A 115,343-nucleotide genomic window follows, 5' to 3' on the forward strand; every position below is an offset into this window, starting at 1 on the left:
CAAGATATAGGAGAACAGGGGAATTTATTTCCCCATTCCTGAAAATTAAGGAAAATAAATGAATATGGAAAAAATTCCAGTTAACCCAGACCAGAATCTTTTCCACAAATTAAAACACAAATCAAAAATTTATTAACCCCCCTTTCCCAACAACTAAATTCAAAAAATAATTGCTTCTAACAACTAACAACTGACGCACTTCTTAAACCTTGCACAGTAGAAATTACCTGTTGGGCAACTTGATCAATTTCCTCAACTGTATTAAATCTGCCAATCCCAAATCGCACCGAAGCATAAGCTAACTTATCTGAATGTCCCAGGGCCTTCAAAACATAGGAAGGGGCAACATTATTAGAAGAACAAGCAGAACCAGAAGATACAGCTACTATTGATTGTAAACCTAAAGAAAGTGCAGCACCATCTACACCTTCAACACTAATATTTAAGTTTCCTGCTAATCGTTTTTGAGGATGTCCATTTAAGTAAATTCCTCCGACATTAGATAACTGTTTCCACAATCTTTCTCTTAATTCTATTAATCGTTGATTTTCTGTTTCCTGTTCGGCTATTGCAATTTCTACAGCTTGACCAAAACCGACAATTTGCGGTGTATATAAAGTCCCCGAACGCATTCCTCTTTCATGTCCTCCCCCATGTTGTTGAGAAGCAAGTTTAACTCTTGGGTTACGTCTGCGAACATATAAAGCCCCAATTCCCTTTGGTCCATAAACTTTATGGGCTGTGAGAGACATTAAATCAATATTCATTTCTTCCACATCTAAAGGTATTTTACCAATAGCTTGGGCTGCGTCTGTGTGCAAAATAATTTGCCGTTGACGACACATTTCCCCAATTTCAGCGATTGGTTGTAAAACCCCAATCTCATTATTGGCAGCCATTACAGATACTAAAATTGTATCATCACGCAAAGCTTTTTCTAACTGATTTAAGTCAATTAATCCATCTTTTTCTACTGGTAAAACGGTGAGATTAAAACCCAGATTTTTTAAATATTCACAAGGATCTAAAACGGCTTTATGTTCCGTGGCAATAGTTACAATATGTTGACCTTTTTGGAAATAAGCTTCAGCAATACCCTTAATAGCTAAATTATTCGCTTCCGTTGCACCACTGGTAAAAACAATTTCCTCTGGAGTTGCGTTAATTGCTGCTGCTAAAATTTCCCGTGTTTGTTTAACAGCAGCTTCTGATTCCCAACCGTAAATATGGCTAATACTAGCCGCATTTCCAAACTTTTCTGTAAAGTAGGGAATCATAGCAGCCATTACCCGTTCATCAACCGGGGTAGTAGCATGACAATCGAGGTAGATAGGACGACTGGACATAATTAATTCACAGTTAATTCAAAATTTGACCTAGTTTTTTTAAGATTTGGAAAACTTGATAAAGTTCGTTTTCTCGACGATACAAAGTGAATTTGTCTGATAAAGCATATCTAGCTTGATCTTTTTGCATAAGTTTGATAAATTGAAAATCTTCTCCATTGATTACTAATGAATATACAGGATAATCAGGATCAGGATTAGCCAGCATATAAGTAAGTGCTTGGGGTATGGCTTCTGCAAGAGAAAAAGCAGTTCTTTTAGATTCAATTACCAATAACCATAATTGTTGTTGGATAACTAAAACATCAATTTTACCTCTGATAACTTCGTCTTCATTTTCGACCGCAATTTCTATTGATGATTCACTTCTAATCAGGAAAGGTTCATCATAAAATCCAGCTAAACTGAGTAAGGGAGATAAAACTACTAACTTTACTGTTTCTTCCGATAAAGGAGGATATTTCACTAATCGGAGAAAATGCAATTTTACTTTGTCTAGATATTGTTTTTCTAAATCAGAGATTTCTGGTAAATTTTCCCACCATTCAGGAAAAAATGCGGCATTGTCGCTTTGTTCTAGACTAAACCTTGCTTCTAAATAGGCAATGCCTATATTTCGCGCTTGGATGAATTGAACCATAATACAAAGAATATAATTGATATTCCTATTGTATAAGGTGGGAATGGTTATATTATTTCATTAACATAATTCAGTAAAGTAAAGTTTAAATTAATTAACATTTGGAAAATCAAATGTCTAACGGTGAGAAATCACAGCTATATCAACAAAATCCGACGAATCAGACCATAAAACTTTAAATAGCTGCTAATTCCTTAATTTTTTTGAGTACAGATTCAGCATGACCTTTTGTTTTGACATTAGGCCAAACGTAAGCGATAATTTTATCAGGTGAAATTAGGAAAGTTGAACGGGCAACTCCCATATATTCTTTACCCATAAACTTCTTTAAACGCCATGCACCATAAGCTTCTATTAATTGATGTTCAGGATCAGTTAATAGGGTAATTGATAAATTGTGTTTGTCTATAAATTTACAATGAGATGCGGCAGAATCTGGACTAACACCGATGATTTTTGCCCCCGCTGCGGTAAATTTAGAGGATAATTCTGTAAAGTCTTGTGCTTCGGTGGTGCAGCCCGGTGTATTATCTTTAGGATAAAAATAGAGAACTATCCACTGATTTATATCAGCAAGATTGACTAGATGATTATTTTGGTCTGGGGTAGAAAAATCCGGTGCAGGTTGTCCAATTTGGGGAATATTGCTCATAATTAGTCTAGGAAAAATTAGGGATAATTGAAAATTATTGAATAATAGGGAAATTATTCACTGACATTTAAATCAATTTCTCGTCTACGAGGGACATCATAAACCATAAAATCATGAGCCATAATTGTTTTAGGAAAAATCGCCCTTGCTTCTTTTAGTAAGTCTTTTAATTCAATGCTATTTCCTGGAGCATAACGCGGACTAAAATGAGTCATAATTAGTTTATGAACTCCCGCACCATAAGCTGTTTGTGCAGCCATTGTAGTTGTAGAATGTAGTCTTTGAAATGCCATGTCTGAATCTTGATGGGCAAAGGTAGCTTCGTGAATTAATACATCTGCATCAATAGCTAGTTGCACTGCACCCTCACAATAAACTGTATCTGTACAATAGGCAATTTTTCGTCCAATTTCTATGGGTCCACATAGTTCACTACCATTAATTACTCTTCCGTCCTCTAGTGTAACTGTTTCACCGCGTTTAAGTTTACCATATATTGGACCAGAAGGAATTTCTAAGGCCTTGGCTTTGTCTATATCAAAGCGTCCGGTTCTATCTTTTTCTGCTACCCGGTAGCCAAAGGCGGGGATACGGTGATGTAAAAGACCACAAGTAACAGTAAATTCCTCATCCTCATAAATTACCCCTGGTTGAACAGTATGCACTTTAATGGGGTAAGAAAAGTGAGTGTGGGAGTAACGGGAAGCAGCTTGCAAATACTCGTTTAAGCCCGATGGACCATAGATATCAATTTTATCCACATTACCGGCTAAACCGCAACTAGCAAGTAATCCCATTAAGCCAAAAATATGATCACCGTGCATATGGGTGACGAAAATCCGGGATAGTTGGCTAATTTTTAACTCACTTCGCAAAATTTGATGCTGAGTTCCCTCTCCACAGTCAAATAACCACAATTCTGCCCGTTGTGGCAACCTCAGCGCCACGCTAGAAACATTGCGTGATTTTGTAGGTACACCAGAACTCGTCCCTAAGAATGTAATTTGCACGGCGTTTTTTAGCTTTCCTTTTGCTCAATATAGTTCTTAATTATCTATCTTGGCACAGTATTGGCAAGGTTAGCTATTGGAAAAATCAAAACATCAATATTTTCTAATTTTTCTAATTTTAGCAATGTTTATTGCCACCAAAAAGAACTTGGTAAAGGCCAAGATAACTCACAAAGAGTACCTTGAGGATAAAGAGAAACCCGTCTAAATTTACCTTTAAGTTGTTGTGCTAATTTTTTAAATTGTTTTGTTCCCCAACCTTCTCTTGATGAATAAGTTCCTAAACCATTATCCATAATGCTGAGGGTGTAACGTCCTTGAGATACAGAATAACTAACTTGTAAACAGGTGATTTCTGTGGCGTGTTTACCAACATTACACAAGGCTTCTTCTAAAAATCGGCAAAGTCCTCGCTTATTTTGAATACTTAAATTACTGTCATGGATAGGTTCAAAATTGTGCATTTTTAGTTTCAGGGTTTTAAAGCAGGGAAAATCTCTATCTAAGGTGTAGCTATAAACTTGATAGAGAATTTCATGTAAAGGGTTTCGCAAATCTATGACTAGATTATTTCCTAGATAAAGGCTGGTATCCTGGGTAAGACTTTCTTGTTGCCAAAATTCATACATTCCTCGTAATTCTTGATTTAATTCTTCAAGTTCTGTTTCTATTAAAGGTAGTAATTTATTAACTGGTAAATCTTGACCTTTGACTATTTTTAAAACTTTAGCTAAACTTTGTAATGGTCCATTATGAATAGTTTCTATTTTTAGTTCAATTAGATTTTGACGAACTTTAACTATGGACTTCAACGCTTTGTTGTAATAAGATAAAGCTATAAGCATAATGCAATTTATAACTAGAATAAACATTGCTGAAATCAGAGAACCTGAGGAATCCCAAATTAAAAAAAAATAGCTAATGAACTCTAAACTAAAAATAGTAATGATAATTCCTGCTAACTTTCCTCCAGAAACAAAACAAAGTTTTTTTGGGAATTTTTTAAACATTTGGGTTTGCATAAGCTGATCTTCCAGTATTAATAACTTAATTATGGAAAACACCTGATTAATTTTACTAACTTTATTTATTAGTTAATCAATTAATCCTTCCGCTCTAGCTTTGATTTCTGTTTGAATACGGATGTTTTTACCTTCTTCTGGGTAAATGCTTAAAGCGTCTTGTAACTTACTCCAATAATGGCGTACCATACGTTCAGATATACACATATTTTTAGCAATTACTTTATCTTGTAATCCTTGTTCAAAAGCTAAATTCAGCACTTGCAACCACTCTGGTTTTATCTCTAACCCTGAGTGTATTCCTTTAATATCTTTTGTGTGAGTTAATCCCTGTAATGCCCAATCAACTCTAGTTAACATTTCTGCGGTAGAAAGACTTTTATCAGCGACAGTAAAGCCTCCTTGATGATTATCAATATAAGGACGAATACGCACTAGTGTTTTCACGTGAGCGCTTTGAACAACAAGATTTAGATGAGAATAATTTTCCATCAAAACTTTCAGAAATTGAATACCTGTATCAACTCGCGCTGTCATTTCTAATTTTTCAGGTATGGAAAGATCCATAACTAGCAAATCAGGTTGAAAAATAGCAATTTCCTCTAAAGCATGACTAGCATTTGTAGCAATATTAAGTTCAGCACTAGGATAGTTTTTTCGTAGTATTTCAACTGTTCCATTTAAAACTGATTCGTGATCATCAATGACCATAAATTTTAAACTTGATTTTTTTGATAAAACTTGTTTCATATCTAATCATTGTCTCCATATTTACACACTTAACAAATTTCGATTGCTATCTACTACTATCAATTGCTTTTTACTAGATTCTATTACCTATAAATGATTTACTATGGGGGGTATGACCCCTCACCCCACAAAAAAATCTTGAAAAATGCTAAGATTACCAGATATATTTATGACAATAAAGATTATCTCTATTTAACAATAGATTAGTCTTAATAACAGTTTTGACAGATATAGTATCTGGTGCTATGCAAGCTATTAAGTAATTAGATTGTGATCAATAAATTTAACTATATGAAGAAACGTAAACCACATAAAACCATCACTAAAACTGTGATTCCTGTTCTTAATATTTCCTTGTATACAAAGAAGAATTTATGGGAAACTGTTGTAAAATCATAATCGCTGATATATTTTATCCATCAAGTAAAACCTGTTCTCATTGTGGACACAAAAAAGAACATCTTTCTTGATCTGAAAAAACTTATCACGGTGAAAACTGTGGTTTTGAAATGGCTGTAGCTATAAATACAGAAATTAACCTATCGCGTTTGGCTACAGCGTGTAAGTCTACTGTAGCTTCCCTAAGGGTGGGACACATCCCAAACACTCCTGTTGAAGTAGAAAGTAAAGTCTGGTTTTGTTTAGGTTTTATATAGCAGTCTCATAACAAGAGTCGTCTCAAGACGACTGGAAAACGCTTTTAGTCCACTTTAGTGGACTTGAACTATTAGACTGGGAATTCATTCCCAGGCGGGTTAGGATACTAATTGATCACTAAGTTTCCGCTATAATGAAACCAAGAGAGTAAATATGTTTTTATATTTGTCTAAACTATTACCACTATTTTTTTACCCTTTGGGATTAGCTAGTGTGAGTTTAATTGTAGCTTTGGTGACTTTGCGGAAACGTCCCCGCATTGCGACTATAGCCATTTCTCTATCTTTAGCTATCTTACTGCTCTGCGGTAATGCTTGGGTGGCAAAATACATGGTACGCAGTCTAGAATGGCAAAATATCCCCTCCTCCCAAGTTCCCAAGGCTGAAGCTATATTGGTCTTGGGTGGAGGAACTAAATCAGCAACTTGGCCGCGTCCAACGGTAGATTTAAGTGAAGCTGGCGATCGCATTATTTATGCTGCTCAACTCTATTTTCAGAAAAAAGCCCCTATAATTATCCTCAGCGCGGGTCGTATTGACTGGCGTGGTAGTGGTTCTCCAGAATCAGCAGATATGGCAACTATTCTTACATCTATTGGTGTCCCCTCTGAGGTAATTATCCAAGAGCCAGATTCTCTGAATACATATCAAAATGCGGTTAATGTCCGTAAAATATTAGCAGAGCGTCAGATTAAAAAGGTATTATTAATAACCTCTGCAATGCACACTCCACGAGCTTTGAAAATTTTTCACCGTCAAGGTATTGATGTCATTCCCACACCCACGGACTTTCTTGTTAGTCAAGATGATTTACAAGAATTTACTAGCACACCCAAATCTGCTATTCTCAAATTATTACCAGATACTGATAATTTGCACGAATTTACAGTTGCTTTCAAAGAGTATCTGGGTATTTTTATTTATTGGCTACGCGGCTGGATTTAATAATTACCTATCCCCCATTACCTTATGAGTAAAGAATTACCACACATTTTTCCCTCCCCTCAACCCGAAGTTGAGGAAATATTTGCTGTTCATCAAACAGCGCGGGAATTTTATTATGAAGTTAATACCCGTTCTGACTTTAAAAAGCATTGTGAATGGTATTATCTAACCGCAAACCAAAACCGTCAAGACTTAGCTAAGATGCGCGGCGAACTAGATATTATGGCCTGGTTTTGTCGCCGCTAATTGGTGACTTAGATAATTTCTAGTTCAGCATCGCGTAAATGAGCTTTGAATTTTTTACTAAACTGCACCAAAATTGGGAAGTTAGCACTGACAGGTCTCCCATTCCATTGGGTGACAATGGCGGCTACTTCCCCTTCTGTACCCCGGATATCAACGGACTGACCTTTATGTTCAGGATGATGATAAACCACTACTGATTCTTTAACACGCACGCGATCGCCTACTTTCATAGTATCATTTATTTGTATCTAACTTTTGTTTTTCCACAACCATCTCCATAGCTATCTTGGCTGAATTTACTTTTCAGCTATAGATGACTAAGACAAATCCACCATGATTTCATAACAAATCTAATTTTACAACACATTCAGTTATTATTCTCATTTTGAACAAAATTACCCCAGATTTGTATTTGAGTCTGGGTTTTGTCAGTTCTTAACCTGAAATATTTGTAGTGCTTGATAATATAAAGCTTAAATCAAGTTAATTCCTCCTTAGGTATATCATTATCTACGGATGTTTATAGCTAAATTCAGAATATGTAATGTAAGTTATGGTATCCAAATAAATCTATTTTACATTCCTTTACACAGTTTGGTTTTTTCATGCCAACTTACTTAGTCAAGTTTTTCCTTGACATTTGTTACACAGTCCAAAAAACTCTAGGGTGTGATAAAAAACTTTAAATTGATGACTGGTTTGCAATTGTCTTTCTAGTTCGTGGACAGGACATTGATGAATGGGTATGGAAATACCGCATTGTAAGCAAGTTAGGTAATGTTTATCCTGTTGTACTAAGCTATAAATGGCTTCACCATTTGCCAAAGTTCGCGCCTGTACTAAGCCTTCTAGTTTCAGAGCTTCTAGGGAACGGTAAACGGTTGCTAAACCTATACTTTGATGATCGTTACGTAATTCTACGTAAATATCCTGAGCGGAAATGCTGTGTTTAATATTTTTTAACAGGTTTAAAATCCTTTCTTGACTACGGGTGCGAATGTTTCTCATGGGTATTTATAAATTTGTATCTATAGTAGGGGTAATTGATGAATTACCCCTACATTGCTAAATCCTAATTATATTTTCACTCAGTTGCAACATAAAAGTTATAGTATAGTGATCGCAGCTTTTAGCAAAGGCCTCATGCAAAGAAAATATTTAGCTAAAATTTTTGTTACACTGAGAAATTCAGTATTAGATCCCGCCGGTGTGGCTGTACAATCTGGCCTCACACAAATGGGATATGATAATGTGGAACAGGTGAGAATTGGTAAATACATTGAGTTAATTATTGTCGCACCAGATGAAATGAAAGCGCGTCGAGACTTAAATCAAATTTGTTACGAAATGCTATCAAATCCCGTGATTGAAAATTATCGCTTTGATTTGATTGAAGTCGAATCACAAACGGGAGCATTTTGAAATTTTAATTTGGTAATTATTTCACTAATTATTTCACTACTGACCACTGACTAATTATGAAATTCGGTATTTTAGTTTTTCCAGGTTCTAATTGTGATCGTGATGTCGCCTATGTTACCAGAGAATTGCTAGGGCAACCAACTCGTATGATTTGGCACCAAGAAACAGACATTACTGATGTAGATGTGGTAATTGTTCCTGGTGGCTTTAGTTACGGTGATTATTTACGTTGTGGTGCGATTGCTCGCTTCTCTCCAGTTATGCAGCAAGTGATTGCTCATGCACAACAAGGTAAATTTGTCATCGGTATTTGTAACGGGTTTCAAATATTAACTGAGTCTGGTTTGTTACCTGGGGCATTGACGAGAAATCAAGACCTGCACTTCATTTGCGATCGCTCTCCCCTGAAGGTAGAGCGTAATAATTTACCTTGGACTCATGGTTATACGCAAGGAGAAGTGATAACTTTACCCATTGCCCACGGAGAGGGGCGATTTTACAGTGACGAAACCACTTTAGCAGAAATTGAAACCAACGGGCAAGTTTTATTTCGTTATCAAGAAAATCCCAACGGTTCACTTAACAATATTGCGGGGATTTGCAATCTTCAAGGTAATGTATTAGGAATGATGCCACATCCAGAAAGAGCAGCAGATCAAGTCTTAGGTAATAGCGACGGTTTACGCTTATTTCAGGGTTTGTTGGGGAAGGTAGCAGCTTTGGTGTAACAGATACCCGACCTCTCACCGAAGTCGGGGATTTTTCTTGGTATTATGTATTGACTTGACAAGACTTAAAGGTTTATAATTTAATAAGTGTAATTTTGATGGCGAAACCAGGGGGCATAAATGAATAGAATCATCACAAATTCAGACTTAGCTAATGTTGATTATACTGATTTATTGGACAAGATTTTAAAAGTGTTAAAAGAACAGCAAATCTTTACCATTTCTGAGGATAATCAACGGTTACTAATTGATGTTAATCAAGTAGTTAATGAAGTAATTAAATTAAACCCAACTAATCCATTAGGAAACGAAAGAGCAGTACGCGCTGCTACTCTGAATTTTAGTGCCAATTCCCAAGATTTATTTATTGAGAGAATTAAAGAAATTACTGATTATATTCAGCAACATCTAACAGCAGCAATTCAGAAAAATCCAGCAAATCAATTAATAAATAGATTTCAATTTATTCAACAATTACTAACAGATTTACAGACATTTAAAGGACAATATAATAAACATGAAAAAACCAAAGAAACCCTTTTAAACTTTACCTATCCATTTCTTCCTGCGAAAAATCTCCAAAAACAAAGATTAACAGTCAAGAGAACCGAAAATAGTCCAAATAAACAACTATTAAAAGCACATAAAGTCAAAATTTCTGTAGATAAACCTCGTGATTTTTCTGCAACATTATTAACAGGAATCAATAATTATCTTGATGTCAACTTTGCTGATATAAATTCACAAGATAGAGAAGAACTAGAAGATATTATTGACAACTTAGCCAAAAATCCCAACTCAGATATTTACAGTGTACAAAATCTAGTCAACCAAGAAACATTAGGGAAATTAAAAAAATTAGCTAAAATTAAATATTTAGAATTTCTCCTAGAAAATATTGATGAAAATGCTAGTGATGACAACTTTAAAGGTAAGATATATTTACAGGATTTAATTAGAAGACTGTACTTATTAGAAGACTATATTAACGATAGTAATAAAGCAGATGGAGAATATGAAGTTAATTATGCAGGAAAATCAGTTAATTATCAAAGTATGTTTTCTCGCAGTGAAGCGTATGATATATTACCAATTATTCCCAAGATTGAAGGTTTTTTAGGAGAAACAGAAGATCCTGGTAAAGAGAAAATAGAATTTACCTTTGGGTTAAAGTTGAAATTTGATGGTAAAGTACAAACTTATGGTGGTAGAACAGTTTTTGATTATAACCTGAATCTTTTAAATCCTAAAGAACATCAACAAGCAGTTGGGAATGAATCAGAAAACAGCGGTTTTGCGTATCAAGTCCTGAAGATTGCATTTTTATATTATTTCATATTTGCATCTCGTCAAGATCCTACCGCAGTAGATTATGATCCTCGAAAAGAATTAGAATATGATCCTTTAGCAAAAGTAAATATTATCTTATCAACTTTACAAGGTAATGATGAAGAAGCAAAAAAGAAATTATTAATAAATTTGCGTAAAGGATTTAATGATTATAAAATTCAACATAAAATTGATGTTCTCAAAAAAGTTCTCAGGAATTTAATTAAACGAGAAACTTCATTTCCCAGTGGAAACTATCCTGTACATATTTCCGTAAAAAACAGTATTTTAGAAAATGACATTGATAGGATCAATGACAGAGAAACAATATTTAAAGAAGCATTGAGAAAAAACTTTAAAGACTGTTTAAAATATATCAATGTAGGAAATGCAACCACACAAGCCAACTTACTTATTACACTTCGCGCAAATATCAATATTAGTGAACTTCATTTTTTAGAAACAGAAGATAAAGAAACATTCACAATGGAATATGATATTCCTCGATCTGTGAAAGTTTTACCAGCGATATTTTTAGGGATGCAAGATAAAAGATGTCAAGATTTTTATAACAAAAACTTACAACATCGTAAACTACTAATTTTTCCCCATCGTTTGGAAACTGAAAAACTAGAAAATCATCAACAAATAATTTACAAAATTACCTACAGTTTACTAGCGTATATTTGTCTTCATGTCATTTTAGAAAAACAAACTAAGATATTTATTCCTTTGTTAAGAATACATCTCAAACAAAAAACAGATGAAAATGTGATTATTGAGAAATTTATAGTTTCCTTAACTAAGGTATTATCCCACTTATTTAATGATGGATATCGCAGTAATGAACAGGGAATAGTAATTACTGATAGTCAAAAGCAAATTAACTTTAAAATTCCTAATGTTCTCAGTTCATTATATTCAGTTATTCCCAAAAAATTCATTTTCTCTTCAACTGATAACTGTTCATTTAAGGAACTAGATAAACTTGCAATTATCATAGTTTCCAGTCGAGAAAGTGATAGTAAATGGGGAATAAAAGAGAAAAAATCTAATTTAATGGGAGAAATTCTTACCTTACAAATGGAAGCTAAAAGTGTAAGATTTCAACTTTTTAAAACCTTTTCAGAAAATTTTAATGATCATGAAAATATGTTTGAATATCCTACCGTAATAGTTGATAATGTCAACAAACTTTATCAAAAAGGGTACAGACATTTTGTTTATATAGCAAAAGTTCCCTATAGCAGTACATTACATATTACCCAAACTGTCAAAGATGAAGAATTATTTTTCATGTCCAAAAATGTGATTACCGCATTCATAAAAGACAAACCTGATATTAAAATTTATCCCATGTTTTTTGAAAAATACTATGTTGTGAAAATGAAAAGTAAGGTAACATCTACATCATTATATATTCAAGATACCCTAGAACTGACTAGTTTAGAAGAGGATAGAAATAAACAATCTGTGATATTTTTTAATTTGTTTAATGGTTTACAAGTTGCGAATGATGTAAATTATCATGGAGTGATGTCTTATGCGACATTATTAAATATGTATGATGGGATTTTAGATGATGAAGATATCAGAAAGGGATTAATCTATGATGACGATAATAATAATCAATTAAAAAATGAAATTTTGCAATGTTTAACTTTATTTCATTTTTCTCGCTATGAAAAATCAGGTACTATTCAATTAAAATTAGATCCTTATCAAAATTTAATTGGGGATGAATCAGTAAGTCAAGCTGCGTTATTTTCCCATACTAGTAATAGAGGAAATTTTAACTCCCTGGCATTTTTAACTCACATTAAGGAAATATTAAATAAACCAAATGAATAAAAAAGCGTAATGTACACAATTATTGACCAAAGGTAAAATCATGACAGCAAAAATAGGAGATAATTTAGGAAGGTTATTTGAAGTAGGATTTAATATTGGTATTTTATCCTATATTCAACAAAATAATATTTATCATCATTTTGGTAATTTATACCGTGAAGAATTAGAACATCTGAAATTTTCTCAAATCAAAAAACTTATTACTAATAAAGTTGTTAATGAAATATCACGAAAAATAGCAGAAAATTGGTGTCAATTTTTCCTCCAAAAAGGGTTTTTATGTGGTTTAAACTTTTTTAGGGAATATCTGAAATCTCTGGGATGTGATGAAAAGCAGAAATTCAAAAATTTAGAAATTTTATATTATCAATGTTGCTTTAATGGTGATAATAGTATTGGTACTCATCAAGTTAGTGATCAACAATGGTTTAAAAATGTTCTGTCTCAATTTGGAAATTTAGAAATTACTGCTAAGGATATCAATTTCTATAAAGAAAAAGGTGAATTTCTAAATGCTGATACTTTAGTTTTCTTAAAATATAAACGTCAATATCGGGTTTTATGTCTTGACTTATCAGTATTTTCTATTCACACAGATGAAGATATGGAAGATATTGACTATGTGCAAATTATTCGAGAATTATTACTCAGAGATGTGAATTATATTCGTTTTAAAAGTGTATTTTCTAATTTACGCATTGATACAGAATCTTTAAATCTTGATTTTTCTCCCAGTTTAAAAGAGTATTTTACTGCTTTTAAATACCATGATAAAGAAAGTGCGAAATTAATTCAAGCTGCTGGTTATATTTATAGTTTTTGTCAATTTCTTCAAGAAAATACGATAATTCCAGATATATCCAGATTAGTATGTAATGCTGTAGGATATAGCGATCGCTCATTTAATACTATCTCAATTACAGCACAAAACCTGCAAATTTTTCAAACTTGTTATCAAATCTATACAAAAGAAAATAGAACAGAAGAACTTATTTCCGCACGTCGTCGAGTTTTAGATAAAATTAAACGTAACGCTTTCTATAGTTTTCAGGAAGGAAGACAACTAGTTAAATCACTTTTAGAAATTACTCCCGATAAAATTAACATTTTACCACCACATACAGAAACAATCACAGATTTTTATAACTCCGTTGCTAAGGTACCTCCAGAACTAATTACTAGTTTAAATTTAACCGAAAATTGCAACTTTAGACAAGCACATAACCAACTAATTAAAAAGTATTTACTTTCCGAAAATACCTACATCTTCCTCACAGGAAACCCAGGAATTGGAAAAACCACCGCAATAGTAGATTTTCTCAAACAACATCAAGATGATGGTTTTTTATTATTCTATGTCAGTCCTCGGAAACAAGTCAATTTAGATATTATTGAAAAATTCAAAGATAAACACACAGGAAAATTAGCTGATGATAGAATTTTTGCTATTAACAGTGATAGTAATTTGATTAAAGATAATTCTGGTGAATATTCTGTATCATATACATCTAATATCCACGAAAATGATTTTACTTTAGGGACAGTTCATTTTCTCAACATGGAAAATATTCAAAGAACCTCAAAACGAAAAAATAGACTAGAACATATTACCGATGATACCTTTCAAGATATTGGACAAAAAACTAAAGGAGTTTTAAATAGTGTTTGTGAAGGTTTATATTATCTAATTAAGAGTGAAAAACATAATCAAATTATTGCAACTGCTTCTACTCAGTCCTTGAAAAAAACCGACTATGGAGATACTTTAAAACATTTAGAAAAAATCTTTCGTGACGCATATAACAGTAAAAATAATACGGTTTTTCCTGAGAAAATGCAGAATATTTCTCGTCGGATGAAACATCTATTTATTATGATAGATGAAATTACTGGGGATGAAGGAGGAGTAGAATTTTTAGCAGGCATTCACAAAATAGTTAAAGACTATAAACTCACACATCCTGAAAATGGTTTCAATACTAAAATCATTGTTGCTGATGCTTCTATTGTGGATAAAAATGTGATTTGTCAACATTTAGAAGACAGTACCCCCGAACCAAATAAAATCTTTTTTCGCAAAACAGAGTCAAATATTCAACCTTTATCTGTGGAGTCTTTTACATTTAATAATTTACCATCTATCATCATTAATACTAATACCTATCCTGCAAAAAGTTTAACTATCAATTATCAAATCATTATTGAATCTCGTAAATTTATCAATAAAACCAAACTCAAAGATAAATCTCCGTTAGAGGAAAAAGTCAAAGAACAAATTATTAAAGATATTGAAACTTTATTCCGAAATTCTGAAATAGAACAAATTATAGTTTACATCCAAAATAAACCCAAATTAGCGGAAATAATTGATAAAATTCAACAAAAATTAAAACCAGAGAACTTTGTTAAAAATACCCATTATTTAGAAATACACGCGAATATTTCTGAACAAGAAAAACAGGAAATTAAACAATATCAAGAAAAAGTCAAAGTTGTATTTATGACTGCTTCAGGAAGTCGTGGTTTATCATTTCCTAAAGCAACCCACATTTTAGTAGAAATTCCTAAGTTTGAAATTGAAAAAAACCTCATGGAAATTATTCAAGTTATGTACCGAGGACGGGGAAATGATATCATAGACAATCAAGATAAATATCTAAATTTCTATTTAGCTGAACGTGCAACTTATCATGAAGATGAACCGCAAATTTCTGTACAAGAAAGTGCTTTAAGTTTATTAAATATTCTCTTAATTCTCAAAGCATCTATGATGACGAGAATCCAAGGTTATGGTATGATTGGAAGAAAAGAATATATTTTAATTCCTATTGGGGGAAAGTCGGTTTTTGCTGCGGGAGAAAGTTTTTCTAGTCAAATTGAAAATCTCATTTCTCAACTGAAAAAGGAATATCAAAGAAATAAAAGTCATGTATCTTTAAAACAAGCATATACCAGTTTAGAATCATTAATGAAAGATGGTGATTTTGTAGTAGAAAAAAATACAGAAGCAAGTTATTTAACTATTAGGGAAAGTTTTAATAACAACTTTTTAGAACTTGCAAAAACTTTTGATAAATTACTAGATTTTAAACCTTTGGAATTAGGTTATATTAGTGGAGGTTTATTAATAGTACCTACTAAAGACATTGAAGAGTATTATCAAATGCGGTTATTAGATATTGAGAAATATGCTAATTCTCAATTATGGGAAAATTTGCAAAATATTAGTAGAAGTAAGATTTATCCCGAAAGTTTGACTTATGCAGTGAGAGATGCTATAGAATTAGTAGCAAGATTGAGAAATGCACCTCCAAAAACTCAGAATTTCGTTCAGAAAAGTCAACATCATGATCAATATTATGCTTTACCATTATTTGCGTTTATTAGTGGTAAAGTGATGAAAGAATATTTTGAAAACGAAACTCAAGAACCAGAAGATCAACGTTTTAAAGATATTTTATCTACCTATGTTCGCTTATTATATCCTGTGGGAAACATTTTACCAATAGGTCATAATTATCAAGAATTTCCATTTGTTGTGTTTAGAAGTTATAGTTTACAAGAAATCAGAAATAAAGTTTTTACAGAAAAGTACCTGTTAAATTCCCATGAATTAAACGTTCTTAATTTAATTCTTTCCCTCTAACCTCAATTAATCAAGAAAATAGTTTCACGGTTTAAGAGTAAGAAGTATTGACAAGCATCGAAAAATCTGGTATGCTAGATACCGACGAGGAAGAACTATCCTCGTTGTATAAGCACGACAAAACTGGACAAGACGAATTAGGAACTGCTCTCGGTGTCTCCGCGAGAGAAAAAATGATTAAACAATAAACTCATCGTAAACAACGAATGGCTTCCAACATCCCCCTCGCTTTATTCAGAGTTTCCTCATATTCCCTTTCCGGTTCTGAGTCAGCTACCAAACCCGCACCCGCTTGGACAGTTACAGTCTGATTATGTAATACCATAGTTCTAATAGCGATCGCAGTATTCAATTGTCCTTCAAAATCATAATAGCCATATACACCAGAATATACACCTCTGCGACTCGGTTCTAACTGATTAATAATTTCCATAGCGCGGATTTTGGGCGCACCGCTGACAGTTCCCGCAGGAAAACACGCTTTAAGTAAATCCCAGGCGGTTTTACCAGGTGCTAACTTACCCACCACATTACTGACAATGTGCATCACATGAGAGTAGCGTTCAATGATCATTAATTCATCAACTTTCACACTACCGCTGCTGCATACCCGCCCTAAATCATTGCGTCCTAAATCTATTAACATCACGTGTTCGGCGATTTCCTTGGGGTCTTGAAGTAAATCTTCCGCAAAGGTCGCATCTTCTTGGCTATTCTTCCCTCTAGGTCGAGTTCCCGCAATGGGTCGCACTGTAGCGATAATTTCTCCTTGATCATCGCGTTCAGCTTTCACCATGATTTCGGGACTAGAACCGATAATTTGCCAGTTCTGGAAGTTAAAATAGGCCATGTAAGGTGAGGGATTGATTTGACGTAAAGAACGATACAAAGCAAAGGGATCACCTGTATATTCTGTGGATAAGCGTTGAGAAATGACTACTTGAAAAATATCACCAGCTTTAATATATGCTTTCGCTTTTTCCACACTAGCGCAAAATTCTGGGCGGGTAAAGTTACTGCTATATTCCTCTATTCCCCCTTTACCCCTGTTTCTAGGTGCTGTCCAGGATAATTTGGTCTTTTCAGGTGATAGAGGTAAAGATAGCTTTCTGACCATTTCCTGAATGCGATCGCTCGCCTCTTGATATGCTACCTTTACATCAATTGAATTACGTAAATCTGCGTAGGCGATCGCCCAAATTTTCCGTTTTACCTGGTCAAAAATCAATAACTGATCGACCTGCATCCATAATCCATCAGGGATATTTCGCTCATCTTGGGCATGAATTGGTACACGCTGCTCAATCCAATTTATTAATTCATAACCCCAAAACCCAAATAAACCGCCAATTCCTGAAGGTAGCTCCGGTAATTTTACTGGTTGATAAGGTGCTAAACATTCAGATAAAACTGCAAACGGATCACCTATAAAAACTTGTTGAGAACCATCTCGATGTATTTGCGTAGTTTGATCACCCCTTGCTTCCAAAATCCACAAAGGATCACAACCCAATAAACTATAACGTCCTAACTTTTCCCCACCTTCCACCGATTCCAGCAAAAAGCTATAAGGTTGATCCGCACATACTTTATACCAAGCAGATACAGGCGTATCTAAGTCGGCTATCCATTCCTGATACAAGGGGACAAAATTACCTTGGCTAGTAAGCTTCTGAAACTGCTCGAAATCGGGGAATATCATAAATAAATAATTAGAAATTAACAATTAAAAATTCGCCAACAAGTTTTTTGTCATGGGTAAGGGGGCAAAGTTTTCTCCCCATTACCCATTACCTATCACCTACTCACGATTAAACATCGTGAGTAGCTTTACCGCTGAACTTGATTTGTGCGGGATTGGGGTTTTGACCGATTCTGCGGGGTACGTGACGAACCATAGAACGTCCAGCATTTACCTTTTCAGGGAAGACACCATCAGCAGGGTGAATCATAGTGGTTTCGCCACTTGGTAAAATGCGGTAAACCTTGTAATCGGTGATTTTGAACTTGCGAAGTTGCGCGCCTAAAGCAATACCGTACTCTTTGCGAGCAATGTAAAGTAGGTTTTCGCCTTTAACCATCTTAGCCGCGCCACCAGTGGGCATTTCAAACACTTGCTCTTTGGGGCTAGTCCAGGTGATAGCGTACTTTTCTTCTACTTCGGCTTTTGTGAGTAGACCACCAGTGCTGCCACCAAAGATTGGGGTTTTGCCAGTCAGAGTTGCCATAATCTATCTCTTGTAGGTTTTTAGGGCATACTAACATCGGATCTCGACTTATGTTGCGATCGCGTTATAGACTGTAACAGTTTTTAGTAATTAGCAATTAATTCAGTGGATAACTTATTTGCCTCTTACCTCTTCCCTAGCTACCCTGGACAATGGGAATTGTAAAATGTAAGTGACTACCTTGGTCTTTACCTGCGGACTGAGCCCAAATTTTTCCGCCCCAGCCATTGACAATTTGCCGACAAATTGCTAAACCCAATCCAGTTCCACCTGTCGTCCGCCGCAATGCCCCTTCCTCCTGGTAAAAGCGGTCAAAAACGATTTCTAGACAATTTGGTTCAATTCCCCTCCCTGTATCCGATATGATGACTTCTAGAGTCTCCTGAACACTGCTAATGGCTTTAATAGTAATCTTCCCTGAAACCGGAGTAAATTTACAAGCATTATCTATAAGTTTGGCTAATACTTCCACCAACCAATCACCATCAGCCCTCACTAAAGGTAAGTTTTGGGGAATTTGGATTTTAATTTGCGGTAGCTGTTCTTGGTTAGAGCGCGTCCGTAAGCGACTCAGTGCTAAATCTACACATTCTTGGATGGTTAATGATTCAGGATGCCATTCTACTCGGCCACTTTCTAAGTTAGAAAGGGTTAAAAAGTCTTGTACCAGTTTCCGCATTCTTTCTGAATCAGAAAGTGCTGTATTCAACATCACTTGTTGCAATTCCCGAGGCATATCTGGTTCTGTTGCCAAGCTTTCTAAACAAACTTGAATGGTAGATAGAGGGGTGCGAAGTTCATGGCCAGTAATAGCAATTAAATTTCTCCGGGTTCGGTCTAAAGCTTCTAGTTGTTGGTTGAGTTCTTCTAAATTGGCAAAAGATTCCGCTTGAATCAACGCTGCACCAATTTGAGTCGCTATGGCTTGTACTAAGTCTACTTCCCCTGATTGCCACTCATGGGCAGGAAAATAGCAATGATGTAACTCCACAATTCCCAAAAGTCGTCCTTGATATAATACAGGTTCTATTAACCAAGAACGCACCCCAAAGCGCCGGACAATTTTGGATAAAGTCGGTGATTTCTTGACTTGACTATCTGTTTGCGTATCAACTACACATACTCCCTCCCCCCGCTTTACTATCTGCTGAAATAGAGGATTATGTTGTAACTCCCAACTTTGCCCCAGTACAGATGTGACATCAGAATTTAAAAATTCATGTTCAATTACGGCTTTACCATCTGTGGATTGAGCTCGATAAATTAGACACCGACAGGTTTGTAAGTGTTGACCCAACTCTTGAGCCGCAGCTTCGAGAATTTCCCGTGGATCAAGCGATCGCCTAATTGCTGTACTAATGGAATTTACTAACCTTTCTTTCCGAGCTTGAGCCGCAATTGAACGGTAAGCTTTATGTAGTTTATACTGACTAGCTTGCAGATATGTTACCAACCTTTGCACAAAGGGATCTGTATCAATATCACAAGCATATTCATGGCTAGAATTAACTCCTGACTTGTTTATTAATTCACCAATTCCAAACCGCTGCTTAACTTTATCAACCTTTACCGCTAAATCCGGCCGATAAACCTTAATTCTATCTAATAACAATTGGGCAGCCTTTAGACACGCTCCTTTTTCCGATGTCCAAATTCCCTCAAATCTTCGCGCTGTATCCATATCCAAACTAGGAGTCATCTCTGGGATATGTTGATTTTTGGACAGAGAACCAAGACTTTCACGGCAGATCAAACAGCTAGAATAGTTATCAGCAACTACTACTAAATGCCATTCTTGAGTTAACCCATCATCAGGCTCAAAAGCTATTTTTTCATAGTCATCAGCAGCTTGAGCAAACTCGGTCTCTGGTGCAGATAATACATATATTTGATTACTTTTTTCCCCAAGTCGTTGATAACGATGGGCTTCTTGACGATAGAATCGCTCTTTCTGGAAACTAGCAATGATCAAGGGTTGGTCTAAATTAGCTGCCAAAACCTGATCTTCTATGGCATGGGAGAGCGCCGTTAGTGAAGCCTTAAAATATAACTGGGGTCGCAGATAGGGAAGTGACTTGAGTAAATCACTCAGTATGGAAGTCGAAATGCTCATGAATATATTTAAACGCCCAATCTAGACAAGATTCACGTTACTGGTCAGTGGTCAGTGGTCAGTGGTCAGTGATCATTGGTTAATTAATACCAAAAATGCTAAAATCCTCAAAACAGGCGATCGCGCAAGCAGTTCGCTTTTTGAGTTCCCAACTTGCGGACACCATTTGAAATATAACATAGTCTGTATTAAATCCCCCCTCTATTTCACAATCAAGGGGGTGATTAAGTGGGATTAAGCCGTAAAATACTTCGCTGCTGGGTGATAAGCAATAATCGCCGTTGTAGACTGTTCAGGATAAAGTTGTTCACTTTCATCCATGTACATCTTCATTCTCTCAACCTCCAACAACCGTAACTGCTTAAACTGGTCCTGAATATTCGGACAAGCCGGATAGCCGAAACTATACCGAGAACCTTGATAACGCTGCGCCAGAATATCCCGAATATTATCCGGTTCAGAATCACCAAAACCCAACTCCCGGCGGATTCTAGCGTGAGTCCATTCGGCTAAAGCCTCCGCCACCTGCACGGCAATACCATGAAAATACAAATAATCAGTATATTGATTATTAGCAAACAGCTTTTGAGCAAATTCCGTGGCCACTTCTCCCACAGTCACCGCTTGCATAGGGAAAACATCCACAATTCCCAACTCCTTTGGTGCAAAGAAATCTGCAATACATAACCTATTCAAAGACTTCTGACGCGGAAACTCAAAACTAACTCTTACCTCCGTGTCCTCTGTGCCTCGGTGGTTTGTCGTTTCATAAATCAATAAACTATTCCCCACAGACTGACAAGGAAAATACCCATAAATCACGTGAGGGTGCAATAAATTTTCCTCAATAATTCGCCGTTTCCACTCCTCTAAAACCGGGTAAACTTTATCAGCTAAAAACCCTTGATATTCTTCCTTAGATTGTTCCTTGGGTTTACGGAATTGCCATTGTCCAGCCACCAAAGCTTGCAAATCCAAATACCAAAATAATTCCTCCACAGAAATATCATCAGGTTGTAAAAACTGCGTTCCCCAAAAAGGTGGTTGAGGACGTGCAATATCTACAGCCACAAAATCAGAACGCCGCGTATCAACCTCTTTTTTAATGTCAGTATTATCTATTGTGGGGTGGGAATTTTGCCCACCTTTTTCCTCAACTGATTCATGTCCATTTTCCGCAGCTTCATCCAAAAACCCTTGTAAATCATCCCAATTGCCTCCTATTTTGGCCGGCATTAATTTATCCATAAAATGCAAATCAGAAAAGGCATCCTTACCGTAAATAACCTTACCTTGGTAAGTATTTTGGCAATCTTGATAAACAAACTTAGGAGTTAAAGCCGCACCACCTAAAATCACGGGAACAGTAATACCCTTTTCATTGAAAGTCTGTAAATTCTCCTTCATAAAAGCGGTGGATTTTACTAATAATCCACTCATGGCAATACAATCAGGTTGATACTGTTCGTAAGCTTGAATGATGTTTTCTACAGATTGCTTAATGCCCAGGTTAATCACTTTATAACCATTGTTAGATAAAATGATATCCACCAGGTTTTTACCAATATCATGTACATCACCTTTGACAGTAGCAATTACAAAAGTTCCTTTGGCATTATTACCAGATTCCGACTTTTCCATAAACGGTTCTAAATAAGCAACCGCAGCTTTCATGGTTTCCGCTGATTGTAACACAAAAGGTAATTGCATTTGTCCAGAACCGAACAATTCCCCCACAACTTTCATCCCGTCTAATAAGAAAGTATTGATGATTTCTAGGGGAGGATATTGTTCTAAAGCTTTTGTCAATTGGGTTTCTAAACCAATGCGTTCACCGTCAATAATATGCCGTTTCAAACGTTCTTCAATTGGTAAATTTTCATCAATTCCAGTATTACGTTTAGTTTTGACTCCTGCAAAAATTGTTGTTAATTCTCCTAAAGGATCATAAACGCAGACATTACCATCAAATCTGCGTTCATCGTAAATTAACTGTCGACAAACTTCTTGATGTTGAGGTTCGATTTTAGTAAGTGGTAAAATTTTACTCGCGCTGACAATTGCTGCATCCATGCCCGCATTCATAGCTTCATGCAAAAACATGGAATTTAGTACCATCCGCGCTGCTGGATTTAAGCCAAAGGAAATATTAGAAACACCCAACACGACATGACTCCCGGGCAATTCTTGGCGAATACGACGAATTGATTCTATTGTCGCCTTACCATTTTCCCGATCTTCTTCAATGCCAGTAGAAATAGGTAGAGCTAAAGTATCAAAGAATATTTCTGTAGGAGCAATACCATATTCTACAGCTTGACGGTAAGCACGTTGGGCAATTTGAAATTTTTTGTCCGCAGTCCGGGCCATGCCATCTTCATCAATTGTCCCAATAATTACACCAGCACCGTATTTTTTAGCTAATTCTAGGACTTTCAAAAATCGTGGTTCACCATCTTCGTAATTAGTAGAATTGAGCAAACACTTACCACCAGCGACTTTTAACCCCGCCTCCATTTTTTCCCACTCGGTGGAATCAAGCATTAAAGGTAGTGTAACATTATTAACTATTCTAGAAACCAACTCGTGCATATCACGCACGCCGTCCCGTCCCACATAGTCAACGTTAACATCTAGGATATGTGCGCCTTCTTTGACTTGACTCCGCGCCATTGATACTAAACCATCCCAGTCTTCGGTATTCAGTAAATCACGGCATTTTTTAGAACCACTGGCGTTGAGACGTTCACCAATAATCAAGAAAGAATTATCTTGGTTGTAGGCTTGAGTAGTATAAATTGATGCCACTGCTGGTTCTAAACTCGGCTGTCTAACTTTCGGTTTTAACTCCTTGGCAATTTCCGCCAATTGTTGAATGTGTGCTGGCCGTGTCCCACAGCAACCCCCAATCACTTGGACACCTAAGTCTTCGATAAAGTGCATCAACGACATCCGTAATTCAACGGGTGTTAATCTGTAATGTGCTTGACCACCAACGTTTTCCGGTAAACCCGCATTGGGAATACAAGAAACTACGAATGGGGAATGTTCTGATAAATACTTGATATGTGGTTTCATCAAGTCAGGACCAGTGGCGCAATTTAAGCCCAGAATATCAATGGGGTAAGGTTCTAAAATTGTGAGAACAGCGTTGATTTCTGTACCTACTAGCATTGTCCCCATGCTTTCCATGGTGACAGACACCATTAATGGTCTTCTTTCCCCTTTTTTACCAAAAACTTCCTCAATTCCATTCAATGCAGCTTTAATTTGCAGCACGTCTTGGCAGGTTTCTACCAGGAATAAATCCACACCACCATCAAACAGGGCTTCTGCGTGTTCTGCAAAAGAGGCTTTCATTGTGTCAAAATCAATATGTCCCAAGGTGGGGAGTTTGGTTGTAGGTCCAATAGAACCAGCGACAAATCTAGGTTTTTCGGGGGTGGAAAATTCCGCAGCGACGCTTTTGGCTAGTTCTGCGGCGGTTTTGGTCAGATAATAAGCCTGGTCTGCTAGGTCGTATTCTGCTAGGACTATGGACATAGAACCAAAGGTATCAGTTTCAATGACATCAGCACCAGCCGCCAGAAAATCACGGTGAACTTTGGCGACGGCTTCCGGCTTACTATGAACTAGGTATTCGTTACAACCTTCATATTGCGCACCTCCAAAGTCTTCAGCCGTGAGGTTCTGACTTTGTAGGTTTGTTCCCATAGCACCGTCAAAAACGATAACGGGACGTTCTGGACTATGTAGATGTTTGAGAAAGGGATGGGTCATAATTGTGTTAAAAAAATAGTGTTGGTTTTGTTATCTTAGACTTATTTTATGATCTTCTCAGATTTTGATGGCTATGTTTCGCGCAAAGGCGCAACTAAGCAAAGGCGCAAAACTACCAGAAGTGATATTAGCTATATTATCAGTATTGAAAAATATGAAATTTAGAGATTGGGCGACTAGAGTTTTACTGATTTTTCTTATGTTGGCTGCGTTAATTTTGGCACTATTTATTGGTGGTGCAAGAAATCCACAAGATCAGACAAATTCACGAAATTCGACAGACAAATCCTGGAATCAATATCTACCACCGCAGTTACAGTCAGTATTAAATATTAGGGAAAGGAAAAGAACACCATCTCCAGTCAACAATCATCAAATTAATCTTGTATACACAACTACTAATGAATTTAGCGAATATAAACCGGATCTTAGACAGTTTAAGGTTGATCCTAGCAATTATGGCGATCGCTATACCGCAGATATTCATGGTCTACCTCTCAATAATCAAGCTATTATAGTCCTTCATGAAACCAGTAATTCAACTTCTAGCGCCATTAATTTTTTTCAAACTCCTCATGATGATGAAAGTGTTCAAGCTAGTTATCACGCTATAATTACTTTACAAGGAACGGTTGTTTATTTAGTTCCTCCAGAAAAACGCGCTTTTGGGGCTGGTAATTCAGTATTTAAAGGTGTTAATGGCGTGGAAACTGTCCAAACTAATCCTAGTTTACCACCATCTGTGAATAATTTTGCTTATCATGTCTCTCTAGAAACCCCTCCTGATGCTTGGGGGAAGAATAATATCGATCAACATAGCGGTTATACTGAGGCTCAATATGATTCTTTGGCTTGGTTAATTGCTCAAAGTCAAGTTCCAGATGATAGAATTACTACTCATCGTGCTGTAGATGTGGCAGGTAAAAAAGTTGATCCTTTAAGTTTTGATAGTGATAAGTTTTTTAAAAAATTACATTCTTTTCGCCAATTAAAAACTTTTAACAATGCGAAAAATAACGTTATTGAGTAAAAACATAAATTTTTCTCCCTCAAAGGCACGAATTCACCACGAATAAGAGTGTAAAGCATAATTTTCTGATTTTTATACTTCAATATGGCTATGATCAGATAGATTATCAGCAGCATTCAAAAAATTAACGATTTATTAATTGTTGTTAAAGACTGCTGTAAAGATTAACTATATTGTAACTATTACAATTCTTCTGTATCGCAATCAAGAAAGATTGTTGACTACTCTCAAAATTTTGGTAAAACCCAAAAATCTTTCGGAATTTACTACAGAAGTATTCTTACAAAAACTAAAAAGACTAAATATTAATCTTGTTTTATTATCAGATATTTTTAAAACATCGCAATAATAAACAGAAGCACTGAATAATAATACATAAAAGCAATTATACATCGTACTTACAAAACATTACAAAAATAAAATCATAAAACTATTGACTTATAATTGAATATATGTTATAATAAAGTTGGCAACAAAAAACTATTTTAAATTTTAGCTAAATAGTAGAGCGTGTTAACGTTAGCGTAATGCACTTAAATAGTAAAGTGTGTTATGACTAGTTTTTAATCTTTCAAACTCCCAAATTATTTTATAGCAATAACACACTTTACTTAATATTTACTATTTAGTTCTGACTTACGCACGAGTTACAGAATAAACTAACCACTCCAAACACAAAAAACACAAAAAAATAAGGGTTTGAGGAATATTTTGCGTAAGTCATGAGTTATAAATAGCCTAAAAGTAAAATATTTATCAATAAATAATATTCAGTCAAGAAAATTATGCAAAAATAAATAAACGTTTTACAAAAAAATCAGAATATAATGCTGAACTATTATCATTAAATCAAAAAAGATTGCAACAACAAACAAAAGCATCAGATCACAATACATAAAGACAAATTAGTGAACAAAAAATAATTATATAAAAAATATAAATAAAAGATTGTCAAAATAAACATCGTATAGTAGACTAATAGAATTATTTATAACAACAAAATTAATATGCCAGCCCCAGATACAACCCGTCGGATTACACCTAACACAATTCAGCAAGATATAGACTCCTATAATGGACTCACAGCCGTTATTGGTTATGCCACTGGTCGCGTAGAAGCTACACCAGAAGCATTACAGAAAGCATACACAGAAATGGTAACAAAACAACAAGAAGAAACTGAAAAACAAGCATTATTTAAAGCCGCCGCAGATGCAGCAAAACAAGCAGAATGGGAGTTCCATAAAGCCGTTTTAGCTATGAAAGAAGCAGTAAAAGGTCAATTTGGGTCAGATAGTGATGCAGCCCAAGCAGTAGGCTTTAAAAAAAAATCAGAAAGGAAACGCCCCACCAAAAAGAAAATGGATTAAATGAACCACAAAGACGCAAAGGACGCAAAGGAAGAAAAAAGAACAAAGATATGGGTAAGATATAAAACACAATTTTATCTCTGCTCCTCTGCGTCTCTGCGTGAGAAAAAACTAAATCTTATATATCTGAAGATGCTTCTATTAACTTCATAGTGTTTTGAGTCGCTGTCACCTTCACAGGCTGTTTTTTATGAAAAGTTAAACCAGTTTCACCCATATCAATCAAGATGGTATCACCAGAAATAAAAGTATTCTCCAGTAATTTGGTGGCTAGAGGATTTTCGACCTCTCGTTGAATTGACCGTTTTAACGGACGTGCGCCATAAACCGGATCATAGCCAGCTTCTACAAGATGATCACAAGCGGCTTGTGATATCTCAAAGGAGATTTTTTGTTCTTTAAGTAGATTTTCCACCCGTTTGAGTTGAATACGGATAATATGACCCATCTCTGAACGATTAAGAGTATGAAAGAGAATAATGTCATCAACGCGGTTCAGAAATTCAGGACGGAAGTGACTTCGCAAACTTTCCATGACTTTATTCCGCATTAAATCATACTTGGAATCATCGCCGGAGACATCTAAAATATGTTCACTCCCAATGTTGCTAGTCATGACTATGACAGTATTTCGGAAATCTACAGCCCGTCCTTGGGAATCAGTAACTCTACCATCATCCAAGACTTGCAATAAAATATTAAATACATCGGGATGAGCTTTTTCCACCTCATCTAACAACACCACCGAATAAGGATGTCTGCGAATGGCTTCAGAAAGTTGTCCCCCTTCTTCATAACCAACGTATCCTGGAGGCGCACCGACTAAACGAGAAACTGAGTGTTTTTCCATGTATTCGGACATATCCAAACGCACCAAAGCATCCTCTGAATCAAAGAGAAATTGAGCTAAAGCGCGAGCCAGTTCAGTTTTACCCACGCCAGTTGGTCCCATAAACAAAAATGACCCAATGGGTCGAGAGGGATCTTTCATCCCAGCGCGGGCGCGACGAATCGCCGCAGAGACGGCGGAAACAGCTTCTTCTTGACCGATTACCCTTTCATGTAAATGACTTTCTAGTTTGAGTAACTTTTGTCTTTCCGATTCTAAAAGCCGATTTACGGGGATTCCTGTCCATTTTGCCACAATTTCGGCAATATCGGCTTCTGTGACTTGTTCCCGCAGCAGAGTAGAACCTTGGGTTTGAATTTCCGATAGTTGGGTTTCTTTGCTTTCCCGTTCCCTTTGTACGCCCTCTAATTTACCATACTTGAGTTGAGCGGCTTTATTTAAATCATAATCTCGTTCTGCTTGTTCAATTTGTACCCTTAGCGTATCCTCTTCTTTTTTCAAAACGCTAATAGCTTCTAATAACTGCTTTTCTCCTTGCCATTGTTGATTAAATACTTCCTGTTTAACTGTTAAACTGGCAATTTCTGCCTGAATTCGTTCTAGTCGTTCTCTAGTTGGGGAAATACTCTGTTCTTCTCTCGATAATGACAGCTTTTCCATTTCTAGCTGCATTAATCTTCTATCAATGGTTTCTAATTCCGCAGGTTTAGAAGTAATCTCCATTTTTAATTTCGCTGCTGCTTCGTCAACTAAGTCTATGGCTTTGTCTGGTAGAAATCTATCCGCAATATAACGCGCTGATAAAGTTGCAGCAGCCACTAAAGCAGAATCGGAAATTTTGACATTATGATGCACTTCATAACGCTCTTTTAAACCCCGCAAAATGGAAATTGTGTTTTCTACTGTTGGTTGATCTACATATACCTGTTGAAATCTTCTTTCTAATGCTGCATCTTTTTCAATAAATTTGCGATATTCATCTAAGGTAGTTGCACCAATACAACGCAATTCACCACGGGCTAACATGGGTTTAAGTAAATTACCAGCATCCATAGATCCTTGTTGATTAGAACCAGTACCGACAACGGTATGGAGTTCATCAATAAATAAAACTACTTGCCCATTGGATTCCGTAACTTCACGTAGGACGTTTTTTAAACGGTCTTCAAATTCACCTCTATATTTGGCACCAGCAATCAAACTACCGATATCTAAAGAGATTAGTTGGCGATTCTTTAAAGACTCAGGAACGTCACCATTCACCATTCTTTGGGCTAAGGCTTCAGCGATCGCAGTTTTACCGACTCCTGGCTCACCAATTAATACAGGGTTATTTTTACTACGACGAGATAAAACCTGAATTACCCGACGAATTTCATCATCTCTACCGATAACCGGATCTAACTTTCCGGCTTTCGCTTGTTCTGTCAAGTCTCGTCCAAATCTTTTTAAAGCTTCATCAGGTACATCTGCTTCCGCTTTAAGAGATGATTTCACTTTTTGACTATTGCGAGCAGATTTAACTCCAAGTTCTACTTGAGCGATATCTATATTTAAGCTTTTAAATAAGCGTTTACCAATCCGTTCATCATCAGCAAAGGCCAAAATTATATGTCCTTCCGAGATTTCCTCCTCCTTCATTTTGGCTCTAATTTCATTAGCTTTATCTAAAAGCAAATCCAAATTACGCCCCAGGTAAAGTTGATCACTTTTCCCCACCTTAGGTTGACGTTGAGTAAAAGCCTCTAATTGTTGTTTAAATCGGACAGAATCAACCTCCGCGCGGGTGAGAATGGCTGTAGCTAGGCTAGTTGGTTCTTCTAAAAGAGCAATAATTAAATGTTCAACTTCTAATTGTTGTTGTTTATAAGCGCGAACCACGTCTTGGGATTTTGTTACTGCTTCCCAGGCTGTATCAGTAAATTTATTAGGATCTGTAGGCTGCATCTTGAGAATTTTAGATTTTAGATTTGTGACTTAAGTTTATAGCTAGAATGGGTAAAGGGTAAAGAAGTTTTTATCTTCCTACCCCTACCTTAAATTATTCTGCAATTTTTAACTGAATCAATTCAACTTTATAACCATCTGGGTCTTCGACAAAAGCAATTACCGTTGAACCATGTTTCATAGGTCCTGGTTCTCGAACTACTTTACCACCCAATTGGCCAATGGCTTCACAGGTAGCATAAATATCATGCACACCTAAAGCGATATGACCATAGGCATTTCCTAAATCATACTTTTCTACGCCCCAATTGTGGGTGAGTTCTATGACTGAGTGGTCACTTTCTTCCCCATAACCGACAAAAGCCAGGGTAAACTCTCCCCCTGGGTAATCTTTGCGTCGGAGTAACTTCATTCCCAGGATATCACAGTAAAATTTCAAGGACTCGTCTAAATTACCTACTCGGAGCATGGTGTGTAGTAATCGCATATTCACCCTTTGTTCAATTCTTATATTTTATATCTAATCAGGAATTTTCAGGAAACTTGCGTTTAATTCTGTTTTTAATTGCTCAATTGGTAATAATTATGTATTAACTAATTTCAGCAACGGTTTGTGGTAAAATTGTGGTAGAATTGATGTTAATTTTAGATGGAAGAAATAATTATGATTTCATCACCTTTGATATTAAATTTTCCCTCATCAATGCAAATGACAGATGAACAATTCTTTCAATTCTGTCAAGAAAACCGTGATTTACGCATTGAGAGAAATCAATTTGGAGAAATATCAATTATGCCACCCGCAGGTTCAGAAACAGGAAACCGTAATTTTAACTTAGCTGGACAATTATATGTGTGGTCAGAAAAAGATAACACAGGAATTTGTTTCGATTCTAGCACGGGATTTACACTTTCTACAGGTGCAAAACGTTCTCCTGATGCTGCTTGGATCAAATTAGAAAGATGGAATCAACTTACACCAAAACAGCAGAAAAAATTTGCACCTATTTGTCCTGATTTTGTGATTGAATTAAGGTCAGATTCTGATCAATTGCAGCCGTTAAAAGATAAAATGAATGAATATATGCAAGAACCAGAAATAAAATTAGGTTTATTAATTGACCGTAAAAATCGCCGAGTTTATATTTATCATCCTGGACAAATAGAAGAGTGTTTAGAAAATCCTGATACTGTTAGTTGTGATCCTGTTTTATCAGGATTTGTTTTGAATATGAATAAAATTTGGTAAACCGAATAAATAGAAGGAAATTATCATGCTTTCATCTCCTTTAATGTTGCAAATGCCATCATCAATGACAGATGATCAATTTTTTGAATTTTGTCAACTAAACCGTGATTTACGCATTGAGAGAAATCAATTTGGAGAAATATCAATTATGCCACCCGCAGGTTCAGAAACAGGAAACCGAGAGTTTAATATTGCTGTACAGTTAGGAATTTGGTCAGAAAAAGATGGTACAGGAATTGGTTTTTCTTCCAGTACAGGATTTACACTTTCTACAGGTGCAAAACGTTCTCCTGATGCTGCTTGGATCAAATTAGAAAGATGGAATCAACTTACACCAAAACAGCAGAAAAAATTTGCACCTATTTGTCCTGATTTTGTGATTGAATTAAGGTCAGATTCTGATCAATTGCAGCCGTTAAAAGATAAAATGAATGAATATATGCAAGAACCAGAAATAAAATTAGGTTTATTAATTGACCGTAAAAATCGCCGAGTTTATATTTATCGTCCTGGACAAATAGAAGAGTGTTTAGAAAATCCTGATACTGTGAATTGTGATCCTATTTTACCGGGATTTGTTTTGAATATGGGTAAAATTTGGTAGTTGTAAAATCAATAATAATTTATATTTATAAGTTATAAGCTGTTTTATATTTAAAAACTTTGGTTGATATTATTTTATTTGATAATATTTGAAATAGAAAGCAAAAAAAACCTCCGAACTTCATAAAAAAACTCAGAGATTCCTGGCAATTATTACTTGTCAAAAAAGAAAAAAAAAGAAAAATAGTTAAGGTGCTGGATTAGGATAACGAGTGTGAATTGCATCTATTTCCTCTAAAACTTGTTTATCCAAAACTACATTCACACTATCTATATTTTCTTGCAATTGTTGTAAATTCGTTGCTCCAATAATTGTGCTTTTAACAAACCAGCGACTCTTCACAAAAGATATAGCTAATTGTGACGGTGTGAGATTATGCTTTTTAGCAATTTCTACATAAGCAATTATAGCTTCTTGAACATTAGGTTTTAGATAACGTTGTCCAAAACCTGGAAATAGAGATATTCTCGTATTTTCTATTGCTTGATTTTCTATGTACTTACCACTTAAAAAACCAAAAGCTAGAGGACTATAAGCCAGTAAACCAACATCTGTATAGCGAGAAACTTCTGCTAAACCTGTATCAAAGTTGCGATTTAGTAAATTGTAAGCATTTTGAATTGAAACAACTTGAGGTAATCCCAATTGGTTAGCAATGCGAATAAACTCACTTACTCCCCAAGGAGTCTCATTGCTTAAACCCAAATAGCGAATTTTTCCCGCTTGAATAATATCAGCAAATGCTGTTAACTGTTCAGCAATGGGAACTGTTTCCCGCTCAAATTCTGGATTATAAATTGTCTGTCCAAAGGTGGGAACATAACGATCTGGCCAGTGAATCTGATACAAATCTATGTAATCTGTTTGTAACCTCTGCAAACTATCATTTACTGCTTGTGAAATATTATCATAGTTAATTTTATTATTTCCACCTCTTAACCATGAAAAATGACGACCAGGACCTGATATTTTGGTAGCAACTATGATTTGATCTCGTTGCTGTTTCTGCAACCATTCACCAATATAAGTTTCTGTTTTTCCTTGAGTTTCTCCACGAGGAGGTACGGGATACATTTCCGCAGCATCTAGAAAATTTATCCCTTGATTAATAGCGTAATCTAGTTGTTGATGTGCATCCTCAATGGTATTTTGATTTCCATAGGTCATAGTTCCTAAACAAATTTCTGAAACTTTGAGGTCGCTTGCACCGAGTTGGTTGTATTTCATAATTTTTGAATAATTCTCATCAATTCCATTGTACTATAAAAACACAGTTTACCGCCCTACTTGCAACAAGCGGTGAATTGTTTAATATTTTCTTCCTATCTCTGCTCTGCTTCCTCCGCACCTCTGCGGAAAGGGGAGCAACTGGGGAATTATTGGAATTAGCAGTAGGAAAGGATGATATTATTTTAGGGTTTATTCGTCCTGAGTATCGGCCGTTTACAGATTTTTCTGTAGCTTAAAACAAAGTATAAAATAGAATAATAAGTTCTGGGAATAATAATTATGATAAATACTTATTCACAAATTCTTGAGGACTTAAACATTCAAACTCTTTTGTTTCTTGAACTAAACAACGAATTAGTTTATAATTAGCAGAAACAAAACATTGAGTTTCACCCTTACTAGCAGTTAAATAAACTCCAATATCTTCACGAGGAATTAATCCTAAATCTTCTATTTTGAGCCATTCCTCAGAAGTAAAATTGACATAAATAACCTGTAATTGTTGCCAAATACGCGCTACAATTTGACTACCCCAATCTTTATTATACAAACGTTTAGATAATCGTAAAATTTGATCTAATAACTCTTCTGAAACGATAGCTTCTACAGAAGAAGGTTGTAAAAAACCAACTGATTCTAATATTTTTCTTTCATAACTATTCTGATTAGCCACACCAATAATATAAATATTAGTGTCTAAAAATAGACGTTGAGGGATATCATAACTCATTGTCATGCTCTGCTTTTAATAAATGTTCTTCAGCCATTTCTCTTTTTACATCTTGAACTAAATCAATAATTTGCTCATGGGAATGATATCCTTGATTATCCAAGGACTCTTTTACCTGTGCTGCTAATATTTCTAGAGGAATTAATGTTTGTTCCTGAGAGTTTTCTCGGACATTTTTGGTAACAGCTTGTGTTAAAATTAGTTTTAACTCAGTCTCTAGAGTCCGTCCATGTTGTTCTGCTTGATATCTGAGATTTTCGACTAGGTTGGGTTCTAAGTTATCTAGAATTATTTTCATATTTCATACATAGCTTGGGATTGGTTTATATTATAGCATTTTTCAGGGTTATATATCAACGCGATAGGGGTTTAGCATTGCTAAACCCCTATCTTAAAAATCAATGCACCTTACACGACTACTCTACTCAAGTGAAGCTTTTCTTTGAGTATACTCTTGTTCATTAATTAAACCACGCTCAAAGGCAATTTTCAAACTATACAATTTCTCAAAATTGTTGACTTTTTTATTTAATTTAACTTGAGCAATTTCAAACTCCTCATCATCAATAACTTCTAAAGATTTAAGTTCCTCTAACTTCTTCAATTCTGCTTCGACTTCTTTTTTTATTCTTAACAAATCCTCTGCTTTATCTTGTTCAGCTTGTTTAGCTTTTAATTCTTTGATTTTTTCTAAAATCTCTATTTTTTCTGCATCTAATTTTCTAATCGGATTGAATAATTTGGCTACAGCTTCTTTACTGATTGATTCAGCTTTACGCAGATTATCTGCTTCTAATTGACCTAGTAAAGTATATTGTTTTTCCAGCTTAATTTCAATTTCTTTGATTTGAGTTTCTAATTTATTAATTTCGCTTTGTCTCTGAGAATCAACCGAGCTTTTAGTTGAAGCTTCAGCTATTCCTTCACCAAAAGATTGAGTAAGATTTTTAAAAAAGTTAGCCATGATTAGAGTCTCCTGATAATTGAATTTTTTTGATATTTGCTAGATAGATTCAAGAATTTTCTGTTTCTGAAGTTTAAATTCTTCTTCAGAAATTTCATTCGCTTCATATCTTTCCTTCAGTTCTTTAAGCAATTTAACTGCTTTATCATCGGTTTTATAACTTAAAGAAGATGAAGAAGATAGAACTGAATTCTGAAAATTAGAACTTGGTACAGATGTTGTTTTTCCTCCTAGTCTCTGACGTGCAGACCTGACAGTAATTACTTGTTCTGCTGTAATCGCACTTATACCTAAAAGAGAGATAAAATTCGTAGAATTTTCTTCAGGGTTTGAAGATGAACCCATCTTAACTAAAACACTCAAAATAATGGTATAACCAAAAATTTTCAGTGGATTAATTGCTCTATTTAAATAAATTAATCCAGCAGGAAAGAAGATAAAACTTAGCACTCCTGTAAGAATTTCATTTTTTTGAGCTAATTCACTGGTACGATTTATATCTCTTTTGCTGGGTACAAATGGATTCCAAACAGATAAATTTTCCTTGTTCATACAATTAATAGGTTTGGACTATATAAGATTAACTCATGAAATTTTAGGAGTTATCAGATAGTGAAATTATCAGATATCTCTAAAAGTCAAATTTGCATTCTTGAGAAAATATGTTTATTTGTGTACTCAAAATTTGACATATTTTACTACGATTTCTTAATTATAACAAAACATTAAATAATCAGTGATCTAAAAATATCTTATTTTATCTTTAATTCAATTAATGCAATTTAAAATAAAATGTTATGAAATGTATGATTTTATCTAAAAAGTCTGATATAATAAATAACATTAGTTAGTAATCATAGCTATTTCTTATGGATATCATAGAAGTTTTACAAATAGCTGATAATTTGGTATTCGCGGATACAGGAAAGCACTTAGATGATATTCAGGAAACGGTCATTAAGGGAGTATGGGAGGGTAAAACCTATGATAAAATTGCTGATGACTCTCATTGTAGTGAAAGTCATATTAGGAATATAGGATATAAACTTTGGCGAACTTTTTCTAATCATTTGGAACAAGATATTCATAAAAGTAATTTTCGTTCTACTCTATCACGATTAAAGTTAACATCCTCACCTATAGTTATTCAGCAAAATAATAATATTAGGTTTAATTTTTGTCCATCATATCCTCAATTGAATAAAAATGAAACCCCAAACAATAATAATCAAAATCAACAATCATTTAAACATGATTTAAAATCATCTCCTCAAATTATTCGTTTTTACGAAAGAAAAAAAGAACTAGAAAACCTAGATAATTGGATATTAAATAAAAATACGCGTCTAGTCTCAGTATTAGGATTAAATGGAATTGGTAAAACTACTTTAGTTAAAAGATTTATTGATTTAAATTTACAACAATTTGAGGTAATTATCTGGAGAAGTTTAAAATTTCCTAAGTCTCTAGATTTACTAATTGATGATTTATTAAAGATTGCTGAACAAGAAAGTCAAGAAAATACAGATAATAAGTTAAGACAATTATTAGATTTTCTGACGGAAAAAAGATGTTTGATTATTATTGATGATCTGGAAAATATTTTTGCTAGTGGTCAATTTGCAGGAAGCTATCAAAATGAATATAAAAATTATCAAACCCTTTTGACAATGATAACAGAAGTTGAACATCAAAGTAGTTTAATTTTAATCAGTCAAGAAAAATGTACAGATATGGACTTTGGAGATGAAGAATTATCTCACACTCAATATTTAGAATTATCCAGGTTACAGAATGTTGAAATTTTAAAAAATCTGGGGTTGAAAAATGAGAATAGCTGGTTAAAATTGATTGATTTATATGAAGGTAATCCTCTTTATCTAAAAGATATTGCTGTTTTAATTAAAGATATTTTTAATGGTTATGTTGATGATTTTATGGCTGAAAATAACTTAATTATTACCAAAAATATGCAATTTAACTTGAGTCAAGTATTTAATAGATTATCATCTATAGAACAGCAAATTGTTCTAGCATTAAGTAAATTTAATCAACCTGCACAGAGAGAAGATATAAAACAAAACTTAGACTTATCATCAATGCAATTGATTAATGGTTTACAATCTTTAAAACAACGGTATTTACTGAAAACAGTTGTCCAAGAAAAAGTTTTATTTAATTTATCTGCTGTATTTAAAGAGTATTTACAAATGAGATAAGTTACGGTGGGAAGGGACGAATATTTATTGCAGCTACTCATAAACTCTACTTCGATGTGCAATCAGCAAAATAGTTACCAGCACCGTATAGTTAATATTTTCGTTTAAGTTGCTCAACAGAAATTACCTTACCTTCTTTAACATTTTCTTTCGCTTTAGCAAAATCTTCTTTAAATCCTTGAATTTTCAATAACTCTTCAGTAGCATCATTATCTTGTCTATCTGCCAAATACGCCAAAAAATCAACAGCCACTAATAATCTTTCTGGTGACAGTTTATCAACATATTCTTGAATTTGTTGACGAATTTTTACTGTATTCATAAATAATCTTTGCTATTTTCTGAAAATTATAACATACAAAAATGTAGAAATATCTGTCTGAATCAGGATATCCAGGATTTGAGGATTGTCAGGATTTTGTACCTAAATATTAAAAATAGCAACTAATTTCTTCAGAAACAGTCAAGCCGTATAAATAATCCTGTACATCCTTTAATCCTGAGCATCCTGATTCTGACAAATTCCGTGTTTCCTTCCATACTCAGCGAGCATTACCACCCGTCGTGATTGGAAATCTTCTTTAATGTCAGCCGATTTTCCCCCAGAAACACATAAACTAGCGATTGGGTTATTAGTAAACTGTAAAGGTTGAACCCTGACGACATACTCAAAATCAAGGACAAACCAGCCATGACGAAATTCCTAGATACTGCTATTGAAGCCATTGTCGCCCGCGAAATCCTCGACTCACGCGGAAGACCAACCATTGAAGCGGAGGTACATTTATCTAATGGCGCTATCGGACTGGCACAAGTTCCTAGCGGGGCTTCTACGGGGTCATTTGAGGCTCATGAATTGCGTGATGGTGACAAAAGCCGTTATGGGGGTAAAGGCGTACTCAAGGCGGTTCAGAATGCTAATGAGATACTAGCTCCCAAGTTACTAGGTTTGGATGCTCTCAACCAAGAAGCCCTAGATAAATTGATGATTTCCCTAGATGGTTCACCCAATAAGGCCAATTTGGGAGCAAATGCAATTTTGGGCATTTCCTTGGCTGCTGCAAAGGCTGGTGCGGAGTCTTTAGGTATTCCTCTCTATCGCTATTTAGGTGGACCTTTGGCGAATTTATTACCTGTCCCTTTAATGAATGTGATCAATGGTGGAGCGCACGCAGCTAATAATGTAGACTTTCAAGAGTTTATGATTGTCCCCATTGGCGCTCCTTCTTTTAAGGAAGCTTTGCGTTGGGGAGCGGAAGTATTTGCTACTCTCAGCAAGGTGTTAGATGATCAAGGTTTGCTGACGGGTGTGGGTGATGAAGGTGGTTTTGCACCTAATCTAGAATCTAACCAAGTAGCTTTAGAATTGTTGGTAGCAGCGATTAAACAAGCTGGTTATAAGCCTGGGGAAGAAGTAGCCTTGGCTTTAGATGTGGCTGCAAGTGAATTTTACAAAAATGGCCAGTATGTTTATGATGGTAAACCCCATGCACCAACTGAGTTTATTGATTATTTAGCGGAATTAGTTGATCAATATCCTATTGTATCTATTGAAGATGGTTTACATGAGGAAGATTGGCAAAGTTGGCAATTACTGACTGAGAAATTAGGCTCAAAGGTGCAATTGGTGGGTGATGATTTATTTGTTACCAATGCAACCCGCTTACAAAAGGGTATTGAACAAAAAGCAGGTAATTCGATTTTGATTAAATTGAATCAAATCGGTTCACTCACTGAAACTTTGGAAACCATTGATTTAGCAACTCGCAACGGTTTCCGCTCAGTAATTAGCCATCGGTCTGGGGAAACAGAAGATACAACTATTGCTGATTTAGCTGTAGCTACTCGTGCTGGTCAAATTAAAACCGGTTCTCTGTGTCGCAGTGAACGGGTAGCTAAGTACAATCGCTTGCTCCGTATTGAGCATGAATTGGGCGATCGCGCCATCTATGCTGGTACTATTGGTTTAGGACCAAAATAGGTTACAGGTGACAGGTTACAGGTGACAGGTGACAGTAAAAAAAACGTAAGAGGTTTAATAAATATCTTTCTGTTCCCTGTTCCCTGTTCCCTTGTCAGTTGTCAATTGTCAGTTGTCAATTGTCAGTTGTCAATTGTCAGTTGTCAGTTGTCAGTTGTCAGTTGTAAAACGTGAATTACCAATTACCAATTACCCATTACCCATTACCCATTACCCATTACCCATTACCCATTAAGGATAAAACCCAATTTTAGGTAGTCCCAAGGTTTCATCCCAGCCTAGCATCAGGTTCATACATTGAATTGCTTGTCCCGCTTGACCTTTAATCAAGTTATCAATCGCTGACATAACAATCACCCGGCCGGTGCGGCGATCAACTTCTATACCAATGTAGCAGGAATTACTTCCACACGCCCATTTGGTTTGGGGATAAGTACCACTGTTACAGATTTTTACCCAGGGAGAATTGCGATAAAAGGCGTTATAGATGGTAATTAAATCATCACGGACTAAACCGGGATCACGCATGGTAGCATAGACAGTGGCTAAAATCCCCCGCACCATGGGGATTAAATGGGGTGTAAATTGAATTTTAACTTCATGTCCGGCTAATTCGCTACAAATTTGCTCGATTTCTGGGGTGTGGCGGTGTCTAGCAACGTTATAAGCACCCAGGGAGTTATCAGCTTCCGCTAACAGCAGGTTAACTTTGGCTTGTCTTCCGCCCCCAGATGTGCCAGATTTAGCATCAATGATAGCTGTTTCGGGAACTATTAAACCTTGTTTTAACAGAGGAGACAATGCCAGTAAACTGGCTGTAGGATAGCAACCAGGACAGCCGACCAGATTCGCGTCAGCAATGCGCGAGCGGTATAATTCTGGTAGACCATAAACTGCTGTTGCTGCTGTAGTGCGATCGCTTCTTTCCGTACCATACCAAGTAGTATAAGTCTTCAAATCACTAAAGCGATAATCGGCACTCAGATCCAGTACCTTAGAACCTTTTTCTATAAGTTTAGGAGCGATTTGGCAAGCGAGTCCATTGGGTAAAGATAAAAATACCACTTGACAACGACTAGCAATGATGTCCGGTTCTACAGCTTCAATAGGTAATTCTACTATATTACCAAAATGTGGGTAAAGGTCAGCAAAGGATTTACCTGCACTGCTTTCACCACCTAAATAAACTAGTTCTACTTCAGGATGATCCATTAGTAGTCGCACTAGTTGTACTCCGCCATACCCTGACGCGCCAACAATTCCCACTGGTACGCGTCTTAAATTTACCATGATCTTAAATCCTTATCCACTTTTAGTTATCTATTATCAATCATTAGCAGTCAAGCTACTAGCTAATTACTGATGACTTGTTATTGAACTTTCGCTGCATTATATAGCAAAGAGTATCTTTTAGGGTACTTATAATCACAAATATCTTTGATCACTAATCACACTCATAGTGTGTAGATGATTGATAACGATAAATATGATGATGAACTATTTAATTGTCAAGTAACAGTTTGCTAATCCCACAAAAGCTCTAATTCTGAGAAATAAGCTACAATATAGAATCAGAAATTGTTAGAAAAATTTACCTTGGTAGCTGGAAATTTCCTGTGTCACAGCCTCAGACCACTCAAACCTTTAAATTCGATTCTATTGAGTCCGCTTTATCTGATTTTAAAGCGGGTCGTGTCGTCGTTGTCGTAGATGACGAAAATCGAGAAAATGAAGGAGATTTAATTTGCGCCGCCCAATTTGCTACGCCTGATATGATTAACTTTATGGCTGTGGAAGCCAGAGGGTTGATTTGTCTAGCAATGACAGGCGATCGCTTGGATGAATTAGACTTACCATTAATGGTTAGTAAATTAACGGATACTAACCAAACCGCTTTTACCGTTAGTATTGATGCTGCTCCCCATTTAGGCGTAACCACAGGTATTTCCGCCGAAGACCGGGCCCGGACTATCCAAGTTACCCTCAACCCAGCCACAAAACCGGAGGAGTTACGCCGTCCTGGTCATATTTTCCCCCTGCGGGCTAGACCAGGGGGGGTACTGAAACGAGCCGGACATACAGAAGCCGCTGTAGACCTAGCCAGACTAGCGGGACTGTACCCAGCGGGAGTCATTTGTGAAATTCAAAATCCTGATGGTTCGATGGCACGTTTAAACCAGTTAGTGCAATATGCCCAAAATCACCACCTGAAAATTATCAGTATTGCTGATTTAATCAGTTATCGTCTGCAAAATGATCGCCTCATATATCGAGAAATTGTTACCAAACTACCCAGCGAGTTCGGTCAATTTGATATTTACGGCTACCGTCATACAGTAGATAATACAGATCACGTCGCCATTGTCAAGGGAGATCCAGCAAATTTCCAAGATCAACCTGTCATGGTGCGAATGCACTCGGAATGTTTAACCGGTGATGCTTTGGGTTCTTTGCGCTGCGACTGTCGGATGCAGTTACAAGCAGCATTAAAAATGATTGAAAACGCTGGTCAAGGTGTCGTTGTTTACCTGCGTCAAGAGGGACGGGGAATAGGCTTAATTAACAAATTAAAAGCCTACTCTTTACAGGATATGGGATTGGATACAGTAGAAGCAAATGAGCGATTGGGATTCCCCGCTGATTTGCGTGATTATGGCATGGGGGCGCAAATTCTCATGGATTTGGGAATTAAAAAAATACGTCTTATTACCAACAACCCGCGAAAAATTGCTGGACTCAAGGGCTATGGTTTAGAAGTTGTAGACCGTCTTCCGTTGTTAATTGAGTCCAATGATTACAATACCTATTACTTAGCTACCAAAGCTGAGAAATTGGGTCATATGTTGTTGCAAACTTATCTTGTCACAGTAGCGATACATTGGCAAGATGAACCGGAATCAATCACTAAACGCTATGAACGTTTGGAAAAGTTACGGTATTTATCAACCCTTCAACATTTATTATTACAGGAAGAAGCCCGTCCGCTGGGAATCGCTTTGTTTGATCAACCTTCTTTAACAGTGCATTTGGGTTTCGATCAAGCTAATATTGCTGAAGCCAATTGGTATCAACAAAAGTGTCATCCTTACCTGCAAGCAATTTGCTTGATTTTAGATGAAATCGCTACTTTACCCTATATTCTCAAGATGGAATTTCTGATTTCTACTGGTAGTGATCCGCTGAGTAATTTACAAGTACAGTTAGACAGACAAACTTTCTCAGGTGGTGTATTACCGTCATCTTTGAAAGATCACTTGCAGACTCAACACATCTACAGTTTTATTAAGTAAAATATCCTCAAGTTCCAGAGTCGGAAAAACCTTTCCCTTCCTCACCCTCTCCTTTTGGGGAGGGACAAAGGAACTCTTGTCCATATTTTTAAAATAAAATAGTTCTTCCTTATCAATTTCAGTATATCATGTTTTAAATGAGATGTCAATAGTTTTATTACCTTTTTTTGGCAATGCTTTTAAGATGTTAGGAGTTAATGTTTTATTGCTTTGGTATATTGGTTTATAATTAGATCAAAATTAGTTTTGTGAGAGTTTCCTAAAAAATCGTACTAAAAATCGTACTATATTTATTTAACTCAAGCATGAGCTTATTCAGGATTTTAGTAATTTATCAAGTATTTTGACATATTAATCATAAAATACAGTAAGGAATACAGTAAATAAGTAAATAAAGCGGGTGGCGGGAATCGAACCCGCATTATTAGCTTGGAAGGCTAAAGTTTTACCACTAAACTACACCCGCAAATTTCTAACTTAATCACTATAACATGAATTTTCTAAAACCGCAAGCATTTATTGGGAATTTATTGGCTCAATTTTCAGTTGGAGACGAATATATAAATTGCTCAGGTCTGGTTTTGATCCATCTTGATTATAAGCAGCAAGAAACCTCTCTTGTGCAAATATCCGATTAATTGCTTGCTCGTAAATGCTTCTTTCCCCGGAAAGTACCTCCGGCTCAATGGTGATAATTTCTGCTTGTTGAAAGGATCCATTACTATCAATTATTAAACTAGCCAGTATATTTGCTGATTTAATGATTTCGTCGCCAGGAAGTGAAATAAGCTCTAATTCCTTTTCTGTACTTCCTTTGTATTCAGCAAGAACATCCGGTAAACCATCTGCTCGGATTTGTCCTTGTTGTATTAATTCGTTCACTTCTTCTTTCTGTACAGGATTAATAGTAGCGATCGCTCCTCCCTGATTTACTGTTGGGGAGGGTTCTGAGTTAGGATTTAAAGGAGGTTCTACTGCGGGAGTTGGGGAATCAGCGGGAATGTCTGAGGGGAGAGCGGTTTCTTTACCTAGTATAACTTCTTGACGACGATTCCAAGGCAGTTCCCGTTCTGGAATTATTGGTGTTGTTTCTGGTGTTACATTGGTAGGATATGATTGTTGTCTAATTAGTGGTTTTAGGACTTCCGGTTTTAGCACTTCCGGTTTTAGCACTTCTGGTTTTAGCACTTCTGGTTTTAGCACTTCCGGTTTTAGCACTTCCGGTTTTAGCACTTCCGGTTTTAGCACTTCTGGTTTTAGCACTTCTGGTTTTAGCACTTCCGGTTTTAGCACTTCCGGTTTTAGCACTTCCGGTTTTAGCACTTCCGGTTTTAGGACTTCCGGTTTTAGCACTTCCGGTTTTAGGACTTCCGGTTTTAGGACTTCCGGTTTTAGGACTTCCGGTTTTAGGACTTCCGGTTTTAGGACTTCCGGTTTTAGGACTTCCGGTTTTAGGACTTCCGGTTTTTGATTTTTATGCTTTTGTGGTAAATTAATACTAGAACTTATCTCACTATGATCCTGATTGTTGTGTGTAATAGGTAATGATTGTGGTGAAAGTGAAAAAGAAGACTGTTGTTTAACCTTTGGAGTAGTTGATTTTGGTTTAATTATAGGTTTTTGTTCCGAAGAAATCTCCAGGAAGTCAATAGGAACAGAACTTTGATGAGACTGGGGAAACCAAGCTGGAAACTCATCAGTAGAACGTATTAACCAAAATACGAACAAGTGAAGAGACACAGAAGCAGTAGATACAACAATCCACAACCAAGCTGGATCAGTACGTCGTCTAAAATTTTCAGATTTATTTGAATAGTTATCTATAACCGTTGGTATCATTTTAATTTAAAAGTTAGATATAATTAAAATAGCATTTGAGTATAGCTGGCAACAGTTTAAAGTATAAATCAAATTAATCCTTAACTAGCCTTGAAATCCTGGTTTTTTCACCCTCCCCACCCCCAATTAAGCTCAAAAACTGGTAATCTATCTGTCGGACTACCTCAAGTTCGTGTAGCTACATCTGATGATTTGATGAGTATCGCCCAAATTGTTGCTGAAAGCTTTCACTCCCAAAAGGGTTTATGGGGTTGGGCTTTCCCTTTATTTCGTTTGGGCGTTTACGAGGATTTAAGGTATCGTCTCCAGTTTCCCACACACCATCATGTTTGTTTGGTTGCTGTTGATACTACCACTAAAGATCCTGAAATCATGGGAACTATAGAAATGGGTGTGAGAACCAGTAATTCTTGGGCCGGTATCAGCAAATGTTTTCCTTACTTGTCTAATTTAGCAGTTCACCCCAATTACCGGAGATTGGGTGTGGCTTCTAGCTTACTAATTCACTGTGAGCAAATTTCCCAAGAATGGGGATTTCAAGACCTATATCTCCATGTCTTGGAAAATAATCATCAAGCTCGTCAGCTTTATTGTAAGTTAGCATATCGGGTGTATAAAGTCGAATCTCTTTGGAACGCGCTTTTACTTAATCGCTCACGGGAGATATTGCTACATAAACATATACATCTACGATAAAGCTGCTTGTATCCGTTCTATTGTGCGACTGTTCTCCGCTGGTGTACCAATGGTGATTCTTAACCCGTTGGGTAGAAGTCTGATTAATGTACCTTGACTTCTAAGCTTTTGGTTGAGATTCGTTAAAACGTGATTTTCTGCGTCCTGATAGCCAGGTTTAACACGCAAGTAAATAAAGTTAGCTCTGCTGGGTGTAATTTCTAAGATTGAGTGTACTGATAAAGCTGTAATTACTTTGGTTCTTTCATTCAGGGTTTGGGGAATTGATTGTAATAAAAGTTGCCGATTTTCCAAAGCCATGAGAGCGGAAGCAATGGAAAAACTCGGAAGATTGTAGGGAAGACGGACTTTTTCTAAAATAGCGATCGCTTGTGGATGTGCGATACAATACCCTACACGCATGGCTGCAAGACGGAACGCTTTAGAAAAAGTACGTAATATTATCCAGTGAGGATGTTGTAATAATTCTGCTGCTAGAGTAGTTTGGCTAAATTCAAAGTAAGCTTCGTCAATGACTACTAAAATCTCTTCTGGTAAACTTTTCAACCATGTTATTTCTGCTGCTGTTAAGCAATTAGCTGTAGGGGAATTGGGGTGGACAACAAAAACGACGCGAATGGGGGGATTTTGGGTTTGTATAATTGCAGATTTTGCGGCTTCTAAATCAGTTTCAAAATTGTGTTGATTTCTCCCAATTGTCACCACAGAAATTCCCAAAGTTTGGGCTAAAATTGCATACATTGAGAAAGTGGGATTAGCGACTAAGATAGAACCTTCTCCTCTTAAACAAGTCGCAATCAATAGGGATCTAATTAATTCATCAGAACCATTACCAACGGAGATATTAGCAGCAGTGAAAGTTGAATTTGCCAGATTTGCTGATTCATTAACATATTCAGATATAGCATTTTTCAGAGATTCATGACCACCATCAGGATAACGATTAGTTTCGATAATTTGTTGATAAATAAAACCTAATTTTTCTTTGATTTCTGGTGGTAGATCTAAAGGACTTTCATTAGTATCTAATCTATCTTGGATATTAACTGGTTCAGTGCTATCACTTCCGGGGTGAGGTTTGTAAGCGTTAAGTTGGGATAAATCAGAGCGAATAAATTTGAGATTTTGCATTGGTAATAGTAAAAAGGTCTTAATTAACTTTTATTGTTCATAATAGTTGACAAAATAGAGAAATTTCTTGCCAGATTTCTTGACTAACATTCCCTAAAGCGTGATCACTATTGAACTCTTTTAATTCTACCCAACTACGGGAATTAGAAAAAGAGCGACTAGCCTGGACAGGGATTACTTTATCATATTTACCATGTAAAATCAAGGTCGGGAGGGGACGTTTTAATAAATCTTCTGAATATTGGTGAGCATCCTTAACAAAGTTATAATGTAGAGGAACTAATTGTTGATAGCCATAATGGTAAATCATCATATATTTTGTTAATTCCCATAATTTTAATCCTGTTCCTAATTTTGGTAACCAATGGGATAAAAAACCGAAAGCTGGTGCTAATAAAATTAGTCGTTTTACTTGTAAATATTCTTGTGCTATGTAAGCAGATATCAAACCTCCTAAACTAGAACCAATGAGGGTGACAGGTTGAGAATCTGGAGGAAGATTAGCAGTAATTTGTTGAATTTGTCGAGTTATAGTTAAATCAGAAAATCCACCTATATTTAAGTCAGGAATAGACATTGATATTTGGAGTTTTGATAATCTTTGTTGAATATCTTGGGCTTTTTTGGATTTAGGACCAGAAGCGAAACCGTGAAGATAGAGATAATTCATAATCAAGGAGTTTTTATGGTATTAATTACAGAATCAATCACAGTATAAACACAGGGAATAGCGATCGCATCTACATCTATTTTTAGGATACCATAATATAGCAATAATATAGTAAGATTAATTAGGGATTGGTCAATCACTCTAAAAAGAATACCAGATAAAGCCTTTATCCTTTTTTCGTTCCCAACTGACTGCTGTATAATCAAATCCACAGAGGAAACCGCAAAATAAAAGTAAATACACTAAAAATTGAGGTTTTCCGATGAATAAGATAGTAAGTGCTTAACCGTGCTGGTAATTTGGTGATACTATGGTGATACTATCCCTGTGCAGTTTTCTCTAATTTATCCAATTTACTTTTTTTTACAAAAAGTGCTTGACCGTGATGGTAATTTAGTGATACTCTCCGTATAGAGTTTTCTCCAATTTACTTTATATCATCATACATATCATGATGCCAAAAATCAAGCAATTAACAGCCTTACGCAACTCAGCCATTCTAGGCCTTTCCTCAATAGTCCTTTCTGCCGTTAGTCTTCCCGCACAAGCTATTAATCTAGTGCAGAATGGTGATCTAGTTCCCAATCAAACAATACAAAATACGTATTCAAATACACAGCATCGTGTTAACATTTCAAGTGGCACAAATAGTAGTGATATCCCAAACTGGACTTTTACTGCTCCTGGTAACACTACTGATAGCTGGCTGAATGCCTATGCAGTTATAACGCCAACTGGTAACGCCGCCAGTAAAGCCGGCGAAGCGTATGCATTAAACCTTGCAAATGGACAGACTGTTAATTCTCCTACTGGTGGTTCAGGGTGGTTCGTTCAAATGGACGGAGATACAGAACATGGAGCCAGATTGACTCAAACATTAACTGGTCTTACGGCAGGGAAGAACTATCAGGTCAGCTTTTATCAGGCAGCAGCAACTGTTATTGGAGGACCTGCATTCAATCAACCCACTTATAACCGCATCGCAGTTTTTTTTGGTAGTGATTTTAACACTTATCAATGGGCGGATCAGATCAACATGGCTGTTAGCCAGAACGTTACACAGTGGCAGAAACAAACCATGACCTTCACCGCTTCCGCTCCCACCCAATATCTTGCTTTCCTCAATGTAGGTGGGCCAGTTGGTCAACCCCCCATGGCACTATTATCAAGTGTTTCACTCGAAGAAGTAACGCCGCCAACGCCTGTTCCTTTTGAAACCGATGCTCTGCCTATTGTTGGTAGTATGATTGCCTTTGGTTTTGGTCTGCGGGCTAAACAAAAACTTGCTCAAAAGAAATTAGTAAACTTTCAATAGTTTAGGACTTACGCGGTATTCCTCTGCTTCTATTTATCCAATTTACTTTTTTTTACAAAAAGTGCTTGACCGTGATGGTAATTTAGTGATACTATCCGTGTGGTGTTTTCTCCAATTTACTTTATATCATCATACATATCATGATGCCAAAAATCAAGCAATTAACAGCCTTAGGCAACTCAGCCATTATAGGCCTTTCCTCAATAGTCCTTTCTGCCGTTAGTCTTCCTGCCCAGGCGATTCAATTAAATAGCTTAACAGGTTTCTGGACAAGTGTTAATGGCGGAGCCAATGTTACCGGTTTGCAGACTAACCAAGTTCGTTGGGGGGATCCTGTGTCAGGAAGTGGACAAAGTGGGTTGGGTTTTGTGGGTTCCGCGCCTCCGTCTGTCTCATTCCCCGTTAATACGAATTTTGTTTTGGGGACATTAACTCATTATAATTTCGTAGTCGCCGGTGGCACTGCGGCAAGTGGGGCTAATTTGGGGATCTCCTTAAATCTTTCTAATGCGGGAGAAACGATTAATCCTCAGTTTAACTATGCTTTCAATATTGATGAAACAGTGAATCAGGAGGGCAACGTTGATGCGTGCGATCCCACTAAACAAATTAGCAGTGTTCCTTGCGATGATGTCATTACCTTTGATAATTCCCAACAGCAGATTTTTATCCTGAATGGGAATCAGTATGAGTTGAAAATCTCAGGATTTAGTAGTGATCCAACCAATTTCTCGCCGATTGCACAATTTACGACGATCGAACGTCAAGAAAATAATGCCTATCTCTTGGGTAAAATTACACCACTAACGCCTGCAACCCCTGTTCCTTTTGAAACCGATGCTCTGCCCATTGTTGGTAGTATGATCGCTTTTGGTTTTGGTCTGCGGGCTAAACAAAAACTTGCTCAAAAGAAATTAGTAAAGTTTGAATAGTTTGAGATTTGCGCGGTATTCCTCTGCTTCTGTGGTAGAAACGCGCTTTTGATTTGGGTTTCATTGCTTAGATATTAGACATCTTGGCAAAAGAATATAAAACCCTTGTACAGTCAAGGGCGATGCCTCTTTTCTGGAGATGTCTATTATTTAGATATTATTACGGGAAAAAAGCCATTTTGGCTTCCTGGGACAAAACCCTCAAACTGTGGAATTTGCAACCAGGTCAGCATTAATTATCAAAGAAAAGCTAAGAATAATTACTTGACAGCGCTGGTAATTTAGTGATACTATCCGTGTGGTGTTTTCTCCAATTTACTTTATATCATCATACATATCATGATGCCAAAAATCAAGCAATTAACAGCCTTACGCAACTCAGCCATTATAGGCCTTTCCTCAATAGTCCTTTCTGCCGTTAGTCTTCCCGCACAAGCTATTAATCTAGTGCAGAATGGCGGGTTTGTTCCCAACAATATTGGATCATATAGATCATCGGGCATAAATGCGGGAACGGGCACATCTGGTACTCTACCTTCTGGTATCACTTTTGACGATTGGACTGTAACGGATAACCCGAATAATGTTTCTGGTTATGTCAATACTTTAATGTACGTTGTTTCAGATGGTAACACCTTCTCAGCAGAAGGTGGTGTGGGGATGAATAACAAGGGAGACAATCAAAGAAAAAGTTGGACTCTTTTTGCCTCTTCAGGACAAACGGTTAACAGCATTGACGAAACTGGGTGGTATATAGCCTCAGATGGTGATCCCCTATATAGTGCAAGTATCAGCCAACTGGTAAGCGGTCTTACTGTCGGTAAAGAATACACCCTGAAATTTTCCCAAGCGGCGGGACAGTTTGACTGTAACTTCGGTAACCAATCAAATCGGTCAACAAGCTGTTTAGAAAGAGGAACTTATTTTGGTGAGACCAACAGACACTGGAATGTTACTTTTGGTGACGTAACTCAGCAGTCAACAAACATGGCACTCGCTAGTCAAGCTCCTGTTACTCCTTGGCAGTTACAAAATATGAAGTTTACTGCTACTGCTCCAACTCAAACACTTTCCTTCTTAGCTTTTGGTACTCCAGGAGGTCAGCCTCCTGTAGCCCTATTGTCAGGAGTTTCACTCGACGACGGAACGCCGCCGCCAACGCCTGTTCCTTTTGAAACCGATGCTCTGCCTATTGTTGGTAGTATGATTGCCTTTGGTTTTGGTCTGCGGGCTAAACAAAAACTTGCTCAAAAGAAATTAGTAAAGTTTGAATAGTTTGAGATTTGCGCGGTATTCCTCTGCTTCTGTGGTAGAAACGCGCTTTTGATTTGGGTTTCATTGCTTAGATATTAGACATCTTGGCAAAAGAATATAAAACCCTTGTACAGTCAAGGGCGATGCCTCTTTTCTGGAGATGTCTATTATTTAGATATAGATATCATTAAAGTCAAAAAAATCAAAAAAATTTGAGAAATGCAACAATGATCACGTTAAATATTTTCCGATTGTGTGTATGGTTGGTATTACTGTCCATCATTTTCATCCCACTGGAAAGACTTACCCCCCAAAACCGACAAAAGGTATTCCGTAAAGAATTTTTGATAGATGTAGGCCATTACTTCCTAAATAGTCTTCTCCCCCCGGCAATGCTTATCTTCCCTATGCAAATCGTTGCCTGGGTAGTTCATCATCTTGAACCGATTGGGCTGTATGGATGGGTGGGAAGTCTGCCCTTTTTATTGCGTTTTGTAATGGCAATAATCGTGGGAGAGTTCGCAGCTTACTGGATTCATCGTTGGTCTCATGAAATTCCCTTTCTGTGGCGTTTCCATTGTATTCATCATAGTGCCAAAGAGATGGACTGGCTTGTTAATACCCGCGCCCATCCCCTGGATATATTCTTTACCAGATTATTTAGTTTACTTCTAGTGTATGTTCTCGGTTTCGCACAGATAACTAGTAAGACAGCCGATTTGGTGCCGATGCTTTATGTCTTTGTTGGTACAATCTGGAGCTTTTTCATTCATGCTAATGTCTGCTGGCGTTTCGGTTTTCTAGAGAAGTGGGTATCAACTCCTGCTTTTCACCATTGGCATCACACTAATGATGATCCGAAATATATAGACAAAAACTACGCCGCCATTTTACCAGTAATGGATATAATTTTCGGTACATTTTACCTACCAAAGAATCGATTACCAAGTCAATATGGTATTGATATGCCCGTTGCACCCAGTTTTAAGGAACAAATTTTGCAACCTTTAACAATATTTAACAATAAGAACTAAGGCATCCTTCAAGTAGCTTAGGACTAGCTCAATTTATTTAATTTAATTTTGATAATATGTTGAAGTTAATAATCGCTTGTAAGCAAGCCTGAGGTTAATATGAAGCGATTGTATTACTTGATTGAACGGTGCGTTACGCTGTCGCTAACGCACCCTACAAAATAGACTACAAATACTATCTCATAGTGACAAATTCCTCTGCTGCGGAGGGGTGAATACCGACGGTAGCATCAAAATCAGCCTTAGTTGCACCCATTTTAACAGCTATAGCTACACCTTGAATAATCTCTGCTGCATTGTCTCCCACCATGTGAGCGCCTAAAATCTTATCAGTTTGATTGTCTACAATTAATTTCATCATGGTTTTTTCTTGCTTACCCGCTAAAGTGTAATACATTGGGCGGAAATTGGTACGATAGATTTTAATATCATCACCATACTTTACCCTAGCTTGAGACTCTGTTAAACCCACTGTAGCGGCTTCTGGAGTGGTAAATACCGCTGTGGCCACGGTTTCATGACTAAATTTTCGACGGTTATCACCAAACTCACTATCGGCAAAAGCGCGTCCTTCACCAATAGCAACCGGAGTTAAATTTAATCTGTCCGTAACATCACCGACAGCGAAGATATGAGGTTGACAAGTTTGACTATACTCATTTACGGATATAGCATTGGAAATACTGTATCCTGGTTCTGCTTCTGAACTGGGAACACAGTCAAGTTGAGCATTTTCTAAACCTAGTCCTTCAATATTGGGACTACGACCGGTTGCTACTAAAAATACATCAGCAATAATTGGTTCTTGATTTTCTCCAGATAAGGTTAATTTTAACCCTTCTGTTACTTTTTCTATGGCTGTGACTTCGGTATTTTGAATAATGCGAATACCATGATTTGTCATTCCTTCTTGAATACTGGTGCGGATATCTTGGTCAAAACCATTTAAAATTTGTTCCTTACGAATAATTTGTGTAACTTCTGAACCTAAACCGCGCATAATACAAGCAAATTCACTCCCAATGTAACCAGCACCAATAATAGCGATATGTTTCGGTTGAGTTTTCAAGTGAAAAATCTCATTAGAGGTAATAGCGTGTTCTATACCTGGTATTTCTGGTTTTATAGGACGACCACCTACAGCAATTAGAATTTTATCTGCTGTATATTTTTTACCATTAACTTCAACTGTATGCGGATCTATAAAGGTAGCACGACCAGAAATTAATTTTACACCAGCTTTTTCTAAAAAACTGATGTGTAGTTTTGAAAGTCTGTTAACTTCATTATCTATAGATGTAATAAAATGTTCCCAATCAAATTTTACATCTCCTACTGTCCAACCATAACCTGCTGCTTCTTGAAATTGAGCAGGAAAATGAGAACCATACACCATAAGTTTTTTAGGTACACAACCGCGAATTACACAAGTACCACCAACTAGATCATATTCAGCAATTGCTACTTTTGCACCATAACTAGCTGCGCGTTTAGAAGCAGCTAAACCACCTGAACCAGCACCAATGACAAACAGATCATAATTAAAGCTCATAATTCTCTACCTCTTTTAGCCAAACAATTAACAATGTATCCTAAATTATTAATAATGTATCATAATTTATTAACAATGTATTGTTAGCAATTGACACTGTACTGCAAACAATTGACAATTGAATACTATTAATAATTACTGATTAATGATCATAAACTACTGACTACTAACTAATAACTAATCCAATCACTCCAACTACCAGCGTAAAGTTTAGCGGTAGAAATTCCAGCTATTGCTAAAGAAAGTAGATTTACACAAGCTGTAATACCAGAACCACAATAAACTAAAATTTCTTTAGTTGTATCTATATTTTCCCAGCGTTGAGATTGTTGTAGTTGAGGAAGTATAACACCAGAAGGGTCAGTTACTTCTTGCCAAGGATAATTAACAGCACCAGGAATATGTCCAGCAATTTTATCAATTGGTTCTTTTTCTCCACGATAACGTTCTCTTTCTCTAGAATCTACCAAAATTACATTTGGACTATTTTGGCAATTTTTAACATAAGCAAAATCTACGACTTGATCTTTTTGTACTTTGGGAATAAATATTCCTTTTTTAGAAATAGGAATGACATTTGTCACTTCATAACCTGCATTTTTCCACCCTGAAAAACCACCATCTAAAACAGCTACTTGTTCATGTCCTAAATACTGTAATAACCACCATAAACGAGAAGCAAAAGCTAAACGAGAATCATCATAAGCTATTACTAAAGTTTTTTGAGAATTTATACCAATTGCTGCTAATTTTTCCGCTAGTTCTGTAGTATTGGGTAAAGGATGTCTTCCTCCATGTTCTTTTACAGGACTAGATAAATCTTGATTTAAATCTAAATAGTGAGCATTGGGGATATGATTAGTATAATACTGCTGTTTTCCTAATTGTGAATCAGTTAAAGAAAACCGACAATCAATAATTATAACATCAGGATTGTGAAGATGATCAAATAGCCATTGTGGAGAAACAGTGAATTGATTTATCATGATCATAGATAATCGGTAATGAGTAATTAACAACTGATTTTTTTGTTGATAAAATGTCGAATTTAGAAGATTTTACACCACAACAAACACAAGATGGTTCTTTTACCTTCTTTTCTAAAGAATTTAACGAAGCCTTTCACAGCCACTATGGAGCAAAACAGGAGAGTTTGCTCAAGTTTGTGATTCCCACTCAATTACCAATATTAGCAAAGACGGGATTTGTGCGATTGTTAGATATTTGTTATGGTTTAGGATATAACACAGCAGCGGCTTTACAGACAATTTGGGAAATAAATCCTCATTGTCATGTAGAAGTGATAGGCTTAGAAATAAATCCCGCAGTCCCCATAGCAGCAATTACCAATCAGTTATTTGATGGTTGGGACGAAAAATATATAAAACATATCAAAGTTTTCAGTCAAATAGCTTTTGAGCATGAAATCAAAATAGATCATCTTCAAGCTACCTTACTCATTGGTGATGCTAGAAGCTTGATTTCACAAGTATATGAATCTGGTTTTCAAGCGGACGCAATTTTTCTTGACCCTTTTTCACCTCCCCAATGTCCGCAATTATGGACTGTGGAATTTATTAAAAAAGTATCAGAGTGTTTAGATAAAAATGGATTAGTTGCTACTTATTCCTGTGCGGGGGCTGTACGGACTGCGTTCTTAACTGCTGGCTTGGTTGTAGGTTCGACTTCACCAGTAGGAAGACGCACCCCAGGGACTATAGCAGGATATCATGAACATGAGGAAAAATCAAGTAAATCATCTTTTTTAGCTCTTTCCCCAGCGGAAGAAGAATATTTACTAACTCGTGCTGCTATTCCTTACCGAGATCCTACTTTAAGGGATTCTGCGGAAGATATACTAAAAAGACGACAAGAAGAAGTACAAGCTTCTTCTCTAGAATCAGCCTCACAATGGCGCAAAAGATGGTTAAAATCAGGAAATCATAAATAATGATCACAGAAAATATTAGTATAAAAAATAGTTGCAGTCATGTGATAATAGTATTGGTAGAACCAGCAGGTCCGTTGAATGTAGGTTCAGTGGCCAGAGTGATGAAAAACTTTGGCTTATCTAAATTAATATTAGTCAATCCTCAATGCGATCGCTCATGTTTTGATGCTACAAAAATGGCAGTTCATGGTCAAGATATTTTAGCATCTGCGGTCATAGTAGACACATTACCACAAGCATTGCAGGGCTGTGTTCGTGCCATTGCTACCATTGGTCGGGACTACAGTGGAGAAATACCTGTAGAAAACCCGCGCACGGCTTTACCTTGGTTATTAGAAACACTAGAAAAGCCCGTAGCTTTGATTTTCGGGAGGGAAGATAGGGGGTTAACCAATGAAGAATTAAATTATGCCCATAAATTAGTGTTCATTCCCACTAGTCCAGAATATCCATCTTTGAATTTAGCGGCTGCGGTTGCCATTTGTTGTTACGAATTGTCACAATCTAGTAGTCTATTCATAGATGATAATAAAAGCACTGTAGAAATTGCTCCCCTAGATGCTATGGAGGCATATTATCAAGAATTGGAATCATTACTGCTGGCTATAGGTTATCTTTATCCCCATACCGCAGCTAGTCGCATGGAAAAATTCCGCCATTTATATAACCGCGCTTACTTACAAACTGGGGAAGTGGGGATGTTGCGGGGGATTTTACGACAGGTAGAATGGGCAATTAATAGGTCAAAATAATGAAAACCTTTATCCGCGACCTGGGTGATTATCAGCCCAGTAATTACCCAAAAAGTACCCAAAAAGATAAATATAGTGTAAAGTAGATACAAAAATGCTACTTAGTCCTAGACGGTAAACTAAGTATCACGGTGCATCAATTAATAATAATAATCTGGGTCGAAGGTGGCAAGGAGTACCTATGTCAGAATCAAGTAACAAACTGATACCTATATCACGGGGGCAGCCAGTACAGCGTCGCCGGCGTAAACGTGCAGTCCCAAAGACAGGACAGAAAAAAAGCGGTCAGCAGCCAGTTTCTAGCCCAAGAGAAGCGGGAAAAGTAACACGTCTAGATAATAATAATATCAGTCCGGCTCTGATTTCGGCTGGGGGGCGAAAACCAGCATCACAGGTGATGGTGTATCCAGGGGTTAAAACCGTAACTACAGTTAAGAAAAATACTCAATTTTCCCAAGGGGGGACTGTGAGGTTAAGGACTGTACCCATAGAAAAGTCAAAAATAGAAAGAAAAGGATCACGCAAGACTAGGTTAAAACCCATGGCCAAAGTCATGTTATATGCCTTGCGCTTTTTGATCGTCGGGGTAGGTATTGGTGCGATTGTTGGTACTTTGTTGTCAGTCCTAGACCCTGCTAGTCGCATTAATTCAGTGGCGGTATTATCTCAAGCTCCAGCAACTCAAAAAGCCCCTGAGTCTGCTAGGACGGGTTTATATATGTCCCAGGAAATTACCCCTTTAAAAAATACTCTGCAAAGCCTCGCTGCGGCTAATTCTGATTTAACACCGGGTGTATTTTTATTAGACTTAGATAATGGTGCTTATGTAGATATTAATGGTAATACGAGTTTTCCGGCCGCTAGTACGATTAAAATCCCGATTTTGATCGCTTTTTTCCAGGATGTAGATGCGGGTAAAATCCGTTTAGATGAAATGTTGACTCTGGAAAAGGAGATGATTGTCGGTGGTTCGGGAAATATGCAATATCAAGCTCCAGGTGGCAAGTACACGGCTCTTGATCTGGCGACAAAAATGATTACAATTAGCGATAACACCGCGACAAATATGCTAGTTGCTAAATTGGGGGGACAGGAGGCTTTAAATGGGCGTTTTCGCAGTTGGGGACTAACAACAACGATGATTCGTAGTCCGCTCCCAGATTTACAAGGGACTAATACCACCAGTGCGCGAGAATTGGGGAATTTAATCTCTATGGTCAATCAAGGTAATGTGGTGACTATGCGATCGCGTGATTCAATGCTTAATATTATGAGCCGTACGGAAAGAGATAATCTTTTACCTGCTGGTTTGGGAAAAGGCGCAAATGCGTACCACAAAACTGGTGATATTGGTACAATGTTAGCAGATGCGGGTTTGATTGATGTCCCGACGGGTAAGCGTTATATTGCGGCTATTATGGTACAACGTCCAAATAATGATCCTCGTGCTGAAAAATTAATTAGTTCTATTTCCAGTTCTGCTTACCAATACTTTAGCCAAGCTACAGTACAACCTAGTAATTTTACTAATAATCAACCTAATCAACCTATTCCTAATTATCAAGTACCGATTCAGCCTGTTCAGCCTGTTCAGCCTTTTATTCAAGCGCCGATGATCAATCCAAACGTACCAAATGGAATGGTTAATAATGTACCTATGGGTACTTATCAAGCCCCGATAATCACTCCCCAATATTATCCACAACAATAAGCAAAAGGAAGAAGATATAGCGATTAGAGGTATAGCGATCCAAAAAAGCTAACTAATGCTAACATTAGCTTTTGAGTTACTGTTAATTAGCCCTGTCTAATGAAGTACACAGTAATTTATTCCCTATTCCCTATTCCCTATTCCCTATTCCCTATTCCCTATTCCCTGTCACCGTGGCGTAGCACCTGTCACCGTGGCGTAGCACCTGTCACCGTGGCGTAGCACCTGTTCCCTGTAACCTGTTCCCTTACAGTTTTTGATATCGCATTCCCGGAAGTTGGGTAACTAAACCCATAAGTTCTAACTGTAATAAAGAACTGGATACTATTGCAGCATTCATTCCTGTTTTTTGAATGATAAAATCAAAAGATAAAGCATCAATGGCTAAAATATTTATTATCTGTTGTAATTCCGGTGCTAAGTTAGGTATAGGAGGAGATTTAACTAGAGGTGTTTCTATTTCTATATCTATTTGGGGAATTGCTCCCAACATGATTAATAACTCATTAAGTTCATGATTAATTAAACCCGCACCTTGACTAATTAATTTTAAACAACCCTGTGATGGTTGCTCATCAATTCTTCCCGGTAACGCATAAACATCTCGACTAAATTCATTAGCATAGGTAGCTGTAATTAAAGCACCAGATTTTAGCGGCGCTTCCATAACTAATACCGCACGACTCAAACCAGCAATAATTCGATTTCGACGGGGAAAATGGGTGCGGTTCGGTGGCGTTTTTGCGGGATATTCACTAATTACTATCCCAGATTTCAAAATCTGTTGATATAAATCTCGATTTTTATGGGGATAAATAACATCTACACCTGTTCCCATAACTGCTATTGTTCTTCCTCCCGCTTTCAATGCTGCTGAATGACTTTCGGTGTCTATTCCCTCGGCCATACCGGAAACAACGGTAAAACCATTTTTTGCTAATGCGGTACTAATTTGACGAGTCCATTTAATTCCGTATTCTGTGGGTTGACGAGTTCCCACAATTCCTACCAGGGGTTTTTGTCCTAAATTTTCCTGTAAATCAATTTCACCTCGATAATACAACAGCGGGGGTGGAGTAGGAATTTCTCGCAATAGTTGGGGATATTCTGGGTCTGCTGGTGTCCAAAACAGGGGGTTTATTTGTTGGTGTTGGGTAAGTAGTTGTTCGGGGTTTAAACGGAATCTTTGTTGAACAACTTTTTCTAAGGTCTGAATTCCAAAACCTTCGACTTTTCGCAATTCTCCAGGACTGGCTTTCCAAGCTGTTTCTAAATTACTAAAGTGCTGTTGTAATCTTTGTATTAGTATTGGACCAATACCAGGAATTTGTGACCAAGCTAACCAGTATTTACGTTCTTCTATACTTGACATTTTTGCATATTTAACCTTTGCTAAGTCCTACAAATTATCTAAAGCAGGAAAACGAACCACTCCAGGCACAGAGGACACGGAGGAATAAAAGTCTAAATTCATACTAATTAGGGTGATTCTAAATCGCGGCTACACAGATAAAACCTACCTGCGTGGGTTGGAAAGGCTTGATTTTCTGTTAGTCTGTGCAAGGTGGATCTGGTTTGTGTAGTAGTGTATTATATTCGCTAAAAAGTTTTCAAACATCCTCTAAGATATTTTTTGTGGGTGGTTGACTGTTTTTTTATTGGGAAGTCTTTAAATGTTGCTTTTTTAAATAATCAAATACTGATTTATCTCCAATGTCGGGAGGAATAGGTTGAATGATTTTCCGCACTGCAAAAATTAAAAAGCAAATTGTCCAAGTTGCTAATAAAATCTGTTCGGTTTGGGTGGATAAAATTCTTGTTAAATGTCCTAATAATAATATGGGAACTATGGGAGTTAAGATTTTAGTTTCTAAACGATTAAAGCAAAAACCTTCTTTAAAATAAATTCCTGTTAAAGCTGCAAAGGTGAAACCAATACCTAATATGGTCAATGGTTGATTATAAACGGTAATTGCAAAGGCTTGACTATCACTATGGGCGAAAATTAAGGCGGAAATGCTACCAATTATCCAGAAAATTTGCAAAATTTGGTGCAAAAATTTCATATAAATATGAATGGTTAATAAACTAATACCAAGTGCCAGACTAAAACAGGTGTAAATAGGTGTAATGGCTTGAATTACAGCGGGTTGGGGAGAAATTAAAACTAAACTACTACCCAGGGCAAAACACAATGCTGCTATCATTAATCCTGTACGATACATTATCACACTTTGGCGATCGCTCTGAGTAATTATAAATTCCCCAAATTGTCCTTGATATATTTCCGGTGATAATATTGTTTGTGTGGTCATATTCTTTAATTGTCTAGTCGTTTGGTTTTATATCCCCAACTTTTTTAATAAGTCGGGGTCCGATTTTGATTTGATTTGATTTAATGTCTCTTCCCAGCACCTAAATATAATTCTCCCACTTTTGGATCATGTAATAATTCTCTACCAGGTCCTGAGATAGCGTCTTTTCCTGATTCTAACACATAACCTCGGTCTGCCATTTCTAAGGCTTTACGGGCATTTTGCTCTACTAAAACTATAGCAGTTCCCGATCGGTTAATTTCCTTAATTTGCTCAAATACCTGATTTACCAAAATGGGAGATAATGCGGCTGAGGGTTCATCTAAGAGTAGTAAACTAGGTTCTAACATTAATGCTTTCCCCATGGCTAACATTTGTCTTTCTCCTCCAGAAAGAGTCCCCGCTCGTTGACGCAAGCGATCGCTCAATCTCGGAAACATATTGTATATTTTATCTTTAAGGGGTTTTAATGGCGTATTCCTGACAAAAGCCCCCATTTCTAAATTTTCATCTACGGTTAATGATGGAAAAACATTCGCAATTTGCGGAACATAGGACATACCTTTTTCTACAATTTGATTAGATTTTAAACCTACCAAATTCTGATTTTTAAAGGTAATTTTTCCGGTATGGGGTGTTAATAGTCCAAAAATAGTTTTTATTAATGTTGATTTACCCGCACCATTGGGACCAATTACTGTTACCAATTCCCCATTGGTAACGTGGAAGTTGATACCTTGTAAAATGTCTACATCTTTAATATATCCTGCGTGGACATTTTCTACTTTTAATAAATAATTATTCGTCATTTGTTAGTTGTTATTTGTCGGTTGTTATTTGTTAGTTGTCAGTTGTCGGTTATCAGTTGTTTTTCTTTTACCACTGACCACTGACCACTGACCCATGACTATTTTGGGGTTTTTTGCAATTCTGGTCTTTCTTCTGCCAAAATCGCATTTTCTACCGGACAAACTTGGAGACAGATGCCACAATCAATACAAGTAGCAAAATCAATCCAGTACCAATCTGTGCCTTTGACGTTTTTCCCTGGACCTTCATGAATACAAGCTACTGGACAAGCTTCTACGCAGTCAGCAACACCTTCACAAACGTCTGTAACAATACTATGTGGCATTTTTCCGATTCCTCCTCTTTTTTGTCCGTTATTCTTGACTTAGGATCCTGCTTCGATGGTATGAGAACCATCAGCTTTAATCCAAGCAATTTTGGTAATGGAGCGATCGCTTGCATATTGACGAATCGCGCTTACATCTCTTCCGCCTAAGTCTATTTCTACTCTCAATAACTCAGTATTGTCACGCATTTTTTGCGCATAATCAAAAGCCGCAGCTTCAGCGCCAGGAGTTTCTGGAACTACCAACCAATGACTAGCGGGGATATTTTGGGGTAATTGCTGATTAAATGAGAGAATTTGGTATAAATCATCAATACTCAGTTCAAAGCCGATACCGGGAATACTTTCACCTTGGGGATGATATAAACCTAGTAATTGGTCATAACGACCACCTCTTCCTAAAACCTGTGCTTGAGATTTTGTATCACTCACTACTTCAAATACAATGCCTGTGTAGTAGTCAATGGTTTGAATTAGGCTCAAATCAAGGATTAATGGGAATTTACCCTCTAGTAATTCTACCAGAGACTTGAGATTATTTATTGCTTCGTCCTGGTCTGGTTCTAGATCTAGACTACTGACTTTTTCTAAAACCTCTTGACTATCACCCCGCAAATCTAACATGATTTTAGCCCGCTGGTGTAGTTCTTCGCTCAAAGGCAAGGTATCAAGAGTTACATAATCCAAATGAGCGATCGCAGTACGGACTTGATTTCTAATTTCCGGGGGAAAAGCATTAAACAGGGAGCGAGTAATTCCCGCTTCCCCCAGAATTAACCGCCACCCTTGTAAATCCAATGCTGTGAAACAATCTGCTACTAATAGCAATACTTCCGCATTAGCTAATAATCCTCCCGCTCCCAGTAACTCCACCCCAGCTTGATAATACTCTTGCTGACGATTATGGCGGCCTTCCCAATTACGACGAAACACATTAGCATTGTAATAGAGTCGCTGGGGGTAGGTCGCATTTGTCATGCGAGTTACCACTGTCCGGGCGATAGATGCCGTCAATTCTGGACGCAATCCCAATTCTTCATTTTGACCATTTTGGAGTTGAATCACCATCTGACGCTGAATTGCTTCACCGGCCATCAAGGTATCCATTCTTTCCAGGGTTGAGGTGATAATCCTGTGATATCCCCAACGCTGAAATACTTGTTCTAATCTATCTTCAATCCAGCGTTTTTGCGCTACATCTAAAGGTAATAGATCCCTGGCTCCCGCTGCTGGTTGATACACCATTATTTTTTCTTCCCACCAAACAAACCGCCAAACAAACCGCCATTTCCAGACTTATCTGGTTGCTTCTCTTCATTTTTGGAAGAGTAATTCACTGGAGAATCACTATTTATCTTTCCTAAAGCCTGATCTACTTTGGGTTTCCATTTCCAAGCGATATTATCCTTGGGATTGAACTTCAGAGCGTTATCACAGTGAATTTTTGCCATTTTCAGTTGATTTTGCTTTAAATATACCATTGCTATCAAGCCATGGCAATGACTATTTCGCTGCTCTAATTTTAAGGCATCCTGTAATTTTACTGCGGCTTGGGACAATTAGTTTGTTTCTAGTAAATTTTCAGCGCGACGCAGGTATTTTTCTGTTAAGGATTCTTCTGTTAATGGTCAAGTGGGAGTTGAGGATAATTTTTGACTAAGTATATATATTTAATCAACCCCACCCCTAACCCCCTCCTCGCTTGGGGGGAGGGGGCTATGATTTGCCTTATTTAAGTGGATAATGCCTTATGTGATAGGAAATCATAGCAGAAATTTTTTATTTAGTGAACATAATTGAGTCAAATTGGCGTGTATTTTTCGGCAATATTTAGTTCTAAATTTGGTAATTAAGTTTGCAGAAAATGAGAATGAATTATCTAATCACTCCTCGATATTCTATGAACAAGCGAGGGGGAAAACGGCAACCGAGCAGTAAACAACCCCCAGCGATAATTCAAATCAAGGAGAATTCAGTCATGTCTACTTTATTTACCGCAGTATCTGTTGAACAACAAGAAATCGTAGCTGGTGGTGGTAGTGCTTTACTTAATGAAACTTTCATAAGCGCTCTCAGAAATGTACAAACAGGATATAGTATTTCAAACTTGAATGGTAGCCAAACTGGAAGTCAACAAGCTGTTGAAAAAATCAATTCTGCTGGTCGTCAAATTGGACTAGCTGATTTTCCAACAGTTATCTTACCAGCACAATTGTTCAACCAAGTAATGTAAGTAAGTTAACGAAACAAATTAAGCAGGTAGTCAGAAATATACTTGAGTTCTGATCTTTTCTACCTGCTGCAAAGAAGTGGTAAAAGAGAATAAAAATCTAGGATCATTTAATAGTATTTAATGATCGTTGAGATTTTACTCATGGCACTTCTCGTAACAAATTGGAGAAAGATTTATGTATCACAAAAAATGATACATAAATCTTATTTTTTAGAAGCAAGAGGTTTTACCATGTCTGATCATATAGAAATAGAAAACTCCGACCTGTTCATAAATTTATCAGAAAAAGAACAAGAGTCTATATCCGGGGGTGGGTCATCATCTTCACCCTTGGAAAGGTTTGATATATTTTACCAAAATATAAATATATCTACTAGGGGAATGAGTGAAATGAATGTTTCTCAAGGAAACTCTAGCGGATATGTGAGAAATGAAACTGAATATCAATTTTCTCAAACAACCTTTATTTTATCTTCATTATTTGGTAGAGGTGGTGGCCGTCGTCGCAATAGAAGCAGAAAAGGTAATAGCTTTTTAGCGAGTATATTTAATCTTTTCTAGCACAAAAATAAAACCAGGATCAGATAATTTTATATTCTACTATTCGGATTATATTTACCAGTGTTTACTACCAATTCAATAGAAATAAAAATAATATATTTTGATTCTTTTCTATGGTTATTTATTTATGAAACTCCAATTTGTTAAACAACATAGTGAAGAAGATTGTGCAGCAGCTTGTTTAGCTACAATATCCAAATATTATGGTCGTAATTTTACCCTCAGCCGCATTCGGGAAGTTGTTGGAACTGGACAATTTGGAACTACTTTATTAGGGTTAAGACGAGGTGCAGAAAGCCTGGGTTTTAAAGTTAATCCAGTCAAAACATCATCGGAAATAATTAATCGAATGAATGAAGCTCCCTTACCAGCAATTATTCACTGGAAAGGAAATCATTGGGTTGTTTTATACGGTAAAAAAGGCAAAAATTTTGTCATTGCAGATCCCGGAGTTGGGGTTCGTTATCTTTCTAAAAAAGATTTAATTGATGGTTGGAAAGATTGGTTAATTCTCTTGCTAGAACCAGATCCTATTCGCTTTTTTGAACAAGAAAGTGATAAAACTGGTGGCTTTTGGCGTTTCTTTCGACGAGTTTGGATTTATCGGGCCATTTTAGTCCAAGTTATACCTTTAAATTTGATCTTGGGTTTGTTATCTTTAGCTTCTCCTTTTTTATTACAAATTCTTACTGATGATGTGTTAGTTAGAGGTGACACAAAATTACTAACTACTGTAGCGATTTCCGTAGTAGTTATGAATTTTGTTTCTAATAGCCTTTCCTTTGTCCAATCTAACTTAATTGCTAACTTTGCTCAACGCTTACAATTAGGGCTAGTTTTAGATTTTGGTAGACAAATTTTGCGTTTACCTTTAAGTTATTACGAAGCTCGACGCAGTGGTGAAATAGTTAGTAGATTGCAAGATATTGAACAAATTAATCAATTAGTGGCTCAATTGGTTGTTACCTTACCCAGCCGATTTTTTATTGCCTTGATTTCTCTAAGTATCATGATTTTTTATAGCTGGAAATTAACCGGAATAGCGTTATTAATCTCCGTATTAATGACATTATCAACTATTATTTTTCAGCCAACTTTACAACAAAAGACTCGTGAACTTTTAGTTCAAGAAGCGGAAACTCAAGGGGTTTTAGTCGAAACTTTTAAAGGAGCATTAACTCTCAAAACAACTACCTCAGCACCCCAATTTTTAGATGAATTAGAAAGCCGTTTTATTCGTCTAGCTAATCTCATGTTTCGCACTATCCAAATTGGCATCATTAATAATACTTTTTCTGGTTTTATCTCTGCTATTGGTGGTGTTATTTTACTTTGGTTCGGTGGCTATTTAGTAATTAATCCCGCTGAAAATCTCAGTATTGGTAAATTACTAGCATTTAACTCTATGAATGGGAATTTTTTGGGTTTAATTGGTACAGTTATCGGCTTTGTTGAAGAATTTACTCGTGCGAAAACTGCAACCCAACGTTTAACAGAAGTTATTGATGCTACTCCAGAAAATGAAGATTATGGCAAAAAACCTGTTGTAAAAATTCCCGAAAATGTTGATATTTATTGTAAAAATTTGAAGTTTCACTATGCAGGAAGAATTGACTTTTTAGAAGGTTTTTCTTTAACAATTCCTGGTGGTCAAGTTGTGGCTTTAATTGGTAAATCTGGATGCGGTAAAAGTACCTTAGCTAAATTAATAGCTGGATTATATCCTCTGCAATCTGGTAATATCCAAATTGGAATTTATAACCTTCAAGACCTTTCTTTAGAATGTCTGCGTCAACAAGTGGTTCTTGTTCCCCAGGATGCTCATTTTTGGAGTCGTTCTATTATTGATAATTTTCGATTAGGAGCGCCTCATGTTAGCTTTGAACAGATTGTTCAAGCCTGTAAAATTTCTGGTGCTGATGAATTTATCAATAAGTTACCGGAGACATATCAAACTATTTTAGGAGAATTTGGTGCTAATATTTCTGGTGGACAAAGACAAAGATTAGCCATAGCTAGAGCCATTGTTACAGACCCACCAATTTTGATTTTAGATGAATCTACTGGGGGACTTGATCCAGTTAGTGAAGCCCAAGTTTTAGACCAATTATTTAAACATCGTCGAGGGAAAACAACTATTTTAATTACTCACAGACCTAAAGTAATTAATCGGGCTGACTGGATTGTTTTGATAGATCAAGGTAGGTTGAAATTAGAAGGTTCTTTAGAGGATTTACGCAATAAACCAGGAGATCATTTAGATTTTCTAATTCCTTAATTTCCCTTGTATTTACCTCTTATAAAGGGGGGAAAACCATCTGGTACTTCTGATAGGAATCCTATATATCATTCATTATTTAGATAACTATGCTTTACACTGATAATCAAGAATTTAATTCTGTAATTGGAAATGATAATTCACTTCCACCTATAAGTAGTTGGACATCCCTAGCAGGTTTATTTCTGATTGGGACTGTTATTACTGGTATTTATTTATCTTCATGGGTGAAATATAATGTTACTGTCAAAGCTAATGCTATTGTTCGTCCCATAGGTGAAACTCGTGTAGTGCAATCAAAGGTAGAAGGGACTATTAAAACTATCTTAGTCAAAGAAAATCAAATTGTTAAACAAGGAGATGTAATCGCCATTTTAGATACTGAACAATTGCTAATTAAAAAAAGTCAATTAGAAGAAAATATCAACCAGAATAAATTACAAATTTTACAAATTTATGCTCAAAACCGGACTTTAAATAATCAAATCATGGCTGAAAAAAAAGTCATACAAAGGGTTATTATTGCTGCTCAGGAGGATTTATTAAAAAATCAAAGGGAATATGAAGAGCGAAAGGTTAATACTGAAGGTGAATTAATAACAGCCCAGCTAAATATTCAAAAACAATTAGTAGATTTACAAAAGGCTGAAGCTGACTTAGAATTTGCAAAAGTGGATCGTGATCGCTATCAACAGTTGGCAGAAATGGGGGTAATTGGTAACCGAGAATTTGAGCAAAAACAGCTAGTTGTTCAACAAACAACCTTAACACTGGAAACTGCAAAAAAAGCTGTTGATATCGCTAATATAAAAGTTAAATTAAATAAAGCTGCAATTAATCCAACTACGGCAATGATGAATATGGCACAAGAACGTATTGCTCAAGAAACTGCTAAAGGTGAAGCAAATATAGCTGCTCTAAATAAAGAAAGGGTAGGCTTAATTCAGCGTTTGGTTGAAATACAAACTCAAATAAAACAATTACAAAAAGAACTTCAACAGCTAGAAAATCAGCGAAAAAATAGCACTATTGTTGCTACTAACGATGGGATTATTTTGAAACTAAATTTACGAAATTCTGGACAAGTTGTTCGCGCTGGTGAATCTATTACTGAGATTGTACCTGATGATCGTAATTCTTTAGTAATTAAAGCTCTGATTCCTAGCTCAGAAATTAATAAAATTACTGTTGGTCAAAAAGCACAACTTCGTGTTGATGCTTGTCCATATCCTGATTATGGAACTGCTAAGGGCGTTGTTAAAACGATTTCTCCTGATGCAATTACACCTCTAAGCAAAGATACAAATACTGCAATTTCTCCTGGTGCTAACTACTTTGAAGCTACAATTCAACCCGAAAAAAGTTCATTTGGAAATAATGATCGTCAGTGTTTTCTTCAGTCGGGAATGAATGGTACGGCCGATATTATTTCTAGGGAAGAAACAGTATTACAATTTATGTTAAGAAAAGCCAGATTGATTGCTGATTTGTGATTAGCTAACCAAAAAGTAGCGACATTCCATCAAACCTCTCTACAAGGGTTATAAAAAACATACAGCAAATTTTAGGTTTATGAAGTACCACAAATATCTCACCCTAACTTTTCCTTTTCCTAAGAGTGAATAATCTCCCCCCCTTTACAAACAGGGTAATTTCTAATTTAACTAAGTCATAATCATGATCAAGTTTATGACATCTGAGCCAAGAATTAAGCAAGCATTACAGTGGTGGTTTTATAGGGAATTTCTCAAACTATTTCTAGAATCTGAAAAAGTCCGTGATGATTTATTACAAGAATCTTTTACAATCCGACGTAATTTAGATTTATTAGTTATGGATAAACTAAGTTTATCAGTGACAGAAATTCAAGCACATATCAAAAAAATTGATAACCTTCATCATTCTTTAGTACAATTGAGCGATCGCTTATGTCCGATATCTATTCAAGATAGCTTACCTTTATGTATTGAGTGTTTACTAGAACCTTGGATTAACTCCTATCCCCATCTAGATTTTCAGGTTAATATGCCAATTTACTGGAGAATTGAAGAACCTGAATCTAGTTGGATAATTTTAAGGGTTTTAGAAGAATTACTCAGAATAACTTTACCAGAAACAGGAATTTTACTCCCCATTTATATTCATGTAACTCTCAAAGAAATAGGAAGTATAGCACTATTGGCTGTAAAAATTTCCTATCCTGATCTGTCTACTTTGATTTTTTATTCCCATTTACCAGAATTAGAATATCTTTACGATATCTTTAAATTATTAATATCAGGTAAATGCTCATTTTTTCACAAGCATCTGATGTCAACTTGGCACTTTTATTGGTAACTAATTTGGCGTGAATAATTGTCACAGGACTTACGCAACTGGCAAAACAGATCACTAGTGAAGGAAGCCAAGTGGTCATTTAAATCAGACCAAATACATCTAAACATCTGGACGCTTTAGTTGCACCAATTAGATAAACCAATTAGATAAACCAATTAAATAAACCAATTAAATAAAAAAGTATCCCCTCTTCGGAAGAGACGCTGTAAACAACGTCTCCCTACACTTGATTGTTATTTTCTATTTACTTGCTTGTTCCGTTAACTTAGTTAGCACATCATTAGAACGTTCTACAAAGGATTTCATCCCCTCTGCATTAAAACCTTTTTGAGACATTAATGCTAAATCATAAACGTGCTGACAAATTATGGTCACTAATTGACTCGTATGGGATACACCATCACCATGAATAATAGTACCCTGATTAAGATTAATCAAGTTTTGAATTAACGGGTGGGCAGTATTTACTAGCAAAATATGTTCTTCGGGAAATTCAGTGGTTTGCTGCTGCATCATAGCGGTCATTTCCCGCATCCGACGCAGAAATTCCGGTAATAATACCATTGCTGGTGGTGTTCCTTGGGGGTCATCGGATTTCAGTGACTCAGTGCGGATGTTCAATTTTGGCTTATTCAGTGCCTTCTCAAATAGTTCTTTAATCACTTCTCCTTTCGTCTTGTTGGTGGTGGGATCAACAATTTCACCAGTTTTGTCCTCTAGAAGGGTATTATCTAAATCCGAGTCCACCCGTGTAAATTTAACATCCCGATATTCTTGTTCGAGGAAGTTAATAAAGTGGGTATCAATAAAGGAGTCCATAAATAGGACTTCTAAACCCTGATTTTTGTGCAGTTCAATATAGGTATATTGACTTGCTTCATCTGTGCTGTAAAATACTTTATTTTCATGACGTTCTTTATTCCGTTCCAAGTATTCTTTCAGGGTTATATATGGTAAATTAATACTATTAGCTGAGGTGGCATCTTGCCAAGCATCATCTTCAGCGGTTTGAACTTCAACCGCTGCTGCGGCTTCTAATTTAGCCGTAGTGCGGAAAACAATGATATCTTCTACCTGTTTTTTGAATTTATCATCATTGAGAACACCGAACTTGACAAATGTTCCCAAATCTTTCCAGATTTTTATGTATTGTTCCCTGTCATCGCGGTATAATTCCTTTAGTCTATCGCCAACTTTTTTGGCAATATAATCTCCTATTCTCTTAATAGTGCGATCGCCTTGTAATGCACTTCGAGAAACATTTAAAGGAATATCAGTGCTATCAATTACACCTCGCATTGGCATTAAAAATTGGGGAATAATTTCCTCACAATTATCACTGACAAACACCTGATTACAGAATAACTTAATTTGTCCCTTGGTAACATCTACATCAGGGCGCATTTTCGGAAAGTAGAGAATACCATTAATTACAAAGGGATAATCTGTATTTAAATGTACCCATAGCAAGGGTTCTTCCTGAAAAGGATACAAATAGCGGTAAAATTCTAAATAGTCTTCTTTAGTAAGACTACTAGGAGAATCACGCCATGCAGCTTTTTGTTTATTTAAAGTTTCCCCATCCATTTTAATGGGAACCGGCATAAAATCACAATAGGTCTTGACAAGATTCCTAATTCGTGCTGGTTCTAAAAATTCCTCTTCTTCCCCTTCCAAGGTGAGAATAATTGTAGTTCCGTGACTGGTACGTTGGGACTCATCTAAAATAAACTTAGGAGAACCATCACAAGTCCAACGAACTGCTTGTGCGCCTTCTTTGTATGAAAGAGTATCAATTTGTACTTGTTTGGCAACCATAAAAGAAGAGTAGAAACCCAAACCGAAATGACCGATAATCGGTTGGTCTGCTTTTCCTTCATACTTGTGAATAAATTCCTCAGCACTAGAGAAAGCGACTTGGTTAATATATTTTTTTACTTCCTCTGCTGTCATTCCAATCCCATTATCAGTAATGGAGAGAGTTTTGTTGTCTTTATCAATGCTAATGGTAATTTCTGGTTCACCAATTTCACCATTATATTCACCAGCGCGGGACACCATATTTAACTTTTGGATAGCGTCTACCCCGTTAGATACCAGTTCCCGCAAGAAGATTTGATGGTCTGAGTAGAGAGACTTCTTGATAATTGGGAAAATATTCTCAGTATGAATACTGATGTTACCTTGTTCTAGCATAGTTATTCGTCGGTTTTACTTGCAGATATAGATTCTGAAAATCAATTTTCGGTGATTTTATCTTTTTTGGGGTAAGGAATACCTCTTATTTATAATTCGGATTACACTACCATGATCATGATTATTGAATATCTTCGATAATTATGCCGATAATAAGTATATTCAAATATTTTTAGTCAAGATTTTATGAACCCTATAACCTTAACTACTGCTATGACTACTATATTTCTCACGGGAGCGTTACAGAAACTGGGTGAAAATTTTAGTGATGTTTTAATGCAAAAGGTTCGTGACATTATTAGTAGATGGGAACCAACAAGCCAAATTTGTTCCGAATTGGGACAAGAGCAATTATTTTTTCACTCTCTGATTTTTGTGGTATAAACTCAATTGGGAATACTACAAACCTCCGCTTTTTATCATAAACAAGCTGGGTTGATTGTCACCAAGTTTGTTGACGAATACGAGTTTTAAATGATATGTCTAATTGCAACTGGAAATTTTTAAGATCAATTATATCTTGGCAAAGTTTATTGACTGTAATTATTAGTCATAGCTTATTGATTCTTAACTTAGAAGCCCAAGCAGCCAAAGCTTCTCTTCCCCACCAGAGAATAAGCCAAAGGGACGAGCCTCCCCGGAGGGATAGGACAGCCCTACCCATTGCTCAAAAGAGAGAAGATTGTCGGGTATCATCAAAAGCAGCCCAACAAAAAGATAAATTACGTTTATTAGCTCTTGCAAACAATAAAGAGGCGAAAAGGGACTATCAAAAACTACTAAAACAGCATACAGAAGAATTACAAGAATGCCGCAGTCGAACTTGGCCAGAGACTCAAGCTATTTGGTTACGTTTATATCCTTGTGATATCCAACCAGGAGCAATTGATCAAATTATGGATCGAATTGTTAACCAAGGCTACAACCAAGTTTATTTAGAAGTATTTTATGATGGACAGGTACTATTACCAGCAGCAACAAACCCGACAGTTTGGCCAGCAGTAGTTCGGATTCGTGGTGCAGAAAAAGTAGATTTATTAGCCGTAGCCATCAAAAAAGCGCAACAAAGGGGGTTAAAAGTATATGCTTGGATGTTTACCAATAACTTTGGTTATACCTATGCTCAACGTCCAGATAGACAAAATGCGATCGCCCGTAATGGCAAAAATCAAACCAGTTTATCCGTAGTAGAGGACGGATCTCAAGTCTTTATTGATCCCTACAATCCCCAGGCTAGAAGCGATTATTACCGCATGGTGCAGCAGGTGATCCGCCGTCGTCCTGATGGTATTCTCTTAGACTATGTACGCTATCCCCGCCAGTCTGGTGCGGATTCCATTGTTACCAAAGTTCAGGACTTATGGCTATTTACCCCCGCCACCCAAGAATTTTTATTTCGCCGCGCCCAAAATTCCAAAGGGCGGGAATTAATTCGCCGGTTTCTCACTAAGGGATATATTAGCAGCGGCGATATAGCGGAAGTTGATCAACGCTACCCGCAAGAAGATGAACCAATGTGGGAAGGGCGTATTCCTGCGAAAAAACAAAAATCTCTGACTTCTTCAGGGGAAAAACAGCGCATTTTGCAATTAGATTTGTGGTTACTCACCGTTGCTCATGCTATGCAAGGGATCTTAGATTTTGTCGCTTTAGCAAGTTATCCCGCCAAACAACAAGGTATACCCGCCGGAGTAGTCTTTTTTCCCGAAGGAAATCAAGCTTTAGGACAAGGGTATGATTCCCGGTTGCAACCTTGGGATAAATTCCCTAGCATCTTAGAATGGCATCCCATGTCCTACGCAACTTGCGGTGATGCTAGTTGTATTGTAGCGCAAGTAAAACAGGTTTTAGCACTGAGTAAACCAGGTACAAAAGTTATTCCCGCTTTAGCTGGTCACTGGGGGGAATCAATTAATAATCGTCCATCCTTGGAAGCGCAAATGCAAGCACTATACCAATTATCTCCTCAAATTAAGAGTGTGAGCCATTTTGCTTATTCTTGGCAATATCCTGAACATGATAGTGAACGGAAATCTTGTAATTTTCGCTAAATTTCCCTAGATATTGTATTCTAGGAGAATTTTGTTATCTGCGGGATCTAGATAGAGGACTTAAGCAAATGTCATATTAAATATCTAGAAATATCTAGGGTGCGTCAAACTGGGTAAATACTATCAACAAACAGATGAATCACAAAACTACATTACTAACTTTTGCGCCTGTGACTATCACATTTTTTTCTGTCACACTCGGAACAGTCATTGCACAGACAAAACTCACCAGTCAAGCCAAAGTAACTGTCAATAGTATGGGTCCAGTAAAAATAGGGATGAATCTTCCTGAAGCTGCTGCTGCGGCTAATACTCGTTTATCTGTTAGCTATGCTGGAAGTGATAGTTGTTACTATCTACAAACGGAAGGAGAACTCAAAGGTGTGTCATTTATGGTGACAAAAGATGATGTTAAGAGTCGTCTCCAATATGTTACCAGCGATGTTATTGCCAGAGTAGATGTAAATAATCCCAAAATAACTACTGTTTCTGGTGCAAAAATTGGTGATACAGAAGCGCGAATTAAATCACTTTACCCTGGACAAATTAAAGTTACACCCCATAAATATACAAAGGGATATTATTTAACTTTTATTCCCAAAAATAAAGCCGAACAAAACTATCGCATTGTTTTTGAAACTGATGGTCAGCGTGTAACTAGGTATAGAGCGGGTAAACTACCAGAAGTGGAATATGTAGAGGGATGCAGTTAAGTTGATTTTTAGTAAAATAGACAATTCTATTATGTCATCTCCAGCAATTACCACTGTAATTAAGAGGATTTACAGGATTTTTTATGAATATTTATCTGAGAATATTTCAGGTTTTAAAGATGAGTTTTTTCTTCATCTTGATATGGCTACGCCACGCTACGCTATCAGACAGTAGACAGTAGCGTGTGTTAGCAAAGCGTAACGCACCAAAATTTATTAAATTTAATCTCATGAATTAATGTGAGTTACGTTTATGGGACAATTATTCATGTAGATATTAGAGATGAAAAAATTTGGATTCAGAGAGATTGTACAATCCCTTGGTTCTCTCCCCTTGAGAACAGCAGAAACTAAAATATTAGTATCAATAATCACCTTCATTCTCCACTCTGATAAGCATTTTCAGGATGTTTCCCCGCATAGTGGAATATGTTGAGGGATGCAGTTAAGTTTATATTTAGTAAAATAGACTGGTAAGGTTTAAAAGGAAATTAGATTATGTCATCTCCAGCAATTACCACCGTAGTTAAAATGATGGAATCTTTATCTGAAGATGTACAAGACAGAATTGCAGAACATCTGAGAGAATATTTGGCAGATTTGCAAGATGAACTTAAATGGGATAATTCATTTAAGAAAACTCAAGAAAAATTGATTGCATCTGCTCAACGTGCTAAAAGAGAGATTGCGGAAGGACTTGCAAAACCAATGGACTATGACAAGTTATAAATTCAGGATTTATATCTGGCTTCAGAAAAGACTAGATTTGGTGTATATACCATTAGAGGTTATCAACACCTATGAAGTCAGCAACCCTTCCTTCTTTTTGGGATGAATATCAGTCTCTTGACAAGCAAGTTAGACAGAGTGCGAGAAAAGCTTATCGGTTATGGAGAGAAAATCCTTTTTATCCGTCTTTGCATTTCAAATGTATAAATAACCAGGAAAATATTTGGTCTGTCAGGATAAATCTCAATTATCGAGCAATTGGGGTTTTGGATGGTGATACAGTTACATGGTTTTGGATTGGTAGTCATGACGATTATGAAAATTTCTTTTCATAATCAGAATCAGGATACTCAGGATTTTCTGTGAATAATTATCTAGGGATATTTCAGGTTTTAAAGATGAGTTTTTTCTTCATCCTAAAAATGCTTAATTGTCTGAATCAGGATACCCAGGATTAGAGGATTTACAGGATTTTTTATGAATATTTATCTGGGAATATTCCAGGTTTTAAAGATGAGTTTTTTCTTCATCTTGATATGGCTACGCCACGCTACGCTATCAGACAGTAGACAGTAGCGTGTGTTAGCAAAGCGTAACGCACTAAAATTAATTAAATTTAATCTCATGAATTAATGTGAGTTACGTTTATGGGACAATTATTCATGTAGATATTAGAGATGGAAAAATTTGGATTCAGAGAGATTTTACTGAGGAAGGGGTAGCTAGTGAGTTGGTAGAATTGGGAGTACCAAACGGATATTGTTTTAGGTTTTAAGCCACCTTATATGAGACAGTTTACTGATTTTGTATCTATCATCATACTTTTGAAAATATTATAGATATTGTTGTAAATAGTCTATATAATCTTGGCATCTATCCATACAAGGACTTCTTAAGTATTGATAGTCATATTCATATTCTATAAAAAGTGGATATGTTTCTATATCTTCTATATCTTCTAACCCAGATATGTTTAAATATTCTACATACCTCTCTAAATCCTTCTCTAAATCCCCCTTTTCTAATTCTAAATTCTTAATATAGGCATCTTTTTGAGCAATCTGCTTTTGCAATTCATTCGGATAAATATTATTGTTGTTACTTATCTCATTTAATCGTGATTCTTTATCATTAAGATTTATTTCTAGCTGTTTAATTCTTTGAATATTTTGATTATTTTCAATTTCTAACTTTTGGATATCATTATCTTTTTGAGCAATCTGGAATTGTATATTTTCTAGATAACTATGATTATTACTAACTTCAAATGTATTCCGTTGCAATTCTAAATCTCTTATTTTCTCAGTGAGAGATTGAATTTGCCCTTCTAATTGTTGAACGCGATTATTCAAATTAATTTTTTCTTGTGTAAGTAATTCACAATTAGATTGCTGGGTAATAATATTGGCTTCTAATAACGAGATATTTTGTAAATTTCCAGCTTTTTCTATTTCTAAAGTTTGAATATAAGCATCTTTCTGAATTATTAAAGATTGCAGATTATTTGATTCATGTTGAATCGGCTCTAACTCAATATTATGATCTGATTTAGACTGTAGTAACTGGTTTTTATTATTTCTAAATAATAATCTTATAATTAAGATTATCGCTATTAAAATGCTAATGATACAGCAAGTAGCTTTGAGTGAGGTACACATTATGCGGGCAAGATGCCCGCACCACAAAAGTTTTATCATTAATATCTGTACTTCATAATACCGGAAACTGCCGTATATCATACAAATACCTCTTTAATCACTAATTAGGTAAAGTTAACTTTGTAAAGATGTGTAAAAATAAGTAACCATTATTGAAGTTCATGAAGAATCATAAACTATTCGCTATCAGTAGGACTGACATAGCTTATTTAAGCTTGTTTACTCAATTTTTAGTTTGCGTCTTTGCGCGAAACAAAAAATATTCATAACCCGGCGAATATAATTCGCGTCTGCACAGACAAAACCCGCCGAGTTCAAAAATCTTGCTTTTAGTCCACTCAGGTGGACTTCGTTTGTATAGCCGCGTTCGCGTAGCGTGCTGGAAGCATCTTTCTAATCGCCAGGGCTTCTCAATTATTCATTGAAACAAAGACTCCAAATCTCGATAACCACTAACTACACGGACAATTTCAATTCCACCATTAATAACTCGATAAAGAATCACGTAACCATCTAAAGGAACACCCCGCAAATCAAACCTAATATTTTCATAGCTACGCCCCATATTAGGGAAATTAGCTAAATACTGACACCTCTTTTCAAACTCATCAACAAAACGCTCTCCAGCATCAATATTTCTAGTAACAAAATAATCAATAATTTCTGATAAATCACGACTAGCTTCTGGAGAAATCATAAGTATTTTCATCCTTATCTCTCTCTCGCTTGACGCAACTTATCCCGCAATTGTGAAATCACAACTTCCCCATTAATACCTTCACCTCTATCTAATTGTTCAATAGCAACATCCACCTTTTCCCGTGTTTCTTCCACCCAATTCTGATAACCCTTATCCCACTCCAAAAGCAATTTTAACGCCTTACTAATTACATCTTCAGGATTTGTATATCTACCTGTGGCAATTTGCGCTTGAATAATTTGCTCTAATTCCGGTTTAATTTGGATATTCATAATTTTACCTTTTTATACTAATTGCTCAAAATCTCGAAGAGAAAAACCTTTCCACTTTAAAAGTCTATAGGCATAAGCTTTTTTTAACATTAAATAATCAGCACTCACTCGTAGAGATTTCAACAATAACCTATCAGATTCACTTAATTGATTATTTTTATTTTTTTCTATTTTCTAATAGTTGAAAATGTAATTCTTGCTGACTTTGGTGTAATTTGACTTTGAGCAATATTTAATAATTCCTCAATCGTTAACTCTTGCATAGCTATTAATTCTCCTTATAATTTCAGATGTGCATACTTTTGGTAATGAATAATATTTCAGATTTTATTGATTTTCAAGAGATTCAGATTGAGAATTGGTTTGTTTAGATTATAAATATTTTTTGTCTGAATCAGGATGCCCAGGATTAGAGGATTAATAGGATTTTATATGAATATTTATCTGGAAATATTCCAGATTTTAAAGATTAGTTTTTTTCTTCATTCTGTACATCCTTAAATCCTGGATATCCTGATTCAGACAGTAGGGTGTCATTAACTCCGTGTCCTCTGCGCCTGGAGTGGTTCGTTAAAAACAATCCAGGGGCGGACAAACCGCCCCCATTAAAATCAGGTAACACCAAAAACAATCACCAAGCCCAAAACAGCCCCAAAAACGATCAAGGCATAGAATTGAACCCGACCATTTTCCAAGTATTTCAAACCTTCACCACTGACAAGAGTAAAGAAACCCGTGAGATTAACAGCACCGTCAACAACGCGGAAATCAACTTCCATCACTTGTCTAGCCACACGACGCAAACCGAGAACAAAAACACGATGATAAATATCATCAAAGTACCATTTATTCAAGGATAAATCATAGAGTGGTTGAATTTTAGAAGCGATCGCACTAGGATCGATTTTCCGAGCCAAATACATCAGCACCGCTAAAGTAATCCCAATCACAGAAACCGCCACAGAACTACCAGCCATCACATAAAATTCATGGGGGTCAAATTCCGCAGCCTTTTCCAGAACTTCGGCTAAAGTTTCGCTAGGGGGAAAGATAAACTGCTCAAAATAATTGGCATAGGGAGTACCCACCAAACCAATTAACATAGAAGGAATAGCCAAAACCACCAAAGGTAAACTCATAGTCCAAGGAGACTCATGGGGAGAATGGCTGTGTCCGTGGGATTCATGGGAATGACTATCTAATTCTCCCTTTTTCATCGCCCCAGGACCGAAATTAGGAGCTAATTCTGCTGTACCTGATTTTTGTGCCAAAGCAGCAGCAGCATTTTTGAGTTTTACCTTGATTTTCTCATCATTACCCCGGAATTTACCTTCAAATGTTGAGAAATACATTCTAAACATATAAAAAGCTGTAATTCCTGCTGTCACCCAACCAATAAACCACAGGAAGGGGTTAGCAGCAAAGGCCGCGCCCAAAATTTCATCTTTTGACCAGAAACCGGCAAAGGGAGGAATCCCCGCAATGGCCAAGCAACCAATCAAAAAGGTGAAACCAGTCACGGGCATATATTTCCGCAGTCCACCCATTAAGCGCATATCTTGCGCTAGTACGGGGTCATGACCAACAACTGCTTCCATACCATGAATTACCGAACCAGAACCCAGGAATAACATCGCTTTAAAATAAGCGTGAGTCATCAGGTGGAATAAACCGGCGCTATAAGCACCCACTCCCATGGCCATGACCATATAACCAAGTTGGGAAATAGTGGAATAAGCCAAACCCTTTTTAATGTCATTTTGGGTAATGGCGATAGTTGCCCCTAAAAACGCCGTCAATGCGCCAGTAAAAGCAATTACGTTCATTGCTGCTGGCACATTTTCAAATACTGGATACATCCGGGCAATGAGGAATACACCCGCTGCTACCATTGTCGCTGCATGGATGAGGGCAGAAATGGGAGTAGGACCTTCCATTGCGTCTGGTAGCCAGACATGGAGTGGGAATTGGGCCGATTTAGCAACAGGTCCAAGGAAGACTAAAATCGCCAACACAATGGCGAGGAAATTGCTAATAGAGCCAGTTTCTACTAGGTTTGATAGGCGATCGCCCATGACCATAAAATCAAAGCTTCCTGTCGCCCAGAACAGCCCCAAAATGCCTAATAATAAGCCGAAGTCACCGACCCGGTTTGTAACAAATGCTTTTTGGCAGGCCTCTGCTGCGGCTTTGCGGTCATACCAAAAGCCCACTAGGAGGTAGGAACACATCCCCACCAATTCCCAGAAAATGTAAACTTGTACCAGGTTGGGGCTGACCACCAAACCTAACATGGAAGAGCCAAATAAGCTGAGATAGGCATAAAACCGCACATAACCGGGGTCATGAGCCATGTAGCCATCGGTGTAAATCATCACCAAAACTGCTACTGTGGTGACAATTACCAGCATTAAGGCTGTAAGGTGGTCAATAGTGTAGCCCATAGTCAGGTGAAAATTTCCTGCTGCTGCCCATTCCAGGGTGCGGAGGTAAGGTGCATGGCCTTGAATTTGACTCCACAGCAAGGCCGACGACAGAACCATAGAAGCTCCCATAAGGGAGATAATGACTACAGCATTTAATTGTCGCAGGCGGTTTGTCACCTGATTGATCGAGATTAGCCCTAGACCGACTAGCATTGCTCCCAAGAGAGGTAATACTGGAATCAGCCAGGCATACTGATAGATTAATTCCATCACTAACGCCTACTTTTAGAATTCTGTACAAACAAAGGGTGAGTTAACTGAAGAATCAGAACTGTTAGTAATTGTGACATAGACCCTTGAGGATAAAATACCCCACCTGATACCCTTTGAGTGGGGTGTTAAGCATGGTTTTAGATTTGGGACTCACCAAGCACCAAATCAATTAAAATAGCTTACTGAGCCTACTGTAATGCTTACGCCTCTAAAATAGCCTAACAGTCAGCCTTGGGGCTATAAAATTTCTAAAAACTTCTGCTTTTTGTCTTTTGTCACTTACTTTTTAATTGCACTTAATTGTACATCGTTGTATTTTAATTCGGCTGTTTTTATGCCAGTGTCAGTTTTATTAGTGATTTTGTAAGTAAGTTGAATTGCTTCTAAGGCTTGACGTAAATCGTCTCTACCACAAAAACCTTCTAAGCGTTGCTTGACTATTCCTTTTTCAATTAGCAGTAAAGTCGGTAGGGATTTGAGGCGATAGGTATTAGACAACTTGAAATTTTGATCAGCGTTGACTCCGGCCAACTTAATTTCATCACCACATTGGGTTTGAAATTGCAATAAAAGCGGGTGAATAACGCGACATAGAGCGCACCAGGGCGCTTCAAAATAAACTAAAACGGGAACTGGAGATGCCAAAACTTCTTGATTAAATGTCCGTTCACTGACCGAAAACACCATGATGCCTCTTGGAATATAAGGTTTTTATATGAAAACAAAAACAATGGTCAGTAGCAGCAATTGGTAAGTCATTAAAAGAACATCTGATTTTTAGATTTTTCTGTGAACAAATAAACCACCGTGAATGTCGCGCTGGCTGTTCTCAATGTTCAAATCCTGATTGCTATTGACTACTACTGCCTTATAAGACTTTGACAATGCTGATAGCGTATATTGCTGTAGTTCATACATTGCTGTTTATTTCCCGTTTTTACCAAGGTAGAAAGCTACTTATTGTTTACGGGGATAAATTCTGCCTGAGACTGAGGAACAAATCCTTTTTTCCACCTTAGTGAAAAACAGTCTCATGATAGATGCTGAAATTTATCCTACATTGTTTTGGTAGCAAGTGATGATCACAAAATTTTATTAAATTTATATTTTTTGTTAATCTTGGGGATCAGACGAAACTACCACATTATCCTACTTGTTGCCACGAATAACAAGGGGTGAGACCACCATAATAAACCAGTAAAAATGGCAACTCCTAAATAAGCAGGACGCAGAAATTCCTGCCAGTTTAAAGATTGACGGCCATCAATAATTGCTTGAAAGGGAATAATAGAAGTCCGCTGCTTGAGAAGTGCAAAAGCTTCTCCATAGCGTTGACTTAAACGCCGATCTCCATGCCATACTCCAAAAAGGTGATGTAGTATCAGACCTATTGAAGTAACAAGAGTGAAGCTAGTACCTAACCAGAGAGTATGGGCTACACACCAAATTACCTGTCCCACCATTTGCGGGTGACGGGTAATACGGATAATCCCGGTTTCATAAAGATGAACTTGGGGCTTTTGAATAGCGGCAATTTCTAGTAAATTGAAGGTAGCCGGATATAAAAACAAAAAAGATACAGCAGATAATATCCAAACTAATGTTCCTACCCCCGGAATACCTTGCACCTGCCAAAGTTGCCATCCATCATAACGATGATTAAAAAAGTAAACAATTAATAGCACGGCTAAGGGTAAGCTGATTAATGCGAATAAAATGCGATAAAGCCGCGGTCCAATGTATTTTTCAGCCCAAGGACGCATAGCAGCACCTCCACTATGGGCAATTGCAAAAACTAATTGTAACCCCAGTATGACAAAATGACTGGGAGTAAACCAAGAATTGGGCATGATAGATAAAACTCAATTTAAGATTCTCAAAAACGAAAGAAGTTACTATTTATGGGTAAACATTGGGTAAACATCTTGAATTTTAACAGATTATACACGACAGGATTTCTGTCAATATGTTGTGGTAAGTGTTTTAGTTAGTTCTTTAAATTTAACTATTGCCTAAATTATGACTAGTCGCAAAGCTACTCACCCCGATTTATTTTTCCAGCTACTCATACATCCAAATTTCTGGGTTAAGCCTTATGTCTGACCTTCCTTTTACATTAGATCAGTTACGTATTCTCAAAGCTATCGCCCAAGAAGGGAGTTTTAAACGGGCTGCTGATAGTCTTTATGTCTCCCAACCGGCTGTCAGTTTGCAAGTTCAAAACCTGGAAAGGCAATTGGATGTTCCCATATTTGACAGGGGAGGCCGTCGCGCTCAATTAACAGAGGCGGGACATCTACTCCTGAGTTATGGGGAAAAAATCCTCAGTTTATGTCAGGAAACCTGCCGCGCTATTGAGGACTTGCAAAATCTTCAAGGTGGTACATTAATTGTCGGCGCGTCCCAAACCACTGGTACTTATCTTTTACCGAAAATGATCGGCTTATTCCGACAAAAGTATCCAGATGTGGCTGTGCAATTGCACGTCCATTCTACCAGACGCACCGCTTGGAGTGTTGCCAATGGCCAGATTGATCTGGCGATCATTGGTGGGGAAATTCCCGCTGAATTGGGGGAGTCTTTAAAAACTATTCCTTATGCTGAGGATGAATTGGCACTCATTTTACCCACGTCCCATCCCTTTGCTAAATTAGAAACAATCCAAAAAGAAGACCTATATAAACTACAATTCATTGCTCTCGACTCCCAATCAACCATCCGCAAAGTTATTGACCAGGTGCTGGCACGTTGTAATATTGACACCAGGCGGTTTAAGTTGGAAATGGAACTTAATTCCATAGAAGCGATTAAAAATGCCGTCCAGTCTGGCTTAGGTGCTGCCTTTGTCTCTACTTCTGCCATTGCTAAAGAATTACAAATGGGTGTTCTCCATCATGCACCAATCCAGGACGTTGTAGTCAAGCGTACACTTTGGTTAATATTTAACCCTAGCCGTTATAGATCCAAAGCAGCAGAGGCTTTTAGTCAGGAGATATTACCTGAATTTGCTAACCCAGTTTGGATTCAGGATATGTTAAAGTTAACACAAATGGATCTAGTCGTAAATACATTAGACCTAGCGGCACCAAACCCTACTGATGGCAGTTAAAAGATTCCAGTATCATTAGATTAATTGCTAATGACTACTGGACTAAATCGGACTTAATTTATTAATTTGATACTGCATAAATACCTAAATTACAGTAATTATCCAGTTTAAATGCGTAACAGCTTAATCACCACTGACTAAAGATAATATGCAAGTCCACTGCACTCGTCCCCACTGTCAACGTCCCGAAAATCACTTTACTGATTTAGATGATATTCACACCTTAAAAACAGTACAACAGAAATATTGTATTACCTGCGGTATGCCGCTGATTTTACGTGACCGATATTTGCCAATTAAACTTTTGGGTCAGGGGGGTTTTGGTGCGGCTTTTTTAGCAATTGACCGCGATACTCCCAGTTTGCGTCAATGTGTGATTAAACAATTTCAGCCCAGCATTAATTTAACAGAAGAAGCCTTAGAAAAAGCCAAAATTCTCTTTGCACAAGAAGCAGAAGTTTTAGAAGCAATAGGTAATGAACATCCGCAAATACCTAATTTATTTGCTTTTTTTACGATTACAGTTCCTAGTTTACAAAGCTTACAAATAAATAAACCGCAGCAGTTTTTTTATTTAGTTCAGCAATATATTCATGGACAAACTTTAGAGGAAGAATTAATTCAACAGGGTAATTTTTCTGAACAAAAAGTTATGGAAATACTCAAAGAAATTCTCCCAGTTCTCCAGTTTATTCATGACAGAAATATTATCCATAGAGATATTAAACCTTCCAATATTATGCGTTGTCGTGATGGTAAGCTCTTTTTGCTAGATTTCGGTGCAGTTAAATTAATTGCTAATGCGTCCCCTAGTTCTACGGGCATTTATTCTTTAGGATTTGCACCTCCAGAACAAATGAACAGTAGTCAAGTATTTCCATCTACGGATTTGTATGCCTTAGCTGTTACTCTATTAACGTTACTGACAGGTCAAGAAAGGAGTAAGCTATTTAACGCTTATACAAATCAATGGCAATGGCGGGCGCAAATCACCCTGAAACCGCGACTGGCAGATATTTTAGATAAAATGCTCCTACCTGCTGCTAGTGAGCGTTTTCAGTCAGCACAGGCGGTGCTAGAGGCTCTTTTTCCTCCTTCGGTTGCACCAACAACATCATCACAATTCCCAACTCAACCACCTCACCCACAACCAATTCAGCCTCAAGTATCAAATCAACCAACTTTTACTATTTGGGAATTATTATCTGGGGCTGCTTTTAGTGGGTTTGAAGGGGCATTAATTGCGATCGCTTTTTTCAGTTTATCCAAAAATATTATCATCACTTTTCTAATTTCTATTGTGATTTTGAGTGGTTTAATTTTCGCTCAAACTAGACGCTGGCTGGAAAAATTTGATTTGCTAATTATCCCCGCAATCAGTTTGACAATTATATTTTTTATCCCTTATTTACGAGGTGATATTGGCATTGAGCAAATAATTATTTTAGCTGTGGCTGCGGCGTTAATTTCAATGATATCAACAACCTTATTTAAGCTCATTTATAAACTATTATCTTCCCTGCTTTAGAAAAAATATCCTTAACCCCAAAACCACAAACTTATGTCTCCCAAAAAAGAAACTCTTCCCCTGCTTCTATATTTGATTGCTACCATTAGTTTAATGTTGGTTGGTTCATCGTTTATCATTTTTATAATTAGTTCCGAGATAACATCTACTTCTCCCAGTTCAGTAACTAGTTGCAACGTCTCTAATCTTCCCCAAGGGATTTTTAGTTATGGTGGTAGTACCACCTGGGCTACTCTTCGTAAAGACGTAGATTCTGTACTACAAAAAATTTGTCCTCAGTTTGTTTTACGTTACATACAACCACTTTTTAAAGACCCAGGTTCGGGAACTGGGATTCAAATGTTGATAGATAATCAACTAGCTTTTATTCAATCTTCCCGCTCCATTAAATTAGAAGAAACCAGCCAAGCGCAACAAAAAGGATTCAGGTTAAAAGAAATTATCGTAGCAATTGATGCTATTGCGATCGCAGTTAATCATAACTTAAATATCCCCGGATTAACCACTGCCCAGATTAAAGATATTTACACTGGTAAAGTTACTAACTGGCAAAAATTAGGTGGTGCAAATTTACCTATTATTCCCTTATCCCGCAGTCAAGAAGCTGGTGGTACAGTGGATTTTTTTATTGAATATGTTCTTAACAAAGATAAATTTGGTAACAATGTTAATTACATTCCTACAACCACAGAAGCCCTGAGAAAAATAGCCAATACTCCGGGGGGAATTTATTACGGTTCCGCTCCTGAAATCGTCCCGCAATGTACCATTAAATCCCTACCAATTGGACGAACAAACGGGCAATTTGTCACACCTTATCAACAACCAGAAATAGCTCAGTCTCAATGTCCAAATCAGCGTAACCAGTTGAACACTGAGAATTTTCGCAATGGAAATTACCCAATCACCCGCAACTTATTTGTAATAATCAAACAAAATGGTCAATCAGATCAACAAGCTGGAGAAGCTTATGCAAATTGGTTATTAACATCTCAAGGTCAAGAACTGATTGAAAAAGCTGGGTTTGTAAAAATCAAATGACCTTTATACCCGACCCTAAATCTTGTGGTGCGGGCATCTTGCCCGCTATAATTATCCAAATCTTGCCCGCTATAATTATCCAAATCTTGCCCGCTATAATTATCCAAATCTTGCCCGCTATAATTATCCAAATCTTGCCCGCTATAATTATCCAAATCTTGCCGGCTATAATTATCCAAATCTTGCCGGCTATAATTATCCAAATCTTGCCCGCTATAATTATCCAAATTTAATACAGTTTAAATACAGTCCAGTTGACCACCATCAGAAAAAACTTATGAAATGGAAAGGCAAAATACTCCCTATTATTTTCATACCCCTACTTTTGGGGTTTGGTTATTGGTGTTTTTTCATTATTGTTACTAATCCGAAATCCTCTGATAATTTAGCAATAAATAGTGAAAATAAGCTGAATTCTCATCAATGGAAAGACCGAAATCAATCAATTGCACAACGAATTAGTTTTGGAGAAAAAATTTTAATTTCTGATGATATTTTACCAGACAAAAAAGATGCTGCTAAGGCTATTTTTGATAAAAATTATCAGCAAGCAATCACTAATTTAACATCATCTCTAAAAATCAAACCCAATGACCCAGAGGCACTGATTTATCTGCATAATGCCCGCATTGGTTCTGGTAAAAGCTATACCCTTGTTGTCTCTACACCTATTGGTAATGACCCGAATACAGCATTAGAAATATTGCGTGGTGTTGCACAAGCTCAAAATGAAATTAATACTGCTGGGGGAGTAAAGGGAGTACCGTTAAAAGTAGGTATAGCTAATGATGACGATGATCAGAAAATATGTCAACAGGTAGCCGCAGCTTTGGTAGAAAACCCCGAAGTTCTAGGAGTAATTGGACATTATAGCAGTGACGCAACATTGGCCGCCGGGAAGGTTTATGATGATGGAAAACTAGTAGCTATTTCCCCTACTAGTAGTTCTGTAAAAATTTCCAATTTTAGTCCCTACGTTTTTCGCACATTAACTAGTGATTTTGTCGCGGCCAGAGCTTTAGCTAATTATATGGTGAAAACTTTGGGGAAAAAAAATGCAGCAGTTTTTTATAATGCTCAAAGCAACTACAGTCAGTCATTAAAATCTGAGTTTGTTTCCTCTGTTTCTTTGGAGGGTGGAGAAATATCAGGTGAGTTTGATTTATCTAAAGCTGATTTTAGCCCTTCATCTAGCATCGAGAAAGCATTTAAACAAGGTGCGGAAGTTTTAATGTTAGCTCCTAATGGTGAAACCCTAGATAAAGCATTACAAGTAGTGCAAGTAAATCGAAAACGTCTGATTTTACTCGGTGGTGATGATGTTTATAGCCTCAAAACTTTAGAAATTGCCACAGAGCAAGCATTAGCCATGGTAGTGGCCGTTCCTTGGCATATTCATGGCAATCCTAATTCCCCATTTCCAGCCCAATCTAGAAAGTTATGGGGTAGTGATGTAAATTGGCGTACAGCAACCGCTTATGATGCTACAAAAGCCTTTATCGCTGCGTTAGCAACTAATCCCAGTCGTTCTGCAATTCAAAAAACACTACTTTCATCAGACTTTTCCACCAGTGGTGCTGCCGGTTCCATTCGTTTTTTACCGTCGGGAGATCGAAATACCCCAGTCCAACTAGTGAAAATTGTCCGTGGTAATCGCTCTCGGACTGGGTACGACTTTGAGCCGGTGCTGGAAAAATAGAAACACTGGGGGAAAAACCCATTATCAGCTATTGAGCATTTCAACTCTATAGGAATATTTTTGTTATTTAAACTCAATACTTGGCCAATTTTTAACTGATCAATGTTACCAATCTGCGGTGAAAATGAGGAGCAGGCTCAGGAACTAATTACCCAAAGTTGGTTTATCAAAATCCACTGATACCTGCTATTGGTGTGTCCGAGAGTGGCAAGCTCTCAGGTAACATTGATCAAGCTGCTCTTTCGAGATTTGAACTACCCATTATTAGCTGGTCTATTGATAGCATCTGCGGGTAGGCAAATTAAATTATCCCCTTGGGCCAGAATTAAGCCGCGTTGACGTAATTTACCCATTAAACGAGTGACAGTTACACGGGTTGAACCAATGGCGCTGCCAATTTGGGCATGAGTGAGGGGGAAGGGTAAGCAATAACCACGAATTACATCAGGATCAGTTTCGCTCATGGAAGGCTCGCCATATTCCTCAATCAGTAAGGTGAGAAATCCTAAGAGACGGTCAATTGTACGTCTTTGTCCTAAAGCACTTAACCAGAGTAACTTGCGCTGATGCTGATATCTAAAAGCATCCATAACTTCACGACGGAAGTGAGGCCAGTTGTCTAGATCATGCCAGTACATCCACAGTACCGCAGTTTGGTCAACGTGGGCAAAGGACTGGAGTGTAAATGGGGACTGGGCAACAATTTCAAAGGGTTGTCCTGCCCCTACAAAGCCCAAGAAGGCTTCTTCTGGAGTTCTGTTAATTCTTCTGGATGTTAACTGACTAGCGGTAGCACCCACTTGGGCAGTTCCTACCATGCGGATAGCACCCCTTTGCACTAAATAGAGCAAACCAGGTCTGGCTGGAATGCGCTCATCTTTACTGAAGGTGCGGCAGCGGTAGTGTTCTTGGGCCCAGTCAAGAATACGTTGCCAAGTTAAGAAGGGACGTGAAGCTTCGGAAAAGGAAGATTGAGATTGCATAAGTAACACAGAGCGTTTGGCTAAAAAACAAAGACGTGATCAGAACAGTGCAAGGAGTGTCTTTGTGTGAACGGGGTAGAGTTAACGCTTAATAGCGCTAGTCTTCCAATAAGATAGAAAGCAATTTAGCTCTCTATTTTTTCTTATACTTCCTACTGTACAACGAGGGTACTAAACTTTACCCATCTTTTATACATTAATTCATCAAATTTTATCCTACTCTTATTTTTATGTACATAGAGTAAACTTCTATCTGAAGGTAGATGGAACAGGATAAAATGATGCACCTCATAAATTTTTTACAAGGAATACGTGTATCCTCAACTACTTTTTAGTAAAAATCAAGCTATTAAGCAGCTAATAAGCGGTTATCTGGCCTCTTGCTTCAGTGTTTTTACCAATGATAGGGGAATTACAGGCATAGAAAGTAGAAAAGTTCCTCTCTATCAAGGAGGATATAATCAAAAAATTCTATATATCTCTGGCGTGGCCATGGGGATATCAAAATCTCAGAATTTACCCGCGATGGAAATTGCTCAGGCTATGGCTGGGCATTTATCCAGAAATAGTGATAGTTTATTTAGCGTTAAGGTAATTCCTCCTGGTTGGATTTATTTAGAACTCATTGACTCTACCTTAGCAGCTTGGTTACAAAATTTGATAGTTTTTCCAGAAAATGAAGACTTGATAAATAATTTTCTGAATTACCAATTACCAGTCACTAATCATCAATCACAAATTTCATTACATTCATTAACAATTTTTAAAATTCAATACGCCCATTCCCGCTGTTGTTCTTTATTACGATTAGCAGAGAAAGATGGATTAATTGCACTTGATAGAATAGGTACTAAAAGTTATTTTTCTGTGAAACCGATACCTTTACTTAATGGTGATCAAAAACTTCTGCTTAATCACGTTGATGAGATGTTACTGATGCACCAATTAGTAAAATTAGTAGATGATTTAGTTTGTAGTCATAGTAGTTCTCTGAACTGGGAAACATCTGCTGGGAAATTGAGTCAAGCTTTTGAGAAGTTCTGGGGTAGTTGTCGTATTTGGGGAGAAGTAAAAATTCAGACTCCAGAATTAGCCCAAGCTAGGTTAGGACTATTGGTAGCAACTCAGTTGGTTTTTAGATCCGTGTTAGAAGACAAGTTGGGGGTAGTTGCACCGATAGAACTCTAATTTATATTTACAAAAACTTCTCGAAAATCTATTGACAAAATACATATCTTTAACTACAATGTTAATCGTGTGAGGAGCGAACCAAAAAGGACACCGAGACGAAACACGGCCAGTCGTCGGTGTCTTTTTTGTGTTTATCCTTTCTAAGAAAGCAAGAATTTTTCTATTGCTACTGCTGCACCGTCTAATTCTATACTAGGTGCTACCCAATTAGCGATCGCTTGCACTTCTGGCGGTGCGTTACCCATGGCCACACTAATACCGGCATAACTGAGCATTTCTACATCATTGAAATTATCACCGATAGTCATGACATGATGACTTTCTAAACCTAGCATTTCTTCCGCTAGATAACGGACAGCATTACCTTTATTAACATGAGTATTCGCAGCTTCTAGAAAAGTGGGGACGGATGTTGTCATATACAAATCTGTCGGTTTGTATCTAAGGCGTAAATCAGCTAAAAGTTGCTGAGTTAAATTTGCGTCCTCAGACAAAGCTAGTATCTTAGTGGGTTCATGATCTAATAATTGACGTAAATCACCGACGGAAATAGCATTTACACCACAACGCTGTTGATAATTATCTGTTTCTTTGGTGATTTCTCGCACATAAAGTTGGTCATTAATGTAAAAATGGACCGAAAGGAGCGATCGCAAATCCGGCTGTTCAAAGTATTCTAGTAGTTGTTGGGTAATTTCCCTAGATACAGGTAAATGACGGTGAATTTGGTCATTACCCGGATCTTGAATCCAAGCACCTTGATAGGCTATTAATGGCAGTGTAGAGCCAATTTCCCGGTGAAATCGCAAAGCTGAACAATACATCCTGCCAGTAGCGATAGCGACCTTAATTCCTTTAGCTTGTACCGCAGCAATAACTTCTTTGACGGTAACGCTGAGAGTATTAGAATGTCCGGTAATTGTCCCATCTATGTCTAGAACTAATAGTTTAATATCATTTACTCCAGCAGATGCTTTGTACATAAATTTAAGTCTTTAGCAATAATTTCAATGAAAACAGAAAACCAAACTGTACCCCGTCGTATTTTACCCATAATTGCTCAATGGTACGGAAGTTATCACAAAATTTAACAGCATAATTAAAACTTATATAAATCCAATAATACTTTTAATATTCATAACTTAGGAAAATTCAACTTTAGATTTTCTTAACAATTAATTGAGAATTATTTTTATTTAGCAACGAGCTTGCAATACTTTCGGCGATTTGCTAGAATTATTGAGAATTTCACAATTGGGCTAATATTGTCAATTTTGCACCCTGCTGAAAAGATGATCTGTAAAAGTCTTTATTTATAGTCGTTTCAGAGATCAATTTTGAAAAAAATACAAAACTTTACAAATTAGCAGTGGTTTAAAAGAGTAAATTGGGGAAAAATTATTCAGCAAATAATGTACTTTGACCATTAGAACAAATATACTATTGACAAATAGAGTAACTTATGGTATGTAAAGAGTTTTTCGTAAGCGTAACGCACCATATTATTAAACTCTATAATTAGATACGTAGGGTGTGTTAGCGACAGCGTAACGCACCATATTATCCATTTATAATTAGATACGTAGGATGTGTTAGCGACTAGTAACGCACCATATTATCAAATCGTTTAAATTGTCTAATGTGCCGTTATTAATAATTGAATCTTGATCATATCGCATCAATCACAGGATAATTTGATGATGTAGAGACGTTTCATGAAACGTCTCTACAAAGTGGTTCATCTACATGATACCAGAAACTACACTAAAGTAGTAGTAAAGTTACTGATTTCTAAAGTACCAGTTAAACCTGTCACCTCAATGATGGCATCCGTAGTGGCACTAAATCCTGCGGTAGCGTCATTAATAGCGACAAAAGTACGACTACCAAAGGTAAATTGAGCCGCAGAGTTAGCTGCAAACACAGTATTAGTTAACCTAGCGGTAATGCCTGCTGTATCAAGTGTTGCCACAGGTGTGGTAACATTATTGAACCCGCTGCGGGCAGTGGTAACGAGGAATAAATCATTGCCAGTAGTAGCATTGAAGTCGGTAATGACATCAAAGATACCCAAGGCGGAATTAGCTAAAGTGCGGTAGTCAAAACGGTCTACTCCCAGCCTTCCAGTTAGAGTATCTTTTCCCAGCCCTCCGGTGAGGATGTCATTACCCGCACCACCATCAAGGGTGTTATTAGCACCGTTACCAGTGATGACATTATTAGCAGCGTTACCAGTACCGTTAATCGCACCTGTTCCTGTTAATGTCAGGTTTTCAACGTTAGCAGCCAAAATAGTGTAAGTAACACTAGATTGAATGGTGTCTGTACCCTCGTTGGCATTTTCGGTAATGGTGTCAGTGGTGCTATCTACAATGTAGATATCATTACCTGTACCACCAATTAGGGTATCGTTACCAGAACCACCGTCAAGGATGTTATTAGCAGCATTACCTGTGATGACGTTATTATCTGCGTTACCAGTACCATTAATTGCTGTTATTCCTGTTAAGGTCAGGTTTTCAACGTTGGTAGCAAGAGTGTAAGTAACACTAGATTGAATGGTATCTATACCTTCGTTGGCATTTTCGGTAATAGTATCAGTGGTACTATTTATAATGTAAGTATCATCACCTGTACCACCAATTAAGGTATCATTGCCAGCACCACCGTCAAGGATGTTATTAGCACTGTTACCTGTGATGACGTTATTAGCTGCGTTACCAGTACCGTTAATTGCTGTTGTTCCTGTCAGGGTCAGATTTTCGACGTTGGTAGCAATAGTCAAGGTGACACTAGATTGAATAGTATCTGTACCACCGCTGGCAAGTTCTGTAATGGTATCAGTGATGCTATCAACAATGTAGATATCATCACCTAAACCACCAATTAAGGTATCATTGCCAGAACCACCATCAAGGATGTTATTAGCAGCATTACCTCTGATGACGTTATTAGCAGCGTTACCAGTACCATTAATTGCTGTTGTTCCTGTTAGGGTCAGGTTTTCAACGTTGGTAGCAAGAGTGTAAGTAACACTGGATTGAATTGTATCTGTACCCTCTTCCAGATACTCCGTAATGATGTCATTGGTATTATCAACAACGTAGTTATCATCACCTAAACCACCAATCAGCGTATCAATACCACCGCTACCGTCAAAGACATTATTGAGTTCGTTACCTGTGATGACGTTATTGAGTTCGTTACCAGTTCCGTTGGTGGCCGTTCCGGTCAGGGTCAGGTTTTCAATATTTCCAGACAAAGCATAGTTTATGCTAATGTAAACCGTATCCATGCCTTCGTTGGCATTTTCAGTAATGATGTCATTGGTATTATCAACAACGTAGTTATCATCACCTAAACCACCAATTAAGGTATCTATACCACCGCTACCATCAAGGACATTATTGAGTTCGTTACCTGTGATGATGTTATTGAGTTCGTTACCAGTTCCGTTGGTGGCCGTTCCGGTCAGGGTCAGGTTTTCGATATTTTCAGACAAAGCATAGTCAATGATAGTGTAAACTATATCTATACCTGCGGCGACATCTTCGGTAATGCTGTCATTGCTATCATCAACATAGTAAACATCATCCCCTAAACCACCAATTAAGGTATCTGTACCTGCACTACCATCAAGGGTGTTATTACCAGCGTTACCTGTGATGACGTTATTATCTCCGTTACCAGTACCGTTAATTGCTGTTGTTCCGGTCAGGGTCAGGTTTTCGACGTTGGTAGCAAGAGTGTAAGTAACACTAGATTGAATAGTATCTATACCTTCGTTGGCATTTTCGGTAATGATTTCAGTGGCGCTATCAACAATATAGATATCATCACCTAAACCACCAATTAAGGTATCATTGCCAGCACCACCATCAAGGATGTTATTAGCAGTGTTACCTGTGATGACGTTATTAGCTGCGTTACCAGTACCGTTAATTGCTGTTGTTCCGGTCAGGGTCAGGTTTTCGAAGTTGGTAGCAAGAGTGTAAGTAACACTAGATTGAATAGTATCTATACCTTCGTTGGCATTTTCGGTAATGGTATCAGTGGTGCTATCAACAATATAGATATCATCACCTAAACCACCAATTAAGGTATCATTGCCAGCACCACCGTCAAGGATGTTATTAGCAGTGTTACCTGTGATGACGTTATTAGCTGCGTTACCAGTACCGTTAATTGCTGCTGTTCCTGTCAGTGTCAGATTTTCGACGTTGGTAGCAAGAGTCAAGGTGACACTAGATTGAATCGTATCTGTACCACTGCTGGCATTTTCGGTAATGGTGTCAGTGGTGCTATCTACAATGTAGATATCATTACCTGTACCACCAATTAGGGCATCGTTACCAGCACCACCATCAAGGGTATCGTTACCAGCAGCACCATTGAGGGTATTATTAGCACTGTTACCTGTGATGACGTTATTACCTGCGTTACCAGTACCGTTAATTACTGCTGTTCCCGTTAGGGTCAGGTTTTCGATGTTCGTCCTGGCAGCAATAGAGTAGGTGACACTGGATTGAATAGTATCTATACCCTCGTTGGCATTTTCGGTAATGATGTCAGTGGTGCTATCTACAATGTAGATATCATTACCTGTACCACCAATTAGAGCATCTGTACCAGCACCACCATCAAGGGTATCGTTACCAGCAGCAGCATTGAGGGTATTATTAGCACTGTTACCTGTAATGACGTTATTAGCTGCGTTACCAGTACCGTTAATTACTGCTGTTCCCGTTAGGGTCAGGTTTTCGATGTTCGTCCTGGCAGCAATAGAGTAGGTGACACTGGATTGAATAGTATCTATACCCTCGTTGGCATTTTCGGTAATGATGTCAGTGGTGCTATCTACAATGTAGATATCATTACCTGTACCACCAATTAGAGCATCTGTACCAGCACCACCATCAAGGGTATCGTTACCAGCAGCAGCATTGAGGGTATTATTAGCACTGTTACCCATAATGACGTTATTGAGTTCGTTACCCGTACCGTTAATGGCTGTTGTTCCTGTCAGAGTTAGGTTTTCAACGTTGGTAGCAAGAGTTAAGGTGACACTAGATTGAATGGTATCTGTACCCTCGTTGGCATTTTCGGTAATGATGTCAGTGGTGCTATCAATAATGTAGATATCATCACCTGTACCACCAATTAGGGCATCATTACCAGCACCACCAAATATGGTATTATTACCAGCGTTACCAGTAATGACGTTATTGAGTTCGTTACCTGTACCGTTAATTGCTGCTGTTCCCGTTAGAGTTAGATTTTCAACGTTGGTAGCAAGAGTCAAAGTGACACTAGATTGAATAGTATCTGTACCCTCATTGACATTTTCGGTAATGATGTCAGTGGTGCTATCAACAATGTAGATATCATCACCTAAACCACCAATTAAGGTATCTGTACCAGCACCACCATTGAGGGTGTCATTACCAGCACCACCGTTGAGGGTATTATTAGCAATGTTACCTGTAATGACGTTATTGAGTTCGTTACCAATACCGTTAATTACTGCTGTTCCCGTTAAGGTCAGATTTTCGACGTTGGTAGCAAGAGTTAAGGTGACACTAGATTGAATAGTATCTGTACCCTCGTTGACATTTTCGGTAATGGTGTCAGTGGTGCTATCAACAATGTAGATATCATCACCTGTACCACCAATTAGGGTATCTGTACCTGCACCACCATCAAGGGTATCATTACCCGCACCACCGTTGAGGGTGTCATTACCAGCACCACCACTGAGGGTGTTATTACTATCATCACCATTGATGATGCTCTCCAGGGTTTCAATTGAGAGAGACCAACCACCGGCAACATTTCCCGAATCAATACCGGCATCATCGAATATGTAGAGCCGCCACTGACCGTTGGGGTTAGTACCGTTAAAGACAGAAAAGTCTGCATTGTAAGGTCCATCGGGGGCAGGAGAGTTAAAAAAGTCGGAGTCAAAATTAGTTGGCCGATAAGTACCACTGCCAAAGCCTCCTCCAGAAAGACTAGAAGTGGCAGTGGCATCAAAAGTCAAAGTAACGTTGACTAAATCGCTATTGCCCCCTACATCAGACATCAGGATGCTGTTCGCGCCCGTTGGACTTACTAAAAGCACATCAATGTCACCCGAATAAGTATGGTTGAGGTTGGTCAGGGTGACTGTTAGCTTAGTCAAATTACCACTTGTTCCGGAAACATTGATAATTGAAGGATAAGGATTACTTGTCCCGCTGTCTGGAATAGAGATGAAGGTAGTGTTACTGAAAGTTGAAGTTGGCATGGAGATAAACCTGTGTATTGTGAATGGTTATTTTCTGAAAATTATCATACCTGCGACATAGTTTTGTACTGACTTTGTACTGACTTTGTAATCGCTTGGATAGCAATAGGATTTAAATATCTATCTAAAGATAGATGACAAATCAGCCTTTCTTGCTCGGCTTGATTGTTGATAGTGACAAGATTTCCCCCTAAACTCTGTGCCTGTGCTTGAGCTTGTTGCCATGCTACAGCGGTAGTGAGGCGATAAATAGACCCGTTATACTCGTATAAATTTACCATGACTATGTATTAATTCAGTAGTTTATTTCCTTTACCGTACCATCCCTACTACTGACTTGAATATCTATCTTTAGATAGATTTTTATTGATTTAAAATTTGTTATCATAGAGGTGACGAGGAAGAACTATCATCAATTTTCTGTTGTTCTGCGGTCAACTTTCTTATTCCCGTGCCTGAATGGCATGAGAAATGCTATATAATAGTTTTCTGATTTGGTTAAGCAGCAGTTGACTTTTAATTCTCCAATTATCAACAAGCCTACATTCATCCTCATAGATGGACATTCCCTGGCTTTTCGTTCCTACTTCGCTTTTGCTAAAGGTAGAGATGGAGGACTTCGCACAAAAGCGGGTATTCCTACCAGTGTTTGTTTTGGTTTTTTTAAATGTTTATTAGAGGTAATAGCCACAGAACAACCGCAGGCCCTAGCGGTAGCCTTTGATTTGGCTTTACCTACCTTCCGTCATGAAGCAGAGGATACATATAAAGCTGGACGGGCAGAAACACCAGCAGACTTTATTCCCGATTTAGAAAATCTTTATGAGTTACTGCAATGCTTAAATTTACCTATACTCACTGCACCGGGTTATGAAGCGGATGATGTATTGGGAACATTAGCAGAAAAAGCCGCAGCCGCAGGATATCGAGTGAAGATACTTTCCGGGGATAGGGATTTATTTCAATTAATTGATGCTGATAAAGAAATTACCATTTTAAATTTTACTCCAGAAGCATTAAAACGTTCTACAAATAGTATCAGGGAATTTAAGGCTGAAGAAGTCAAAGAGAAATTAGGGGTATTACCTACACAAATTGTTGATTTTAAAGCTCTATGTGGTGATAAATCAGATAATATTCCAGGAGTGAAAGGAATTGGTGAAAAAACAGCAGTACAATTACTAAATACTTATAATTCCCTTGAGGAAATTTACGCCGCTTTAGATAATATTAAAGGTGCAACTCAGAAAAAACTAGCTGCTGGTAAAGAAGACGCAGAAAAATCTCGCTATTTAGCTAAAATAGTCTGTAATGTTCCTTTAGAAATTAATTTAGAAGATTGTCTATTAACTGGTTTTGACCATAACCGACTTATCCCGATTTTAGAGAAATTAGAATTTAAGAAGTTTTTAGATCAAATTCATGATTTACAGCAAAAATTTGGGGGACAGGAAAAATTTGCGGGAAAAGTTGAAATTTTAGAAAACCAGGTATCTGAAGTCATAGAAACCGATGATGATATCTGGTTTTTTGGTGCTGAAGATACAGTAAAAGCCAAAAAACAAACATCTGCAAATATTCAACCGCGCATTATTGATACAGAAGCTAAATTAATGGAATTAGTAGAAATTTTCAGAAAATTTACTAATCCAGAAATACCCGTTGCTTGGGATACAGAAACTACCGCATTAGAACCACGAGATGCAGATTTAGTGGGAATTGGTTGCTGTTGGGGAACAGAAGTAAATGAACTCGCTTATATTCCTATTGGTCATAAAATTGGGAATAACTTAAATCGAGATTTAGTATTAGCAACACTGCGGCCGATTTTAGAAAGTCCTGATTATCCTAAAGCTTTACAAAATGCTAAATTTGATCGTTTGATTCTGCGGTGTCAGGGACAAGGAATTGAACTAGCTGGGGTGGTATTTGATACGATGTTAGCGAGTTATGTAATTAATCCAGATAGCAGTCATAATTTAACTGACTTATCTTGGCGATATTTAGGATTAACTGCGACCAGTTATGGAGATCTAGTTCCCAAAGGGAAAACTATCGCTGATTTGAGTATTTCCGCTGTTGCTGATTATTGTGGTATGGATGTTTATTCTACATTTAAATTAGTCCCAAAATTAAAAGAAAAATTAATAGAAACTCCAGCTTTATATCAACTTTTTAAGCAAGTTGAACAACCATTAGAAGCAGTTTTAGCAGAAGTTGAATATACAGGAGTTAGGATTAATTCAGCCTATCTCCAAGAACTTTCACAGCAATTAGAGACAGAATTAGCAAAGTTAGAAATTACAGCTATTGAAATTGCAGGAGAAAAATTTAATTTAGGTTCTCCTAAACAATTAAGTCAGATTCTATTTGAGAAATTAGGTTTAAGTACCAAATATTCTCGCAAGATTCAAACTGGTTATTCTACCGACGCAGCAACTTTAGAAAAACTCCAAGAAGTTGATAATACAGGATTTGTAAAAGCGATAATTGAATATCGAACATTAGCAAAATTAAAGTCTACCTATGTAGATGCTTTACCAGCTTTAGTTCATCCTCAAAGCCAAAGATTACATACTGATTTTAACCAAACAGCAACTTCCACGGGTAGATTATCTTCTTCTCATCCAAACTTACAAAATATCCCCATTCGCACTGCTTTTAGTAGACAAATTAGAAAAGCATTTTTACCGGAATCAGGTTGGTTAATGGTAGCTGCTGATTATTCCCAAATTGAGTTAAGAATTTTAGCTCATTTGAGTCAAGAACCTGTACTAATTCAAGCATATCAGCAAAATGAAGATATTCATACTGTAACAGCAAAATTAGTATTTGAGAAAGAAAATATTTCCGCAGATGAAAGACGTTTTGCGAAGACGATTAATTTTGGTGTAATTTATGGCATGGGAGCGCAAAAATTTGCCCGCGAAACGGGAATAAATCAAGTAGATGCAAAATTATTTATTGAGAGATTTAATCAAAGATATGGTCATGTTTTTGCGTATTTAGATAAAGTTAAAAAAGAAGCCGTTGCTTATGGTTATGTAGAAACAATTCTAGGGAGAAGACGTTATTTTGAATTTACTAATAAAAATTTGCAACAGTTAAAAGGGAGTAAATTAGAAGATATTAATTTACAAAAATTAAAGAATTTAGATCCATACAATGCTGGGTTACTGCGTGCTGCTGCTAACGCACCAATTCAAGGTTCTAGTGCGGATATTATCAAAATAGCAATGGTGCAATTACATGAGGTTTTAAAAAAATATCAGGCCCGGATGTTGTTGCAAGTTCATGATGAATTAGTTTTTGAAATTCCTCCCCAAGAATGGGAAGAATTGCGACCACAAATTAAGTCGGTCATGGAAAATGCTGTTTCTTTATCTGTTCCCTTGGTTGTTGATATTCATGCTGGGGATAATTGGATGGAAACGAAGTAAAATATTCTAATACGGGGTCATCCAAAAGGTATATTTTTGATATAAGTAGGTGAACGAAAAAAAACCGACATAAGTAACGAAAAGTAAAGTTGCCCAAAACCTGTTCCCTGTTCCCTATTCCCTGTTCCCTGTTCCCTTATCATAACGACAATTTTTAACGCCAACCTACTTAGCTGGGAGTATTCCCAGGAACATTTACCACCCCTAACTGTCAAAAAAGACTGTTGAGTAAAAAAATGGAGATTGCCAATTTAATTAAATCAACCTAACAATGAAGCGGAAATCGCCAAAAAGCTGTTAATTAATAACTAGTGACTTTTTGCCAAACATGATTTTAATTGCAGATTGATTGTGATGAATATAGCTAATTTTCCGTGGCTGACGACGATTATTTTATTCCCCATAGCCGCATCACTACTACTTCCTATCATCCCAGATAAAGACGGCAAAACGGTGCGCTGGTATTCCCTGATTGTGGGGCTGATAGATTTTGTACTGATTGTCTGCGCTTTTTATACTGGGTACGATTTCTCTAATCCCAATTTGCAATTGGTGGAGAGTTATCCCTGGGTGCCGCAATTGGGGTTAAATTGGTCTGTAGGGGCTGATGGCTTGTCTATGCCTCTAATTCTCTTAACGGGATTTATTACCACCCTGGCGATTTTAGCAGCCTGGCCTGTGACACTCAAGCCAAAATTATTTTTCTTTTTGATTTTGGCTATGTATGGCGGTCAAATTGCTGTTTTCGCTGTCCAGGATATGCTGTTATTCTTCCTGGTCTGGGAATTGGAACTTGTACCAATATACTTCTTGCTGTCAATTTGGGGAGGTAAAAAGCGCCAATACGCAGCAACTAAATTTATTCTATACACTGCTGGTGGGTCTCTGTTTATTTTGTTGTCTTCCTTGACAATGGGATTTTATGGTGATACAGTCACCTTCGATATGTCCGCGATCGCGTTGAAAGATTTTAGCTTAAATTTACAACTTCTACTATACGCTGGCTTTCTCATTGCCTACGCTGTGAAGTTGCCCATCATTCCCCTGCATACTTGGCTACCAGATGCCCATGGTGAGGCTACAGCACCAGTACATATGCTACTTGCGGGTATTTTGCTAAAAATGGGTGGTTATGCCCTAATTCGCATGAATGCCCAAATGCTACCTGATGCTCATGCTTATGTTGCACCGGCTTTAGTGGTTTTAGGAGTAGTAAATATCATCTATGCTGCTTTAACGTCCTTTGCTCAAAGGAACTTAAAACGGAAAATTGCCTACTCTTCAATTTCCCACATGGGTTTTGTTCTCATTGGTATTGCCTCTTTTACCGATTTGGGTTTGAGTGGGGCAGTTCTACAAATGGTTTCTCACGGCTTAATTGGGGCAAGTTTGTTCTTTTTAGTCGGTGCAACTTATGATCGTACACATACTTTAATGTTAGATGAAATGGGTGGTGTGGGTAAAAGAATGCGGAAGATTTTCGCTATGTTTACCACCTGTTCCATGGCATCTTTAGCATTACCAGGAATGAGCGGTTTTGTGGCGGAATTAATGGTATTTGTGGGCTTCGCAACTAGCGATGCTTATAACCCAACATTCAAAGTTATTGTCATTTTCTTGATGGCTGTTGGTGTAATTTTAACACCAATTTATCTACTTTCAATGTTGCGCGAAATTTTCTACGGACAAGAAAACGAGGAGTTAGTTTCTCACCAAGCTTTAATAGATGCTGAACCCCGCGAGGTCTTTATCATTGCTTGTTTGTTGATTCCTATTATTGGTATTGGTTTCTATCCCAAGTTGTTAACTCAAATGTACGACGCTACAACTGTACAATTGACAGCTAGATTACGTGATTCTGTTCCTACTTTGACAGCAGAAAAAGCTGTGCAAAATGTTTCTTTGATTGCGCCGATAATTGGTAATTAATTTGTAATTACAGCTATAATTTACAATTAGGGTGGGTTTGATACCTGCCCTTTTTTTTGTTTCCTAGGAAGTCCCAAAGGAGGGAACAGGGAACTCTTAACTGGGAACAGGTTTTCAGCGATTTTACGTTTCTTTACACAGTTTGATTTTATTGTGTTAGCCTACTTACAACTAACACAGAATAGCGATGTTCGCTGCTTAATTTGAGTTGCAGAGAAATTGTTAAATAGGGTTTTTGGCGGCCAGTTTTCTACCGTAGTTAATAGCAATTAAACCTGTAACATTCATAAACAAGCTGTAAATGGCCGCAGGTACTGCCATATCAGGATTATTGAGTAAACCGGCAGTAATGGCGATCGCTAGTGTGCCATTTTGAATCCCAACTTCAATGGCAATGCAGATTTGCTGATTTTGCTAGAAATGTGATTATATTTGAGGATACCCCACCTGGACACAATGCAATGATCATTAATCCCATGGCGATCGCTGGTTCCATGGGTACAATTTTAGCAATAATAAAGCCAATAATAGGTAAAAAAATCAACTGACTAATTAAGCCAATGGCCACAGCTTTAGGATATTTTGTTACTCGCAGGAAATCTTCTGGTAGTAAAGATAATCCCATACCTAGCATAATGATAGCTAAAGCTAGAGGTAAAATAACGGCGGTTAAAAAGCTTGCTTGCATAATTAATTTTGTCGAAATTACAACCAAGCATCATATTAGACTATTTATCCAGACATTGATCTTCTCATGGTTTGTTTAAGTCCTGTTCTCAGATACTCAGAAGAGCGGGAAGTGTCAAAAACTTCATCATCATTACGTTTTCATCAGTAATAGCATTAATAGCTTCATCGGCTACTAAATTTTTTTTACGGTTTAGATTTAAGCGGTTAAGAGTCCGTGATCAGCTTGATACACTTACCTCTATTCCTTTACTCTCTTTGATTATTTCCTGAATTTCTCGCAAGTATATATCACTTTTCTCTGTGACTATTTTCTTTAACAATTCTTGATTCTCACTTAGAATTTTCGAGCGCCTATCTCCTCCTTGAGGCTTGGCAGTTATTTCCGATGTCTCTCGATATCGACGCAAAAAGTCACGGATGAAAGATAAACTAACTTTGAATCGTTCCGCCAATTCTCTTTGTGTACCTTCTTTATTTTCCCAGGCACTTAATATCTTTTGTCGTAGGTCTATTGAATATGGGGCTATTTCTCAATAATCTTCTTTTTTACATCTTTATAATTTTACCATTCTTGTGGCGGGTTTGATCTTAAATTGCTGTAAATGAAGGTTTTATGTTTTAGGTTACTCAAAACGACGGGAAGGAAGAAATAAAAGATCAAAAAATTTGGCGCGGGCTGACAAAGAAATGGTATAATTGCCGGAAATTGTTTATGCAGAAACGAACCGAATCTATCCTACGGGTAAGTCATTGGTTAGCATAATCATAATTACATACTATTTAGCGCGTTATTCAATGCTTGTACTTACTAAATTTGGAGCAACTGGGATTTTCAATCATAGTTTAGTTCTTTAAATTTAACTTGATTTAAAAAAACAGGATCTTTTGCTTTAAGACTTGATAAAGTGTCCTTGTGAAAAACCTTGTGAAAAACCTTTTGGTAAGAAAATATGCAATAGACAATTAACGTCCAACTTAAAAGCCAGACAGGAACTTTATAAATAAATATGTTTTTTGCTATTAAAATAGTATAAAAAACATGGCATTGGTGATCAAAGTATAGGTTAACAAGGGAGAAAATATGAGAATTTTAGTGACGGGTGGTGCGGGGTTTATTGGTTCTCATCTAATTGACCGATTAATGAATGATGGTCATGAAGTCATTTGTTTGGATAATTTCTATACAGGAAAGAAACATAATCTCCTTCAATGGTTAGATAACCCTAATTTTGAACTGATCCGTCATGATGTCACCGAACCAATTCGCTTAGAAGTTGATCAAGTTTATCATCTGGCTTGTCCCGCTTCTCCAGTGCATTATCAGTACAACCCGATTAAAACTGTGAAAACTAATGTTATTGGAACACTCAATATGTTAGGTTTAGCTAAACGGGTGAAAGCCAGATTCTTATTAGCTTCCACCAGTGAAGTGTACGGAGATCCAGAAGTTCATCCCCAAACGGAAGATTATCGAGGTAGTGTCAATCCCATTGGTATTCGTTCATGTTATGACGAAGGGAAAAGAATGGCGGAAACCTTAGCATTTGATTATCACAGAGAGAATAAAGTTGATATTCGCGTCGCCAGAATATTTAATACCTATGGACCGAGAATGCTGGAAAATGATGGGCGAGTAGTCAGCAATTTTGTCGCCCAAGCATTACGAGGGATTCCTTTAACTGTTTATGGTGAAGGTCAACAAACTCGCAGTTTTTGCTATGTTTCTGACTTAGTAAATGGATTAATGCGATTAATGAATGGTGAACATACAGGACCCATAAATCTGGGTAATCCTGATGAATACACGATTTTAGAATTAGCTCAAGCTGTGCAAAACTTGATTAATCCAGATGCAGAAATTAAATTTGAACCCCTACCTGCTGATGATCCCCGTCGTCGTCGTCCCGATATTACGAAAGCACAAACTTTATTAAATTGGGAACCTACTATTCCCCTCCAAGATGGGTTAAAGCTAATGATCGAAGATTTCCGTCAACGGTTTCAACAGGTTTAGTAGTGCTAAATTCCCTTGATTGACTTGATTCACTGACAATTTTAAAAAACAAGGATTTCAAAAATGCGTGTTTGCGTAATTGGTACTGGCTATGTAGGTTTAGTTACGGGTGCTTGTTTAGCTCACATTGGTCATGATGTCATCTGTATAGATAACAACGAAGAAAAAGTAAAATTAATGAAGTCTGGCCAGTCGCCAATTTTCGAGCCAGGACTCTCGGAAATTATGCAATCTGCCATTAATAGTGGTAATATTCAATTCTCTAGTGATCTCGCGGCTGGGGTTGATCATGGGGAAATTCTGTTTATCGCTGTGGGAACTCCTCCTTTACCTAATGGTGAAAGTGATACTCGCTATGTAGAGGCTGTGGCTCGTGGTATTGGCGAAAATCTCAATGGTGGTTATAAGGTAATTGTCAATAAATCCACTGTCCCCATTGGTTCTGGTGACTGGGTAAGAATGATTGTTTTAGACGGGATTGCGGAAAGACAAAGAACATTTGTGGCATCTGTTGATACAATTGGAGACAGTAAATTTTCTGGAGTTGCTAATGATTTTGATGTGGTGAGTAATCCAGAGTTTCTACGGGAAGGTTCGGCAGTTTATGATACTTTTAATCCTGATCGGATTGTCTTAGGTGGAAATAGTGAACAAGCCACCGGCATGATGAAAGAATTATACGCCCCCATTGTAGAGCGCAAATTTGCCGCTGATCAATCTTTACCTCCTGTTCCCGTTCTGGTGACAGATTTAAGTTCCGCAGAAATGATCAAATACGCGGCTAATGCCTTTTTAGCCACTAAGATTAGTTTTATTAACGAAGTCGCTAATATTTGCGATCGCGTGGGTGCGGATGTTACCCAAGTAGCAAAAGGCATAGGTTTAGATTCCCGCATTGGTAGTAAGTTCTTACAAGCTGGTATTGGTTGGGGTGGTTCATGCTTTCCTAAAGATGTTTCCGCCCTCATTCACACCGCTGGTGATTATGGCTATGAAGCCCAACTGATGAAAGCTGCTGTCAGTGTCAACGAGCGCCAACGCTTAATTGCTTTAGAAAAACTGCAACAAGCTTTAAAAATCCTCAAAGGTAAAACTGTGGGCTTACTCGGTTTAACCTTTAAACCAGATACGGATGATTTACGGGACGCACCTGCATTAATCCTCATTGAACAACTTAACCGATTGGGAGCTAAAGTTAAGGCTTATGACCCCATTATCTCCCAAACAGGAATGCGTCATGGTCTTTCCGGTGTATTAGTAGAAACCGATTCAGAAAGACTAGCAGATGGCTGTGATGCTTTGGTACTTGTCACTGAATGGCAACAGTTCAGCACTTTAGACTATGGGAAGATGGCAAAATTGATGAATCACGCAGTGATGATTGATGGTCGTAATTTCCTTGATCCCCAAACCATGATCCGGGCTGGATTTCAGTATGTGGGTGTAGGTAGGTAAAAAAGGCAGCAGGGGGGAATTTTCTGATTTTCTCCTGACTTTTCCTCTAAAAATTAAATCGCCGCCCAGTGGAATCTGGACGGCGTTGATTTTTTTCAATTTTAAGAATTGTTAAGAACTGCGCGGAATTCGTTCAATTTCTGCATAACCACTAAAAATCAATCTTTGGCCTTCTGTTTCTAAACGATTTAGTCGCATTTTTACCCCATCTAAATCAAAGCGATCTAAATCAACCATATTATCCAAAATTTCTACCAATGCCACACTTAAAGTCTGGGAAATTTCCCGTTGTGCTTCTGGAACTCCCTCAAGTTCAATCTTAGGGTCTTTGAAAGAAACCCGCCTTCTTCTTTCAATCCCAATACCAACGGTCATACTTAGGGGTATGAGTTCACCATTTTTTAAGTCGGCTGTGGCTACTAAATGTAAACGATTTTCAGGTAATAGCTTGATTTGAACTTCGGTAAAGGAAACCGGTTCACCAGCAGATATTTCCATCAGAGTTGGTTCAGAAAGGTTCAGCAGCCGCTTTTTCACCAGTTCTGACTCAAAAGCCCGATTAATACCTATTTCTGATAAAATCACCTGGGCTACCGCTTGGGTGGGTTGTTTGAGATTGAGTTTACCACTTAAAACCGAGCCGAAGTCAATGGCTACCGCGTCGGTTTCAAAGGACATTTCCTCTACTGCGAAGTCTTTACGAATTACCAAGCCACGACCGTTCATTTTAAAGCTGTCAATGCTGCCTTGCAACAGTTTGCTGGAGGGGTAGCAGCGCACAAAGACTTCTACCGACTCGCTTTGGGTAAACAGGTGGCGAATCGTTTGGCTGGCGACTGTGTTGAGCATTCGCTCTCCCCAATCGGTGCTTTTGGGATCTGTTAAACCAGTGAGTCCGCCGAACATTAGGTTTTAGTCTCTAGAAGTTCTTTATATTTTTGTAACAAATTGTGAAGAATTATGCAAGCGATCCCTTGATTTAATCTACTAATGACTTAGAACAGGATAACTGATGGTTCTTATTTGGTTAATATCTTATTAATTTCACTATATATGTTAATAACACAGGTGTTGATATAATCAGTTATGTAATGTACATAAAAAACCATGAAGGCCACTGAAACCAACTTCCTCAAATTTCTAGAGGGTAAACATCAATTTATTATACTCATCTACCGATGAAGAGTTTCATAGACAATTCGTAATTAAAGACATTTACAACTTCCGTAGTTATAAGTATCTATTGCGTAAACTGGAAAATCATGGGCGGAAAGAGTTGGTAAATATACAGGAATATCAGGTTGAACATATAATGCCACCAAATCCCCATTTATCTCTAGAATGGCAGGAAGATTTATGAAAGAAATGGCCAGAAATTCAAGCCAAGTATCTGCACAATATTGGTAATTTAACTTTAACCAGATATAATGCTAAATTGAGAGATCGCTCATTTATAGATAAGCGAGATGAAAAGGATGGTAGATTTGCAGATAGTCCTCTACATTTAAATAGAGGCCCACAGCATCTGAAACAATGGAATGAAACAGAAATCAAAAACCAAGCAGCATCATTAGCAGAAATTGCTGTTAAAGTTTGGACTTTTCCATCTGTAAAATAAGTTTAAATAACTAACATCAACATTTAGCTGCGTTGGGTTGATAATCCGGGATCACTTGATATTATATTACCTTTTCTCCCTATTTCCTATTCCCTATTGCTTTTCGTTGAGTCTGATAAATGTGAATTTGGTCTACTAAACCCGCAATACCAGGAATATCATAACCATAAAGCCGAAAACCCTTACCCACAGAATTAGTTAAAACTTCTGAACCTTTACCTTGATAATACACAGGAACTGGACGATTCCCATGATTTCCCCAACCATATTTAATCTGGGGATTAGAACCCCAAAAATGACCCGCTTTTATAGAATCGGATTCAGCGGTTAAAGTTTCTGCACCTTTTTCTTTGAGTAATTCAGAAAAATTAGGATTTAAAGTGAGATAATGATCATGGTCAGCAGTGACAATCAGTAGATTATTTTCCCAACCACCATTATTTTTAATCCAGTCAATTGTCGTTTTCACAGCTTTGTCAAAATCCAACACTGTCCCAATCATATTATCTATATTATCATCATGGGCAGCCCAATCAATATCACCACCTTCTACCATTAACCAAAATCCATCTTGATCTTTCGATAAAACTGCTAAAGCAGCTTTAGTTAAATCATTGAGTGTGGGATTTTCATTAATTTCCTTCGCAATAAAAGATTTATCAGTTTCTCCAACCAGTAAAGGCCGAACTGTATCCGGGTTTTTTCCTTGAGAACTAAACAGGGAAAAAATACTCAAACCCGTATTACTATAATCTCCATTGGCCGTACTTACAGGCAGATTTCCCTCTTGTCCCCTAGCTCCATATAATCCTAACAGGCGATCGCCCATATTTGGATCTAATTTAGCCGCAGTCAGTGCTAATTTTTCAGCCGCATCTTTTCCCCGTTCTAAAAATGTGTAATGATAACGGTTTTGATTGGGGTTCTTACTCAACTCTGTATAAGTCGTTTTTGTGATATATTCAAATTTAGTCGGAGGTTCTACACCCGTAGGTAAAGGTTGACTATTAGCACCCGTAAGCGGATGACCACCACCTAAAATTACCGTTGGTTGATATATACGAAGTTCCTGCTGGAGAATATTATCTAAGGTCGGGTAATCACCATCATATTTATTCCGACGATTAACATTAGCTGCTGCTGCTCCCGGTGTAGCATGATCTACAGGAACAGAGGTAACAATTCCCGTAGATTTACCATAATTAGCCGCAGTTTTCAGAATAGTTTCTAAGGGTTTTTCCAAAATATCAACGGAAATAGCGTTATTATAGCTTTTTACTCCCGTGTACAAAGTAGTTGCTGTATTGGCCGAATCAGGATAACTATACTTAATATATTCGGGATCATTACCAGGTGTCCAAGGATTTATTCCCCCCCGTTGGGGATCATAACCCACCAAATTACCTACCGCATTGGGATGAAGATTTTTTTCTCCCCCAGATGGTGTATTTCCGGGATTAAATTTGGGTTGGAATTTAAACCCTGGTAAAATGGGACTAGCGCCTGTAATCGGATTAGAACCAGATAATGCGGAATTATTTGTGCTGAAAACCCCATTACCAGGGGCAATAGTAGTACCATAGGTGGTAGCGAGAGCATAATTATCCAGAGTTTGAAAACTTAGTCCTTCCCCCCGACCAGAATTGTAATTATATCCTTGCGCTATAGCCCCAGCACGAGCCATTTCCCAGCCCATACCGTCCCCAATCATCAGGATCACGTTTTTAGTTTTTGTGACAGGTGTAGCTGCTTGAGAATTGTTAATCAGGGTGATTAATATACCAGCTACAATGATCAATGCTACAGATAATAAACGGCGTTTATATCGAACTTGTGAACTAGATTTGATGACCATCGGTGAAATGCCTGCTATAAAATTGCTCTATGATGAGAGAATATTAAAAAATGCAATCAAAACTTTAGATTTACTTATCATGGCGAAAATTCAGTTTGCTAGAGGTATTGAGGAAACAGTAGTTCCAGATGTCCGCTTGACAAGAGCAAAGGTAGGTGATAGTAGTACAGCAACATTTACCTTCACAAATCCTGATATCTTGGCACAAGACGGTAAAATCGAACCTACTGGACTTTATTTAATTGACGAAGAAGGGGAAATCAAGATTAGTGCAGTTCAGGGTAAATTTGTCAACGGTAAACCAGAATCTTTAGAAGCAGTTTATGTTATGCAGTCTAAAGAAGAATGGGATCGGTTTATGCGGTTTATGAATCGTTATGCTGAAGAAAATGGACTAGGATTAAGCAAGTCTTAATTGTCAATTGTCAATTGTCAATTGTCATTAGTTGTCAATTGTCAATTGTCAATTGTCATTGGCTAAAGAGTAAAACACTTATGGAATTTCCACCACACGCAAGCTACAAAGAAATTTCTGTGAATTGTGCAGTTATTACCGTCAGTGATACCCGTTCCCCAGCTACAGATAAAAGTGGTCAATTAATTAAAGAACTACTTTTAGCTGACCATCACATTGTCGGATTGTATCAGATTATCAAAGATGAGTCAAGAGAAATTACAGCCCAGATGGAAGTTTTGGCTGAATATCCTTGTATCAGCGCTGTAATTTTTAATGGGGGAACGGGAATTGCTCCCAGAGACACCACTTATGATACCTTAGAAAAGTTATTAGAAAAAACTTTACCAGGATTTGGGGAACTATTTCGGTTTTTAAGTTATCAAGAAATTGGTTCACGGGCTATGGCTTCCCGCGCTGTTGCTGGTGTTTATCAAGGTAAAATCATCTTTTCTCTTCCTGGTTCTAGTAATGCTGTGCGACTGGCTATGGAAAAGTTGATCTTACCGGAATTGGTGCATTTGGTCAAACAGGTAAATGTTTAGAACAGGGAATAGGGAAACCCCAACTCCGCACCCCGCACTCCACCAAAAAACTTGTTCAGCAAACTCTGAAATGAACTTTTAAAACATATTCGTACTCCCCTTGACTTGTGAACGATTTTTCAGATAAAATCACACAGCATATAAACTTAGTTACTCAATACGTATTTAAAATTCAGATCAAATTTGTATTTTGTATGAAACAACTTCAAACAAGACTTACCCTGATTATATTTAGTATTTTCTTGGCAGGGTGGATTATTTGTGGGTGGTCAATTTGGTCACTAGAGTACAATGGTGCTAAAAAAGATGTTATCCGTACGGCCACATTGCTTTTAGATACAGCAGAGGTTGTTAGAGATTACACATTAACTAAAATTCAAACTCAATTTGCTCTGCTTACGCAAGATAAATCACCTCAGGATGTATCAAATTCAGCGGATAAAAATCAAGAATTACCTGATTTTAATAGAGTCACTGTTCCCTCCTATGCTGCTCAACAGATTTTGAATCAACTAGGGGAAAGGAAGGAAAACAAAGGGTATAGCTATAGAGAAAGTGCCATTAATCCAACAAACCGCAAAGATTTAGCGGTAGGGTGGGAGGTTGAAATAATTGAATATTTTGCCAAAAATCCTAATATCAAGGAAAAAATAGGTGAGCGACTGGATTTAATAAGCGGTCAAAAAACGCTTTATATGGCCAAACCAATTCAGATTACTAATTCCAGTTGTTTAGTTTGCCATAGTAAACCGGAAAATGCTCCTCCTTCTCTGATCAAAACCTATGGTAGTGAGAATGGTTTTGGCTGGAAGCTAAATGAAATTGTCGGCACAAGGATTATTTCAGTCCCCACAGTCGTTCAATATCACCAGGCTCAGGAGTCTGTTGGGTCCTATTTATTAGCGATCGCCAGCGTGTTTTTAGTAGCATACACCACAGTCCTTCTGATTATACAGAAATGGATTACCAAGCCTCTAGATACCATTACTCACCTACTGGAAGAAATTAGTCTGCATCAGTTAGAGAAGTCTCAACTCCCAGAAGATAAATCCAATTCATTAAACCCACTGAACAGAGCAATTAATCGTCTTTTAATCAGTCTCAATAAAGCCTTAGAAGCACCTAAAAAATAAATTTACATAGGTTACATTGTCCAACATGATTAACTGATTTTAAATCAGCCCTTGTTAAAGTTATTATTGGTGATTGTGGAGTCTATATGAAAAATTTTCTAGTTCTTTTCCAAGTTGCATTGACTGGATGTCTGTTATTTGCTTATGTTGTTGTTTTAAACAACCCCCAACAAGTTTTTCCCATAGTCTTATACGGCTTGAAAATTGCTGTATTGATCAGCATTAGCATGGTTATTGTTAATGCCGTTTCTTTCTTATTAATCAATTTTTGGTTAACTCGTAAAAAAAGAACGCGTCCATCAAGGTTATTGAAATTAATAATCTCAGTTTTCCTGTATCTGATCTGCATTTTTATTATTCTGCGTATTCTCGGTCAGGAAACGACAATGTTTTTCACTACTTCTGCTTTATTTACGGCAATTGTTGGTTTTGCAATGCAAGAACCTCTAGGAAATTTCCTTTCTGGCGTTTTTCTTCAGATTAACCAACCGTTTCAAATTGGCGATCAGATTCAATTTCAATTTCGGGGATCAAAAGAAGTTGTTGTAGAAGGAGTTGTGGAATCAATAGATTGGAATTCAACAGATATCCGTCTCAACTCTGGTGAAATTACTTACATTCCTAATGGGTTGATCGCTAAAGAATTGGTTAAGATGATCGACTCTGGTTCAGTCTGTCGAACAGTGGATTTTACAATTTCTGCCAAAGTTCCGCCGAATCAGGTGATGGATACTGCGTGTAAGGCAGTAATCAACCAACCTCTGCCAAACATTAATCTTGACAAACCCGTGTTTGTCAGAATGTGGTCTTATGGGCTAGAGGAAGTGAACTATAAATTGTTTTACTATCCCAAAAACTATAGTGAAGCCGAAAACCATACAGATCCAGAAATTCGCTGTCGGATTTGGTACACTCTGAGTCGTACTAGCATGGGAAGTGAGTATCAGTCCACCGAGAATGAACGTCTGTTGCAACTTGTTAGCAACATTGAATTTTTTAGAAATTTAACTGTCGAGGCTCAAAGCCTTCTGGTAGAACATTCTAAAACTTTGCTGTTTGATGCGGACGAATTGCTTGATTATCAACATCTTTTGTCCCCAGCAATGTTCCTGGTGGTAAGGGGTTGTGTGGCCATAGAACAAAAATTAGTCTCGAATTTAGAAACAGTTACCTTTAAACCCGTTAGTCGTCAACCTCAGAATCATAACCAGTCTAGCTACGCTCTCAAACCAATAGTAATTGAGCAAGTTGCCTCTGCGTTAGCTAAGTACATTGGTCCTGTTGCCTTCTCCCTGACCTACCAAACAGCTAAAGAAGTATCATCCCTTTATTGGCTGTATGCAAGTTTAGCTGCTGAGATTGAGAATATAGACCAGAGGCAGGAATTTCTCGGCTACCAACCAGATGCTCCGACAGAAAAATTCCTGATAGGAGATTTCTTTGGAGAGATGAATCTTTTCTTGGGAGAACCATTACCATCCATGAAAATTATCACAGTTGAAGATACGGAGATTCTTGCCCTTACCCCTGCCGCAGTTGCAAATGCCCTTCATCATGACGGGATCTCTATCAATACAATGAGCCAATATATTGCTCAATATCACCACAATTACTTAAGTGGAACACTACAGGAAGTTTCCTCCAGGATTTTAAATCAGAATGGGATTTCAGAGCAAATGCAGGAACACTTGGAACCCTATTTTCGCCGTTTATTAAACCCATTAGTAACAAGTTAAAGAAAAATTGGTTTTGTCAATTCCCTACGGTCTAGTTATAAAACTCTTATTTGATTTTTGAACCTTGAGTTGTAGTAGGCTTTACTTGTTACAGCAGCTTAGTGATTAGACGTAAGTAGCAAATATTTTGTTTCTATCTGGCAAAATATCCAAATAGTCCTACTTACGTCCCGGACAGAACCCTCAATCTCAAAATAAAAACAACTGCCAAATTTGGAGGTTTTGAATTTGTTTTCCTGGTTTTCCTGAAAAATCTGATGATTAAATCTGGTTATTTTATGCTGATAATACAAACAAAAGCGAGAACAGCAGCAATCATATAAAAAACTGCCACTACTTGTAATTCTGACCAACCAGTTAATTCTAAATGATGATGTAAAGGAGCCATTTTAAATAATCGCTTACCCTTACCGTCTGGTCCTTTGGTCGCTTTATAATAACTGACTTGAGCCATTACAGAAAGGGTTTCTACAAAGAAAATCCCACTCAGGATAAACAGTGCTACTAAAGAATTTGTCACAAGTGCGACAGCGGCTAAAGCCCCACCCAGGGCTAAAGAACCAGTATCACCCATGAAAACACTAGCTGGGTTGCGGTTATAGGCTAGAAATCCTAAGCAGCTACCACTGACAGCAGCACAAAAAACCATCAAGTCGGGAGCAGTTGGAGCAATGATCACACCTAATGCAAAAATAGCGATCGCTACTGTTCCGGCTGCTAAACCATCCACACCATCTGTTAAATTAGTAGCATTGCTCTCCGCGACTAAGACAAAACCCGCTAGAGGCCAAAACAATAGTCCTAAAGGTAAAGATAAACCCGCCCAAGGCAAATGGATATTAGTTATGCTAAAATCACCTTTAAGCATCAGCCAGAAACAAAACAGCGCCCCAAAGATAACTTGTAAAGCCAACTTCGTCTTAGGAGATATGCCTTTATTTGATTTACGTCGCAAAATTTGCCAGTCGTCTAACCAGCCAATTAAACCGTAACTCAGAGTTAACGCACAAACCGCAACTACATCTTGAGAAAAGTTAGATAGTATACAAGCAACTACCACAGCTACAGGTATAAAAAATATACCCCCCATCGTGGGAGTTCCTGCCTTTTTTAAATGTGCTTGAGGTCCATCTTCCCGGATAATTTGCCCGGTTTTTAGTGCTTGTAAAATAGGTATTACCCTCTGGCCAAGCACACCCACAATTAGAGCAGACAAGAAAAGAGGCAAGGTTAAGGAGGTAGGATACCAGGGATTCCTCTGCCCCACCCAATCCAAAATCAAGGAAGTTGTAGTTAGTAACATTGTTAGCATTGAGGCTAACCTAATTCCCGAAAAATTCAAACCTTGGTTAGGAGATAATTTAGCGTCCACAAAAAAAATCCTTCACTCCACACTTAAAAAACCTAAATCAAACAATATTGCCAATATTTTGATTTTGGGTCGCTAGTTCCCAAAATACTCACACCTAATCTTCCTCGATAGTTATATCATCGTCGTCATCGTAATCAATATCACCAATTCCGTCGTCTGCGATCAGAAAATCGGATATTACTTCTACATCTTCGCGGGAGTCTGTTTCATGGACTTCACGGGCTATCAGTCGGCCACTTAGTCGCAACCAGTCCAACATTGAGGATTCCTGTTTGACGGGAATAACCGCTGCTCGTTGGTTTCTGGGCGCTTCACGGAGGGGAGAATCTAACATATCAACAAACACACCTAAGGGTTTATTTAACTAGACATTAACAGTCTATCATTTGATACGAGTTATTTTATCCTTCATTCAACTCTTTAATTGCTTGATCCGAATTAAACAAAATTTTTATCCTTTCGGTGGGGTTATTCACTTAATTACGGAATAGTAGCTAAAAAGTCCAGATTTTAGAGTTGTATCTTTATAAATAGAGGATATTTATATCTCCTTGATACTGTTTAATTATGTATACTCTTGAGGTAAAAACAATGATAGGCAAGTCAAATCTCATAGATGTAATTGCGGGAACAAATCGCGGTTTATTAGTCAATGCAGCACAACAACAAGCTATTTTAGCAGCGATCGCTAACTTAGAAGATTTTAATCCTACACCACGTCCCTTAGCAGCTAGTAATTTACTAGAAGGCAACTGGCGACTACTATACACCACAAGCAAGGCTTTATTAAACATAGATCGTCTGCCATTTTATCAACTCGGTCAGATTTACCAATGTATTCGGGTAGAAACTAACAGTGTTTATAACATAGCTGAGATTTACGGTATTCCTGCCTTAGAGGGATTAGTCAGCGTTGTTGCTAAATTTGTACCAGTATCACAATCTCGTCTACAGGTTAAATTCCAGCGTTCTATCATTGGTTTACAGCGTTTAATTGGCTATACAACACCAGGAAACTTTATCCAACAAATTGAATCTGGACATTTTCAAAATAAACTAGCTTTTGATTTTCCCATTCAAAGTCAACAACAACAAGGTTGGTTAGATATCACTTATCTAGATGATGATCTCCGTATTGCCAGAGGGAACGAAGGTAGCGTTTTTGTATTAAGTAAGACATAAAACATTTTGCCAGAAGTGTTCGCCAATGAACTTACCCTATTATGCCTACTATGTCAAGAGGTTATTGACCAGATTAACAACTCATTACCCATCAAAAGCGACCAATTTGACAAATAACTTAACAAAACCCAAGGACACGCCTCTGTTGTTGTAGAGTGAGAACAATCAGCCCTAATTTACGGCATTCATTCTTCAAAAGGGAAGATACATCATGGTTCAACGTGGTTCTAAAGTCCGTATTCTCCGTCCTGAGTCCTACTGGTTTCAGGAAGTTGGTACAGTCGCTTCTATTGAAAAAAGCGCCATCAAATACCCTGTAATTGTCAGATTTGACAAAGTTAACTACTCTGATGTTAGTACTAACAACTTTGCTGTAGATGAATTAATCGAAGTAGCACCACCCGCTGCTAAAGCAAAGTAAACAGCCAACCGACAGGGATTTGATTAAAAGTAGCCTACGCTAACAATTAATCATATCACCAGGACTTACGCAGAGTGTCAATGATAGTCTTCATGGTGTGGCCATAAACCCCATTCTCGCGGTAATTCATCAATTAATTACCGCTACTCTCTTTGTGTTTTGCGTAAGTCCTGATTTGACTAGATTTTGGGCAGATGTTATCACTCAAATCTAGTGAAATCTTTTATCTATTAAGTACTGAATTATACATTTTTTTTAAAATATTATTGACTTTCATGCCTGAATTGCCCGAAGTTGAAACAGTCTGCCGAGGTTTAAATCAATTCACCCTGAATCGAGAAATTACGGGTGGAAATGTCTTGCTAGAACGCACTATCGCCTATCCATTTCCTGCTAATGAGTTTATTGATAAAATTAAAGGCACTAACATAACTACCTGGCATCGTCGAGGCAAATATCTTATCGCTCAACTTAGTCCCCATTCTTTCTTAGGTGTTCATTTGCGAATGACTGGTCAATTATTATGGGTAGAGCAAAATCAACCTTTACATAAACATACCAGAGTCCGCTTATTTTTGGGCGAAAGTCATGAATTGCGCTTTGTTGACCAGCGCACTTTCGGGAAAATGTGGTATGTTCCTGATCAGATGGCTGTAGAAAGCATTATTACAGGTTTAGCCAAATTAGCTCTTGACCCCTTTGACCCAGAATTTACAGCAGAGTATTTTGCCAGTAAATTAAAAAAATCCCGTCGTCCTATTAAAACCGGATTATTAGATCAGTCGGTGGTGGCAGGATTAGGTAATATTTATGCTGATGAAGCTTTATTTAAAAGTGGTATTTTACCGACAACCCTTGGTATAGAATTACAAATTCCCCAAATTGAACTGTTGCGAATTGCCATTATTGAGGTTTTATCAGCTAGTATTGCTGTAGGAGGGACGACTTTTAGTAATTTTCTCAGCGTTCAAGGCGTTAACGGTAATTATGGCGGTGCAGCTTGGGTTTATAATCGGGCTGGCAAACCTTGTAAAATTTGTAGTAACATCATAGAGCGAATTAAATTAGGTGGTCGTTCTAGCCATTTTTGTTCTCATTGTCAAAAATAATCATGTTTTG

The 115,343-nt window shown here is 37.2% G+C and carries 98 protein-coding genes, 1 tRNA gene and 3 pseudogenes; 51 read left to right on the top strand and 51 right to left on the bottom strand.

Translation table 11 applies throughout. The features are described 5' to 3' along the window. Positions 1-176: 176 nt before the first annotated feature. The 6 genes from H6F62_RS05450 to H6F62_RS05475 all read right to left on the bottom strand — a co-directional run bounded on the left by H6F62_RS05450 (position 177) and on the right by H6F62_RS05475 (position 5,420). Entirely contained in the window at positions 177-1,346 is a 1,170-nt protein-coding gene (locus tag H6F62_RS05450; protein WP_137907953.1) for an IscS subfamily cysteine desulfurase, read from the bottom strand. Between the two features lie 13 nt (positions 1,347-1,359). Beyond that, positions 1,360-1,986, bottom strand: a complete 627-nt coding sequence (locus H6F62_RS05455) for a restriction endonuclease subunit R (protein ID WP_137907952.1) — start codon at positions 1,984-1,986, stop codon at positions 1,360-1,362. 175 nt (positions 1,987-2,161) lie between these two features. Then, positions 2,162-2,638: a thioredoxin-dependent thiol peroxidase gene (gene bcp / locus H6F62_RS05460; RefSeq protein ID WP_137907951.1), complete on the bottom strand. Its 477-nt coding sequence runs from the start codon at positions 2,636-2,638 to the stop codon at positions 2,162-2,164. Between the two features lie 53 nt (positions 2,639-2,691). Beyond that, positions 2,692-3,648: a ribonuclease Z gene (locus H6F62_RS05465; protein WP_137907950.1), complete on the bottom strand. Its 957-nt coding sequence runs from the start codon at positions 3,646-3,648 to the stop codon at positions 2,692-2,694. Positions 3,649-3,776: 128 nt separating this feature from the next. Beyond that, entirely contained in the window at positions 3,777-4,493 is a 717-nt protein-coding gene (locus H6F62_RS05470) for a sensor histidine kinase (protein ID WP_137907949.1), read from the bottom strand. 249 nt (positions 4,494-4,742) lie between these two features. After that, positions 4,743-5,420 (bottom strand): response regulator transcription factor, encoded by a 678-nt coding sequence (locus H6F62_RS05475; protein WP_137907948.1) that lies wholly within the window; start codon positions 5,418-5,420, stop codon positions 4,743-4,745. An 810-nt stretch (positions 5,421-6,230) separates the two neighbouring features. Here H6F62_RS05475 and H6F62_RS05480 point away from each other — a divergent pair. Next, a complete protein-coding gene (locus H6F62_RS05480) occupies positions 6,231-7,022 on the top strand; it encodes a YdcF family protein (protein WP_190371523.1) in 792 nt (263 codons plus the stop codon). 24 nt (positions 7,023-7,046) lie between these two features. Next, entirely contained in the window at positions 7,047-7,268 is a 222-nt protein-coding gene (locus tag H6F62_RS05485) for a hypothetical protein (RefSeq protein ID WP_190371524.1), read from the top strand. Between the two features lie 8 nt (positions 7,269-7,276). On the opposite strand, the gene H6F62_RS05490 is transcribed toward H6F62_RS05485, so the two are convergent. Beyond that, a complete protein-coding gene (locus tag H6F62_RS05490) occupies positions 7,277-7,498 on the bottom strand; it encodes a ferredoxin-thioredoxin reductase variable chain (RefSeq protein ID WP_137907945.1) in 222 nt (73 codons plus the stop codon). Between the two features lie 391 nt (positions 7,499-7,889). After that, on the bottom strand, positions 7,890-8,276 hold the full coding sequence (locus H6F62_RS05495; protein WP_137907944.1) for a Fur family transcriptional regulator: 387 nt from the start codon (positions 8,274-8,276) through the stop codon (positions 7,890-7,892). Between the two features lie 135 nt (positions 8,277-8,411). Between H6F62_RS05495 and purS the strand changes: the two genes are divergently transcribed. The 5 genes from purS (at position 8,412) to H6F62_RS05520 (ending at position 16,432) form a co-directional block, all read left to right on the top strand. Further along, a complete protein-coding gene (gene purS, locus H6F62_RS05500) occupies positions 8,412-8,690 on the top strand; it encodes a phosphoribosylformylglycinamidine synthase subunit PurS (protein ID WP_028083786.1) in 279 nt (92 codons plus the stop codon). A gap of 56 nt (positions 8,691-8,746) precedes the next feature. Further along, the gene (purQ, locus tag H6F62_RS05505) at positions 8,747-9,418 is read left to right on the top strand and encodes a phosphoribosylformylglycinamidine synthase subunit PurQ (RefSeq protein ID WP_137907943.1); all 672 of its coding nucleotides are present in this window, start codon (positions 8,747-8,749) and stop codon (positions 9,416-9,418) included. A 120-nt stretch (positions 9,419-9,538) separates the two neighbouring features. Next, a complete protein-coding gene (locus H6F62_RS05510; protein WP_137907942.1) occupies positions 9,539-12,598 on the top strand; it encodes a hypothetical protein in 3,060 nt (1,019 codons plus the stop codon). Between the two features lie 40 nt (positions 12,599-12,638). Further along, a complete protein-coding gene (locus H6F62_RS05515) occupies positions 12,639-16,244 on the top strand; it encodes a helicase-related protein (RefSeq protein WP_190371525.1) in 3,606 nt (1,201 codons plus the stop codon). A gap of 47 nt (positions 16,245-16,291) precedes the next feature. After that, complete coding sequence (locus tag H6F62_RS05520) at positions 16,292-16,432, top strand: hypothetical protein (protein ID WP_190371526.1); 141 nt, start codon at positions 16,292-16,294, stop codon at positions 16,430-16,432. 2 nt (positions 16,433-16,434) lie between these two features. On the opposite strand, the gene trpE is transcribed toward H6F62_RS05520, so the two are convergent. From trpE to metH, 4 genes are all read right to left on the bottom strand, one after another. After that, positions 16,435-17,946 (bottom strand): anthranilate synthase component I, encoded by a 1,512-nt coding sequence (gene trpE, locus H6F62_RS05525; protein ID WP_190371527.1) that lies wholly within the window; start codon positions 17,944-17,946, stop codon positions 16,435-16,437. A gap of 109 nt (positions 17,947-18,055) precedes the next feature. After that, on the bottom strand, positions 18,056-18,475 hold the full coding sequence (locus H6F62_RS05530) for a photosystem I reaction center subunit II PsaD (protein WP_137907939.1): 420 nt from the start codon (positions 18,473-18,475) through the stop codon (positions 18,056-18,058). A 133-nt stretch (positions 18,476-18,608) separates the two neighbouring features. Continuing rightward, the gene (locus H6F62_RS05535; RefSeq protein ID WP_137907938.1) at positions 18,609-20,585 is read right to left on the bottom strand and encodes a DICT sensory domain-containing protein; all 1,977 of its coding nucleotides are present in this window, start codon (positions 20,583-20,585) and stop codon (positions 18,609-18,611) included. 234 nt (positions 20,586-20,819) lie between these two features. Then, positions 20,820-24,365 carry a methionine synthase gene (gene metH / locus H6F62_RS05540; protein ID WP_190371528.1) on the bottom strand — a complete coding sequence of 1,182 codons (3,546 nt, stop codon included), beginning with the start codon at positions 24,363-24,365 and terminating at the stop codon, positions 20,820-20,822. A gap of 154 nt (positions 24,366-24,519) precedes the next feature. On the opposite strand from metH, the gene H6F62_RS05545 reads away from it, so the two are divergent. Both H6F62_RS05545 and H6F62_RS05550 read left to right on the top strand, forming a co-directional pair. Beyond that, positions 24,520-25,395, top strand: a complete 876-nt coding sequence (locus tag H6F62_RS05545; RefSeq protein WP_190371570.1) for a peptidoglycan recognition family protein — start codon at positions 24,520-24,522, stop codon at positions 25,393-25,395. A gap of 1,007 nt (positions 25,396-26,402) precedes the next feature. Beyond that, a complete protein-coding gene (locus tag H6F62_RS05550) occupies positions 26,403-26,765 on the top strand; it encodes a hypothetical protein (protein WP_028090685.1) in 363 nt (120 codons plus the stop codon). Between the two features lie 118 nt (positions 26,766-26,883). Here the strand turns inward: H6F62_RS05550 and clpB are convergent, their stop codons facing one another. Further along, the gene (clpB, locus tag H6F62_RS05555) at positions 26,884-29,562 is read right to left on the bottom strand and encodes an ATP-dependent chaperone ClpB (RefSeq protein WP_190371529.1); all 2,679 of its coding nucleotides are present in this window, start codon (positions 29,560-29,562) and stop codon (positions 26,884-26,886) included. A gap of 94 nt (positions 29,563-29,656) precedes the next feature. Next, positions 29,657-30,049: a lactoylglutathione lyase gene (gloA, locus tag H6F62_RS05560; RefSeq protein WP_190371530.1), complete on the bottom strand. Its 393-nt coding sequence runs from the start codon at positions 30,047-30,049 to the stop codon at positions 29,657-29,659. A 177-nt stretch (positions 30,050-30,226) separates the two neighbouring features. Here gloA and H6F62_RS05565 point away from each other — a divergent pair, with 177 nt between their 5' ends. Further along, positions 30,227-30,811 (top strand): Uma2 family endonuclease, encoded by a 585-nt coding sequence (locus H6F62_RS05565; RefSeq protein WP_190371531.1) that lies wholly within the window; start codon positions 30,227-30,229, stop codon positions 30,809-30,811. Positions 30,812-30,836: 25 nt separating this feature from the next. Beyond that, positions 30,837-31,415 (top strand): Uma2 family endonuclease, encoded by a 579-nt coding sequence (locus tag H6F62_RS05570; RefSeq protein WP_190371532.1) that lies wholly within the window; start codon positions 30,837-30,839, stop codon positions 31,413-31,415. A gap of 186 nt (positions 31,416-31,601) precedes the next feature. On the opposite strand, the gene H6F62_RS05575 is transcribed toward H6F62_RS05570, so the two are convergent. Continuing rightward, a complete protein-coding gene (locus tag H6F62_RS05575) occupies positions 31,602-32,642 on the bottom strand; it encodes an NADP(H)-dependent aldo-keto reductase (protein ID WP_190371533.1) in 1,041 nt (346 codons plus the stop codon). Positions 32,643-32,647: 5 nt separating this feature from the next. Here H6F62_RS05575 and H6F62_RS20840 point away from each other — a divergent pair, with 5 nt between their 5' ends. Further along, on the top strand, positions 32,648-32,881 hold the full coding sequence (locus H6F62_RS20840; RefSeq protein WP_242025909.1) for an element excision factor XisI family protein: 234 nt from the start codon (positions 32,648-32,650) through the stop codon (positions 32,879-32,881). 41 nt (positions 32,882-32,922) lie between these two features. Here the strand turns inward: H6F62_RS20840 and H6F62_RS05585 are convergent, their stop codons facing one another. From H6F62_RS05585 to H6F62_RS05600, 4 genes are all read right to left on the bottom strand, one after another. Further along, the gene (locus H6F62_RS05585; protein WP_190371534.1) at positions 32,923-33,375 is read right to left on the bottom strand and encodes a hypothetical protein; all 453 of its coding nucleotides are present in this window, start codon (positions 33,373-33,375) and stop codon (positions 32,923-32,925) included. Beyond that, a complete protein-coding gene (locus H6F62_RS05590) occupies positions 33,365-33,673 on the bottom strand; it encodes a hypothetical protein (protein ID WP_137907931.1) in 309 nt (102 codons plus the stop codon). Before H6F62_RS05590 ends, H6F62_RS05585 begins: the two co-directional genes overlap by 11 nt. Before the next feature lie 123 nt (positions 33,674-33,796). Beyond that, positions 33,797-34,339, bottom strand: coding sequence for a hypothetical protein (locus tag H6F62_RS05595; protein WP_137907930.1), 543 nt, complete (start codon positions 34,337-34,339; stop codon positions 33,797-33,799). A 39-nt stretch (positions 34,340-34,378) separates the two neighbouring features. Next, positions 34,379-34,891, bottom strand: a complete 513-nt coding sequence (locus H6F62_RS05600) for an SHOCT domain-containing protein (protein ID WP_190371535.1) — start codon at positions 34,889-34,891, stop codon at positions 34,379-34,381. A gap of 317 nt (positions 34,892-35,208) precedes the next feature. On the opposite strand from H6F62_RS05600, the gene H6F62_RS05605 reads away from it, so the two are divergent. Further along, positions 35,209-36,558, top strand: a complete 1,350-nt coding sequence (locus tag H6F62_RS05605) for an NB-ARC domain-containing protein (RefSeq protein WP_137907928.1) — start codon at positions 35,209-35,211, stop codon at positions 36,556-36,558. Between the two features lie 91 nt (positions 36,559-36,649). Here H6F62_RS05605 and H6F62_RS05610 read toward each other — a convergent pair whose 3' ends face one another. Further along, positions 36,650-36,880 carry a hypothetical protein gene (locus H6F62_RS05610; protein ID WP_190371536.1) on the bottom strand — a complete coding sequence of 77 codons (231 nt, stop codon included), beginning with the start codon at positions 36,878-36,880 and terminating at the stop codon, positions 36,650-36,652. Positions 36,881-37,249: 369 nt separating this feature from the next. Between H6F62_RS05610 and eno the strand changes: the two genes are divergently transcribed. Further along, positions 37,250-38,539 carry a phosphopyruvate hydratase gene (eno, locus tag H6F62_RS05615; RefSeq protein ID WP_190371537.1) on the top strand — a complete coding sequence of 430 codons (1,290 nt, stop codon included), beginning with the start codon at positions 37,250-37,252 and terminating at the stop codon, positions 38,537-38,539. Between the two features lie 231 nt (positions 38,540-38,770). On the opposite strand, the gene argC is transcribed toward eno, so the two are convergent. Then, entirely contained in the window at positions 38,771-39,829 is a 1,059-nt protein-coding gene (gene argC, locus H6F62_RS05620; RefSeq protein ID WP_137907925.1) for an N-acetyl-gamma-glutamyl-phosphate reductase, read from the bottom strand. Between the two features lie 326 nt (positions 39,830-40,155). On the opposite strand from argC, the gene ribBA reads away from it, so the two are divergent. Beyond that, positions 40,156-41,829 (top strand): bifunctional 3,4-dihydroxy-2-butanone-4-phosphate synthase/GTP cyclohydrolase II, encoded by a 1,674-nt coding sequence (gene ribBA, locus H6F62_RS05625; protein WP_137908530.1) that lies wholly within the window; start codon positions 40,156-40,158, stop codon positions 41,827-41,829. Between the two features lie 395 nt (positions 41,830-42,224). Here the strand turns inward: ribBA and H6F62_RS05630 are convergent. Both H6F62_RS05630 and H6F62_RS05635 read right to left on the bottom strand, forming a co-directional pair. Beyond that, positions 42,225-42,295 (bottom strand) — tRNA-Gly (locus tag H6F62_RS05630). A 50-nt stretch (positions 42,296-42,345) separates the two neighbouring features. Continuing rightward, positions 42,346-43,668 carry a hypothetical protein gene (locus H6F62_RS05635; RefSeq protein WP_190371538.1) on the bottom strand — a complete coding sequence of 441 codons (1,323 nt, stop codon included), beginning with the start codon at positions 43,666-43,668 and terminating at the stop codon, positions 42,346-42,348. 90 nt (positions 43,669-43,758) lie between these two features. On the opposite strand from H6F62_RS05635, the gene H6F62_RS05640 reads away from it, so the two are divergent. Next, positions 43,759-44,364, top strand: a complete 606-nt coding sequence (locus tag H6F62_RS05640; RefSeq protein ID WP_228036606.1) for a GNAT family N-acetyltransferase — start codon at positions 43,759-43,761, stop codon at positions 44,362-44,364. Here H6F62_RS05640 and H6F62_RS05645 read toward each other — a convergent pair. From H6F62_RS05645 to H6F62_RS05655, 3 genes are read right to left on the bottom strand one after another with little or no spacing between them, the layout of a single operon-like run. Then, positions 44,356-45,495, bottom strand: a complete 1,140-nt coding sequence (locus H6F62_RS05645; protein ID WP_190371539.1) for a histidinol-phosphate transaminase — start codon at positions 45,493-45,495, stop codon at positions 44,356-44,358. The genes H6F62_RS05640 and H6F62_RS05645 overlap by 9 nt on opposite strands. A 37-nt stretch (positions 45,496-45,532) precedes the next feature. Next, positions 45,533-46,165: a YqiA/YcfP family alpha/beta fold hydrolase gene (locus H6F62_RS05650; protein ID WP_190371540.1), complete on the bottom strand. Its 633-nt coding sequence runs from the start codon at positions 46,163-46,165 to the stop codon at positions 45,533-45,535. 2 nt (positions 46,166-46,167) lie between these two features. Continuing rightward, the gene (locus H6F62_RS05655; RefSeq protein WP_190371541.1) at positions 46,168-46,377 is read right to left on the bottom strand and encodes a hypothetical protein; all 210 of its coding nucleotides are present in this window, start codon (positions 46,375-46,377) and stop codon (positions 46,168-46,170) included. Between the two features lie 239 nt (positions 46,378-46,616). Between H6F62_RS05655 and H6F62_RS05660 the strand changes: the two genes are divergently transcribed. From H6F62_RS05660 to H6F62_RS05675, 4 genes are all read left to right on the top strand, one after another. After that, positions 46,617-47,480 (top strand): hypothetical protein, encoded by an 864-nt coding sequence (locus tag H6F62_RS05660; protein WP_190371542.1) that lies wholly within the window; start codon positions 46,617-46,619, stop codon positions 47,478-47,480. Between the two features lie 140 nt (positions 47,481-47,620). Continuing rightward, the gene (locus tag H6F62_RS05665) at positions 47,621-48,412 is read left to right on the top strand and encodes a THxN family PEP-CTERM protein (protein ID WP_190371543.1); all 792 of its coding nucleotides are present in this window, start codon (positions 47,621-47,623) and stop codon (positions 48,410-48,412) included. Positions 48,413-48,751: 339 nt separating this feature from the next. Then, on the top strand, positions 48,752-49,687 hold the full coding sequence (locus H6F62_RS05670; protein WP_190371544.1) for a hypothetical protein: 936 nt from the start codon (positions 48,752-48,754) through the stop codon (positions 49,685-49,687). Between the two features lie 476 nt (positions 49,688-50,163). Beyond that, the gene (locus H6F62_RS05675) at positions 50,164-50,700 is read left to right on the top strand and encodes a sterol desaturase family protein (protein ID WP_199306394.1); all 537 of its coding nucleotides are present in this window, start codon (positions 50,164-50,166) and stop codon (positions 50,698-50,700) included. Positions 50,701-50,875: 175 nt separating this feature from the next. On the opposite strand, the gene gor is transcribed toward H6F62_RS05675, so the two are convergent. Continuing rightward, entirely contained in the window at positions 50,876-52,252 is a 1,377-nt protein-coding gene (gor, locus tag H6F62_RS05680; RefSeq protein WP_190371545.1) for a glutathione-disulfide reductase, read from the bottom strand. Positions 52,253-52,422: 170 nt separating this feature from the next. Continuing rightward, entirely contained in the window at positions 52,423-53,238 is an 816-nt protein-coding gene (locus H6F62_RS05685; RefSeq protein WP_190371571.1) for a sulfurtransferase, read from the bottom strand. Between the two features lie 53 nt (positions 53,239-53,291). On the opposite strand from H6F62_RS05685, the gene H6F62_RS05690 reads away from it, so the two are divergent. The 3 genes from H6F62_RS05690 to H6F62_RS05700 all read left to right on the top strand — a co-directional run bounded on the left by H6F62_RS05690 (position 53,292) and on the right by H6F62_RS05700 (position 56,666). Further along, entirely contained in the window at positions 53,292-54,203 is a 912-nt protein-coding gene (locus H6F62_RS05690) for an MnmC family methyltransferase (RefSeq protein ID WP_137908540.1), read from the top strand. Next, positions 54,203-54,955, top strand: coding sequence for an RNA methyltransferase (locus H6F62_RS05695; RefSeq protein WP_137908541.1), 753 nt, complete (start codon positions 54,203-54,205; stop codon positions 54,953-54,955). Before H6F62_RS05690 ends, H6F62_RS05695 begins: the two co-directional genes overlap by 1 nt. 181 nt (positions 54,956-55,136) lie before the next feature. Then, the gene (locus H6F62_RS05700; RefSeq protein ID WP_137908542.1) at positions 55,137-56,666 is read left to right on the top strand and encodes a serine hydrolase; all 1,530 of its coding nucleotides are present in this window, start codon (positions 55,137-55,139) and stop codon (positions 56,664-56,666) included. A gap of 247 nt (positions 56,667-56,913) precedes the next feature. Here H6F62_RS05700 and dprA read toward each other — a convergent pair whose 3' ends face one another. The 6 genes from dprA to H6F62_RS05730 all read right to left on the bottom strand — a co-directional run bounded on the left by dprA (position 56,914) and on the right by H6F62_RS05730 (position 61,675). Further along, positions 56,914-58,038: a DNA-processing protein DprA gene (gene dprA / locus H6F62_RS05705; RefSeq protein WP_137908544.1), complete on the bottom strand. Its 1,125-nt coding sequence runs from the start codon at positions 58,036-58,038 to the stop codon at positions 56,914-56,916. A 283-nt stretch (positions 58,039-58,321) separates the two neighbouring features. After that, entirely contained in the window at positions 58,322-58,981 is a 660-nt protein-coding gene (locus H6F62_RS05710) for a DUF2301 domain-containing membrane protein (protein ID WP_137908545.1), read from the bottom strand. An 80-nt stretch (positions 58,982-59,061) separates the two neighbouring features. After that, on the bottom strand, positions 59,062-59,790 hold the full coding sequence (locus tag H6F62_RS05715; protein ID WP_137908546.1) for an ABC transporter ATP-binding protein: 729 nt from the start codon (positions 59,788-59,790) through the stop codon (positions 59,062-59,064). Between the two features lie 98 nt (positions 59,791-59,888). Then, positions 59,889-60,116, bottom strand: coding sequence for a ferredoxin family protein (locus H6F62_RS05720; protein WP_137908547.1), 228 nt, complete (start codon positions 60,114-60,116; stop codon positions 59,889-59,891). Between the two features lie 39 nt (positions 60,117-60,155). Further along, complete coding sequence (locus tag H6F62_RS05725; protein WP_190371546.1) at positions 60,156-61,361, bottom strand: ATP phosphoribosyltransferase regulatory subunit; 1,206 nt, start codon at positions 61,359-61,361, stop codon at positions 60,156-60,158. Next, entirely contained in the window at positions 61,361-61,675 is a 315-nt protein-coding gene (locus tag H6F62_RS05730) for a hypothetical protein (RefSeq protein ID WP_190371547.1), read from the bottom strand. Before H6F62_RS05730 ends, H6F62_RS05725 begins: the two co-directional genes overlap by 1 nt. A 419-nt stretch (positions 61,676-62,094) precedes the next feature. Between H6F62_RS05730 and H6F62_RS05735 the strand changes: the two genes are divergently transcribed. The 5 genes from H6F62_RS05735 (at position 62,095) to H6F62_RS05755 (ending at position 67,525) form a co-directional block, all read left to right on the top strand. After that, positions 62,095-62,349 (top strand): CTB family bacteriocin, encoded by a 255-nt coding sequence (locus H6F62_RS05735; protein ID WP_137908549.1) that lies wholly within the window; start codon positions 62,095-62,097, stop codon positions 62,347-62,349. A gap of 141 nt (positions 62,350-62,490) precedes the next feature. Next, a complete protein-coding gene (locus H6F62_RS05740) occupies positions 62,491-62,910 on the top strand; it encodes a hypothetical protein (RefSeq protein ID WP_137908550.1) in 420 nt (139 codons plus the stop codon). Positions 62,911-63,037: 127 nt separating this feature from the next. Then, on the top strand, positions 63,038-65,188 hold the full coding sequence (locus H6F62_RS05745; protein ID WP_137908551.1) for a peptidase domain-containing ABC transporter: 2,151 nt from the start codon (positions 63,038-63,040) through the stop codon (positions 65,186-65,188). An 89-nt stretch (positions 65,189-65,277) separates the two neighbouring features. Then, complete coding sequence (locus tag H6F62_RS05750; RefSeq protein ID WP_190371548.1) at positions 65,278-66,681, top strand: HlyD family efflux transporter periplasmic adaptor subunit; 1,404 nt, start codon at positions 65,278-65,280, stop codon at positions 66,679-66,681. 184 nt (positions 66,682-66,865) lie between these two features. Next, on the top strand, positions 66,866-67,525 hold the full coding sequence (locus H6F62_RS05755) for a hypothetical protein (RefSeq protein ID WP_137908553.1): 660 nt from the start codon (positions 66,866-66,868) through the stop codon (positions 67,523-67,525). 240 nt (positions 67,526-67,765) lie between these two features. On the opposite strand, the gene htpG is transcribed toward H6F62_RS05755, so the two are convergent. Then, on the bottom strand, positions 67,766-69,721 hold the full coding sequence (gene htpG / locus H6F62_RS05760; RefSeq protein ID WP_190371549.1) for a molecular chaperone HtpG: 1,956 nt from the start codon (positions 69,719-69,721) through the stop codon (positions 67,766-67,768). Positions 69,722-69,907: 186 nt separating this feature from the next. Here htpG and H6F62_RS05765 point away from each other — a divergent pair, with 186 nt between their 5' ends. The 6 genes and pseudogenes from H6F62_RS05765 to H6F62_RS05795 form a co-directional block, all read left to right on the top strand. Continuing rightward, positions 69,908-70,105, top strand: a complete 198-nt coding sequence (locus H6F62_RS05765) for a hypothetical protein (protein ID WP_137908555.1) — start codon at positions 69,908-69,910, stop codon at positions 70,103-70,105. Positions 70,106-70,200: 95 nt separating this feature from the next. Next, complete coding sequence (locus tag H6F62_RS05770) at positions 70,201-71,772, top strand: family 10 glycosylhydrolase (RefSeq protein WP_190371550.1); 1,572 nt, start codon at positions 70,201-70,203, stop codon at positions 71,770-71,772. Positions 71,773-71,906: 134 nt separating this feature from the next. Continuing rightward, on the top strand, positions 71,907-72,485 hold the full coding sequence (locus tag H6F62_RS05775; protein ID WP_137908556.1) for a hypothetical protein: 579 nt from the start codon (positions 71,907-71,909) through the stop codon (positions 72,483-72,485). Between the two features lie 498 nt (positions 72,486-72,983). Further along, on the top strand, positions 72,984-73,214 hold the full coding sequence (locus H6F62_RS05785; protein WP_137908557.1) for a hypothetical protein: 231 nt from the start codon (positions 72,984-72,986) through the stop codon (positions 73,212-73,214). Positions 73,215-73,285: 71 nt separating this feature from the next. Continuing rightward, the gene (locus tag H6F62_RS05790; RefSeq protein WP_137908558.1) at positions 73,286-73,549 is read left to right on the top strand and encodes a hypothetical protein; all 264 of its coding nucleotides are present in this window, start codon (positions 73,286-73,288) and stop codon (positions 73,547-73,549) included. A 308-nt stretch (positions 73,550-73,857) separates the two neighbouring features. Then, positions 73,858-74,053 (top strand): annotated as a pseudogene (locus H6F62_RS05795) (element excision factor XisI family protein); the annotation flags it as partial. Here H6F62_RS05795 and H6F62_RS05800 read toward each other — a convergent pair. From H6F62_RS05800 to H6F62_RS05830, 6 genes are all read right to left on the bottom strand, one after another. Further along, a complete protein-coding gene (locus H6F62_RS05800; protein ID WP_190371551.1) occupies positions 74,048-74,953 on the bottom strand; it encodes a hypothetical protein in 906 nt (301 codons plus the stop codon). The pseudogene H6F62_RS05795 and the gene H6F62_RS05800 overlap by 6 nt on opposite strands. A gap of 337 nt (positions 74,954-75,290) precedes the next feature. Further along, a complete protein-coding gene (locus H6F62_RS05805) occupies positions 75,291-75,581 on the bottom strand; it encodes a type II toxin-antitoxin system RelE/ParE family toxin (RefSeq protein WP_137908560.1) in 291 nt (96 codons plus the stop codon). A gap of 2 nt (positions 75,582-75,583) precedes the next feature. Next, positions 75,584-75,844 (bottom strand): type II toxin-antitoxin system ParD family antitoxin, encoded by a 261-nt coding sequence (locus H6F62_RS05810; protein ID WP_137908561.1) that lies wholly within the window; start codon positions 75,842-75,844, stop codon positions 75,584-75,586. 611 nt (positions 75,845-76,455) lie between these two features. After that, the gene (locus H6F62_RS05820; protein ID WP_190371552.1) at positions 76,456-78,540 is read right to left on the bottom strand and encodes an NAD(P)H-quinone oxidoreductase subunit 5; all 2,085 of its coding nucleotides are present in this window, start codon (positions 78,538-78,540) and stop codon (positions 76,456-76,458) included. Positions 78,541-78,822: 282 nt separating this feature from the next. Beyond that, the gene (locus H6F62_RS05825) at positions 78,823-79,230 is read right to left on the bottom strand and encodes a thioredoxin domain-containing protein (RefSeq protein ID WP_137908563.1); all 408 of its coding nucleotides are present in this window, start codon (positions 79,228-79,230) and stop codon (positions 78,823-78,825) included. Positions 79,231-79,679: 449 nt separating this feature from the next. Continuing rightward, the gene (locus tag H6F62_RS05830; RefSeq protein ID WP_190371573.1) at positions 79,680-80,396 is read right to left on the bottom strand and encodes an NnrU family protein; all 717 of its coding nucleotides are present in this window, start codon (positions 80,394-80,396) and stop codon (positions 79,680-79,682) included. 242 nt (positions 80,397-80,638) lie between these two features. Between H6F62_RS05830 and H6F62_RS05835 the strand changes: the two genes are divergently transcribed. The 4 genes from H6F62_RS05835 to H6F62_RS05850 all read left to right on the top strand — a co-directional run bounded on the left by H6F62_RS05835 (position 80,639) and on the right by H6F62_RS05850 (position 85,920). Then, positions 80,639-81,652, top strand: coding sequence for a LysR family transcriptional regulator (locus H6F62_RS05835; protein WP_137908565.1), 1,014 nt, complete (start codon positions 80,639-80,641; stop codon positions 81,650-81,652). A 148-nt stretch (positions 81,653-81,800) separates the two neighbouring features. After that, positions 81,801-83,180, top strand: a complete 1,380-nt coding sequence (locus H6F62_RS05840) for a serine/threonine-protein kinase (RefSeq protein WP_137908566.1) — start codon at positions 81,801-81,803, stop codon at positions 83,178-83,180. Positions 83,181-83,213: 33 nt separating this feature from the next. After that, the gene (locus H6F62_RS05845; protein WP_190371553.1) at positions 83,214-84,221 is read left to right on the top strand and encodes a substrate-binding domain-containing protein; all 1,008 of its coding nucleotides are present in this window, start codon (positions 83,214-83,216) and stop codon (positions 84,219-84,221) included. Positions 84,222-84,498: 277 nt separating this feature from the next. Next, positions 84,499-85,920, top strand: a complete 1,422-nt coding sequence (locus H6F62_RS05850) for an ABC transporter substrate-binding protein (RefSeq protein WP_137908568.1) — start codon at positions 84,499-84,501, stop codon at positions 85,918-85,920. A 254-nt stretch (positions 85,921-86,174) separates the two neighbouring features. On the opposite strand, the gene H6F62_RS05855 is transcribed toward H6F62_RS05850, so the two are convergent. Continuing rightward, a complete protein-coding gene (locus tag H6F62_RS05855; RefSeq protein ID WP_028082691.1) occupies positions 86,175-86,903 on the bottom strand; it encodes a Crp/Fnr family transcriptional regulator in 729 nt (242 codons plus the stop codon). Between the two features lie 312 nt (positions 86,904-87,215). Between H6F62_RS05855 and H6F62_RS05860 the strand changes: the two genes are divergently transcribed. Next, positions 87,216-88,091 (top strand): DALR anticodon-binding domain-containing protein, encoded by an 876-nt coding sequence (locus H6F62_RS05860; RefSeq protein WP_190371554.1) that lies wholly within the window; start codon positions 87,216-87,218, stop codon positions 88,089-88,091. Between the two features lie 143 nt (positions 88,092-88,234). On the opposite strand, the gene H6F62_RS05865 is transcribed toward H6F62_RS05860, so the two are convergent. The 3 genes from H6F62_RS05865 to H6F62_RS05875 all read right to left on the bottom strand — a co-directional run bounded on the left by H6F62_RS05865 (position 88,235) and on the right by H6F62_RS05875 (position 94,661). Next, positions 88,235-89,077, bottom strand: coding sequence for an HAD family hydrolase (locus H6F62_RS05865; RefSeq protein WP_190371555.1), 843 nt, complete (start codon positions 89,075-89,077; stop codon positions 88,235-88,237). Positions 89,078-89,853: 776 nt separating this feature from the next. Then, positions 89,854-94,380 (bottom strand): bluetail domain-containing putative surface protein, encoded by a 4,527-nt coding sequence (locus H6F62_RS20845; RefSeq protein WP_190371556.1) that lies wholly within the window; start codon positions 94,378-94,380, stop codon positions 89,854-89,856. A 44-nt stretch (positions 94,381-94,424) separates the two neighbouring features. Next, entirely contained in the window at positions 94,425-94,661 is a 237-nt protein-coding gene (locus tag H6F62_RS05875; protein WP_190371557.1) for a hypothetical protein, read from the bottom strand. Positions 94,662-94,889: 228 nt separating this feature from the next. Here H6F62_RS05875 and polA point away from each other — a divergent pair, with 228 nt between their 5' ends. After that, complete coding sequence (gene polA, locus H6F62_RS05880; protein ID WP_190371558.1) at positions 94,890-97,820, top strand: DNA polymerase I; 2,931 nt, start codon at positions 94,890-94,892, stop codon at positions 97,818-97,820. 360 nt (positions 97,821-98,180) lie between these two features. After that, a complete protein-coding gene (locus tag H6F62_RS05885; RefSeq protein WP_190371574.1) occupies positions 98,181-99,749 on the top strand; it encodes an NAD(P)H-quinone oxidoreductase subunit 4 in 1,569 nt (522 codons plus the stop codon). A gap of 222 nt (positions 99,750-99,971) precedes the next feature. Here the strand turns inward: H6F62_RS05885 and H6F62_RS05890 are convergent. Together H6F62_RS05890 and H6F62_RS05895 are read right to left on the bottom strand one after the other, a co-directional pair. Then, a pseudogene (locus H6F62_RS05890) lies at positions 99,972-100,437 on the bottom strand (bile acid:sodium symporter). A 220-nt stretch (positions 100,438-100,657) separates the two neighbouring features. After that, positions 100,658-100,966: an IS630 transposase-related protein gene (locus H6F62_RS05895; protein WP_190371575.1), complete on the bottom strand. Its 309-nt coding sequence runs from the start codon at positions 100,964-100,966 to the stop codon at positions 100,658-100,660. 554 nt (positions 100,967-101,520) lie between these two features. On the opposite strand from H6F62_RS05895, the gene H6F62_RS05900 reads away from it, so the two are divergent. Next, positions 101,521-102,453 (top strand): UDP-glucuronic acid decarboxylase family protein, encoded by a 933-nt coding sequence (locus H6F62_RS05900; protein ID WP_137909275.1) that lies wholly within the window; start codon positions 101,521-101,523, stop codon positions 102,451-102,453. Positions 102,454-102,516: 63 nt separating this feature from the next. After that, positions 102,517-103,908 (top strand): UDP-glucose/GDP-mannose dehydrogenase family protein, encoded by a 1,392-nt coding sequence (locus H6F62_RS05905; protein WP_137909276.1) that lies wholly within the window; start codon positions 102,517-102,519, stop codon positions 103,906-103,908. A 111-nt stretch (positions 103,909-104,019) separates the two neighbouring features. Here the strand turns inward: H6F62_RS05905 and H6F62_RS05910 are convergent, their stop codons facing one another. Next, positions 104,020-104,814: a DUF2993 domain-containing protein gene (locus H6F62_RS05910; protein ID WP_137909277.1), complete on the bottom strand. Its 795-nt coding sequence runs from the start codon at positions 104,812-104,814 to the stop codon at positions 104,020-104,022. A gap of 247 nt (positions 104,815-105,061) precedes the next feature. On the opposite strand from H6F62_RS05910, the pseudogene H6F62_RS20850 reads away from it, so the two are divergent. Next, positions 105,062-105,526, top strand: a pseudogene (locus H6F62_RS20850) (HNH endonuclease family protein). Between the two features lie 79 nt (positions 105,527-105,605). Here H6F62_RS20850 and H6F62_RS05925 read toward each other — a convergent pair. Then, entirely contained in the window at positions 105,606-107,381 is a 1,776-nt protein-coding gene (locus H6F62_RS05925) for an alkaline phosphatase (protein ID WP_137909279.1), read from the bottom strand. A 79-nt stretch (positions 107,382-107,460) separates the two neighbouring features. On the opposite strand from H6F62_RS05925, the gene psb28 reads away from it, so the two are divergent. From psb28 to H6F62_RS05945, 4 genes are all read left to right on the top strand, one after another. Next, positions 107,461-107,796, top strand: coding sequence for a photosystem II reaction center protein Psb28 (gene psb28 / locus H6F62_RS05930; protein ID WP_137909290.1), 336 nt, complete (start codon positions 107,461-107,463; stop codon positions 107,794-107,796). Positions 107,797-107,876: 80 nt separating this feature from the next. Then, complete coding sequence (locus H6F62_RS05935; protein WP_137909280.1) at positions 107,877-108,380, top strand: molybdenum cofactor biosynthesis protein B; 504 nt, start codon at positions 107,877-107,879, stop codon at positions 108,378-108,380. Positions 108,381-108,574: 194 nt separating this feature from the next. Then, entirely contained in the window at positions 108,575-109,513 is a 939-nt protein-coding gene (locus H6F62_RS05940) for a DUF3365 domain-containing protein (RefSeq protein ID WP_190371559.1), read from the top strand. An 86-nt stretch (positions 109,514-109,599) separates the two neighbouring features. Next, positions 109,600-111,249: a mechanosensitive ion channel domain-containing protein gene (locus H6F62_RS05945; RefSeq protein WP_190371560.1), complete on the top strand. Its 1,650-nt coding sequence runs from the start codon at positions 109,600-109,602 to the stop codon at positions 111,247-111,249. A 271-nt stretch (positions 111,250-111,520) separates the two neighbouring features. Here H6F62_RS05945 and mraY read toward each other — a convergent pair whose 3' ends face one another. Both mraY and H6F62_RS05955 read right to left on the bottom strand, forming a co-directional pair. After that, positions 111,521-112,621, bottom strand: coding sequence for a phospho-N-acetylmuramoyl-pentapeptide-transferase (gene mraY / locus H6F62_RS05950; RefSeq protein ID WP_190371561.1), 1,101 nt, complete (start codon positions 112,619-112,621; stop codon positions 111,521-111,523). 94 nt (positions 112,622-112,715) lie between these two features. Then, positions 112,716-112,955 (bottom strand): DUF3134 domain-containing protein, encoded by a 240-nt coding sequence (locus tag H6F62_RS05955; protein WP_028082645.1) that lies wholly within the window; start codon positions 112,953-112,955, stop codon positions 112,716-112,718. A 257-nt stretch (positions 112,956-113,212) separates the two neighbouring features. Between H6F62_RS05955 and H6F62_RS05960 the strand changes: the two genes are divergently transcribed. The 3 genes from H6F62_RS05960 to H6F62_RS05970 all read left to right on the top strand — a co-directional run bounded on the left by H6F62_RS05960 (position 113,213) and on the right by H6F62_RS05970 (position 115,333). After that, the gene (locus H6F62_RS05960) at positions 113,213-113,803 is read left to right on the top strand and encodes a PAP/fibrillin family protein (RefSeq protein ID WP_190371562.1); all 591 of its coding nucleotides are present in this window, start codon (positions 113,213-113,215) and stop codon (positions 113,801-113,803) included. Positions 113,804-114,014: 211 nt separating this feature from the next. Next, entirely contained in the window at positions 114,015-114,224 is a 210-nt protein-coding gene (locus H6F62_RS05965) for a photosystem I reaction center subunit IV (RefSeq protein ID WP_137909285.1), read from the top strand. Between the two features lie 275 nt (positions 114,225-114,499). Beyond that, positions 114,500-115,333 (top strand): DNA-formamidopyrimidine glycosylase, encoded by an 834-nt coding sequence (locus H6F62_RS05970; RefSeq protein ID WP_137909286.1) that lies wholly within the window; start codon positions 114,500-114,502, stop codon positions 115,331-115,333. The last annotated feature ends 10 nt before the right edge of the window (positions 115,334-115,343 follow it).

Origin of the sequence: Anabaena sp. FACHB-1391 (assembly GCF_014696755.1) — a bacterium.
GTDB classification, from domain to species: domain Bacteria; phylum Cyanobacteriota; class Cyanobacteriia; order Cyanobacteriales; family Nostocaceae; genus Dolichospermum; species Dolichospermum planctonicum.

Bases quoted from the DNA above. Each gene is read 5' to 3' on its own strand.
- H6F62_RS05450 (WP_137907953.1), bottom strand. From the start codon at position 1,346: ATGTCCAGTCGTCCTATCTACCTCGATTGTCATGCTACTACCCCGGTT.
- H6F62_RS05455 (WP_137907952.1), bottom strand. From the start codon at position 1,986: ATGGTTCAATTCATCCAAGCGCGAAATATAGGCATTGCCTATTTAGAA.
- bcp (WP_137907951.1), bottom strand. From the start codon at position 2,638: ATGAGCAATATTCCCCAAATTGGACAACCTGCACCGGATTTTTCTACC.
- H6F62_RS05470 (WP_137907949.1), bottom strand. From the start codon at position 4,493: ATGCTTATAGCTTTATCTTATTACAACAAAGCGTTGAAGTCCATAGTT.
- H6F62_RS05475 (WP_137907948.1), bottom strand. From the start codon at position 5,420: ATGAAACAAGTTTTATCAAAAAAATCAAGTTTAAAATTTATGGTCATT.
- H6F62_RS05480 (WP_190371523.1), top strand. From the start codon at position 6,231: ATGTTTTTATATTTGTCTAAACTATTACCACTATTTTTTTACCCTTTG.
- H6F62_RS05485 (WP_190371524.1), top strand. From the start codon at position 7,047: ATGAGTAAAGAATTACCACACATTTTTCCCTCCCCTCAACCCGAAGTT.
- H6F62_RS05490 (WP_137907945.1), bottom strand. From the start codon at position 7,498: ATGAAAGTAGGCGATCGCGTGCGTGTTAAAGAATCAGTAGTGGTTTAT.
- H6F62_RS05495 (WP_137907944.1), bottom strand. From the start codon at position 8,276: ATGAGAAACATTCGCACCCGTAGTCAAGAAAGGATTTTAAACCTGTTA.
- purS (WP_028083786.1), top strand. From the start codon at position 8,412: ATGCAAAGAAAATATTTAGCTAAAATTTTTGTTACACTGAGAAATTCA.
- purQ (WP_137907943.1), top strand. From the start codon at position 8,747: ATGAAATTCGGTATTTTAGTTTTTCCAGGTTCTAATTGTGATCGTGAT.
- H6F62_RS05510 (WP_137907942.1), top strand. From the start codon at position 9,539: ATGAATAGAATCATCACAAATTCAGACTTAGCTAATGTTGATTATACT.
- H6F62_RS05515 (WP_190371525.1), top strand. From the start codon at position 12,639: ATGACAGCAAAAATAGGAGATAATTTAGGAAGGTTATTTGAAGTAGGA.
- trpE (WP_190371527.1), bottom strand. From the start codon at position 17,946: ATGATATTCCCCGATTTCGAGCAGTTTCAGAAGCTTACTAGCCAAGGT.
- H6F62_RS05535 (WP_137907938.1), bottom strand. From the start codon at position 20,585: ATGAGCATTTCGACTTCCATACTGAGTGATTTACTCAAGTCACTTCCC.
- metH (WP_190371528.1), bottom strand. From the start codon at position 24,365: ATGACCCATCCCTTTCTCAAACATCTACATAGTCCAGAACGTCCCGTT.
- H6F62_RS05545 (WP_190371570.1), top strand. From the start codon at position 24,520: ATGAAATTTAGAGATTGGGCGACTAGAGTTTTACTGATTTTTCTTATG.
- H6F62_RS05550 (WP_028090685.1), top strand. From the start codon at position 26,403: ATGCCAGCCCCAGATACAACCCGTCGGATTACACCTAACACAATTCAG.
- clpB (WP_190371529.1), bottom strand. From the start codon at position 29,562: ATGCAGCCTACAGATCCTAATAAATTTACTGATACAGCCTGGGAAGCA.
- gloA (WP_190371530.1), bottom strand. From the start codon at position 30,049: ATGCGATTACTACACACCATGCTCCGAGTAGGTAATTTAGACGAGTCC.
- H6F62_RS05565 (WP_190371531.1), top strand. From the start codon at position 30,227: ATGATTTCATCACCTTTGATATTAAATTTTCCCTCATCAATGCAAATG.
- H6F62_RS05570 (WP_190371532.1), top strand. From the start codon at position 30,837: ATGCTTTCATCTCCTTTAATGTTGCAAATGCCATCATCAATGACAGAT.
- H6F62_RS05575 (WP_190371533.1), bottom strand. From the start codon at position 32,642: ATGAAATACAACCAACTCGGTGCAAGCGACCTCAAAGTTTCAGAAATT.
- H6F62_RS05585 (WP_190371534.1), bottom strand. From the start codon at position 33,375: ATGAGTTATGATATCCCTCAACGTCTATTTTTAGACACTAATATTTAT.
- H6F62_RS05590 (WP_137907931.1), bottom strand. From the start codon at position 33,673: ATGAAAATAATTCTAGATAACTTAGAACCCAACCTAGTCGAAAATCTC.
- H6F62_RS05595 (WP_137907930.1), bottom strand. From the start codon at position 34,339: ATGGCTAACTTTTTTAAAAATCTTACTCAATCTTTTGGTGAAGGAATA.
- H6F62_RS05600 (WP_190371535.1), bottom strand. From the start codon at position 34,891: ATGAACAAGGAAAATTTATCTGTTTGGAATCCATTTGTACCCAGCAAA.
- H6F62_RS05605 (WP_137907928.1), top strand. From the start codon at position 35,209: ATGGATATCATAGAAGTTTTACAAATAGCTGATAATTTGGTATTCGCG.
- H6F62_RS05610 (WP_190371536.1), bottom strand. From the start codon at position 36,880: ATGAATACAGTAAAAATTCGTCAACAAATTCAAGAATATGTTGATAAA.
- eno (WP_190371537.1), top strand. From the start codon at position 37,250: ATGACGAAATTCCTAGATACTGCTATTGAAGCCATTGTCGCCCGCGAA.
- argC (WP_137907925.1), bottom strand. From the start codon at position 39,829: ATGGTAAATTTAAGACGCGTACCAGTGGGAATTGTTGGCGCGTCAGGG.
- H6F62_RS05635 (WP_190371538.1), bottom strand. From the start codon at position 43,668: ATGATACCAACGGTTATAGATAACTATTCAAATAAATCTGAAAATTTT.
- H6F62_RS05645 (WP_190371539.1), bottom strand. From the start codon at position 45,495: ATGCAAAATCTCAAATTTATTCGCTCTGATTTATCCCAACTTAACGCT.
- H6F62_RS05650 (WP_190371540.1), bottom strand. From the start codon at position 46,165: ATGAATTATCTCTATCTTCACGGTTTCGCTTCTGGTCCTAAATCCAAA.
- H6F62_RS05660 (WP_190371542.1), top strand. From the start codon at position 46,617: ATGATGCCAAAAATCAAGCAATTAACAGCCTTACGCAACTCAGCCATT.
- H6F62_RS05665 (WP_190371543.1), top strand. From the start codon at position 47,621: ATGATGCCAAAAATCAAGCAATTAACAGCCTTAGGCAACTCAGCCATT.
- H6F62_RS05670 (WP_190371544.1), top strand. From the start codon at position 48,752: ATGATGCCAAAAATCAAGCAATTAACAGCCTTACGCAACTCAGCCATT.
- H6F62_RS05675 (WP_199306394.1), top strand. From the start codon at position 50,164: ATGGCAATAATCGTGGGAGAGTTCGCAGCTTACTGGATTCATCGTTGG.
- gor (WP_190371545.1), bottom strand. From the start codon at position 52,252: ATGAGCTTTAATTATGATCTGTTTGTCATTGGTGCTGGTTCAGGTGGT.
- H6F62_RS05685 (WP_190371571.1), bottom strand. From the start codon at position 53,238: ATGATAAATCAATTCACTGTTTCTCCACAATGGCTATTTGATCATCTT.
- H6F62_RS05690 (WP_137908540.1), top strand. From the start codon at position 53,292: ATGTCGAATTTAGAAGATTTTACACCACAACAAACACAAGATGGTTCT.
- H6F62_RS05695 (WP_137908541.1), top strand. From the start codon at position 54,203: ATGATCACAGAAAATATTAGTATAAAAAATAGTTGCAGTCATGTGATA.
- H6F62_RS05700 (WP_137908542.1), top strand. From the start codon at position 55,137: ATGTCAGAATCAAGTAACAAACTGATACCTATATCACGGGGGCAGCCA.
- dprA (WP_137908544.1), bottom strand. From the start codon at position 58,038: ATGTCAAGTATAGAAGAACGTAAATACTGGTTAGCTTGGTCACAAATT.
- H6F62_RS05710 (WP_137908545.1), bottom strand. From the start codon at position 58,981: ATGACCACACAAACAATATTATCACCGGAAATATATCAAGGACAATTT.
- H6F62_RS05715 (WP_137908546.1), bottom strand. From the start codon at position 59,790: ATGACGAATAATTATTTATTAAAAGTAGAAAATGTCCACGCAGGATAT.
- H6F62_RS05720 (WP_137908547.1), bottom strand. From the start codon at position 60,116: ATGCCACATAGTATTGTTACAGACGTTTGTGAAGGTGTTGCTGACTGC.
- H6F62_RS05725 (WP_190371546.1), bottom strand. From the start codon at position 61,361: ATGGTGTATCAACCAGCAGCGGGAGCCAGGGATCTATTACCTTTAGAT.
- H6F62_RS05735 (WP_137908549.1), top strand. From the start codon at position 62,095: ATGTCTACTTTATTTACCGCAGTATCTGTTGAACAACAAGAAATCGTA.
- H6F62_RS05740 (WP_137908550.1), top strand. From the start codon at position 62,491: ATGGCACTTCTCGTAACAAATTGGAGAAAGATTTATGTATCACAAAAA.
- H6F62_RS05745 (WP_137908551.1), top strand. From the start codon at position 63,038: ATGAAACTCCAATTTGTTAAACAACATAGTGAAGAAGATTGTGCAGCA.
- H6F62_RS05750 (WP_190371548.1), top strand. From the start codon at position 65,278: ATGCTTTACACTGATAATCAAGAATTTAATTCTGTAATTGGAAATGAT.
- H6F62_RS05755 (WP_137908553.1), top strand. From the start codon at position 66,866: ATGATCAAGTTTATGACATCTGAGCCAAGAATTAAGCAAGCATTACAG.
- htpG (WP_190371549.1), bottom strand. From the start codon at position 69,721: ATGCTAGAACAAGGTAACATCAGTATTCATACTGAGAATATTTTCCCA.
- H6F62_RS05765 (WP_137908555.1), top strand. From the start codon at position 69,908: ATGAACCCTATAACCTTAACTACTGCTATGACTACTATATTTCTCACG.
- H6F62_RS05770 (WP_190371550.1), top strand. From the start codon at position 70,201: ATGTCTAATTGCAACTGGAAATTTTTAAGATCAATTATATCTTGGCAA.
- H6F62_RS05775 (WP_137908556.1), top strand. From the start codon at position 71,907: ATGAATCACAAAACTACATTACTAACTTTTGCGCCTGTGACTATCACA.
- H6F62_RS05785 (WP_137908557.1), top strand. From the start codon at position 72,984: ATGTCATCTCCAGCAATTACCACCGTAGTTAAAATGATGGAATCTTTA.
- H6F62_RS05790 (WP_137908558.1), top strand. From the start codon at position 73,286: ATGAAGTCAGCAACCCTTCCTTCTTTTTGGGATGAATATCAGTCTCTT.
- H6F62_RS05800 (WP_190371551.1), bottom strand. From the start codon at position 74,953: ATGATATACGGCAGTTTCCGGTATTATGAAGTACAGATATTAATGATA.
- H6F62_RS05805 (WP_137908560.1), bottom strand. From the start codon at position 75,581: ATGAAAATACTTATGATTTCTCCAGAAGCTAGTCGTGATTTATCAGAA.
- H6F62_RS05810 (WP_137908561.1), bottom strand. From the start codon at position 75,844: ATGAATATCCAAATTAAACCGGAATTAGAGCAAATTATTCAAGCGCAA.
- H6F62_RS05820 (WP_190371552.1), bottom strand. From the start codon at position 78,540: ATGGAATTAATCTATCAGTATGCCTGGCTGATTCCAGTATTACCTCTC.
- H6F62_RS05825 (WP_137908563.1), bottom strand. From the start codon at position 79,230: ATGGTGTTTTCGGTCAGTGAACGGACATTTAATCAAGAAGTTTTGGCA.
- H6F62_RS05835 (WP_137908565.1), top strand. From the start codon at position 80,639: ATGTCTGACCTTCCTTTTACATTAGATCAGTTACGTATTCTCAAAGCT.
- H6F62_RS05840 (WP_137908566.1), top strand. From the start codon at position 81,801: ATGCAAGTCCACTGCACTCGTCCCCACTGTCAACGTCCCGAAAATCAC.
- H6F62_RS05845 (WP_190371553.1), top strand. From the start codon at position 83,214: ATGTCTCCCAAAAAAGAAACTCTTCCCCTGCTTCTATATTTGATTGCT.
- H6F62_RS05850 (WP_137908568.1), top strand. From the start codon at position 84,499: ATGAAATGGAAAGGCAAAATACTCCCTATTATTTTCATACCCCTACTT.
- H6F62_RS05855 (WP_028082691.1), bottom strand. From the start codon at position 86,903: ATGCAATCTCAATCTTCCTTTTCCGAAGCTTCACGTCCCTTCTTAACT.
- H6F62_RS05865 (WP_190371555.1), bottom strand. From the start codon at position 89,077: ATGTACAAAGCATCTGCTGGAGTAAATGATATTAAACTATTAGTTCTA.
- H6F62_RS20845 (WP_190371556.1), bottom strand. From the start codon at position 94,380: ATGCCAACTTCAACTTTCAGTAACACTACCTTCATCTCTATTCCAGAC.
- H6F62_RS05875 (WP_190371557.1), bottom strand. From the start codon at position 94,661: ATGGTAAATTTATACGAGTATAACGGGTCTATTTATCGCCTCACTACC.
- H6F62_RS05900 (WP_137909275.1), top strand. From the start codon at position 101,521: ATGAGAATTTTAGTGACGGGTGGTGCGGGGTTTATTGGTTCTCATCTA.
- H6F62_RS05905 (WP_137909276.1), top strand. From the start codon at position 102,517: ATGCGTGTTTGCGTAATTGGTACTGGCTATGTAGGTTTAGTTACGGGT.
- H6F62_RS05910 (WP_137909277.1), bottom strand. From the start codon at position 104,814: ATGTTCGGCGGACTCACTGGTTTAACAGATCCCAAAAGCACCGATTGG.
- H6F62_RS05925 (WP_137909279.1), bottom strand. From the start codon at position 107,381: ATGGTCATCAAATCTAGTTCACAAGTTCGATATAAACGCCGTTTATTA.
- psb28 (WP_137909290.1), top strand. From the start codon at position 107,461: ATGGCGAAAATTCAGTTTGCTAGAGGTATTGAGGAAACAGTAGTTCCA.
- H6F62_RS05935 (WP_137909280.1), top strand. From the start codon at position 107,877: ATGGAATTTCCACCACACGCAAGCTACAAAGAAATTTCTGTGAATTGT.
- H6F62_RS05940 (WP_190371559.1), top strand. From the start codon at position 108,575: ATGAAACAACTTCAAACAAGACTTACCCTGATTATATTTAGTATTTTC.
- H6F62_RS05945 (WP_190371560.1), top strand. From the start codon at position 109,600: ATGAAAAATTTTCTAGTTCTTTTCCAAGTTGCATTGACTGGATGTCTG.
- H6F62_RS05955 (WP_028082645.1), bottom strand. From the start codon at position 112,955: ATGTTAGATTCTCCCCTCCGTGAAGCGCCCAGAAACCAACGAGCAGCG.
- H6F62_RS05960 (WP_190371562.1), top strand. From the start codon at position 113,213: ATGATAGGCAAGTCAAATCTCATAGATGTAATTGCGGGAACAAATCGC.
- H6F62_RS05965 (WP_137909285.1), top strand. From the start codon at position 114,015: ATGGTTCAACGTGGTTCTAAAGTCCGTATTCTCCGTCCTGAGTCCTAC.
- H6F62_RS05970 (WP_137909286.1), top strand. From the start codon at position 114,500: ATGCCTGAATTGCCCGAAGTTGAAACAGTCTGCCGAGGTTTAAATCAA.